The organism is Stenotrophomonas rhizophila, from assembly GCF_003751305.1.
Classification (GTDB): domain Bacteria; phylum Pseudomonadota; class Gammaproteobacteria; order Xanthomonadales; family Xanthomonadaceae; genus Stenotrophomonas; species Stenotrophomonas rhizophila_B.
Genome location: NZ_RJKV01000001.1, coordinates 1,693,599 through 1,806,075 on the forward strand (window position 1 = coordinate 1,693,599; position 112,477 = coordinate 1,806,075).

The 112,477-nt window shown below is 65.5% G+C and carries 107 protein-coding genes, 9 tRNA genes and 1 riboswitch (2 of these 117 only partly in view); of the genes, 48 read left to right on the forward strand and 68 right to left on the reverse strand.

Annotated features, from left to right (window positions below):
• The 3 genes in view from EDF74_RS07585 to EDF74_RS07595 are tightly spaced (each overlapping or abutting the next) and all read left to right on the forward strand, a layout consistent with a single transcriptional unit that may run on beyond the window.
• Positions 1-527: the 3' portion of a YggS family pyridoxal phosphate-dependent enzyme gene (locus tag EDF74_RS07585; RefSeq protein WP_123729755.1), read on the forward strand. Its footprint begins 256 nt before the window's first position; the window shows 527 of its 783 coding nt (coding positions 257-783); the start codon falls outside the window, past its left edge; the stop codon is at positions 525-527.
• Positions 524-1,261: a glutamine amidotransferase gene (locus EDF74_RS07590; protein WP_221180333.1), complete on the forward strand. Its 738-nt coding sequence runs from the start codon at positions 524-526 to the stop codon at positions 1,259-1,261. The genes EDF74_RS07585 and EDF74_RS07590 overlap by 4 nt, the downstream gene beginning before the upstream one ends.
• Positions 1,258-1,494 (forward strand): hypothetical protein, encoded by a 237-nt coding sequence (locus EDF74_RS07595; RefSeq protein WP_123729491.1) that lies wholly within the window; start codon positions 1,258-1,260, stop codon positions 1,492-1,494. The genes EDF74_RS07590 and EDF74_RS07595 overlap by 4 nt, the downstream gene beginning before the upstream one ends.
• 43 nt (positions 1,495-1,537) lie before the next feature.
• On the opposite strand, the gene EDF74_RS07600 is transcribed toward EDF74_RS07595, so the two are convergent.
• Complete coding sequence (locus EDF74_RS07600; RefSeq protein WP_123729492.1) at positions 1,538-2,440, reverse strand: AraC family transcriptional regulator; 903 nt, start codon at positions 2,438-2,440, stop codon at positions 1,538-1,540.
• A 158-nt stretch (positions 2,441-2,598) separates the two neighbouring features.
• Here EDF74_RS07600 and EDF74_RS07605 point away from each other — a divergent pair, with 158 nt between their 5' ends.
• Positions 2,599-3,669 (forward strand): aldo/keto reductase, encoded by a 1,071-nt coding sequence (locus EDF74_RS07605; RefSeq protein ID WP_123729757.1) that lies wholly within the window; start codon positions 2,599-2,601, stop codon positions 3,667-3,669.
• A 61-nt stretch (positions 3,670-3,730) separates the two neighbouring features.
• Positions 3,731-5,053, forward strand: a complete 1,323-nt coding sequence (locus tag EDF74_RS07610; protein WP_123729493.1) for a chloride channel protein — start codon at positions 3,731-3,733, stop codon at positions 5,051-5,053.
• Positions 5,054-5,106: 53 nt separating this feature from the next.
• Here EDF74_RS07610 and EDF74_RS07615 read toward each other — a convergent pair whose 3' ends face one another.
• Together EDF74_RS07615 and EDF74_RS07620 are read right to left on the reverse strand one after the other, a co-directional pair.
• On the reverse strand, positions 5,107-6,093 hold the full coding sequence (locus EDF74_RS07615) for an MDR family oxidoreductase (protein ID WP_123729494.1): 987 nt from the start codon (positions 6,091-6,093) through the stop codon (positions 5,107-5,109).
• Positions 6,094-6,191: 98 nt separating this feature from the next.
• A complete protein-coding gene (locus tag EDF74_RS07620; protein ID WP_123729495.1) occupies positions 6,192-6,836 on the reverse strand; it encodes a TetR/AcrR family transcriptional regulator in 645 nt (214 codons plus the stop codon).
• 127 nt (positions 6,837-6,963) lie between these two features.
• Here EDF74_RS07620 and EDF74_RS07625 point away from each other — a divergent pair, with 127 nt between their 5' ends.
• The gene (locus tag EDF74_RS07625) at positions 6,964-9,246 is read left to right on the forward strand and encodes a TonB-dependent receptor (protein WP_123729496.1); all 2,283 of its coding nucleotides are present in this window, start codon (positions 6,964-6,966) and stop codon (positions 9,244-9,246) included.
• 17 nt (positions 9,247-9,263) lie between these two features.
• A complete protein-coding gene (locus EDF74_RS07630) occupies positions 9,264-10,175 on the forward strand; it encodes a tyrosine-protein phosphatase (RefSeq protein ID WP_123729497.1) in 912 nt (303 codons plus the stop codon).
• Between the two features lie 42 nt (positions 10,176-10,217).
• On the opposite strand, the gene EDF74_RS07635 is transcribed toward EDF74_RS07630, so the two are convergent.
• Together EDF74_RS07635 and EDF74_RS07640 are read right to left on the reverse strand one after the other, a co-directional pair.
• A complete protein-coding gene (locus EDF74_RS07635; protein ID WP_123729498.1) occupies positions 10,218-11,111 on the reverse strand; it encodes a S1 family peptidase in 894 nt (297 codons plus the stop codon).
• Between the two features lie 74 nt (positions 11,112-11,185).
• Entirely contained in the window at positions 11,186-11,653 is a 468-nt protein-coding gene (locus tag EDF74_RS07640) for a MarR family winged helix-turn-helix transcriptional regulator (RefSeq protein ID WP_260232206.1), read from the reverse strand.
• Between the two features lie 65 nt (positions 11,654-11,718).
• Between EDF74_RS07640 and EDF74_RS07645 the strand changes: the two genes are divergently transcribed.
• Entirely contained in the window at positions 11,719-13,212 is a 1,494-nt protein-coding gene (locus EDF74_RS07645; RefSeq protein WP_123729500.1) for an FAD-dependent oxidoreductase, read from the forward strand.
• 73 nt (positions 13,213-13,285) lie between these two features.
• Here the strand turns inward: EDF74_RS07645 and EDF74_RS07650 are convergent, their stop codons facing one another.
• The 4 genes from EDF74_RS07650 to EDF74_RS18345 all read right to left on the reverse strand — a co-directional run bounded on the left by EDF74_RS07650 (position 13,286) and on the right by EDF74_RS18345 (position 14,980).
• Positions 13,286-13,966, reverse strand: a complete 681-nt coding sequence (locus EDF74_RS07650) for a hypothetical protein (protein WP_260232207.1) — start codon at positions 13,964-13,966, stop codon at positions 13,286-13,288.
• A gap of 156 nt (positions 13,967-14,122) precedes the next feature.
• The gene (locus tag EDF74_RS07655) at positions 14,123-14,392 is read right to left on the reverse strand and encodes a hypothetical protein (protein WP_121037094.1); all 270 of its coding nucleotides are present in this window, start codon (positions 14,390-14,392) and stop codon (positions 14,123-14,125) included.
• Between the two features lie 178 nt (positions 14,393-14,570).
• Entirely contained in the window at positions 14,571-14,762 is a 192-nt protein-coding gene (locus EDF74_RS07660) for a hypothetical protein (protein ID WP_260232208.1), read from the reverse strand.
• A complete protein-coding gene (locus tag EDF74_RS18345) occupies positions 14,762-14,980 on the reverse strand; it encodes a hypothetical protein (RefSeq protein WP_260232209.1) in 219 nt (72 codons plus the stop codon). The genes EDF74_RS07660 and EDF74_RS18345 overlap by 1 nt, the downstream gene beginning before the upstream one ends.
• Before the next feature lie 66 nt (positions 14,981-15,046).
• On the opposite strand from EDF74_RS18345, the gene EDF74_RS07670 reads away from it, so the two are divergent.
• Complete coding sequence (locus EDF74_RS07670; protein ID WP_428999149.1) at positions 15,047-15,805, forward strand: EAL domain-containing protein; 759 nt, start codon at positions 15,047-15,049, stop codon at positions 15,803-15,805.
• Between the two features lie 16 nt (positions 15,806-15,821).
• On the opposite strand, the gene EDF74_RS07675 is transcribed toward EDF74_RS07670, so the two are convergent.
• The 8 genes from EDF74_RS07675 to EDF74_RS07710 form a co-directional block, all read right to left on the reverse strand.
• Positions 15,822-16,433 carry a TetR/AcrR family transcriptional regulator gene (locus tag EDF74_RS07675; RefSeq protein WP_123729502.1) on the reverse strand — a complete coding sequence of 204 codons (612 nt, stop codon included), beginning with the start codon at positions 16,431-16,433 and terminating at the stop codon, positions 15,822-15,824.
• Between the two features lie 8 nt (positions 16,434-16,441).
• Entirely contained in the window at positions 16,442-17,719 is a 1,278-nt protein-coding gene (fabF, locus tag EDF74_RS07680) for a beta-ketoacyl-ACP synthase II (RefSeq protein ID WP_123729503.1), read from the reverse strand.
• Between the two features lie 36 nt (positions 17,720-17,755).
• Positions 17,756-20,821 carry an efflux RND transporter permease subunit gene (locus tag EDF74_RS07685; RefSeq protein ID WP_123729504.1) on the reverse strand — a complete coding sequence of 1,022 codons (3,066 nt, stop codon included), beginning with the start codon at positions 20,819-20,821 and terminating at the stop codon, positions 17,756-17,758.
• Positions 20,818-21,930, reverse strand: a complete 1,113-nt coding sequence (locus tag EDF74_RS07690) for an efflux RND transporter periplasmic adaptor subunit (RefSeq protein ID WP_184997123.1) — start codon at positions 21,928-21,930, stop codon at positions 20,818-20,820. Before EDF74_RS07690 ends, EDF74_RS07685 begins: the two co-directional genes overlap by 4 nt.
• A gap of 62 nt (positions 21,931-21,992) precedes the next feature.
• Positions 21,993-22,622, reverse strand: a complete 630-nt coding sequence (locus EDF74_RS07695; RefSeq protein ID WP_123729505.1) for a TetR/AcrR family transcriptional regulator — start codon at positions 22,620-22,622, stop codon at positions 21,993-21,995.
• A gap of 213 nt (positions 22,623-22,835) precedes the next feature.
• Positions 22,836-23,468, reverse strand: a complete 633-nt coding sequence (locus EDF74_RS07700; RefSeq protein WP_123729506.1) for a DUF4253 domain-containing protein — start codon at positions 23,466-23,468, stop codon at positions 22,836-22,838.
• Positions 23,469-23,882: 414 nt separating this feature from the next.
• Complete coding sequence (locus EDF74_RS07705) at positions 23,883-24,752, reverse strand: NmrA/HSCARG family protein (RefSeq protein WP_123729507.1); 870 nt, start codon at positions 24,750-24,752, stop codon at positions 23,883-23,885.
• Positions 24,753-24,782: 30 nt separating this feature from the next.
• Complete coding sequence (locus EDF74_RS07710; RefSeq protein WP_123729508.1) at positions 24,783-25,718, reverse strand: NADP-dependent oxidoreductase; 936 nt, start codon at positions 25,716-25,718, stop codon at positions 24,783-24,785.
• Positions 25,719-25,821: 103 nt separating this feature from the next.
• Between EDF74_RS07710 and EDF74_RS07715 the strand changes: the two genes are divergently transcribed.
• Together EDF74_RS07715 and EDF74_RS07720 are read left to right on the forward strand one after the other, a co-directional pair.
• The gene (locus EDF74_RS07715) at positions 25,822-26,697 is read left to right on the forward strand and encodes a LysR family transcriptional regulator (protein ID WP_123729509.1); all 876 of its coding nucleotides are present in this window, start codon (positions 25,822-25,824) and stop codon (positions 26,695-26,697) included.
• 20 nt (positions 26,698-26,717) lie between these two features.
• Positions 26,718-27,458: a hypothetical protein gene (locus tag EDF74_RS07720; RefSeq protein WP_148045927.1), complete on the forward strand. Its 741-nt coding sequence runs from the start codon at positions 26,718-26,720 to the stop codon at positions 27,456-27,458.
• A 73-nt stretch (positions 27,459-27,531) separates the two neighbouring features.
• Here the strand turns inward: EDF74_RS07720 and EDF74_RS07725 are convergent, their stop codons facing one another.
• Positions 27,532-28,119, reverse strand: a complete 588-nt coding sequence (locus EDF74_RS07725) for a TetR/AcrR family transcriptional regulator (RefSeq protein ID WP_123729511.1) — start codon at positions 28,117-28,119, stop codon at positions 27,532-27,534.
• 179 nt (positions 28,120-28,298) lie between these two features.
• Here EDF74_RS07725 and EDF74_RS07730 point away from each other — a divergent pair, with 179 nt between their 5' ends.
• From EDF74_RS07730 to EDF74_RS07745, 4 genes are all read left to right on the forward strand, one after another.
• Positions 28,299-29,396, forward strand: coding sequence for an alkene reductase (locus tag EDF74_RS07730; RefSeq protein WP_123729760.1), 1,098 nt, complete (start codon positions 28,299-28,301; stop codon positions 29,394-29,396).
• 59 nt (positions 29,397-29,455) lie between these two features.
• Positions 29,456-30,244, forward strand: a complete 789-nt coding sequence (locus EDF74_RS07735; RefSeq protein ID WP_123729512.1) for an SDR family NAD(P)-dependent oxidoreductase — start codon at positions 29,456-29,458, stop codon at positions 30,242-30,244.
• A 26-nt stretch (positions 30,245-30,270) separates the two neighbouring features.
• Positions 30,271-31,134 carry an alpha/beta fold hydrolase gene (locus EDF74_RS07740; protein WP_123729513.1) on the forward strand — a complete coding sequence of 288 codons (864 nt, stop codon included), beginning with the start codon at positions 30,271-30,273 and terminating at the stop codon, positions 31,132-31,134.
• A 63-nt stretch (positions 31,135-31,197) separates the two neighbouring features.
• A complete protein-coding gene (locus EDF74_RS07745; RefSeq protein WP_123729514.1) occupies positions 31,198-32,199 on the forward strand; it encodes an NADP-dependent oxidoreductase in 1,002 nt (333 codons plus the stop codon).
• 405 nt (positions 32,200-32,604) lie between these two features.
• Here the strand turns inward: EDF74_RS07745 and EDF74_RS07755 are convergent, their stop codons facing one another.
• A complete protein-coding gene (locus EDF74_RS07755) occupies positions 32,605-34,071 on the reverse strand; it encodes an amidohydrolase family protein (protein WP_184997125.1) in 1,467 nt (488 codons plus the stop codon).
• Positions 34,072-34,254: 183 nt separating this feature from the next.
• On the opposite strand from EDF74_RS07755, the gene EDF74_RS07760 reads away from it, so the two are divergent.
• Together EDF74_RS07760 and EDF74_RS07765 are read left to right on the forward strand one after the other, a co-directional pair.
• Positions 34,255-34,731, forward strand: coding sequence for an RNA polymerase sigma factor (locus EDF74_RS07760; RefSeq protein ID WP_184997127.1), 477 nt, complete (start codon positions 34,255-34,257; stop codon positions 34,729-34,731).
• Positions 34,718-35,290, forward strand: a complete 573-nt coding sequence (locus EDF74_RS07765) for a hypothetical protein (RefSeq protein WP_123729518.1) — start codon at positions 34,718-34,720, stop codon at positions 35,288-35,290. Before EDF74_RS07760 ends, EDF74_RS07765 begins: the two co-directional genes overlap by 14 nt.
• Positions 35,291-35,582: 292 nt before the next feature.
• On the opposite strand, the gene EDF74_RS07770 is transcribed toward EDF74_RS07765, so the two are convergent.
• Together EDF74_RS07770 and EDF74_RS07775 are read right to left on the reverse strand one after the other, a co-directional pair.
• A complete protein-coding gene (locus EDF74_RS07770) occupies positions 35,583-36,224 on the reverse strand; it encodes a hypothetical protein (RefSeq protein WP_148045928.1) in 642 nt (213 codons plus the stop codon).
• 174 nt (positions 36,225-36,398) lie between these two features.
• Positions 36,399-36,776, reverse strand: coding sequence for a hypothetical protein (locus EDF74_RS07775; protein WP_123729520.1), 378 nt, complete (start codon positions 36,774-36,776; stop codon positions 36,399-36,401).
• 209 nt (positions 36,777-36,985) lie between these two features.
• Between EDF74_RS07775 and EDF74_RS07780 the strand changes: the two genes are divergently transcribed.
• From EDF74_RS07780 to EDF74_RS07800, 5 genes are all read left to right on the forward strand, one after another.
• Entirely contained in the window at positions 36,986-38,365 is a 1,380-nt protein-coding gene (locus tag EDF74_RS07780) for an alpha/beta fold hydrolase (RefSeq protein WP_260232210.1), read from the forward strand.
• Positions 38,366-38,488: 123 nt separating this feature from the next.
• Positions 38,489-38,905 (forward strand): H-NS family nucleoid-associated regulatory protein, encoded by a 417-nt coding sequence (locus EDF74_RS07785; protein ID WP_260232211.1) that lies wholly within the window; start codon positions 38,489-38,491, stop codon positions 38,903-38,905.
• An 80-nt stretch (positions 38,906-38,985) separates the two neighbouring features.
• Complete coding sequence (locus EDF74_RS07790; RefSeq protein ID WP_123729522.1) at positions 38,986-39,915, forward strand: hypothetical protein; 930 nt, start codon at positions 38,986-38,988, stop codon at positions 39,913-39,915.
• Positions 39,912-40,145 (forward strand): hypothetical protein, encoded by a 234-nt coding sequence (locus tag EDF74_RS07795; protein ID WP_123729523.1) that lies wholly within the window; start codon positions 39,912-39,914, stop codon positions 40,143-40,145. The genes EDF74_RS07790 and EDF74_RS07795 overlap by 4 nt, the downstream gene beginning before the upstream one ends.
• 143 nt (positions 40,146-40,288) lie before the next feature.
• Entirely contained in the window at positions 40,289-42,340 is a 2,052-nt protein-coding gene (locus tag EDF74_RS07800; protein WP_184997129.1) for a TonB-dependent receptor domain-containing protein, read from the forward strand.
• A 49-nt stretch (positions 42,341-42,389) separates the two neighbouring features.
• Here EDF74_RS07800 and pnuC read toward each other — a convergent pair whose 3' ends face one another.
• The 5 genes from pnuC to EDF74_RS07825 form a co-directional block, all read right to left on the reverse strand.
• Positions 42,390-42,986, reverse strand: coding sequence for a nicotinamide riboside transporter PnuC (pnuC, locus tag EDF74_RS07805; protein ID WP_123729524.1), 597 nt, complete (start codon positions 42,984-42,986; stop codon positions 42,390-42,392).
• A complete protein-coding gene (locus EDF74_RS07810; RefSeq protein WP_123729525.1) occupies positions 42,983-45,148 on the reverse strand; it encodes a TonB-dependent receptor in 2,166 nt (721 codons plus the stop codon). Before EDF74_RS07810 ends, pnuC begins: the two co-directional genes overlap by 4 nt.
• A 67-nt stretch (positions 45,149-45,215) precedes the next feature.
• A riboswitch (TPP riboswitch) is annotated at positions 45,216-45,311 on the reverse strand.
• Between the two features lie 39 nt (positions 45,312-45,350).
• Positions 45,351-46,487 (reverse strand): phosphotransferase enzyme family protein, encoded by a 1,137-nt coding sequence (locus tag EDF74_RS07815; protein ID WP_123729526.1) that lies wholly within the window; start codon positions 46,485-46,487, stop codon positions 45,351-45,353.
• A gap of 99 nt (positions 46,488-46,586) precedes the next feature.
• Positions 46,587-48,785, reverse strand: a complete 2,199-nt coding sequence (locus tag EDF74_RS07820) for a hypothetical protein (RefSeq protein ID WP_123729527.1) — start codon at positions 48,783-48,785, stop codon at positions 46,587-46,589.
• Between the two features lie 72 nt (positions 48,786-48,857).
• Positions 48,858-49,247, reverse strand: coding sequence for a RidA family protein (locus EDF74_RS07825; RefSeq protein WP_123729528.1), 390 nt, complete (start codon positions 49,245-49,247; stop codon positions 48,858-48,860).
• Between the two features lie 139 nt (positions 49,248-49,386).
• Between EDF74_RS07825 and EDF74_RS07830 the strand changes: the two genes are divergently transcribed.
• Complete coding sequence (locus EDF74_RS07830) at positions 49,387-50,304, forward strand: LysR family transcriptional regulator (RefSeq protein WP_123729763.1); 918 nt, start codon at positions 49,387-49,389, stop codon at positions 50,302-50,304.
• A 36-nt stretch (positions 50,305-50,340) separates the two neighbouring features.
• On the opposite strand, the gene EDF74_RS07835 is transcribed toward EDF74_RS07830, so the two are convergent.
• Complete coding sequence (locus tag EDF74_RS07835; RefSeq protein WP_123729529.1) at positions 50,341-50,718, reverse strand: hypothetical protein; 378 nt, start codon at positions 50,716-50,718, stop codon at positions 50,341-50,343.
• Positions 50,719-50,901: 183 nt separating this feature from the next.
• On the opposite strand from EDF74_RS07835, the gene EDF74_RS07840 reads away from it, so the two are divergent.
• Together EDF74_RS07840 and EDF74_RS07845 are read left to right on the forward strand one after the other, a co-directional pair.
• Positions 50,902-52,038, forward strand: a complete 1,137-nt coding sequence (locus tag EDF74_RS07840) for a sensor histidine kinase (protein ID WP_123729530.1) — start codon at positions 50,902-50,904, stop codon at positions 52,036-52,038.
• On the forward strand, positions 52,035-52,811 hold the full coding sequence (locus EDF74_RS07845; RefSeq protein WP_123729531.1) for a LytR/AlgR family response regulator transcription factor: 777 nt from the start codon (positions 52,035-52,037) through the stop codon (positions 52,809-52,811). The genes EDF74_RS07840 and EDF74_RS07845 overlap by 4 nt, the downstream gene beginning before the upstream one ends.
• Positions 52,812-52,839: 28 nt before the next feature.
• Here EDF74_RS07845 and map read toward each other — a convergent pair whose 3' ends face one another.
• From map to EDF74_RS07895, 10 genes are all read right to left on the reverse strand, one after another.
• Entirely contained in the window at positions 52,840-53,607 is a 768-nt protein-coding gene (gene map, locus EDF74_RS07850) for a type I methionyl aminopeptidase (RefSeq protein WP_123729532.1), read from the reverse strand.
• Positions 53,604-53,816, reverse strand: a complete 213-nt coding sequence (locus tag EDF74_RS07855) for a ParD-like family protein (RefSeq protein WP_088433419.1) — start codon at positions 53,814-53,816, stop codon at positions 53,604-53,606. Before EDF74_RS07855 ends, map begins: the two co-directional genes overlap by 4 nt.
• A gap of 74 nt (positions 53,817-53,890) precedes the next feature.
• On the reverse strand, positions 53,891-54,322 hold the full coding sequence (locus EDF74_RS07860) for a RidA family protein (RefSeq protein ID WP_123729533.1): 432 nt from the start codon (positions 54,320-54,322) through the stop codon (positions 53,891-53,893).
• A 138-nt stretch (positions 54,323-54,460) separates the two neighbouring features.
• Complete coding sequence (locus EDF74_RS07865; RefSeq protein WP_123729534.1) at positions 54,461-55,363, reverse strand: cation diffusion facilitator family transporter; 903 nt, start codon at positions 55,361-55,363, stop codon at positions 54,461-54,463.
• 28 nt (positions 55,364-55,391) lie between these two features.
• Positions 55,392-57,680 carry an Orn/Lys/Arg decarboxylase N-terminal domain-containing protein gene (locus tag EDF74_RS07870; RefSeq protein ID WP_123729535.1) on the reverse strand — a complete coding sequence of 763 codons (2,289 nt, stop codon included), beginning with the start codon at positions 57,678-57,680 and terminating at the stop codon, positions 55,392-55,394.
• 21 nt (positions 57,681-57,701) lie between these two features.
• The gene (gene adiC / locus EDF74_RS07875) at positions 57,702-59,051 is read right to left on the reverse strand and encodes an arginine/agmatine antiporter (protein ID WP_123729536.1); all 1,350 of its coding nucleotides are present in this window, start codon (positions 59,049-59,051) and stop codon (positions 57,702-57,704) included.
• 51 nt (positions 59,052-59,102) lie between these two features.
• A complete protein-coding gene (locus EDF74_RS07880) occupies positions 59,103-60,536 on the reverse strand; it encodes a DcaP family trimeric outer membrane transporter (RefSeq protein WP_123729537.1) in 1,434 nt (477 codons plus the stop codon).
• A gap of 377 nt (positions 60,537-60,913) precedes the next feature.
• Positions 60,914-61,723 carry a thiol:disulfide interchange protein DsbG gene (gene dsbG, locus EDF74_RS07885; protein WP_184997131.1) on the reverse strand — a complete coding sequence of 270 codons (810 nt, stop codon included), beginning with the start codon at positions 61,721-61,723 and terminating at the stop codon, positions 60,914-60,916.
• A 39-nt stretch (positions 61,724-61,762) separates the two neighbouring features.
• Positions 61,763-62,563, reverse strand: a complete 801-nt coding sequence (locus tag EDF74_RS07890; protein WP_123729539.1) for a TlpA disulfide reductase family protein — start codon at positions 62,561-62,563, stop codon at positions 61,763-61,765.
• Positions 62,564-62,677: 114 nt separating this feature from the next.
• Positions 62,678-63,742, reverse strand: a complete 1,065-nt coding sequence (locus EDF74_RS07895) for a GlxA family transcriptional regulator (RefSeq protein WP_123729540.1) — start codon at positions 63,740-63,742, stop codon at positions 62,678-62,680.
• Positions 63,743-63,953: 211 nt separating this feature from the next.
• On the opposite strand from EDF74_RS07895, the gene EDF74_RS07900 reads away from it, so the two are divergent.
• From EDF74_RS07900 to EDF74_RS07945, 10 genes are all read left to right on the forward strand, one after another.
• Positions 63,954-64,352 (forward strand): heavy metal-responsive transcriptional regulator, encoded by a 399-nt coding sequence (locus EDF74_RS07900; protein ID WP_123729541.1) that lies wholly within the window; start codon positions 63,954-63,956, stop codon positions 64,350-64,352.
• On the forward strand, positions 64,349-66,700 hold the full coding sequence (locus tag EDF74_RS07905) for a heavy metal translocating P-type ATPase (RefSeq protein ID WP_123729542.1): 2,352 nt from the start codon (positions 64,349-64,351) through the stop codon (positions 66,698-66,700). Before EDF74_RS07900 ends, EDF74_RS07905 begins: the two co-directional genes overlap by 4 nt.
• Positions 66,701-66,781: 81 nt before the next feature.
• A tRNA-Ala gene (locus tag EDF74_RS07910) sits at positions 66,782-66,857 on the forward strand.
• 53 nt (positions 66,858-66,910) lie between these two features.
• A tRNA-Glu gene (locus tag EDF74_RS07915) sits at positions 66,911-66,986 on the forward strand.
• A gap of 224 nt (positions 66,987-67,210) precedes the next feature.
• Positions 67,211-67,286: transfer RNA gene (locus EDF74_RS07920), tRNA-Ala, on the forward strand.
• A 51-nt stretch (positions 67,287-67,337) separates the two neighbouring features.
• A tRNA-Glu gene (locus EDF74_RS07925) sits at positions 67,338-67,413 on the forward strand.
• 134 nt (positions 67,414-67,547) lie between these two features.
• A tRNA-Ala gene (locus EDF74_RS07930) sits at positions 67,548-67,623 on the forward strand.
• A 49-nt stretch (positions 67,624-67,672) separates the two neighbouring features.
• A tRNA-Glu gene (locus EDF74_RS07935) sits at positions 67,673-67,748 on the forward strand.
• A 104-nt stretch (positions 67,749-67,852) separates the two neighbouring features.
• Positions 67,853-67,928 (forward strand) — tRNA-Ala (locus tag EDF74_RS07940).
• Positions 67,929-67,978: 50 nt separating this feature from the next.
• Positions 67,979-68,054 (forward strand) — tRNA-Glu (locus tag EDF74_RS07945).
• 50 nt (positions 68,055-68,104) lie between these two features.
• Here EDF74_RS07945 and EDF74_RS07950 read toward each other — a convergent pair.
• Complete coding sequence (locus tag EDF74_RS07950; protein WP_123729543.1) at positions 68,105-68,521, reverse strand: GNAT family N-acetyltransferase; 417 nt, start codon at positions 68,519-68,521, stop codon at positions 68,105-68,107.
• A gap of 105 nt (positions 68,522-68,626) precedes the next feature.
• Here EDF74_RS07950 and EDF74_RS07955 point away from each other — a divergent pair, with 105 nt between their 5' ends.
• Positions 68,627-69,583: an SOS response-associated peptidase family protein gene (locus EDF74_RS07955; protein ID WP_123729544.1), complete on the forward strand. Its 957-nt coding sequence runs from the start codon at positions 68,627-68,629 to the stop codon at positions 69,581-69,583.
• Between the two features lie 7 nt (positions 69,584-69,590).
• On the opposite strand, the gene EDF74_RS07960 is transcribed toward EDF74_RS07955, so the two are convergent.
• The gene (locus tag EDF74_RS07960) at positions 69,591-69,971 is read right to left on the reverse strand and encodes a response regulator (protein ID WP_123729545.1); all 381 of its coding nucleotides are present in this window, start codon (positions 69,969-69,971) and stop codon (positions 69,591-69,593) included.
• A gap of 124 nt (positions 69,972-70,095) precedes the next feature.
• On the opposite strand from EDF74_RS07960, the gene EDF74_RS07965 reads away from it, so the two are divergent.
• The 3 genes from EDF74_RS07965 (at position 70,096) to EDF74_RS07975 (ending at position 71,886) form a co-directional block, all read left to right on the forward strand.
• A tRNA-Leu gene (locus EDF74_RS07965) sits at positions 70,096-70,182 on the forward strand.
• A 342-nt stretch (positions 70,183-70,524) separates the two neighbouring features.
• Positions 70,525-70,908, forward strand: coding sequence for a hypothetical protein (locus EDF74_RS07970; protein ID WP_221180334.1), 384 nt, complete (start codon positions 70,525-70,527; stop codon positions 70,906-70,908).
• A 108-nt stretch (positions 70,909-71,016) separates the two neighbouring features.
• Positions 71,017-71,886 carry an RES family NAD+ phosphorylase gene (locus EDF74_RS07975; RefSeq protein ID WP_221180335.1) on the forward strand — a complete coding sequence of 290 codons (870 nt, stop codon included), beginning with the start codon at positions 71,017-71,019 and terminating at the stop codon, positions 71,884-71,886.
• 117 nt (positions 71,887-72,003) lie between these two features.
• On the opposite strand, the gene EDF74_RS07980 is transcribed toward EDF74_RS07975, so the two are convergent.
• The 10 genes from EDF74_RS07980 to EDF74_RS08025 all read right to left on the reverse strand — a co-directional run bounded on the left by EDF74_RS07980 (position 72,004) and on the right by EDF74_RS08025 (position 83,316).
• On the reverse strand, positions 72,004-73,863 hold the full coding sequence (locus EDF74_RS07980; RefSeq protein ID WP_123729547.1) for a methyl-accepting chemotaxis protein: 1,860 nt from the start codon (positions 73,861-73,863) through the stop codon (positions 72,004-72,006).
• 267 nt (positions 73,864-74,130) lie between these two features.
• Positions 74,131-76,347, reverse strand: a complete 2,217-nt coding sequence (locus EDF74_RS07985) for a PAS domain S-box protein (RefSeq protein WP_123729548.1) — start codon at positions 76,345-76,347, stop codon at positions 74,131-74,133.
• Between the two features lie 150 nt (positions 76,348-76,497).
• Positions 76,498-78,873, reverse strand: a complete 2,376-nt coding sequence (locus EDF74_RS07990) for a Tex family protein (RefSeq protein WP_123729549.1) — start codon at positions 78,871-78,873, stop codon at positions 76,498-76,500.
• A gap of 207 nt (positions 78,874-79,080) precedes the next feature.
• Complete coding sequence (locus EDF74_RS07995) at positions 79,081-79,296, reverse strand: hypothetical protein (RefSeq protein ID WP_123729550.1); 216 nt, start codon at positions 79,294-79,296, stop codon at positions 79,081-79,083.
• A gap of 159 nt (positions 79,297-79,455) precedes the next feature.
• Complete coding sequence (locus EDF74_RS08000) at positions 79,456-79,914, reverse strand: hypothetical protein (RefSeq protein ID WP_123729551.1); 459 nt, start codon at positions 79,912-79,914, stop codon at positions 79,456-79,458.
• On the reverse strand, positions 79,911-80,114 hold the full coding sequence (locus EDF74_RS08005; protein ID WP_123729552.1) for a PspC domain-containing protein: 204 nt from the start codon (positions 80,112-80,114) through the stop codon (positions 79,911-79,913). The genes EDF74_RS08000 and EDF74_RS08005 overlap by 4 nt, the downstream gene beginning before the upstream one ends.
• A gap of 47 nt (positions 80,115-80,161) precedes the next feature.
• Positions 80,162-80,533 (reverse strand): YfeK family protein, encoded by a 372-nt coding sequence (locus EDF74_RS08010; RefSeq protein ID WP_123729553.1) that lies wholly within the window; start codon positions 80,531-80,533, stop codon positions 80,162-80,164.
• Positions 80,530-81,600, reverse strand: a complete 1,071-nt coding sequence (phaC, locus tag EDF74_RS08015) for a class III poly(R)-hydroxyalkanoic acid synthase subunit PhaC (protein WP_123729554.1) — start codon at positions 81,598-81,600, stop codon at positions 80,530-80,532. Before phaC ends, EDF74_RS08010 begins: the two co-directional genes overlap by 4 nt.
• Complete coding sequence (gene phaE / locus EDF74_RS08020; protein ID WP_123729555.1) at positions 81,597-82,649, reverse strand: class III poly(R)-hydroxyalkanoic acid synthase subunit PhaE; 1,053 nt, start codon at positions 82,647-82,649, stop codon at positions 81,597-81,599. Before phaE ends, phaC begins: the two co-directional genes overlap by 4 nt.
• 52 nt (positions 82,650-82,701) lie before the next feature.
• Entirely contained in the window at positions 82,702-83,316 is a 615-nt protein-coding gene (locus EDF74_RS08025) for a CDP-alcohol phosphatidyltransferase family protein (RefSeq protein ID WP_123729556.1), read from the reverse strand.
• 377 nt (positions 83,317-83,693) lie between these two features.
• Between EDF74_RS08025 and EDF74_RS08030 the strand changes: the two genes are divergently transcribed.
• Positions 83,694-84,344: a class I SAM-dependent methyltransferase gene (locus EDF74_RS08030; protein WP_260232212.1), complete on the forward strand. Its 651-nt coding sequence runs from the start codon at positions 83,694-83,696 to the stop codon at positions 84,342-84,344.
• A 27-nt stretch (positions 84,345-84,371) separates the two neighbouring features.
• Here EDF74_RS08030 and EDF74_RS08035 read toward each other — a convergent pair whose 3' ends face one another.
• The 3 genes from EDF74_RS08035 to ppsR form a co-directional block, all read right to left on the reverse strand.
• Positions 84,372-84,860 carry an NUDIX hydrolase gene (locus tag EDF74_RS08035; protein WP_088435401.1) on the reverse strand — a complete coding sequence of 163 codons (489 nt, stop codon included), beginning with the start codon at positions 84,858-84,860 and terminating at the stop codon, positions 84,372-84,374.
• Positions 84,861-84,916: 56 nt separating this feature from the next.
• Complete coding sequence (locus EDF74_RS08040; protein WP_123729558.1) at positions 84,917-85,426, reverse strand: DUF1249 domain-containing protein; 510 nt, start codon at positions 85,424-85,426, stop codon at positions 84,917-84,919.
• Positions 85,427-85,569: 143 nt separating this feature from the next.
• Positions 85,570-86,391 carry a posphoenolpyruvate synthetase regulatory kinase/phosphorylase PpsR gene (gene ppsR, locus EDF74_RS08045; protein WP_019184148.1) on the reverse strand — a complete coding sequence of 274 codons (822 nt, stop codon included), beginning with the start codon at positions 86,389-86,391 and terminating at the stop codon, positions 85,570-85,572.
• Between the two features lie 143 nt (positions 86,392-86,534).
• Here ppsR and ppsA point away from each other — a divergent pair, with 143 nt between their 5' ends.
• Positions 86,535-88,913, forward strand: a complete 2,379-nt coding sequence (gene ppsA, locus EDF74_RS08050) for a phosphoenolpyruvate synthase (RefSeq protein WP_123729559.1) — start codon at positions 86,535-86,537, stop codon at positions 88,911-88,913.
• A gap of 97 nt (positions 88,914-89,010) precedes the next feature.
• Here the strand turns inward: ppsA and EDF74_RS08055 are convergent, their stop codons facing one another.
• The 8 genes from EDF74_RS08055 to EDF74_RS08090 form a co-directional block, all read right to left on the reverse strand.
• A complete protein-coding gene (locus EDF74_RS08055) occupies positions 89,011-89,880 on the reverse strand; it encodes an EcsC family protein (protein WP_123729765.1) in 870 nt (289 codons plus the stop codon).
• Positions 89,881-89,985: 105 nt separating this feature from the next.
• Positions 89,986-90,555, reverse strand: coding sequence for an oligoribonuclease (gene orn / locus EDF74_RS08060; protein ID WP_123729560.1), 570 nt, complete (start codon positions 90,553-90,555; stop codon positions 89,986-89,988).
• A 100-nt stretch (positions 90,556-90,655) separates the two neighbouring features.
• Entirely contained in the window at positions 90,656-91,180 is a 525-nt protein-coding gene (tadA, locus tag EDF74_RS08065; protein WP_088435395.1) for a tRNA adenosine(34) deaminase TadA, read from the reverse strand.
• Positions 91,173-91,631: a manganese-binding transcriptional regulator MntR gene (gene mntR, locus EDF74_RS08070; protein ID WP_123729561.1), complete on the reverse strand. Its 459-nt coding sequence runs from the start codon at positions 91,629-91,631 to the stop codon at positions 91,173-91,175. The genes tadA and mntR overlap by 8 nt, the downstream gene beginning before the upstream one ends.
• A gap of 67 nt (positions 91,632-91,698) precedes the next feature.
• Positions 91,699-92,817, reverse strand: coding sequence for a hybrid sensor histidine kinase/response regulator (locus EDF74_RS08075; RefSeq protein WP_123729562.1), 1,119 nt, complete (start codon positions 92,815-92,817; stop codon positions 91,699-91,701).
• The gene (locus EDF74_RS08080) at positions 92,814-93,389 is read right to left on the reverse strand and encodes a chemotaxis protein CheB (protein WP_184997133.1); all 576 of its coding nucleotides are present in this window, start codon (positions 93,387-93,389) and stop codon (positions 92,814-92,816) included. The genes EDF74_RS08075 and EDF74_RS08080 overlap by 4 nt, the downstream gene beginning before the upstream one ends.
• A gap of 8 nt (positions 93,390-93,397) precedes the next feature.
• Positions 93,398-94,246 carry a CheR family methyltransferase gene (locus tag EDF74_RS08085; protein ID WP_184997135.1) on the reverse strand — a complete coding sequence of 283 codons (849 nt, stop codon included), beginning with the start codon at positions 94,244-94,246 and terminating at the stop codon, positions 93,398-93,400.
• Positions 94,219-97,329 carry a response regulator gene (locus EDF74_RS08090; protein ID WP_123729564.1) on the reverse strand — a complete coding sequence of 1,037 codons (3,111 nt, stop codon included), beginning with the start codon at positions 97,327-97,329 and terminating at the stop codon, positions 94,219-94,221. The genes EDF74_RS08085 and EDF74_RS08090 overlap by 28 nt, the downstream gene beginning before the upstream one ends.
• A 154-nt stretch (positions 97,330-97,483) precedes the next feature.
• Here EDF74_RS08090 and EDF74_RS08095 point away from each other — a divergent pair, with 154 nt between their 5' ends.
• The 4 genes from EDF74_RS08095 to EDF74_RS08110 all read left to right on the forward strand — a co-directional run bounded on the left by EDF74_RS08095 (position 97,484) and on the right by EDF74_RS08110 (position 101,198).
• Entirely contained in the window at positions 97,484-98,641 is a 1,158-nt protein-coding gene (locus EDF74_RS08095; RefSeq protein ID WP_123729565.1) for a two-component system sensor histidine kinase NtrB, read from the forward strand.
• Positions 98,634-98,999 (forward strand): response regulator, encoded by a 366-nt coding sequence (locus tag EDF74_RS08100; RefSeq protein ID WP_123729566.1) that lies wholly within the window; start codon positions 98,634-98,636, stop codon positions 98,997-98,999. Before EDF74_RS08095 ends, EDF74_RS08100 begins: the two co-directional genes overlap by 8 nt.
• Before the next feature lie 110 nt (positions 99,000-99,109).
• Positions 99,110-100,894, forward strand: a complete 1,785-nt coding sequence (locus tag EDF74_RS08105; protein WP_260232213.1) for a putative bifunctional diguanylate cyclase/phosphodiesterase — start codon at positions 99,110-99,112, stop codon at positions 100,892-100,894.
• A gap of 64 nt (positions 100,895-100,958) precedes the next feature.
• Complete coding sequence (locus EDF74_RS08110) at positions 100,959-101,198, forward strand: DUF1653 domain-containing protein (protein WP_123729567.1); 240 nt, start codon at positions 100,959-100,961, stop codon at positions 101,196-101,198.
• 38 nt (positions 101,199-101,236) lie between these two features.
• Here the strand turns inward: EDF74_RS08110 and EDF74_RS08115 are convergent, their stop codons facing one another.
• Entirely contained in the window at positions 101,237-102,232 is a 996-nt protein-coding gene (locus EDF74_RS08115) for a GAF domain-containing protein (protein ID WP_260232214.1), read from the reverse strand.
• Between the two features lie 178 nt (positions 102,233-102,410).
• Here EDF74_RS08115 and EDF74_RS08120 point away from each other — a divergent pair, with 178 nt between their 5' ends.
• From EDF74_RS08120 to EDF74_RS08130, 3 genes are all read left to right on the forward strand, one after another.
• A complete protein-coding gene (locus EDF74_RS08120) occupies positions 102,411-102,629 on the forward strand; it encodes a hypothetical protein (protein WP_123729569.1) in 219 nt (72 codons plus the stop codon).
• A gap of 159 nt (positions 102,630-102,788) precedes the next feature.
• A complete protein-coding gene (locus EDF74_RS08125) occupies positions 102,789-104,003 on the forward strand; it encodes an MFS transporter (RefSeq protein ID WP_123729570.1) in 1,215 nt (404 codons plus the stop codon).
• A 97-nt stretch (positions 104,004-104,100) separates the two neighbouring features.
• Complete coding sequence (locus EDF74_RS08130) at positions 104,101-106,848, forward strand: UvrD-helicase domain-containing protein (protein ID WP_123729571.1); 2,748 nt, start codon at positions 104,101-104,103, stop codon at positions 106,846-106,848.
• On the opposite strand, the gene EDF74_RS08135 is transcribed toward EDF74_RS08130, so the two are convergent.
• The 7 genes in view from EDF74_RS08135 to EDF74_RS08165 are tightly spaced (at most 57 nt apart) and all read right to left on the reverse strand, a layout consistent with a single transcriptional unit that may run on beyond the window.
• Positions 106,845-107,642, reverse strand: a complete 798-nt coding sequence (locus tag EDF74_RS08135) for a CHAD domain-containing protein (RefSeq protein ID WP_123729572.1) — start codon at positions 107,640-107,642, stop codon at positions 106,845-106,847. The genes EDF74_RS08130 and EDF74_RS08135 overlap by 4 nt on opposite strands.
• Before the next feature lie 57 nt (positions 107,643-107,699).
• The gene (locus EDF74_RS08140; protein WP_123729573.1) at positions 107,700-109,643 is read right to left on the reverse strand and encodes a response regulator; all 1,944 of its coding nucleotides are present in this window, start codon (positions 109,641-109,643) and stop codon (positions 107,700-107,702) included.
• A complete protein-coding gene (locus EDF74_RS08145) occupies positions 109,630-110,490 on the reverse strand; it encodes a sensor histidine kinase (protein WP_123729574.1) in 861 nt (286 codons plus the stop codon). Before EDF74_RS08145 ends, EDF74_RS08140 begins: the two co-directional genes overlap by 14 nt.
• Positions 110,487-111,503 (reverse strand): ATP-binding protein, encoded by a 1,017-nt coding sequence (locus EDF74_RS08150; RefSeq protein ID WP_123729575.1) that lies wholly within the window; start codon positions 111,501-111,503, stop codon positions 110,487-110,489. Before EDF74_RS08150 ends, EDF74_RS08145 begins: the two co-directional genes overlap by 4 nt.
• Positions 111,494-111,895, reverse strand: coding sequence for an anti-sigma regulatory factor (locus EDF74_RS08155; protein WP_123729576.1), 402 nt, complete (start codon positions 111,893-111,895; stop codon positions 111,494-111,496). Before EDF74_RS08155 ends, EDF74_RS08150 begins: the two co-directional genes overlap by 10 nt.
• The gene (locus tag EDF74_RS08160) at positions 111,892-112,263 is read right to left on the reverse strand and encodes an STAS domain-containing protein (protein ID WP_123729577.1); all 372 of its coding nucleotides are present in this window, start codon (positions 112,261-112,263) and stop codon (positions 111,892-111,894) included. The genes EDF74_RS08155 and EDF74_RS08160 overlap by 4 nt, the downstream gene beginning before the upstream one ends.
• 1 nt (position 112,264) lies before the next feature.
• Positions 112,265-112,477: the final stretch of an STAS domain-containing protein gene (locus EDF74_RS08165; RefSeq protein WP_123729578.1), read on the reverse strand. Its footprint extends 648 nt past the window's final position; the window shows 213 of its 861 coding nt (coding positions 649-861); its start codon lies beyond the right edge, outside the window; it ends in the stop codon at positions 112,265-112,267.

A 112,477-nucleotide genomic window follows, 5' to 3' on the forward strand; every position in this document is an offset into this window, starting at 1 on the left:
CCGGCCTGCGCTGGTCGGTGATCGGCCATCTGCAGACCAACAAGGCACGCGACGTCGCGCGCTTCGCCAGCGAGTTCCAGGCACTGGACAGCCTGCGCGTGGCGCAGGCACTGGATCAGCGTCTTGAACTGGAGCAGCGCACGCTGGATGTGTTCGTGCAGGTCAACACTTCCGGCGAAGACAGCAAGTACGGCCTGGACCCGATCGAGGTCGCCGACTTCGTGCAGCAGCTGCCCGCCTTCTCCAACCTGCGTGTACGCGGCTTGATGACCCTGGCGCTGTTCTCATCCGACCCGGAACAGGTACGCCCGTGCTTTGCGCGTCTGCGCGAGCTGCGCGAACGGCTGCGCCCCACGCTGCCGCCGGGCATCCGCCTTGACGACCTTTCGATGGGCATGTCCGGTGACCTGGAGATTGCCATCGAGGAAGGCGCAACCGTCGTGCGCGTGGGCCAGGCCATCTTCGGCGCGCGCTCGACGCCGGACAGTTTCTATTGGCCAGCGCCTGCGACGGAGGGCGCGCCATGATGCCTGCTGCACGTCGCCACGCCGTGGCCATCCATCACGTCGCCTTCGAAGACAGCGGGACCCTGGCACCCTTGCTTGCCGAGCGCGGCTGGGCGCTGCAGCGCCTCCAGGCGGGCATCGATCCACTGGAGGCTGCCGAACATGCCGACCTGCTGATCGTGCTGGGTGGCCCCATCAGCGCCAATGACCGCGACAAATACCCGCACCTGGTTCGCTTGCAGTCGATGCTGCAGGATCGACTGTTGGCGCATCGTCCGACCGTGGGCATCTGCTTAGGCGCACAGCTGATCGCCCGCGCAATGGGTGCCACGGTGACGCCGATGGGCGGCAAGGAGATCGGCTTCGCACCGCTGTCGCTGACCGATGCCGGACTGGCGTCGCCGTTGCGCGCGCTGGTTGGAATCCCTGTCCTGCATTGGCATGGCGAGGGCTTCAGCCTGCCGGCCGGAGCAACGCGATTGGCGGCGACGGCCGCCTGCGCCCAGCAGGCCTTTGCCGTCGGCCGCCATACGCTCGCGCTGCAATGCCACCCCGAAGTGGACGCCACCCGCCTGGAAACCTGGCTGATCGGCCACGCCGACGAACTGGATCATGCAGGCATCGACCCACGCACCCTGCGCGAGCAGGCCCAGCGCTACGCCGCGCCGCTGGCGGCAGCCGCCCGCGATCTGTTCGGCAGCTGGCTGGATGCGTTGCCTGTTCGCACTGCCGACACTGAGAAGGCCCACGCATGAGCAGCTATCGTCTGATCGTTCATTGCCACGACCAACGCTGGGGGCAGTTCGACAGCGACGGTCCGCAGGCGCGTGAGCATCTTCTCGCCTTGGCCGCCCGGCTGCCCGGCGCCGAAGGGTTCCAGCTGCAGTGGCAGCAGGCCGTCGGCGAGCAGCGGCTGCTCCACAGCGGTCCGGATGGATTGAAGGTACTGAGCAGCCAAGCGCTCTATCGGGACATGCCCGCGCCCTGAGCCTGCAGAAAGAAGGTGGACGAGCCGCCGAAAGGCGGCGTGTTCAGTTGCGTACGCGCGATGCCCTGCTTTCCAGCCGCAGGCGGCCGGCATCCGTTGCCGGCGGCGCACCGAACAGCCGGGAATAATCCCGGCTGAACTGCGAGGGACTGTCATAGCCCACCGCATAGCCGGCATTGGCCGCCTCCATCCCGTCGCCCACCATCAGGCGCCTTGCTTCCTGCATGCGTAATTGCGTCCTGAAATCCAGCGGGCTCATCGCCGTGACGGCCCGAAAATGCTGGTGAAAGGTGGATCGGCTCATGCCCGCCACACGTGCCAGCTCTTCTACCCGGCAGGCGCCCGTGAAGTTCGCCCGGATCCATACAATCGCCCGGGCAATCTGCCCCTGCCGGCCGTCGGCCCGTGTCATCGCCTGCAGCACGCCACCATTCGGGCCGGTCAGCAGCCGGTACAGGATTTCCCGGACGACCAGGTCGCCCAGGGCCCGTGCGTCGTCCGGTGCATCCAGCAAGGCGACCAACCGGGTACACGCGTCCAGCAGCCCAGGCGTCATTGCAGTGAGAGTCAGACCCGCGGCGACCGCGCGCTCGCCAGCCGGTCGAGGGTGTTGCAGCGCAAGCTCACTCAGCAGTGCCGGATCCAGATCGAGTTGAAGGCTCAGATAAGGGTGCGCCGGCGTCGCCTCGATCACGGCGCCCATCACCGGCAGACCCACCGAGGCCATCAGGTAACTGGTGGGATCGTAGTGAAGCACGCTGGCGCCCAGCGTCGCGCGCTTGCGGCCCTGTGCCACGAAGCAGACGGTCGGCTCATAGATGACCGGCATCGGCATCGTCGGCGTGGCGCAGCGGATCAATCTCACCCCGGGCAGCACGGAGGCGAAGGTGCCATCCCTCGGCGCGTGCCGGGCGATGGCGTCACGGAACTGCGCCAATGAGGTCATGCCAAGGATCTCCGATCATGCGCTGGGCGACCCCATCATCCGTCGCATCCGGACGATCGTGCAAGCATTCCGGAGGACGTTGCTACCGGCCCGGCATGGGCTGCCGGAACAATGGGGCCACGCAGGCACCGCCCTGTCCCGCCATGGAGAACGCCCGCATGACCTCACCCACCTCGCTCGATCACTATCGCCTGCTGGGCCGCTCCGGCCTGCGCGTCTCGCCGCTTTCACTGGGCACGATGACCTTCGGCGCCGACTGGGGCTGGGGTGCAGACGACGCCGAGGCCCGGCGGATCTTCGATGCCTACCTCGACCGGGGCGGCAACTTCATCGACACCGCGGTCAACTACACCAACGGAGCCGCCGAGCAGATCCTCGGTCGTTTCGCCAAGGCCCAGCGCGACCGGCTGGTGCTGGCCACCAAATTCACGATGGCCCGCGATCCCACCAACATCAACGCCGGCGGCAACCATCGCTACAACCTGGTGCGCTCGGTGGAGACCAGCCTGCGCCAGTTGGATACCGACCGGATCGACCTGATGTACCTGCATGCGTGGGACTTCACCACCCAGCCGGACGAAGTGATGCGCGCACTCGACGATCTCGTGCGAGGTGGCAAAGTGCTGTACCTGGGCATCTGCAACACCCCTGCCTGGCGCGTGGCCGAACTGCAGACCCTGGCCGACCTGCGTGGCTGGGCCCCGTTGGTGGCGCTGCAGATCGAATACAGTCTGGTGGAACGCACGGTGGAACATGAGCTGCTGCCGATGGCGCAGGCCCTGGGCTTGGGTGTACTTCCCTGGTCGCCACTGGGCGGCGGCATCCTGACCGGCAAATACACGCGCGAGGATCTGTCCGACGAAAATGGCGCGGACGTGGCGAGCAGCCGCAAAGGCGTGATCGCATCGATCGGTCATCTCAACGAACGCTCATTGGCCATCGCCGAGGTAGTGGGTGAGGTGGCCGAGGAACTGGGAGTCTCCCGCTCGCAGGTGGCCATCGCCTGGACGCTTGCCAACCCGGCCGTGGTCTCACCGATCATCGGCGCACGCACCGTGGCGCAGGCAGAAGACAACCTCGGCGCGCTCACCGTGGTGCTGAGCGATGTGCAACTGAGACGGCTGGATGAGGCCAGTGCCCCGGCACCGATCTTCCCTGCACGCTTCATCGGGCGGCCCATGGCCCAGCAGTTGATCTTCGGCACCTCCACGCTCAACGGGCGACGGTAATCCATGGCGATCACCCAACCGACAGATTGAGTGAAAAAGCCTGCCAGACCCCCGTGAGACAATGTGGTTCATGACTTCACCGGACTCTCAACGCCCGCTCCTGTCCAGGGACGCGTGGAAGCGGCGTGCCGCGCTGTGGGGCGGCGCGGTAGCCGTCGCCCTGGTCGCGATCGTGTTCGCCAAGGCCAGCGACGCGGCCTTCCGGGTGTTCCAGTGGATCATCGCCCATTCGATCTGGTGGGCGCTGCTGGTGACGCCGGCGGTGTTCGCCCTGTTGGCATGGCTGACCAGTGGCGCACTCAAGCCGACGCGTGGCAGCGGGATTCCACAGGTGATCGCCGCACTGGACGTTGCCACGCCCGAGTTCCGGCGCGACAACCTCTCGCTGAAGGTATCGGCCGGCAAACTGGCGCTGACCACACTGTCCCTGCTCGGAGGTGCATCGGTGGGCCGTGAAGGCCCCACGGTGCATGTCGGTGCCAGCCTGATGTACATGTTCGGGCGCTGGTTCGGCTTCCGTGACCCGAAGGAGCTGTCGCATTTCCTGCTGGCCGGCGGCGCAGCCGGTATCGCCGCCGCGTTCAATACACCGCTGGCTGGCATCGTGTTCGCCATTGAAGAGCTCAGTGGCCGCTTCGAGCACCGTTTTTCAGGCACGTTGCTCACTGCCGTCATCGTCGGGGGCGTGGTGTCGCTGGGCCTGCTCGGCAACTACACCTACTTCGGCAAAGTAAGTGCCACGCTCCCGTTGGGGCAGGCATGGCTGGCGATCCTGGTGTGCGGCACGGTCGCAGGCCTGCTCGGTGGCGTGTTCGCCAAGGCGGTACTGCTCACCATGGAGGGCCGACCGCGATGGCTGGGCAGGCTGCGCCAGCGGCACCCGGTACTGCTGGCCACCCTGTGCGGACTTGCGTTGGTGCTGCTCGGTGCCGCCTTCGGCGCGGGTGCGTTCGGTACCGGCTACGAGCAGGCCAGGGGACTGGTCCAAGGCGGCGCAACCGTCGGTCACGAATTCGGCCTGATGAAACTTCTCGCCAATCTGGTGTCGTACGTTGCCGGCATTCCGGGCGGATTGTTCTCGCCCGCACTGGCCGTTGGTGCCGGGCTGGGACACAACCTTGCCGCCATCATGCCGTCCGTCGATGAGCGCATCTTTGTCCTGCTCGGCATGTGCGCCTATCTGACCGGGGTGACCCAGGCCCCGCTGACCTCTGCGGTCATCTCGCTGGAACTGACGGACAGCAGCGACATGCTGCTGCCCATTCTGGCGACCGTCCTGATTGCGCGCGGCGTCTCCGGGCTGGTCTGCCGCGTGCCGATCTACAAGGCCATGGCCGAACAGCTGGTCAAGCAGCTACCGGGCCCCCACCCGCCTTCGGCCTAGCGCACTGGCGAGAGGCTGGAACCAACGCCCCTCGCCAGCGTCCGGCGGCAGGATCACGCGTTGACGTCGACCACCGTGCGGCCCTGCACACGCCCCTGCAGCACCTGCTCGGCCAGTGCCGGCACCTCGGCCAGGCCGATCATCTGCGTGGTGCGGGCCAATTTGCCCAGATCCAGATCGGTGGCCAGCCGCGTCCAGGCCTGCTCTCGCGCAGCGTAGGGCGCATTGACCGAATCAATGCCCGCCAGGGTCACGTTGCGCAGGATGAAGGGAAGGACGGAGCCCGGCAGATCCGCGCCCTGGGCCAAACCAAATGCAGCCACCACGCCGCGATAGCGGGTCTGCGCCAGCACATTGGCCAGGGTGTGGCTGCCCACCGCATCGATCGCACCGGCCCAGCGCTCCTTGGCGATCGGGGCTCCGGCCTCGGAAAGCGTCGCGCGGTCGATGATCTCCGCCGCGCCGAGTTCCTTGAGATAGGCCGATTCCTCCAGTCGGCCGGTTGACGCGACGACCCGGTAACCCAGCGTGGAGAGCAGCGCGATCGCAATGGACCCGGCACCGCCATTGGCGCCCGTGACCAGAATGTCGCCCTGCCCCGGTGACACGCCGCCATGCTCCAGCGCCAGCACCGAGAGCATCGCGGTGTAACCGGCGGTGCCGATGGCCATTGCTTCCTGGCTGGAAAACGCAGCGGGCGTTTTCACCAGCCACTCGCCCGGTACACGCGCCTTCTGGGCATAGCCGCCATGATGGGTCTGGCTCAAGCCCCAGCCGTTGACCAATACACGGTCGCCCGGCGCGAAACCGGGATGAGTGGAGGTTTCGACCACACCGGCCAGATCGATGCCGGGGATCAGCGGGAAGGTGCGGATCACCGGCGAACGGCCGCTCAGCGCCAGCGCGTCCTTGTAATTCACCGTGGAGTACTCCACGGCAACGGTGACGTCGCCGGGCATCAGGTCCTGCTCGGTCAGGTCGACGACGCCGGCACTGATGGCGTCACCGCTTTTGGTCGCAAGAAGGGCGTTGAAGGTCATGGGATCTCCGGTTCGGGTGCATGAGGGGCATTGCAGACCGGACCAGTGTGCGTACGGCGCTGTACCGTCCTGTTAAATCACCCTGATCGGCGGGTACCTCATTCGTCCAGTACGCTCGCAATCGCGCGCGCGAGCACGCCCCGCACGGTGTCCGCCGCAAGGTATGGATCGCGCACTGCGCGCATCGCCAGCCCCTCGACCAGCAACCGCATCAGCAACGTACGCCGTTCCAGATCGGCGTCCTCCGGCGTGCGCCCACGCGCGATGTCGTGCTGCCGAAGCCAGCCGGTAATGGCCTCGCTGGTCTGCCTGTCGTGCCGGCGCAGCACCTGCGCGACCACCGGATCGCGGTGCGCTTCAGCGGTGATCTCCGCATACAGCGCGACATTGGCGATCGCGTTGCCACGGGTTTCCAGCGTCTCCCCGCGCGCCCACAGCTGGTAGCAACGCAGGAGTCCGTCAACCAGATCGGCCGCCGCCGGCATGTGGCCGATTGCGTCCTGGTCGTAGGCGAGCTGTCGTTCGATCAGCGCCAGGATCAGCGCACGTTTGTTCTCGAAGTAGCGGTACATCAGGCCCTGGCTGATCTCCGCCTCTGCGGCGATGTCACTGATCGAGCCGGCATGGAAGCCGCGGGCGATGAAACAGCGTTGCGCGGCGTCCAGGATCCGCTGGCGCTGCGCTTCGGCACGCACGGCTGCAGCGTCTTCGGCAGGGGTGCCGGAAAGGGGGGTAAGCGTCATTGCTCGTCGTAGATGGCGTCCAGTTGAGGGGTGATGGTACGACACGCAGAGGCTGAATGAACGGTCATTCATCTGTCATTTTGCGCGCACAGACTGCGCCGGCCCCCTCCTCCCGTGAACGAACCCGATGCGCCACGCCCAGCTGCACCGCCGCCTGTTAGCTCTTGCCATCGCTACCGCCCTGCCCGGCCTCGCCGTGGCCAATGACGTCACCACTGTCGCCACCGCCGATACCGCCGCCCGCGATGTGGTCGCGCTGGACCAGGTGGTCGTCACCGCCCAGAAGCGTGCTACCAATCTGCAGGACACCCCTATCTCCGTGTCTGTGGTGGATGCCGAAGCGCTGAAGGACCGCAGTGCGATCTCGATCGGCAGCCTCTCCGATGGCTCGATCCCCTCACTGCGTGTCACCCCCTTCGCCACTCGCAGCTCGGCGCTGAACATCGGCATCCGCGGGATCGGTGCCTCCGGTGACGCCAACCAGCCGGCGCGCGATGCCGGCGTCGGCGTGTATGTCGATGGCGTGTTCATGGGCCGCGCGCAGGGCCTGGGAAGCATGCTGTATGACGTAGAGCGCATCGAGGTGTTGAAGGGCCCGCAGGGCACCCTGTTCGGCCGCAACACCGAAGGCGGTGCGATCAGCATCGTCACCAGACCGCCCACCGGCGAGTTTGGCGGCAGCGTCAGCGCCGGCGTCTCCAACTACAGCGGCTACACCACCGGGCTGCATCTGGACCTGCCGAAGGTGGGCGATGTGAGCTTCAAGATCGACGCCGTGCAGGCCAAGCGCGGCGGTACCACCGACAACCCGATGCGCGGTGAGCGCGACTTCAACAGCTACGACAAGCGCGGCGCACGCTTCAGCGCGCTGTGGCCGCCCAGCGATGATTTCTCCGCGCTGTATGCCTTCGACCGCTCCTACGATGCCACCACGCCGTACCACACCCAGTTGCTGGTGCCGGGCGCCTACGTGAGCCCGCTGCAGAAAGCCGGCGCCAGCGAGGATCGACGCGATTCCGCCATCCTCGGTGGCCCGCAGGAAGACAACATCGGCCGTACCAGCGGGCATCTGCTCAACCTTGGTTGGACCCTGAGCGACAGCCTGGAACTGAAGTCGATCAGTTCCTACCGTGAACTGACCCAGGGCCAGTTCGACATGGGTCTGGTCGACGCGATCTCCGCCTATGGCGGCCCCAACACGCCGTTCGGCCGCTACAGCCTCGCCCAGGTCTACCAGCACCAGTACAGCCAGGAATTCCAGCTGATCGGCACCACCTCGCAGGTGCAGTTCCTGGCCGGTGCCTTCTACTATCACGAAACCGCCGGCGACAACGCGCAGACACCCAACATGCTGCTGTGGGGCCCGGGCGGCAACAGCTACACGCTCAACCCGGCCACCAACCCCTTGAACCTGGGCAACGTGCGCATCGACCGCGCCAGCAAGGCGTGGACGGACAGCCTCGGCATCTTCGGCCAGGCCACCTGGACGCCGGCCTCGCTCGAACGCCTGCACCTGACCGCCGGTGGCCGCTATACGCGCGATGACAAGAAGGGCAGCCTGTACATCGTCAATGGGGCGGCTAAAGACCTCGCCTTCGATGATGCATGGGGCCGCTTCGATCCGATGGTGAACATCGCCTACGATCTCGGCGAGAACGCCATGGTCTATGCAAAATACAGCACCGGGTTCAAGGCAGGCGGTGCCAACTCGCGCTCGACAACCTATACCGCCTTCGCGCCCGAAGAGGTGACGGCGATCGAGCTCGGGCTCAAGTCGCAGTTCTGGGACAACCGCGCGCGCCTGAACCTGGCCCTGTTCGATTCGAAGATCGAACACAAGCAGATGGATTTCTCGCTGCCGTTCGATCCCAACAGCGGCGAAACCCGCACCACGATGGTCACCACCAACGCACTCAGCAACGGCACCTCGCGCGGTGCGGAGCTGGAGTTCAACGTGATGCCGGTGGACAACGTCACCGTGGGGTTGAACTACGCCTACACCCGCATCGATGCGCAGAGCGCGGTCGACCCGTTCGGCGCCGGCGTGCAGGTCACGGTGCAGCCATTGCTGGCGCCGAAGAACGCCGGCAGCGTGTCGCTGGACTATCTGGTGCCGTTCGCCAACTTCTCCGCGCTGAAGTTCCACCTGGATGGCAACTGGTCCGATGGGTACTACACCAGCGAGTACGACCAGATGCTCACCGACAGTTCCTTCATCGTGAACGCCCGTGTCGCCCTGATCGACGTCCCCCTCAACAGCACGGGCTCGACCATGGCCGTCTCACTGTGGGCGCGCAACCTGCTGGACGAAGAGCACCTGTTCTACAAGCTCAACAACGCCTCACTGGGCCAGAGCGGGATCTTCAATGACCCGCGCACCTATGGCCTGGACGTCACCGTCACCTTCTGATCGCCCTGGAGATCCTGATGCACCTGCGCCGCACCCACCTTGCCCTTGCCGTTGCCCTCAGCCTGCCGATGCTCGCTGGCGCCGGCCTCGCACTGGCCCGCTCGCCCGTCACCGATACCGCCGCCGCGCCCACCACTGCGGCAAGCGCCAACGTGCAGCCGGTTGCCGCCGATGCGCAGCGCGTCATCCCGCTCCAGGGCGCCTGGAACACGCGTACCTTTGCGGGCCTGCAAGGCAGCCATGGCCCGATCCCGGCCAGCGCCTTCGTGCGCACCTCGGACCTGGGCCGTCTGACTGCGGCCGACCGCGACGCACTCGCCGCTGCCGGTGTCACGCTGGATATCGACCTGCGTACCGCCGATGAGCAGGCGCAGTCGCCTGACCTGCTGGCCAGCGACGCGCGCTTCGCCTACCAGCGCACCTCGCTGATTGGCACCGAGAAGATGGACCTGCAGAAAATGATGACCACCTTCCCCGACTCGCTGGGCGCAGCCTATGTGCAGTGGCTGGATCACAGCCAGCCGCAGTTCAAGCAGGTCTTCCAGCGCATTGCCGCCGAGCGCGACGGCACCGTGCTGTTCCACTGCACCGCGGGCAAGGACCGCACCGGCATCATCGCCGGGCTGCTGCTGGACCTGGCGGGCGTGTCCCGGGCGGACATCGTGCACAACTATGCGATTTCCGCGCACTACCTCGAAGGCCAGCCCAAGGACAGCGCGATGAACGCGCAGATCATGGAGCTGATCAAGCAGAACCCGGAGATCGGCAGGAAGATGGCCGGCATGTCCGGCACCGCGCCAGAGAACATGGCGATGTTTCTCGCCGCTCTGCATGCGCAGTACGGCGGTGCCGAGGGCTATCTGAAGTCCATCGGCGTCAGCGAGGCGGAGATCGATCAGTTGAAGGTGCGGTTGGGTCAGGCGGGCTGATCTGACCAGCGTGTCGCGTGTCGGCCACGGATGGCCCACACGTCACGCGCTGCATGGCGCATGCCGGCGCTCGCCACTGGCAGGACGTGCAATCGGCTGGATCGAACCCACTGCGGTTGTCTGCGCCGGTTCGGCCATGATGCGCTCGATCCAGTCACGATAGTGATTCACACGCACATTGCAGGTGACCTGCCCATAGCGCCCGGGCCGGGCGGTCAGCACATTGCCCTGGACGACCTTCCACGCGCCCTGCCCGGCCAGCAGCCACTGACCATTGCGCTCGATGAGCACGGGGCCACCGCTGTCGCCGTTGCCCAGCACGCCTTCCAGGGGCAGCGCTTGCGGCGGTTCGTCGAAGACATAGCAGAGCCAGCGGTCGTAGGCACTGGTGATCGTGTTGAACGCGCGCCGCAGCTCGGTGCGATTGGGGCCGCTGGGAGAATGCCCGGTGGCGCCCGTCCCCGTAGCCCCCTTTCCCAGAATCTTCGCGATCTGACCGGCCTCGTCGGTGCCACTGTAAATGGCCACAGGCGCAACGTCGGTCACCGGCGCCTTCAGCCTGATCAACGCAACATCGTCGCCCGATGCAAGGAACACAACGATCAACATTGCCTCGCCACTGGCCATCGCCTGATCGATCAATGTCTGTGGCAGCGTCCTGTAGCCGGGATGGACGACAACGCGCTCAACGTCCCGGGCCGTTCCGTTGATCACTACCTGCTTGAGGTCGGCATGCATCGGCAGCGTGTGCGCGGCCGTCAGCACCCATTGTGGTGCGATCAGCGCGCCGTGACCCTCGCCGGGCATGTCCACGAGTGCGGGAAACTCGGTAGCGGGAGCGCGATACTTCGCATCATCCACGTCATGCCGGATGACGATGGCATGGGCAGTTGAGGACACGGCGAGCAGCACCCCGAGTAACAACAATCGCTTCATATGTGATGCCTTGTGAGGTTCCGACAGCGGGATCAGATGCCGGGCGCGGCACCGCAGGCTGGCCGGGTGTGCCGTTACGGCTCACGCTCACGGGATTCCAGCGCGCCGGCGAACTTTGCCATCAATCGCACCAGCTCCGATACGTCCTGCGCGGACCATGAGGCGAAGATCTCCCGTCCGATCCGCTCGCGGGCCGCGTCCAGCCGGTCCGTCATGTCTTTGCCTTTCGGCGCGATGGTCGCCTCGCGGATGCGGCGGTCTTCTGGATTGCCGCGACGCGTGACCAGTTCCATCGACGCCAGTTTGGCGACCTGGCGACTGATGGTCGTGTAATCGCGGCCCAGCCGGTCGGCCAGATCCACCACCCCGATCGGGCCGACCCGCTCGATCATCACCAGCAGTCGGAACAGCGCCTGGTCCAGCTTCAGGCCGGCGGCCTGGATCAGCATTTCATCATTGCGCGGGCGGTTCATCACGCTGGCAAGGCTGACCATGGAGAGGTGCAGCGACTTCAGCTCGGCCGAATTATGTGTATCTTGCACCTTCTTTTTCACGGGCATAGCATCTCCTCCAAGTACGTGCATATTACACACAGCTGGAGCGAGGCATGAGCAACAACCTTGATGTAGTGATCTGTGGCGCTGGCGCTGCCGGCCTCACCCTGGCCATCGAACTGGCTCGCCGCGGCGTGGCATTCCGGCTGCTGGAGCAGCGTGACCGACCCTTCCACGGCTCACGCGGCAAAGGTATCCAGCCGCGCAGCCAGGAGGTCTTCGAGGACATGGGCATCGTCAATCAGCTGTTCGCGGCGGGCGGGGCCTACCCTGTCTCCCGATCACATCACGCCGATGGCACCCATACGGACACGGTCATGGTGGAGGCGTCGCCCGCCACACCCGCCGAACCCTATCGGCGGCCGCTGATGGTGCCGCAGTTCCTGACCGAGTGCGTGATGCGCGACCGCCTCGCGGCGCTGGGGCACCGGGTCGACTTCGGGCATGCACTGATCGGTTTCGAGCAGGACGCCGATGGCGTGACCCTGCGTCTTGCCACGTCTCTGGGCGAGCAGACGCTCCGCACACGCTATCTGATCGGCGCTGACGGCGGCCGCAGCATCGTGCGTCACGCACTCGATATCGGTTTCCCCGGCAAGACCCTGGGCGTGCGTGCAGTGGTCGCAGACATCGTGCTGCAAGGGCTGCCACGCGATGCCTGGCACACCTTCAACGAAGAGGACATGGCGCGACGTATCTCGCTGTGTCCTTTGATGGGAACCGCGTTGTTCCAGCTACAGGCCCCGGTTCCCTTGGAGGGCGAGGTGGATCTCTCGGCAGCGGGCCTGGCGGCCATGGTACGTGAGCGCACCGGGCGCGATGACATTGCGGTTCTGGACCTCGAGTGGGCCTCGGCGTACCAGATGAACGCCCGACTCGCCGACCGTTACCGCGTCGGCCGGGCCTTCCTCGTCGGCGACGCCGCCCACACGCATCCCCCCACCGGCGGACAGGGGCTCAACACCAGTGCCCAGGATGCCTACAACCTGGGATGGAAGCTGGCCGCCGTGCTGCAGGGGGCACCGCAGACCCTGCTGGAGACCTACGAAGAAGAGCGCCGCCCTGTTGCAGCCGCGATGCTTGGGCTGGCGACGAAACTGCTCGACCACGCCCGCCGCGGCGACAATCGACGCGGCCGGGAGGTCCAGCAGCTCGATCTCGGGTACGCGGACGCATCGCTCTCGCTAGCGGGCGAGCCCCGTACCGGACGCATCACCCCTGGCAGCCGCGCCCCCGACGCCCCGTTGCAGGGTGCGGGTGGGCAGCCAATGCGCTTGTTTGAGGTGCTGCGCGGTACGCATTGGACGTTGCTTGGTTACGAAGCCACACGCGCCGATGCACCGGCGCGGAAGGGCTTGCACGTGCACGTGATCGGCCAGTGCGGCGATCTGTGGGATACGCAGGGACACTTCGCCGGTGCTTATGGCCTGCAGCCGGGCGAGTGGGTACTGGTGCGGCCGGATGGTTATGTCGCCGCCGTTGTCCACGAGCAGCAGATCGAGACGCTGAGCGCGCATTTCGACGGGTTGATGCCGCCGCGCCGATAGGACAACCGCACACGGGACGGCATCGGTCAGCGGTGTGCGTCATCCAGCTGATCGCGCGATGAGCTGCTCTTTATTACTTGCGAGCGGAACGTGCGCCGCTTGCTTCGCTGTCCTGCGCAGCCTCACGGCTTTTCGCGAAATCCGGGAAGGTTTCTGCTATCGATGCGTTATCGGGCAGGACATAGAACACACCGCCCCGCTCGAAGGTGGAACGGATGACCTGTTCGTAGAATCCTGGCGAGACATTGATGCAGCCGTGCGTCACGCGGTTGTCGTCGGGCGAAGGCGATGCGAGGCGTTCGGCGCGCTTCTCGGCCGGCACGCCGATAGCGGTCGGGTGAATGGAGACGGCGGACTCGTAGTCCACCCAGAGCACGCGCCCCGCGTCGATCGACGGGCCGTAACCGCCCACGAAGCGACCTGCAGGTGTCGTGCGGTCCCGCCCCGGAATCTCGCGAAGCGCGAGCCCGGCAACACCGGGAGCGGTATGGTCGCCGGTCGCCGAGCCAAACAGACCGGACGCCGCGCCGCGAAGCCGGCCGTTGCCATCAAACACCAGCACCTGCGCCGCCGCTTTGTCCATGATCGCGAACGGATAGCCTTGCGCATCCTTGCTTGCGACCACCCAGCCGGCAAGCTCGATCACCGTCTCGGACACCTCTTGGCCTTGCGGCAGCTCGTCAACCGCAGCCGCCGGCGGCGCGGCCGCATCCTCAGCGCCAGCGGTGCCGATACTTGCAAATGCCAACGCCATTGCCAACGCACCAGCAAGGGCACGGTTCACGGGGTATGGGTGCGTACGAATGGGACACTTCCTTTCAATGCAGACGGTACCGCCAAAGGAAACCAGCGGCCTGCATCGGCCACTGGTCCCTGATTCAGACGTTCCTCACCAATGGTGCAGGAGCGATCAACCGCGCGGCTTGCGGCGAGGTGCCTGTTCCAGCTGCTGGACGCGGCCTTCAATCTGATCCAGACGCTGGTTGGCCTGCTGTGCGGATTGATTGGCGGACTCGGCGCTCTGGGCCGCGCCCTGCACCTTCGTATCGAGTTGATCAAGGCGTGAGTTGATCGTTGCGAACTCGTCCTTGTACGTGGCGCAGGAACTGAGGCCTACGGTAGCGATGATTGCCACAGCCAGCGTACGCGCCGTCGTCATTTGTTTTGTGGTCAGAAACATTGCAGTGCCTCCTTTGTCTGGGGTGTTCGGACTATAGCGGCGTTTTCGCCAGCGCCATGACCGGCATTCAGTTGAAGCTGGGAGACGTAGAGGGAGTGTGATGACGGCTTGCCGCGGGCGTGATACAAGACGCAGCGTTGCGCTCGAGGCGGAAGTCAGGACGGGGCAGCTTGCTGGATCAGCACTGCGCCTGCGCAGCGACCGCCGAATCGATGGCCGCAGCGTCGGCAGCCGTGACATAGGCAAGCACCGCCGCGGACGCCAGCAGGCCCGCACTGGCCAGAAATGAAAAAGCCAAGCCGACGCTATCCAACAACAACCCGCCGAGGGTCGATCCGAGCGCGGTCGAACACTGCACCACCGCGACCATCAACCCGCCACCGCCTCAGCGTTGTCGGTAAATGGCCAGAATCCTCCGATCACTACGCCAATCAGCGCACGGCCGATCATGTAGACCGCCAGGCCGGATACCGCCATCAACGCGGTGAGCGTCAGAAGCACCGCTCGCCTGTTCAGGTTCCCGGCCACCGGGAAATCGACAGGCTGGTCAGCACCGCGACGACCCCCGAGATGGGGCGGCGTCGACATGGCCGTGATGGGCGTCGGCTATCCTTATCACCGTCACCAGAACACGGAATAAACCGCATGGCGTCCATCGATGTGCGCGCTGGATGTGCCCTTTGTCGCGATGCGAATCCGCTGCAGTTCGACTTCAGTTACGCATTCCAGCCCATCGTGGATGTTCATGCACGAAAGGTGTTCGCACATGAAGCGCTGGTGCGCGGCCCTGCCGGGGAACCCGCAAGTTCGGTACTGTCACGTATCACCGCGGACAACCGCTATTCGTTCGACCAGGCCTGTCGCGAGAAGGCGATCCGGATCGCTGCGTCGTTGAATCTACCGTCCCATCTTTCAATCAATTTTCTGCCCAATGCAATCTACCGGCCCGAGGTGTGCATCCGCTCTACGCTTCAGGCCGCGGATCGGCACGGCTTCCCGGTTGAGCGAATCATCTTCGAGACCGTTGAGGGAGAGCAGGTCAGCGATGGAAAATGGCTGGCTGAGATCCTGAGTGAATACAAACGGATGGGCTTCAAGACCGCGATTGATGATTTCGGTGCCGGGTTTGCCGGGCTGAACCTGCTGGCCGATTTCCAGCCGGACATGGTCAAGCTGGACATGGCGTTGATCCGGGGCATCGACCAAAGCGCGTCACGCCGTGCCATCGTGGCCGGCGTGGTATTCATGTGCGGGCAATTGGATATCGATGTGATTGCTGAAGGTATAGAAACCGGTGATGAGGCGAACTGTCTGTCCGATCTCGGCATCCGGCTGATGCAAGGCTACTGGTTCGGCCGCCCGCAGTTCGAGGGCGCTGCGCGGGAAGCCGACATACCCATGCATCCTGCATGAGGAGTGGGCTCCCTGCTCACCTGACGCGTAGGTCGCAGGCGCGTAGGAACAGCGCGGTCGTTGCATGACTGTCAGACGCTCGCCTGCGCCCCTGAGGCAAGCCATGCTCTGCAAGAAGGAGGCTGACAAACCGCTCCCCGTCGCCGGAGCAGGTCGAGCCGACAGAAACGCGCTCAAAGGCCTTTTCCGCCAGATCGAGATACGGTTCCAGCACCGTGCTCCAGCGTTCCCTGTAAAGGTCGATGCCAGGACCGGAGCGCAACAACGATCTGCAGAATGCCAGACACGAGGGGTTGGCGGCCAATCGTTCAATGCCACCGGCGATGCACATCAACGCGTCGCCAAGATCGGTGCCTGCAGGCAGGCTGAGCTCGCCTGACGTCATGGATGCCAGATGACCGTCCATGACTGATGTGTAGAGACGCTCCTTATCACGATAGTGGGCATAGATCGTCACTTTGGTGACACCACAGAGGCTGGCGATTCGCTTCATCGTGGTGTGCTCAAAGCCCTCCTCCGCGAAGACGGTACCGGCCGCGTCCAGGATGCACTGCCGGCTCTCCGCCCTCGCCCGCTTCCAGCGCAACGCGGTTTTGCTTGGGAAGGTGGGTGACTCACCCGTGCTCATAGACCTGTTCACAGGCGCCGGAATACTGCACTGGCATTCACGCCACCAAAGCCAAAACCATTGGTCAGCGCAAACGTCATGCCGGCATGACGGGGTTCCCCGGTGACGATTGACAGCCCTTCCGCCAAGGGATCTGGGCTGAGGAGGTTGAGCGTCGCTGGCGCGACCTGATCGCGCAGCGCGAGCACGGTGAAAATGGCTTCGATGCCGCCAGCCGCCCCAAGCAGGTGGCCCGTGCTGGACTTGGTGGCAGAGATCAGAAGATCGGGGCGGAAACCAAACAGCGCCCGCACCGCCGCAAGCTCCGCCCGATCACCCACCTGGGTGGACGTCGCATGCGCATTGATGTGATCAACCTGATCCGGCGTGATACCCGCCTGCGCCAGCGCAATCTCCATCGCCCGCCGCGCGCCGCTGCCGTCGTCGGGGCCGGCCGTCAGATGGTAGGCATCAGAGGTTGTGCCGTAGCCAACCAGTTCGGCAAGCGGCTTGGCGCCACGCGCCAGGGCGTGGTCCAGGCGCTCGATCACCAGCAACCCTGCCCCTTCGGACATGACAAACCCGTCCCGCTGTTCATCAAAGGGGCGAGATGCAGCACGGGGCGTGTCGTTGAACGACGTGCTCAGTGCCTTGGCAGCCGCGAAGCCGCCCAGGCTGACCCGGTGCATCGCGGCCTCCGCCCCACCGCACAGCGCGATGTCCGCCTCTCCGGCCCGGATGAGGCGCGCTGCGTCTCCGATCGCCTGGACGCCCGCTGCGCACGCCGTCACGGGCGCGCCCTGCGGGCCCTTGAACCCGTAACGGATCGACGCCTGCCCCGCCGCCATGTTGGCCAGGAAGGTCGGCGCGGTGAAGGGCGACAGCCGGCCAGGCCCACGGCTTTCGGTGGTGTGGACCGCATTGACGATGGATCCGAAGCCACCGATGCCCGTGGCAATCACGGTCGCCGTGCGCAGCAGCCCCTGCTCGTCGGCGTCACGCCACCCCGCCTGCTCCAGCGCTTCATGGGCCGCGACCAGCGCGAACTCAACGAAGCGATCCATCTTCTTGAGATCTTTCGGCGCGATGATGCCGGTGCAATCAAAGCCCGCCTCCGGGTCTTGAACGCGGTCAGGCACCCGTCCACCGACTTCGCAGCCGGTTCCCGCGGAGAGATCAGCACTCAGCGACCCGATGCCGGAGCGCCCGGCCAGTAGGCGCGACCAGACGGTCTCGACCCCGCAGCCGAGTGGGCTGACCACGCCCATTCCGGTCACCACGATGCGGTCCTTGTCAGCAATGCTCATGAATCACTTCCCATATAAAAGAGGTCCGGGCCAATATCAGGCAACGGGGGTCTTCTCCGCTCGGACCTTGAACCAGATGGCATACATCGCCGGAAGGAAGACCAGCGTCATCACCGTGCCGGCGATGGTGCCGCCGATCAACGTGTAGGCAAGCGTTCCCCAGAACACCGAATGGGTCAGCGGAATGAAGGCAAGCACCGCAGCCAATGAGGTCAGGATCACCGGGCGCGCTCGGTGAACCGTCGCCTCGATGATGGCGTGGAAGGTCTCCATTCCTGTCTCTTCGTTCTCGTGGATCTGCCCGATGAGGATGAGCGTGTTGCGCATCAAGATGCCTGACAAGGCAATCAACCCCACCAGCGCGTTGATGCCGAACGGCTGCTGGAACAACAGCAGGGTTGGCACCACGCCGATCAGCCCCAACGGACTGGTCATGAAGACCATGATCATTGCCGAGATGGACCGCACCTGCAGGATGATGATCAGCAGCGTTACCGCCAGCATGATCGGGAACAGCGGCAGCATGGCGCTCATTGCCTTGCCTGATTCCTCGATGGACCCGGCCTGGGCAATGGCGTAGCCCTCGGGCAGCGAGGCAATGAAGGGTTCAAGCTGCTTGCTGATCGCTGCCGATACGTCCGGTGGCTGCAACGCATCGTCAATGTCACCGCGCACGGTGATCGTGGGCACCCGATCACGGCGGCGCAGCACCGGCTCTTCCATCCGAACCTCGACCGAGCCGATCTGGGACAGCGGCACGCGCTGGCCAGCAGCCCCGACCAGGGTGAAGTCCGCAATCCGGGCAGGATCCAGGCGCGTGTCCCCGCCTGACCGAGCAACAACCTCGACGGTGCGGATGTCCTCACGCACGGCAGTGATCGGCACCCCGCTCAGGAAGAACTGCAATTGCTGTGAGACGGATGCCGACGTCATCCCCATCGCCTGCAGACGGTCCTGATCAAGCGTGAAGTGCAGCGTCGGCGTGCGCACGCCCCAATCGGTATTCACAGTGCGCATCATCGGGCTGGCGTGCAGGGTCTGCTCGACCTTGGCCGCAATGCCCCGAATGACGTCCGGATCCGGACCACTGACACGGTAGGCCACCGGATAGGGCGAGTAAGGCCCAAACACCAGCTGGGTCACGCGCACCCGCGCCTCAGGCGCCAAGCCCTCGGCCACGGCCTGACGGAGCTTGGCTTTCAGTGCATCGCGCTGTTCCTGGCTGTCGGTGCGAACCACAATCTTGGCAAACGCCGGGTCCGGCAGTTCCGGGGAAATGGCGAGGTAGAACCGGGGCGCGCCCTGACCGATGTAGGCCGTGACGATCTTCGCTTCTTCCTGCCCAGCGAGCCATTGCTCCACCTTTCTGGTGGCCAGGTTGGTCTGTTCGATCGCCGTGCCGTAGGGCATCTGCACTTCGACCAACACCTCCGGGCGATCGGAAATGGGGAAGAACTGCTTTTTCACCAGCCCCATGCCCACCACAGCAAGCACGAACAGGCCGATCACCGAACCCGCCGCAAGCCACTTGCGTGCAATCACGCGCGCCAGGATCGACCGGAAGCGGTTGTAGCGCGGCGTGTCGTAAAGACTGCTGTGCCCCCCTTCCACGGTCTTGAGTTCAGGCAGAAGCTTCACGCCCAGGTACGGCGTAAAGAACACCGCCACTACCCACGACACGATCAGCGCAATGCCCACGATCCAGAACATGTTGCTGGTGTATTCGCCAGCGGTGGACCGTGCAAAGCCATTGGGCATGAAGCCCACCGCAGTCACCAAGGTGCCAGCCAGCATCGGCGCTGCCGTATGGCTCCACGCGTAGGCCGATGCCTTGACCCGGCTGTAACCTTCTTCCATCTTCACGACCATCATTTCGATGGCAATGATCGCATCGTCTACCAGCAGACCCAGTGCCAGGATCAGCGAGCCGAGCGTGATGCGGTCAAAGTTCTTGCCGGTTGCGGCCATGACCATGAACACCGCAGCCAGCGTCAGCGGCACGGCCGCCGCCACTACCACCCCCACTCGCCACCCCATGCTGACAAAGCACACCAGCATCACCACCAGCAGCGCGGCGAAGAACTTCATCATGAACTCGTCGACCGACGCGCTGATGTTCACGGCCTGATCGGTGACCTTGTCCAGTGCCATGCCCACAGGAAGCCCGTCATTGATCTTCTTGACCTCCGCGTCGAGGGATTCACCAAGATCCAGGCCATTCCAGCCGTCACGCATGACGATACCCAGCAGCATGGCCGGCTCGCCGCCGTTGCGGATCATGAAGGTCGATGGATCCTCATAGCCCCGCTTGACGGTGGCAATGTCCTGCAATTTGAGGGTCTTTCCCTGTGCAACGATGGGCGTATCGCGAATCTTGTCCAGCTGATCCAGTGCGCCATCGAGGCGAATGAAGATCTGTGGACCCTTGGCCTCGACCGAGCCTGCGGGGGTCAGGGCATTCTGTCCGTTCAGCGCTCCGAAGACCTCCTGTGGCGTGATACCGAGGTTCGCCAACCGCTCGTGGGACAGCTCCACATAGATGCGCTCGGATTGCTCACCGATGATGTTGACCTTTTTCACGCCAGGAACGTGCAGCAATCGCTGACGCAGCGTCTCGGCATCACGCGCAAGCAGGCGGAACGGCTCACCCTTCGCTTTCAGTGCAAACAGAGCGAAGGTGACGTCCGCATATTCGTCGTTGACCATCGGGCCGATCACGCCTGCGGGCAGGTTCGCCGCTTCGTCATCCATCTTTTTGCGCGCCTGGTAGAACTCCTCCTGCACCTCCGAAGGCGGCGTGCCGTCCTGCAACGTCAGCGTGGTGAAGGACAGCCCAGGCCGCGTGTAGGTTTCGCTGCGGTCATACCAGCGAAGCTCCTGCAATCGCTTTTCCAGCTTCTCGGCGACCTGGGCCTGCATTTCCGTGGGCGTGGCACCCGGCCAGGCCGTCACGATGGTCATGACCTTGACCGTGAACGCAGGGTCCTCAGCGCGGCCGAGCTGGAAGAAGGACACGATGCCGGCCACGGAGATCAGAAAGATCAGGAAAACAGTGATGGCGCGCTCGCGCACCGCAAGCGCCGACAGATTGAACCCACTCACTGATGGGCTCCGTTTGCAGCGGTACTCTTGGCGCTGTCAGCCAGGCGAACCACCTGCCCTTCGCGGAGCATATGTGCGCCAAGCGCCGCCACGCGATCAGAGGCCTTCAATGCGCCTTCGACCAAGGCGTGATCATCGCCCAGCTGCTTGACGGCGACCGGCGTCCAACGGGCTTTGAGCGGCTCACCGTTGATCACCCATACGCCGGTTCCGGTGCCAGGATCGAACAGCGCGCCCAGCGGAACCTCAACTCCGGCCGAGACGCCGACAGCTGCGGCGCCTGCAAGCTCTACGGCCACCGTTGAACCCAGCGGCAATGGGGTGTTGCCCTCTCCCAGCGTGTAACGGGCTTCGAAAGTTCGGGTGGCAGGGTCTGCCGATTGAGAGAGCACGCGCAACCGTGCCGGGATCTTGCCGCTGCCCCCGAACGAGGATGCTGAGGCCACAGAGCCGATCTGGGGACGAAGCGTCTCTGGAAGCTGAACAACCGCTTCCCTGCTCCCAGCACGGGCAAGCCGGGCGACGATCTGCCCCGCCGCCACCACTTGGCCGGGCTCGGCAGAGATGGACATCACCACCCCATCGGCATCGGCAACGAGCGCGGTGTATTGACTGGCATTACGCGCTACCCGGGCTTGCGCTTCGGCCGCTTTAAGCTGCGCTGATGCTGCATCTGCCGCCGCCTTGATCTGATCATAGGCCGACCGGGACACGACACCCTTGGCGGCCAGATCGCGATACCGCGCTTCGTCGGCAATGGCCTGAACGCTCTGCGCACGGGCCGCAATCACCGCTTGCTGCTGAGAGGCCGCTGCCAAGTTCAGATCGATCGGATCAATCCGGTAAAGCACATCGCCACGCTTGACCGTTTGCCCGGTCTCGACGAGGCGTTCAGTGATCTTGCCACCCACTCGGAAAGCGAGATCGCTCTGCACCCGCGCGGCGATGGTCCCCGTAAACGTGCGTGCATTTCCGGCGCCCGCTTGGACCTGGGCAAGCCGGACGATGGGGGGCGCGGTGCGGGGGTCGATGTCGTCCGACGTGCCGCAGGCCACAAGGAACAACGGAGCAACGCAGGAGATGGCTAGGACTACAAAACGGCGACGCATACGGCCTTCCGGAGTGGGGTATCCGGACGCATTCTGTTCCTAGTGACCGTTTTCGTCAATAGTCACCCCCGTTGGGGTGAAAGGCTCCTGAGAACCAGCTCCTGCAGGGCGGTGGGCGATTCTTCGTGCATGACCGACAGGTGTGGAAGCGTCACCGGATTCAGATACGGGACCAGGATCTGGTACACCGCGCGACTGGTCTGATCGAGCGGTGTCTGGTTCTCAAACGCCCCGGAGGCGCGGCCATCTTTTAAAATGACCTCGACAAGCTGCCGGATGCGGCCTTGGTAGGCCTGGGTCGACGGCCATCGATCCGTCGCGGCCGCCACAGCGATTTCATAGAGGCGGCGATCCTGGAGAAACAAGCGAAGACTGGCCTCCACGATGGCGGTGAAGAGCACCCGCAGCCGATCCGGCGCAGCGTCTACTCCCTGCAAGGCCGCATGCACATCGCTTTCGATCTGGGCGAGGCAATTGGCGCAGATGACCTCCCCGATCGCCTGCTTCGAGGCAAAGAACTTGTAGATGTAGGCCTTGGAGAAGCCAATGGCTTTGGCCAGGTCCGAGACCGTGGTCTTGTCGTAGCCGTAATGGCTGAAATGCGCGGTGGCAGCCTCGATGATCTGCGTGCGCACGTCGTGCTCAGCGGGGCCGCGCCCGGCGTCCAGTGCTGTGGAGGGTGAAATAGACATCGGGCAAGGGTAGCGCCGTGTGCCGATGCGGGCAAACAGTGACCATTCGAGTATGGGTTCACCCTCGCCAGGCAATGCACCCCGCTCACACTGCAACGTGTCCGGCGTCCTTCTTCCATGTCCACTCCCGGCCAGAGGCAGTCATTCACAGCAGACACTCAGGCCCAGCCGCGGAGTGGCTTCGATTTACATGAACTGTCAGGTACAGCGCGACTAGTCCCACCAAAGGAAGATCGCTCCTTCCTGCTTGACCGCCGCCTGAAGCGACACAATGTCACCGACCCCTTGGTCAACGATATCTGGACAGAATTCGTAAAGCCCTTGGGAGAATTCTGGAAGATCCACTGGAATGGACTTGAGCTTGAGTTGAACGGTGTCGGTCTCAGCTTGCCAGATATCAATCCCGAATTGAGAGTCCCACCGTCTCAGCTCCTCAATGATCTGATCGGTGGTCTTGTCATAGTTGACAGCATCCGTAGCTGCCAGGCGGACGATGTCAAACTGGTCTTGACCTGGTGCTATGACAAGTTCAGCACCCTTGATCTTTGGGTTATCGAGGTTGTTGGTTGTTCCAATAAAGGCGACGTAGCCGGAAGGCACCTGTACCCGGATCGATTCAAGGAGCTTCTCTGCACTCTCGACAGGCACAATTACGGAATACCCACCACTTCGCTTTTTCCTGCCAAAGTCAGTTGTCCAATAGTCACGGACGTTTGACTTTGTAACAGCGGCGAGCAGCGCTTGCGGCGACCCCTGAGTCGGCGTTGTCGTACCGACGCATGAATTCGACCCTAATGCTGCAAGAAGGAATACAAGCATCCGTCCAATGGCTGAGTATTGTTTCATGTTGCTTCCAACGCCTGAATTATGCCAACCCGTGGAGCGGGCTCGGCTTGAATGAATTGTCAGATCTTAACGCCGCAAGCGATAGTCGCTATGGCTGCGAGCGCAACCCCAACCTGCCCAAGAAAAAAGCTCCGTCCGGTGGGGCGCGCCATTCCTTGTACAGGTTGATCTCTGGGCAGCCGGACCCGACTCACAAACGCTAGCGTCGCCCCTCGGCGCGGGCGGCTTGCTGCTCTGCACGCTTGGCCATCCCCAAAGCCGAATCCAGCTGTCGAAGAGCGAGTTCCCGAACAGCAAACAGCCCAGGTTCCGATTCGCGTGTGCTCGACCCCTCTGAGAAGCACACCGCAGCGATGGGGACCATTGGCCGGCAGGTGGACACGAATGCGCAGCCTGCCCAACCAGGTGATGCGATCAGACCTTCGTCGTCGCCTCACGAACGAAGTTCTCATAGGTACGCAGCGGATGGCCGAGGATGGACTCCAGTCGCGCAATCGCACCGTCGGCCGCCTGCATCCCGAACGTCTGGATGCCTGCCATCATCAGGCGCATGTCATAGGCCAGCCACGACGGGCCGAATGCAGCCATCTGCCCTTCGAACGCTGCCACGTCATCGCCCGCATAGACCACGTCCCGACCCAATGCGGTGCTCCATACCTGCGCTACCGACGTGCCCGTCAGTGTCTGGGGGCCGACCAGATCCAAGGTGACGGTGGCCAGCGCAGACGGCGCGCGGTCGCGTCGCAGCAGCTCTGCCACGGCAATCTCGGCGATGTCCCGCGCATCGATCATGGAGACACCGGTGCCACCAATCGGCATCGGGTAAACGCCGTAATCCTCGATCGCCTTCTGGACCATGAACTCGTTCTGCATGAAATAGGCCGGACGCAGAATGGTAGCGGGAATGCCGAGGCTCTCGATCATGCGTTCAACCGTGTACTTGCCGGTAAAGTGCGGCACATTGGTGAACTTGTCGGCATGGATGACCGACAGGTAGACGATGCGCTCGATGCCGGCCTCCCGGGCGAGGTTCAAGGCGATCAGCGCCTGGGTCACCTCGTCCGGCGTCACCGCGTTCAACAGGAACAGCGTGCGTACTGACGAAAGGGCTGCGCGCATCGATGGTACGTCGGTCAGGTCACCAACCACCTCGGTCACACCGTCGGGGAATGAAACCTTGCCGCGCGTGCGAACGAAAGCGGTCACGCCAGCGCCCGCGCTGGCGAGGCCGTGAGTGATGAGAGAGCCGATGGTGCCTGTGGCGCCGGTGACGAGAATGCTCATATGAATCTCCTTCAGGGGATGGAAAGGGAATTAGCGCGAAAAATCCGCGACGACTTTGCCGGCGCGTGAGGTGGTTCGGTTGCGCTCGATGGCCGCAGGAATGTCGGTCAGAGCGATCACTTCGCCCACCTTCGACGTCAGCGCGCCACTGGCGACATCCAAGGCAAGCCGCTCCAGAAGAGCGACGTCCGGCTTGTTCATGAACCAGAGGCCTCGGCGGCCGGGCGGCGTGCGCGCCAGGATGTCCGCCGAGGTCGTGCCGACGATGACGCCATCCTGCGCAAGCACCTGCCATGAGCGGTCCAGAACCGTACCGCCGACATAGTCGAGCACCAGGTCGATGTCGCGCGCGATGTCCTCGAAGCGCTGTGTCTGGTAGTCGATGACATGGTCCGCACCGAGGCTGCGGACGTAGTCGAGGTGCTCGGTGGCGGCGGTGGCGAAGACTTCTGTACCGGCCTGCTTGGCGTACTGCACGGCATACCCGCCCAGCCCGCCTGCTGCACCGTGGATGAGGATCCGCTGACCAGGACGAAGGGCGCCCGCGTGATGGAGGCTTTTCCATGCCGCAACGGCGGCGACGGGCATCGCAGCAGCATGCACGTCGTCCAGCCGATCAGGGGTCGGGGCCAGCGACCGTTCGTCGACGACGATGAACTCGGCATATGCGCCCAGCCCACCCACCGCGCCCATCACCCGGTCGCCAATCTTGAAGCGCCTCGCGTCGGGGCCGACAGCGTCGACAACACCCGCCAGCTCGGCGCCCAGAACGGCGGGCAACTGGAGCGGGAATACCTCCCGCAGATACCCTTCGCGGACCTTCCAGTCGATACCGTTTATGCCGGCGGCGCGAACCCTTACCCGCACTTGGTCCCGTCCCGGAACCGGGATTGGCAACTCTGCCACCTGCGCGGCTTCAGCGCCGCCGTAGCCTTGGATCAGTACAGCCCGATGCGTCATGGTCATGGAGGATCACCCCGGAATAGATTCGATGGAGAGACGATAGGCTGTTGCAATGTCAGAACGAAGACGACACTATGTAGACCCCCCGTTTCACATATGAAACACCATGCGCCTGAATGATCTGGATGACTTTCTTCTGGTAGCGGCAAGCGGAGGGCTCGGCAAAGCCAGCAGGGCGAGCGGCAAGTCCAAAGCGACCTTGTCGCGGCGGATTTCAGACCTCGAAGAACAACTGGGTGTCAGGCTGGTCGAACGTAGTTCGCGAGGGTTGATGCTCACTGACGCGGGTCAATTGCTCGCCAGCCGCATTGAGGCGCCCTTGGGTGAGGTCGCCGAGGCGATGACGGCCACACGCGAAGGCGTGACGATTCCACGCGGTCGCCTACGCATCGCAGCGCCGGTGCTGTTCTCTCAGTTGGCAATGGGAGGAATAGGCGCTGATTTCTCTGCGGCGTACCCGGAGGTGTCTATCGAGGTCGTGGCCGAGGACCGCTTGGTCGACCTGGTTGAAGAGCAATTCGACGTGGTCATCCGAGTCAATCCGAGTCCAGACAGCAACCTGGTAGGACGCTGTTTCGCCAAGGACCGCCTTGTCGTTGTCGCCTCCCCCGGGATGACCGTGCCAGCACCTGGTGCAGTGAGGCAGGTTCCAGGAATCGTCGCTTCGACGTTCCAACCCGGTCTTTGGGACCTCGACCAAGGACGCCTGGTTCTGGAGCCGCTCCCACGGCTCAGGTTCTCCTCGTTCCTGATGATCCGCGATGCTGCACTTGCAGGTGCTGGGGTCGCGCTAATCCCTCAGTCCATTGCCTGGAATCATCTTGCCCGTGGAGATCTCGTGCAGTGGGGCGTCGTTTCCGGTGCAGAGCCGGCGCTCTGGGTACTGCACACCTCCAGGCGCCTGGCAGCACCAAAGGTGCGCGCCTTTGTAGATTTCATGTGCGCCAGATATCCGGATATGTCGCTGGTACTGAAAGGATGAAGTGGCAGGATGCATGCCGAATGACCCCCCTACCCCGTGCGTTGGCAGTCCTGCTGAGCGTGTGCCTGCCGGCGGCGGCGCAGGCCGAACCTGTTTTCTTTACCAGTCATGGCGATTTCTACCGGTCACTCGGCGGTGCCTTGTTTCCGGAATCGGGAACGTCGCTGGCCATGCCTTGCACGGAATCACCCCGGCACTGCATCTGGGTGACCTCCATGCACCAGGCGCTGCGCCGGTACGACCAACCGTTGTGGACCACGCCCGGCGATCTATCCATGACGCCGCCCAAGGGTGGCCTCGATGTTGCCTTTGATGGCCAAGCGTTGATGGTGGGGACGCGGCGCTGGCCCCTGAGCCGTGCCGTGAGCCTGGCGTCATCGCACTGGCGCAGCGAGACGGCGATCGACCCGGAGAACCTGACGGCCGTAACGGCCTGGCAGCGCGGCACGTCGGTTTGCCTGGATATGCGCTATTCCAGCAGTGGCACAGCCGTCCGCTACACAGTGGTGCTGTTGTTGCATGGTGAGCGCCTGTACACGCTGCCACCGCTGTTTGCCACGTGTGCAGCGGTACGGGAGGCGCCCCATGGCAGCTTCAGCTATCCGAGCAACACCTACCTCGGTGCTGAGCAGGAACACCCTCGGACCGGCCTGCAAGTGGACTATGTGTTGTCCGATGGCAAGACACGCATTGCGCGCTACTTGCTGCGCTTTTCCGATCAGGGCAATCCCTACCGCTTTGAAGCAACACGCGGCGATTGACCGTGACGCCACCAACCGCAGCACTGCGGTGCCGCTGGTGGCGGCGGCGAATCGGGTGTTCGCGGGGAAACCCCTAGCGGTGGCTGTTGGGCACACCACCCAGCCGCGCCAGCCCGTCTTCGCGGCACGCATCCAGGATTTCGTCCGCCAGCGGAGAGTCGTCCGGGCAGGACCTGGACAACACCATCGCGCCGACAGCCTGGGCCATCAAGGCGATACGCCGCGCACGCGCCTGTTCGGACGTGGGGCCGTCTGACTGGCCTTCCGGGTAGGGGGATACGGCCAGCTGCGCCTCGATACCTGCCGCGAAGGCCGCCTTGACCGGTTCCGGCTGACGCGCCGCGTCGGTGCACAGCGCTGACATGGTGCAACCCTGGCCTGGCGCGTCACGATGCTGCCGGGAAAGGTAATGGCTCATGAAGCTCGCCAGGTCCATGTCGGCCGCGGCATCGGCCGATTTCGCCAGGCCGCAGCTCGCCGCCTCCGCCATCAGGTCGGCCTTGGAGCCGAAGTGCTTGTAGAAGCCGCCATGGGTAAAGCCAGCGGCCGCCATGAGGTCTGCCACGCCCACACCGTCGTAGCCCCGCTCCCTGAAGAGCGTGGAGGCGGTGTCGACGATGTGCGCCCGGTTGGCCTGCGCCTGTGCCTTGGTGACCTTCATGACTCGTTGTCTCGTGCCGCTCTGCCGCGATAGACCCGCACTCTACCACGGATAGATGACCATCATCATCAAACCATTGACATCTAAGATTATGGTCATCATCATTGCGACACTTCCAGGCGATGCCACTGCCGGCCCGCCCGCGCCACCCCCTCAACGACCACGACCCCGCACCCGCCATGACGATCTCGACACTCTTCCAGCCCTACCCCCTTGGCCCGCTGACCTTGGCCAACCGCATCGTGATGGCACCGTTGACGCGCAACCGCGCCGGTGCCGGTCTGGTGCCCGGTCCGCTCGCCGCCACCTACTACGCCCAGCGCGCCTCGGCCGGCCTGATCATCACCGAGGCCACCCAGATCTCGGCGCAGGCCCAGGGCTACCAGGACACGCCGGGGCTGTACACGCAGGATCAGATCGATGGCTGGCGCAAGGTCACCGACGCCGTGCACGCGCGCGGCGGACGCATCTTCGTGCAGCTGTGGCACGTGGGCCGCATCTCCCACGTGGATCTGCAGCCCGGCAACGCCGCGCCCGTGTCCGCCTCGGCCATCCGGGCGCAGACCAAGACCTTCGTCCACAACGGCTTTGTCGATGTGTCCGAGCCGCGTGCACTGGAGATCGACGAACTACCGGCCATCGTCAACGACTTCCGTCAGGCCGCCGCCAATGCGATCGCCGCCGGGTTCGATGGCGTGGAACTCCACGGTGCCAACGGCTACCTGCTCGAACAGTTCATCAAGGACGGCGCCAACCAGCGCACCGACGCCTACGGCGGTTCGATCGAAAACCGTGCGCGCCTCCTGCTGGAGGTCACTGCGGCCGTGGCAGCCGAGATCGGCGCCGATCGCACCGGCGTGCGCCTCTCGCCGGTCTCGCCGGCCAACGCCATCGCGACCATCAGCGATCCGCAGCCGCAGTACGACTACATCGTCGATCAGCTCAGCGCGCTGGGCATCGTCTACCTGCATGTGGTCGAAGGCGCGACGGGCGGCCCGCGCGATGTCGCCCCGTTCGACTTCGACGGCCTGCGCCGCCGTTTCACCGGCACCTACCTGGCCAACAACGGTTATGACCTGGAACTGGCCAACGCGCATCTGGCCAGTGGCAAGGCCGACCTGTTCGCCTTCGGCCGTGCCTTCATCAGCAATCCGGATCTGGTCGAACGCCTGAAGACCGGCGCGCCCTTGAACGCCCTGAACCCGGCCACGTTGTATGGCGGCGGCGCGGAGGGCTACACCGACTACCCCGCCCTGAGCGACACGCTCGCGCAGTAACTCCGTCGCCATCGCCGCGCTGCATCCCCGTTGCCCCATTACATTTCAAGAGACACACCATGAGCCTGCTTCCTGCTGTCCTCATCACCGGCGCCTCCAGCGGCATCGGCACCGTTTACGCCGAACGTTTCGCGCGCCGCGGCCACGATCTGGTACTGGTCGCGCGCGACACGGCGCGGCTGGACGCACTGGCCGCGCGCCTGCGCCACGACACCGGCGTTGCCATCGACGTACTTCCGGCCGACCTCACCCAGCGCGCCGACCTGGCCGCCGTTGAAACCCGCCTGCGCGACGATGCCCGCATCGGCATCCTGATCAACAACGCGGGCATCGCCCAATCCGGTGGCTTCACCGAGCAGTCGGCCGACAGCATCGAACAACTGATCACGCTGAACACCCTCGCCCTGACCCGCCTTGCCGCTGCCGTTGCACCACGGCTGGCCAGCGCCGGCGAAGGCGCGATCGTCAACATTGGCTCGGTGGTCGGCCTGGCGCCGGAGTTCGGCATGTCCGTCTACGGTGCGACCAAGGCCTTCGTGCTGTTCCTGTCACAGGGACTGAGCCTGGAGCTGTCGCCCATGGGCGTCTATGTGCAGGCCGTGCTGCCTGCGGCGACACGCACCGAGATCTGGGAGCGGGCCGGTATCGACATCAACACGCTGTCGGAGGTGATGGATGTCGGCGAGCTGGTGGATGCGGCACTGGTCGGCTTTGATCGCCGCGAGACCGTCACGATTCCACCGCTGCATGTGGCCGAACGCTGGGACACGCTGGACGCATCGCGTCAGGGCCTGCTCTCGGACATCCGGCAGGCGCAGGCGGCGGAACGCTATCGCCCCACTGAGTGAAACCCTGACCCCACAGGTACGCGACCATGATGCTTCCCAGCACGCCCCCCGACTCCAGACGTTCGTTCGAGAGTGCACCGACCCGCTCGCTGGAGGTCGATGGCACCCATTTCGCGTACCGTGAACTGGGGCCGCAGCACGGTTTCCCGCTGGTCATGCTCAACCACTGGGGCGCGGTGCTCGACAACTTCGACCCGCGCATCGTGGATGGCCTGGCCAGCAGGCATCGGGTCATCGCCATCGACTACCGTGGCATTGGAGGATCAGGTGGCAAAGCACCGGTAACCGTCGCGGAAATGGCGCAGGACACGATCGCGCTGATTCGCACGATGGGCTTGGGCCGCGTCGATCTGCTCGGCTTTTCGCTCGGCGGCTTCGTTGCGCAGCAGGTGGTGCTGGACGCGCCTGACCTGGTGCGGCGGCTCATCCTGACCGGCACCGGGCCGGCGGGTGGCCGCGGCATCGACCGGGTGGGCCGCGTGTCTTGGCCCTTGATCCTCAAGGGCCTGCTGACGCGGCGCGATCCCAAGTACTACCTGTTCTTCACTGCCAGCGCCCGCAGCCGACAGGCGGCCACCGCGTTCCTGCAACGGTTGAAGGAACGCACGAATGATCGCGACAGGCCAGCCTCACCCGGGGCGCTCCTGCGGCAACTGAAGGCGATCACCGCGTGGGGCAGGCAATCGCCCCAGGACCTGGGCGACATCCGTATCCCGGTACTGATCGCCAATGGGGACAGCGACATCATGGTCCCCACGCCCAACAGTGGCGATCTGGCCCACCGCATTCCCGATGCGTCGCTGGTCCTCTACGACGACGCCGGTCATGGCGGGATTTTCCAGTATCACGCTGAGTTTGTACGGGACGCGCTGGCGTTCCTCGATAACTGATGCGCCCACTACGTTCCCCGCCCCGCAACCCGACGGCATCCCTCAACCAGAGACACACCGCCCATGAAAGCCTTCCTCATCGACCGTTATGGCAAAAAGGAGACCGGCCGCATCGGTGACGCGCCGCAGCCGCCCCTGCGCGATGACGATGTTCTCATCCGTGTGCACGCGGCCAGCGTGAATGCACTGGACACCAAGATCCGGACAGGCGAATTCAAGTTGATCCTGCCCTATCGCCTGCCGCTGGTTCTGGGCAACGATGTGGCTGGGACGGTGGAGCGTGTCGGTGCCGGCGTACGTCAGTTCAAACCGGGCGACGAAGTGTATGCACGCCCCGACGATGATCGCATCGGCACCTTCGCCGAGTTCATTGCCATCAAGGCAACCTCTGTCGCCCTCAAACCCGGCAACCTGGGCATGGTGGAGGCCGCCTCGCTGCCCCTGGTCGCACTGACCGCATGGCAGGCGCTGGTCGAAACCGCCCAGCTCAAACCAGGCCAGAAGGTCTTCATCCAGGCCGGCTCCGGCGGCGTCGGGACGGTGGCGATACAGCTGGCCAAACATCTGGGCGCTTTCGTTGCCACTACCACCAGCACGGCCAATGTCGGGTGGGTAAAGGCATTGGGGGCGGATGTCGTCATCGATTACAAGGAGCAGGATTTCGCCACCGAACTGGCTGATTACGATGTGGTGCTCAACAGCCTCGGCAAAGATGAGCTGACCCGCTCGCTGAAGATTCTCAAGCCGGGCGGGCATCTCATCTCCATCTCCGGACCGCCCACGCCCACCTTTGCCACTGCGCGCGGGCTGGCTTGGCCACTCAAGCAGGTCATTCGCCTGCTCAGCCATGGCATCCGCAGCAAGGCCAGGCAGAAGGGCGTGACCTACACGTTCGTGTTCATGCGGGCCAGTGGGCAGCAGTTGGGCGAGATCACCTCGCTGGTGGAGGCTGGTGCGATCCGCCCGGTCATCGACAGGGTCTTTCCGTTCCAGGAGACCCAGAGCGCCTTGGCCCATGTCGAGAGTGGCCGGGCCAAGGGCAAGGTGGTGGTGGAGATGCGGTAGGTCGCAGGCGATCCAGAACCTCTTCTACCTGCGGTTAGCAGCGCTCCTGCTCCTGCGCACGTACCTCGTCCCTCCCATAACCGCGCCCGATGTCCTCGAGATCGGATGCGCTGGGCGGCATATCGAGTTGATCGGCCAGCAGCCCGGGCAGGTCGGACGTGGTCGACAGGCCGCTGCGCCAGCGTGGGGACCAACGATCCAGCAGAACGCCGTACGCCGGCCCGGTCACGGCATCAACCAGACGACGGCAATCGCTACGCCAGGGAGAGTGGGGATGGACATCCTTCTCATTTCAGGCGCGTCTCCTTGACGGTCCGATGGCAGGTTTCCCGCCGATTCTGATTCTCGCGACGATGGAATGTTATGTCACCGCGTTGATACGGCGGGATCTTAGAGCAACAACCTTTATCGCGATGGGGCCAGGTCCACGGTACCAAGAATCTCCTTCGGGGTTCCAGACTCTCCATCACTGAGGATCAGTGTCAGGTTCCGCAGTCCCCCAAGGTCATCAAGCGGGTTACTCCCGAAGAACACGACATCTGCCTCCATGCCCCGCTCGATACGCCCTGTGCGGCTGCCGATGCCAAGCGCTTCCGCTGCATCCGACGTCGCCAGTCGCAGCACAGCCCACTGACTGATGCCCGCACGCCGGTGAAGCTCCAGCTCGCGGCTGTATGCCGGGCCTCCGCCATTCCCGTCAGTGCCCACCAGAATGGGTACGCCCGCAACATATAGCCTTCGGGCAAGTTCAAGCACCTTCGGCATCACTGCCCTCGCCTGCCGGTGGTCCTGCTCAGTCATGCGCGGCAGGAAAGACAACAGGGCCTCGAGGTTGGCCGGATGGACGTACATCCGGTCTTCGGCCGGAAGCACGCTGTCCAGACGATCACTGTTGTAAGCCAGCTCATTCACCCCCAGCGTCGTGCTTACTACTACGCCGCGCTGGGCCAGCTCGGCGAGCATCTCCTGTATGAGTTGGCCATCGAAGTCAGCCAGTTCAAACCAGCGGAAAAGATAGCGCGCGTCTGCGCCACGCTCTGCAAGGTAGGTGGCGCGCTGTTCGGGTTCAAGCAGCGCTGCACTGGTGGGCAGCGTATGTTCCAGGCCATCGATGCCGAGCCGCGCCGCCTGCGTCCAGCTGATGGCATCCAGATGAGCGATGGCCTTTAGACCGTTACGGTGCGCCGCCTGGATGCCCAGGTTGAGTTCATCGGCATCCAGGCCGCTGTAGAGCTTGAAGTAGCGCATGCCCATCTCCGCCTGCCGTCGGGCCTCCGCGTCCCATGCGGCCTCCGAGCGCGGATAGGCGAACGCGCCACCACCAAAGGGGGGAGGCTGGATGACCGAGCCGGCGTGAAGCGCCTCTGGACCACGCCAGGCGCCACTCCGGATCTGCGCGTCGTAGCGCGCGTTCGCCGCAGGATCGCCGCCGGGGTTCCGGACGGTGGTGACGCCAAAGGCAAGCGCGACTGCTGCGTTGTGCCGGGTGATCGCATCGACACTCGGGATGATGATGACGTTGGCGCCATCTATCACTTCAATGCTGTGGGGGCCAGAAGTGATATGGGCATGTCCATCAATCAGCCCAGGCAAGGCGTAGTGTCCCGTCATATCCACGGCGCGCTGCGGGGCCCGGCCCTTCCACTCCCCCGTCCCGACGGCTGCTATTTTTCCGTGGGCAACAAGGATGTAGACGTTGTCCACCACACGTTCCGCAGTGGGATCGAGTAGAGCGAAGCCGTGGTAGAGGACGCCCGTTGGTGCCAGGCTTCTCGTTGCATTGGATGCGCAGCCGACGAGGAATGCGCAGAACAGTGGAATGGCCATCCACCGCTGCACCTCTGCGACAGGTTGTCTCATCTTCGCCTTCATCATCGTGTCCTTGTCTGAGGGATTCGCCGGAACCTGCTCACCGTGAGCATTCCAGTCCCTTGGTAGTAACCTCCGCGAACCGGTTTCTTACTGCTCAATCAACTCAACACAGCGTGTAAGAAATCGTCTCCCCCCGACGACTGTGGGTGTGTAGCCCATGGAGACTCCGCCCTGATGCACCCCTTGTGGTCCGACGTCCAGCAGCATCTGCCCCTGATATGGCGGGCGGTGCGGGCCTACGAGCGCGACCCTGCCGCGCAGGAGGACCTGGTGCAGGAAGTGCTGCTGGCCGTCTGGCAGGGATTGCCGCGACTGCGTGACCCTGCCCGGCTTCGCGCCTACATGCTTCGCATCGCGCATAACCTTGGCGCCAGCCACGTACGCCAAGCCGTTCGCAACCCCGAACATCCGCGCGTGGATCCAGACGCCTTGGCGTTGATTGCCTATGCATCCTCCGCCCCCGGCGATGCGGATACGCAATGGCTGCTGGACGCGCTGCGATTGATTCCGCTACCCCAGCGCCAGGTACTCCTGCTGCAGCTGGAGGGCTTCGATTACAAAGAGATCGCCGGGATGCTCGGCATCAGTACCGACAACGTCGGTGTGCGAGCGCACCGTGCCCGCAAGGCACTACAGGATATCCACGATGGACATCAATGACGACGCGCTCCGCACGCTCTGGCAACGCCAACAACCTCCGTCAGACCTTGCCGACACGATGGCGCGAAAGGTCCGCAGGCACCATCGCCTTGAGAAGCTGCGCCGCGCCCTCGATATCGCGGTGACGATCGGTGGCATCGCGCTGCTCACCTGGCCTGTAGCCGGCGGCGGACTGTCACCTGGCCAATGGCTGCTGATCCCCTTTTTCTCGGTGTTCCTCATCACGAGCTGGAGCATTCTGCTGCGACAGGGGTGCGATCAGCGGGTCGCCGCCCATCAGCCGATGTCGGTGTACGTGACGATCCGGAAAGTGCAGCTGCGCAACAGGCTGCGGCACCTGAGGCTGGCCCGAATGGCCTACCTTGCGCTATGCGGCTACGCGCTGGTCAGTGTGGTCACCTGTTACCTGGTCGCAACCGCCGATTGGCAGCAGGCCGCCCTCCGCCTGGCAGTGTGGGCCGTCCTCTGGGCCCTCGGAACCTGGTGGCTGGCCAAAAAGCAGCGGAGGGCTACGCGCGAGCAGTATCGCCAGATCGCGCGACTTGGCGGTAAACGATGATGCGTCGCCCATGGCAATGAGCATGGGCTGTTCGAAAGCCTCAAGAGCACCCATTGGGCACAACCGACCGACTGCCATTTCCGAGGGACAGCCCGCCATGGTGTGCAGGCCCCTGCTCGCACCCTCTGCATGCTGACCTGCACGGGCGTCCATTCACTGGATATCAGTGGTCCTGTGGAGGTGTTCGCGCTGGCCAGCCGCCAAGCAGGGGAAGACCGCACTGGCAGTGGCCTCGCCTGATCCCCATCTGCCGTGTGCAGACATGCCGGACGACACCGATACCCTGGATGCACTACGGCTTTGCCGAAACGACCTCGACGCTCTTGACGTTCTGATTCCGACACGTCGAGTAGCCCACGGACTTGCCAGACGTGAATGTGATCGAGCCAACCTGCTGCGCCAGTACGAGCGGCGCGTTGATCTTCGGGTACGCCGCCAGGACCTTTGCACCCTCATCCAGTGCATCAGCGGAACCGGCGCCCATGTTGCTCAATACGTCACCAAGCGAAATTACACTGACCTTGCCGGGAGCGACGCGAAACACGGGCGCGCCTTCGGAATAGCAGTTCTCCATCACCACATTGCCTTGAAGATCGCTCCTCGCTGCATACGCATAGTCGCCTGGCACCACCGAATGAGCACCGAAACGCAGCGTCGTGGAGACGCTCTCGGGCTTCTTCAATTCATCGACAACGAACGTCCCCGCGCCAGCGTCAAAAACAATGGAAAACCATTCGGACTGAAAGGTTGACGACTGCATGTCGACCCTGCTGAAAAGCAAGGTGTAGCTGCCCACGACCCGCTCGGGCAGCTTGTCCACGGCTACAACCACGAACGCACTGCCATCGCTGCCATCGAACGTCGTTTTCTGATCGACGGTGGCGCACCCGCTGAGGGATACGATCGAAATCAATGCAAGAACTGCGGTCCTCATGACGCCCCCTGATTCGTTCCGATGAAATGGATCAGCCCGGGGGGATTGTAAGCCACGAAATCCTTATCGGTCCGAAGCGGGACCGCTTTGGGCCAAGCTCAGAGGACGTCGGTCGATCTCCGCAACCCGGAATGATCAACCGTCGCCCAGCAGACGGCCCCCGCTCTGCTCCGATCAGCGCCAGCCGCGGTTGTGGTTGCGGCGGTCATGGTCCCAGCGACGCTGGTCATGACGACGATCGTGGCGGCTGGTGCGCTCGTAACGATGGTCGCGGTCATAGCGGCGATCGCGATCATGGCGATAGTCGCGGTTGTCGCGGCGATCCTTGGTGGTCACATTGCCGATCGCGCCGCCGGCCACAGCGCCGCCAGCGGTCATCATCGGGTCGCCGTTGGACAGCACGTGCCCCGCAACGCCACCCACGACGGCACCGACCAGTGTGTTCCTGTCCTTGCGCGACAGCGCGGAGGCATCGCCAGCGGCGATGACGCCAGCGGTCAGAGCCAATGCCATGGCCAGGCCACGGAAGCTGAAAGCGGTTGAGGTGAGCATCGTTGGATCCTCCAAACGTATCGGTGTGGAATCGAATCTGGTGGCCGAAGATTGCCGGAACATTGCGTACCCTCCACTGAACCGCCCCCTGTTCAGGTTGGAGTCCGGCCGGTCGATGCGAACGCCATCCGGACGTTACTTCCGGCATTCGCAGGATGAGTCGGTAAAGCCGCATCGTCACGCTCCGTCTACCGATGAGTCAGTCGCCCATGCTTCGCGCCGCGCTATATGTTGTGTTGCTGGTCGCCCTGCCCTCACTGGTCCATGCAAGAATCCAGGCTTCTGCCGTGTCGTGCGACGATGCGGCGCCGTCGCCGCAGCTGCGCGACTCGCGCTGCATGACCGTGCAGGTACCCCTGCGGCATGCCGAACCGGACGGCGAAACGATCTCGTTGTTCGTTCGTCGCGTTCCGGCAGCGACCGATCTTGCAAGACGAGGAGAGGTCTGGTTGCTGTCCGGCGGTCCCGGCGAAGCCGGCGCCTCGCTGTATCCGATGCTGTCTACCTACCAGCGCGCGTTCCCGGGCTTCGACCTGGTGATTGCCGATCACCGCGGCACTGGACGCTCATCGCGGATCTGCCCGGTTCAAGAGGCACCCGACAGCCCAGACGGTGTGGGGCTTGCCGGGACCGAATGGGGGCCGTGCATCGGGGCGATGTACGCCAACCCCACGCGGACCATGGCGTTTTCCATCACCGAAGCCGCGCAGGACCTTGGTCTTCTGATAACAAGCCAACGCGGCAGCGGCGAGTTGCTGGTATATGGCGTTTCCTACGGCACCCAGCTCGCGCTGCGGGCGTTGCAGGTCGCACCCTTTCCGCTGGACGGACTCATTCTGGACGGCTTGGTGCCACCCGAGGCAACCCAGCAGTGGGACCTGAGCCGGCGCACGGCACTGGTGGACGAGGTCGGCCGTCAGGTGCTGCGCGGCCCTGATGTGGCGGCGTACTCGCAACTGCTTGCGTCTGGACCTGATGCGTCTTGGCGTAAGCAGGTGCCCGGCGGCGACCTGCGCCGGTTCTATGGCGCGCTGCTGAGCTTCCCGGCGCTGCGCGATCGTATTCCACAGATGACGCGGGACCTCTCCCGCGGCGATGCCCGCTCGCTGGAGCGCACAGTGCCCGACTGGAATGCCGCATTGGCGCAGCTCGGACAAAGCGGGGACAACCGCCCTGCCCTGCCCCTGGTGATGCTGATCGCCGCATCGGAAAACAATGCGCGGCCGGAGCTGACCAAGGCCATGGTGGAGGCCGAGGAGAAGGGGAAACTGTTCATCAGTCCGATTCCGGGCTTGCTGGTCGACAGCCCGGTGCCGCCCTATCCGCGCGACGCGTGGTTCGGCAAAACGCCAACCGGCCTGCCAAAAACGCTGGTGGTGCACGGCACACTGGATCCGAACACGGCTTACGCTGGTGCCCGCGAGCATGCCGCCGAGCTCGCCAGGACCACGGCACTGACATTCCACACAGTAGACGGTGGCGCGCACCTGCTGGCGTTGGTTGCGCCATCCTGCTTCGCCAACGCGGCGCGGGCCTTCGTTGAAGGGCGCAAGGTGTCCCAGCGGTGCACAGAACCGAAGGGGCCCTGATCCTGGTCGAACGGCTTGGCGCCAGCGCAACCGCTGTTCCAGGCAGCATCGCGCGCGAAAAGATGACTTCACACCGGCATTTGCTATGGTGCCCACCGACAGCCCCCTCTTACTTGGAATTCCATGCCCCGCAAGCCCTCCACCGCCTCCTCCGCATCAACGATGAACGCCACCTTGGCAGCTGCGGTCGCGCGATCGGGAATGGATGAAAGCGCGCTGCTGCGGGCCGCCACGAAGGAGGCGTTCGAGCGCGCACTCGTGCTGCTTACCGCCTCCTACGCCGATTTCAGCCCGGAACAACAGCGCAGGATCCGGGCAGCGGTGGGCAGCGAGGGATCGGCCAGCGCCATTGCACGCGCCAAGCCAGCGAAAGTCCCCCGCGAAGCGCTGCCGCCCCGCTTCTGGCTGCCGCACAGCGGTGCGACCTGGTCCGGCCGCGGGCGCATCCCCGGTGCGTTCCTTGCGTGGGAGGGCACCGTGGCGCACACCGAATGGAAGAAGACGCACCCGGATCAGCGCTTCCCGTCCTACCCGGGCTGAGCAGGCACCGCGTTTGGCGACGCAGGGCGACTGATCGAAGCGACTATGATGGTCGCCATTGAACGAAGCAGTGGTTGCACATGAGTCGCGGAATCAAGATGCGCAAGGCCGTGGGGACGCACGGCACCCTGCACCGGTTGGTCGACCTGCAAAAGCGGCATGACGCGCAGCAGACCCTGCCCACGTTGCTCTGCGATGGCTGCGCCGTGCCGGTCCGATTCGTCCCCGCGCACGACAGGAGCGGTGCCGACGGCGACTTTCCCGCCTCGGTTCCTGCGTATATCGCGTTGAACAAGGGGACTGAGCACCTGCCAGGGTGCCGCTACAACGCCCCCTCACATCACCAGACCCTGCTCGCCAGCGGAACCGATCCCGAGTTCCTGCCCGCCTTGGGTGATGGCGCGTATGAGCTGCGACTGTTGATTCTCCAGCAGGCCCTGAAGCGCCGCAGCGCCGGACCGACCCTGCTCCCGGCCGACGCGCCACTCGACGGTTACCTGCGCACCCTCACCGACCTGCTGATCCTGCAGGCGATGTGCGAGGAAGACGCGCTGCTGACCTCGCAATTGACCCTGCGCCTGGGCAAGAAGCGGGTCGACTGGGCGAATTTCCTTTACGGCCAGGACCGCTACGACGAAGCATGGGAACGGCTGGGCACGGCATCCAGCGAGCTGCCGCTGGCGCTGCTCGGGACGGTGCGGTCACATCGCACGCCGCAGCCCGGTGATCCCCATGGCGTCACCTTCCTCAACTGTGCTCCGAAGTATCAGCAGACCGGCGTGACCGACCGCAGGGACTTCTACGAAGTGAGCGTCGGGCACGCCGATGCGGCATGGCTGAAGTCCTTCCCGGTGGGCGCGGAGATCGTGATGTTCGGGCTGTGGCGCCAGGGCAGAAGCAGCACCGCCTCACGGCCGCACCCGACCGACCCGCGCCGGACCATCACCAGCATCACCCACAAGGTGGCACTGCGGCCGGTGGTTGCTGGACAATTGGTCTTGGTGGAATGAAAGACAAGCCCTACTGGTTTGTCGCGCGGTCCCATGGCTGGGGATGGGGCCTTCCGTGCGCCTGGCAGGGATGGGTGGTTTACGCCATCGCGTTCGCCCTTCTGGCGGCCGGGCCGTTCGTGTTCTCGCCCTTCAAAGAACCGGTGGCATTCCAGGTGTGCACGTGGACGGTCGTGGTAGCGCTCGTCCTGATCTGCTGGAAGAAAGGGGAACCGCCGAGCTGGCGCTGATAAAGGGGACACACAGCAAACGTATCGTTACATTTCAAATGCGAATGGTTCGTGATACGATTGTTAAGAGTTGTTGAAATTCCCCACACGGACGTCCCCAAGCCATCGCCAGCGGACCCCTTTTTCCCAGGAGTACTGCGTCGATGTTGCCCCCCTCTCCCCGTTCCCGCCGTTCCGTTGCCACCCTGACTGTCGCCATCGGCCTTGCCCTGGCGAGCCAAGCGCACGCAGATGCCTCCGCAGATGCCGCCTCGGCCAAGCAGATGGACACGGTCGTCGTCACCGCCACCGGCGCCCAGCAGTGGATCAAGGACGCCCCCGCCAGCATCAGCGTGATCACCCGCGAGGAGATCGAACGCAAGCCGGTCAGCAGCATCGGCCAACTGCTGAGCACCGTTCCCGGCGTGACCGGCGGCTACGCGCTGTCAGGCGCGCAGTCCAAGATCCGCCTGCGCGGCCTGCCCGAGCAGTACACCCTGATCCTCATCGACGGCCGCCGCCAGGGCAATTCCTCCGGCGTGAACTACCGCGATGACCTGGGTCCGCAGGATCTGAACTGGCTCTCGCCGGACATGATCGAGCGCATCGAGGTGGTCCGCGGGCCGATGTCCTCGTTGTACGGCTCGGATGCGATGGGCGGGGTGATCAACATCATCACCCGCAAGATCGCCGACAAATGGGGCGGCTCGGTCACCTTCAACTACAGCAAGCCCGATTCCCCGACCCGCGGCGATACCACCCAGATGGGCGCGCTGTTCAGTGGTCCGCTGACCGAGAACCTGGGCCTGCGCGTCGGTGCCAATGTCACCAACCGCGAATCGGATACCGGCCGCCGCCAGACGCCCGGCAACAAGGCCGAGAACGCCAACGCCCTGCTGAACTGGCGCGTCAACGATGACCACACCGTGGGCGTTGAAGCCTCGCGTGGCGAGCAGCGCAACAGCGGTGCCGGCGCGGTCGGTGCGTGGGGTCTGTCCAAGCTGGTGCAGACCGGCTACGTGGTCATGCACGATGGTCGCTACGGCGATGCCGCCACCTCCAAGACGACGCTGGTGCAGAACGATTACGAAGACAAGGGCAGCGCCGTCGGCAACCACTCCAAGGAGACGGTGTTCGATACCGCGTTCACCCGCAGCTTCCATTGGGGCTTCGAGCAGAGCCTGAATGTGGGCGGGCAGTGGAAGCGCGAAGAGTTGAAGAACGGCGACACCATCGGCACCGTGCCGGTCACCTGGACCGGTACCGGGCGGATCAGCCCGGTCAGTGAGGCCGACTCCTGGGCGCTGTTCGCCGAAGATCACATCACGCTGCACGAGCGCTTCATCCTGACCGTGGGCCTGCGTTGGGACAACACCGACAATTACGACGACAACCTGAGCCCGCGCGTCTACGGCGTCTGGCACCCGTCCGATGACTGGACTGTGCGCGGCGGTGTCTCGCAGGGCTTCCGCGCGCCCACCCTGAAGCAGGGCACCGCGGGCGCTGCGACCCAGTCCGGTGGCAACGGCTGCACCGCGTTGACGGTGGAAGGCTGGACCAACCGCTCGATCAGCGCCGATGGCACCACCGGCTGCTACATGGCCGGCAATCCGAACCTGGAACCGGAAACCAGCACCAACTACGAGCTGGGCGTCGGCTACGACAAGAACGGCTGGTCGGCCTCGGCCACCTACTTCCTGACCGACTTCGATGACAAGATCCAGCAGGTCCCGCTGCGTGACATCCCCGGCCAGACGACCAGCTTCGTCAACGGATTCTGGTGGACGGTCGCGCAGAACATCCAGAAGGCCCGCACCCGCGGTGTCGAAGCCAGTGTCACCGTGCCCCTGCATGAGCGACTGAACTGGGTCACCAACGCCACGCGCATGCTGGAATCGAAGAACCGCACCACCGGCGCCAGCCTGCTGGTGGTGCCCAAGCTGACCGCCAATACCTCGCTGGACTGGCAGGTGACCGATGCCTGGTCGCTCAACCTGAGCGCGCAGCATATCGGCGAGCAGCTGGTGTCCTCCACCAGCGCCACGTTCGCCAAGGCGTACACCACCTGGGACCTGGTCACCGGCTACGACGTCAACGAGCACCTGACCGTGCGCGCGGGCGTGCTCAACCTCGGCGATGTCTCCACCATCGAGGAAGGCAACAACTACGACGGCGGTGCACGCACCTTCTTCGTGGGTGCCACGGCGCGGTTCTGACCGTGCCGGGTCGAGTGCAGACCTGAAGCAACGAAGGGGCGGCGCGGACTTAACCGCGCCGCCCTTCTGCGTTGTGGAGCAGCGCGTCGTTGCGCGCCACCGTCCATGCCCGCAACCCCATCACGGCCAGGCCGACGAACACCAGATACAGCACCGCGGTCACGTGCAGTGACTTGACCATGTACATGCCGACGTAGACGACGTCGACCAGGATCCACAGCCACCATGCGGCCGTGTGACGCCGCGCCTGCCACCACTGGGCGACCAGGCTCAGCGCAGCCAGCATTGCATCCAGCCACGGCAACGCTGCATTGGTGAGGAAGTGCATCGCCGCGCCGAGCGCGATGCCGAAGGCGACGCCGATGCCGAGGTCACGCCACATGGCCGCCCGCGCCAGCGGCATGATCGCGACCCGGCCATCGTCCTCCACTTGGCCACGCCAGCGCACCCAGCCGTAGACCAGGAAGCCACCGAACACGACCTGCAGCAACGTGTCCGAGTACAGCCGTGCGTCGACAAAGACCAGTGCATACAGCGCGACCGAAATCAGCCCGACCGGCCAGGCGAGGGTCACCCGGCGCGTCATCAGCCACACGCCAAGCATGCTGACGATGGCGGCCGACCATTCCAGGAGTGCCGGGTTCATAGTGCGAACGTGACCGACAGCCGGGCCTGACGCGGTGCGCCCGGGAACAGGTAGTAGTCGCCCGAGCTGCTGCCGGTGTCACGCCAGTAGAAGCGGTTGAACAGGTTGTCCACCGAGAGGTTCCAGGTCACCGGATGCTCACCCACCTGATGTCTGAAGCGCAGGCCGGCATCGAACACGCTGTACGCCGGTGCGCTCGCGCGGCCATCGGCAGTGGCCACGTTGGAGGCCGCGTAACGCCAGCCGCCGGTCAGCCCCAGGCCGGTCACGAACGGCAGCTGGTATTCGGCATGCACGGTCGCGCGAGTCCTGGGCACGTTGATCAGCTGGTGGCCTTCGTAGTCCGGCGTGCCGGCATCGCGGGCGCGGGCGCGCAGCACACTGGCGCTGGCGGTCAGCGACAGGCGCTCGGTGAGCTGGCCCTGCGCGGTGAGCTCCAGCCCGGTATGGGTCTGCTGCCCCTCCTGGACGAAGCTGTAGCCGGCATCACTGCCGCCCGGCTTGGCGTACTGGAACGGCTGCGAAGTGCGGAACAGAGCGGCACCCAACGTCAGCGCATCGCTGCGCACATACTTGACGCCCACTTCGGTCTGGCGCGACAGCACCGCGGGCAGGAACGTGCCTTCGTTGGAGGTCCAGAACGGCGCTTCCTGGCCGAGCGAAATGCCCCGCACGTAGCTGACATACGCGTTGACCTCGTCGGTCGCCTTCCAGACCAGCGCGGTCTGCGGCAGGAAGCGCGACAGGCGGCTGTGGCGCTCGGGGTTGCCACGCTTGTCGTAGGCACGCTCGTCCAGGCGGACAAAACGCCCGCCGGCCAGCCACTGCCACTCGCCGAAGCTCATGCGGTCCAGTGCGAACACCGCGGTCTGCGCGCTGTCCAGACGCCGCGCGGAGGGGCCCGGCATCAGCGGCGACGGTTCGAACTGCGGCACCTGCGCATCGTGGATGTTGGCGGTGCCCACGTACTCATTGACATTGCGTCGCTTGTCCACGGTGCGCTCGAAACGGTCCGCACCCACACTCAGCTCGTGCCGGATATCGCCGGTGGCGAAACTGCCGCGCACTTCGGCACGGAATTCCAGGTTGCGGCGGGTGTCGTCCGGGCTGCGGTAATCGTAGATGTCGTAGTCGCCGTTGGGCGCGAAGTAGTTGCCCGGCACGCCGCCATCGGCACAGCCGGCGGCGTAGTAGCAGCCGTAGGCGAAGGCGACGTTGTCGTCGATCACCGAGCGGCTGTAGCTGGCCGACACCCGCGATTGCCACGTCGGGCTGAAGTCGTAGGTATGCAGTGCAGTGAGGTTGGTGCTGTCGATGCCGACCGGCCGCTGCCAGGCCTGATAGCCCAGCATGTGCTTGCGGTCCACGCCGCGCGGCAACTCGGTGGCGCCCAGCAGCTGATAGCCCGAGGCTGAGCGCTGCGCGCTGGTCTGGTAGTTGGCATCCACCTCGAGCTTGCCGCGTTCGCCGATCAGCCAGTCGGTGGCCAGCGAGTAGAAGTTGCGGCGGCCGTCGGCATGGTCGATGTAGGAATCGGTGTCTTCCCATGCGGCATTGAAGCGCACGCCGAAGCGAGGCGACAGCCAGTGGCCGACATCCACGGCGGTGTAGCGGGAGCCTTCCGAATCGGTGCCGAGGGTGACGTTGCGGACCTCGGCCGTGCGCTTGCCCACGTAATTGATGATGCCGCCGGGCGCCATGACGCCCGCGGCGAGCCCCGCCTCACCCTTGAGGATCTCCACCGACTGGATGTTCTCCAGCGCCAGGCGCTGCTCGCCGGTGATGGCCAGCCCGTTGAAACGGTAGCCGGTACCGGTATCCAGCGGGAAGCCGCGGATCGCGATGTTCTGGTAGTAACCGACCGGCGCGTAGCTGTCGCCCAGCGAGGCATCGTTGCTGGCCAGTTCGGACAACGTGCGCACCTGGCGGCTGTCCAGCAGATCGCGATCCAGGACGTTCACCGAGGCCGGGGTGCTCTTCCAGTCACCCGCGCCGAAACTGCTGGTCTGCGTGGTGGTAGCTGCCGGCTGATGCGCCTGCACGCGCACGGCGGCGAGCTCGGTCGGCGAGCGCTGGGGCGCGTCCGCGAGATCGTTGGCATGAAGAGGCAGCGCGGCGCAGAGGGCGGCGGACAACAGCGTGGGGCGGAAGCAACGGTTCATTCGATTCGTCATCAGCTGGGGGAGACGAAGCGAAGGCACGCACGCCCACCGACCCATCACGGCGGTATGCCTGCTGCTCAAAGCTCCCTACGCCGGTGCAAACCGGATCAGGTTCCAAGGGACTCTCTCAGCCTGGTTTCGCCAGGCACCCCCGCTTCTGTGACTATTTCACTACAAACCGTACGGATTTGCGAGCCTGCCCTCAGGCAGCGGCATGCAGCGCCTTCAGCAGGCCCTGCCCTGCCGGGGTGCTGAACCAGTCAGTATGCCCGAGCAGGAAGGTGTGGTAGGCCACGTCGGCATTGGCCGGCGAGTGCGTCACGCCCTCGAAGTACTCCACTTCCGACAGCGCGAAGTCGAGCTGGACGATAGGAAGCAGATCGGCCAGCAGGTGCACGCGCTCGGCAGACAGCGGCACGATCTCGCGGTAGCCGGCCAGCAGGGCCAGCGCGATATCCACGCGCACGGCCGCCTCGCCGCTCTCCAGCGCCAGCCAGGCCACCGCGTTGCGTTCAATGGCGGTGGCCAGGTCGAACAAGGCACTGGTCGGTGACGCCAGGCCGACATCGAGCACGGTATCCACCACGTAACTCTCCCCGTCCTGACGCCAGAGCAGGTTGGACACATGCCAGTCGTTATGCGCCCAGAGGCGGGGTTCGGCCTGCAGCCGTTTGGCCAATCCGGCGTGCCACGGCAGCACCGCCCGCTGCAGATCGGCCTGCCAATCCTGGCGCGCGAGGTAGGCCGCCAAGCCCGGACGATCGTCGAGTCCGGCCTGAAGGGTGGCGATGGGATCAGCGGCGCGGATCAGATCATCGCGCGCGACCAGCAGATGGGTGTTGCGCTGGGGCGCGTGATGGCTGGCGGACGCATGATGCAGTCGCGCCAGCATCCGGCCGGCCTCGCGCGCCTGTGCGGCGTCGGTCAGCAACGTCCAGGACGGCGCATCGCGGTAGATGTCCTGGCCACGGCCCACGGTATGCAGCTCGTAGGTCCAGCCATCGTGTTCGACCGCGGTTGCGCCGTCCCGATCATGCAATACCTCGACCACGGGCACGCCCTGAGCGGCGAGGTGCTGGAGCAGGCGATGCTCTTCGGTCAGCCCGGCCGCGCTGCGTACGCTGCCATGGTGACGCTTGACGAACACCCTGCCCTGTTCGCTCTCGACAATGGCGGCGGCAGACATCGGCCGCGGGCTGTGCCACAGCACCTGGCTCGCTTCGCCCAGCTGCGGAAACCGCTCACGCAGCCAGGTGATCTCCCGGTCGGTGATGGCGGGCCAATCGGCGGCCACCTCATCGTTGTTGAGGCCTTGGACGCGGTGGGGGCTGTTGCTCATGGGATGACGGGTCGATGACGGCGAGAGGCACGCTGTCACCAGACAGTGGGCGAGGCGAGGATACCAAGCCGGGCCCACCGAGGGGAGCCAATCACTCCCTCAGGGCGTGCCGTTGCCCTGCTTCGTGGCGGCCGGCTTGGCCGGCAGCAGCCGCGGCTGCTCGGCATACCAGTCGCGGGCGCCGGCAAGGTGCCACTTGCGCTGCTCGCCCTGCAGCTCGATGCCGGCCCCCAGCACGCCCCAGCGCAGGTAGAGATCGCCGCGGCGCTTGCCATGACTCAGATCCAGCCGCGCCTGCAGGGACAGCCGCTCGTTCTCGGCCTGCAGATCCTCCACGATCAGCTCGCCACTGCGCCAGCGCAGCTGCCCACTGGCCTGCACCTCCCCGGAATCCAGCATCCCGAGTACCCAGCGCGGGTATTCGCTGCGCTGGGCGAACACGCCGAGCAATGGACCGGCATCGCGCAGGCGCAGGTCGGCCAGGCCATCCACCTGGAACGGCGCGGCCGCATCGATGTGGCCACTGCGGATCGCCACCTTGCCCCACCAACGCCCGTCACTTTTTTCATCACCCACGTGGATGTTGCGCAGGTCCACCGTGGTGCCACCAAGATCAAACTGGCGGCTGTCGAAATCCGCACGCTGCAGACGCGCCCGCAGCTGCGCATCGCCGCGCATCGCGATGCCCGCCACACTGAGCCGGGCCCCGGTGCCGCGTAGATCGGCACTGCCCTTGCCTACCCGACCGGAGGCATCCAACGACACATCACCGCTGAGCAGACCGGTACCGCCGAGCAGGCGCACGTTATCGTTGCCCAGATAACGGTTGTAGGCGGTGAGGTCGGGCACCCGCGCATCGGTGAAGCGCAGCTGGGCCCGCATGCCATCACTCAATTCCTTCAACCGCGCATCGCCGCGCAGGGTCAGCGCCAGCTGGCGCCCATCGAACAGCACCGACTTCGGCGCATGGGTGGGCGCAGCCTGGAAGCGCGGGATCTGCACCTTCAGTTCTGCCTGCGGTGGTTCGCCCTCCACGATCCGGCCCTGTGCGTGGGCGTCGCCGCGCATCCTGACCCCTGCAACCTCGGCCACGGCAGCCACCTGCGGGATATCCACCGTGCTGCCCGGCGCCAGTTGACCATCGGCGAGGATGACGTCTGCCTTGAGCAGCCCACCGCCATCAAGGTGGAACCACGGCTTTTTCACGAACAGATCGCTGATCCAGTTGAGCGACTGGAACTGCCAGGCGCCCTGCACTTTGCCAGACAGCCGTGGAAGCAGCTCGGCCGGCGCCTGGAACGGAATCTTCCGGCCGGTCACGCGCAGATCGGCATTGAGTTCGCTGCCCGTTTCCGGGTCACGCGGGAGCCGGGCCTGGACGCGCATGTCCTGCGCCACGTCCAGTTGCAGCGACAGCAGGCCACGGTCATCGGCGTGGACGCCGGCATGCAGGGGCAGCCGCCAGACCAGCCGGCTGCCCGGTCGCAGCGCGCCCTCTTCCAGGGTCACGTCCGCGGTGAGGCGGGCATTGGAGACCGCACTGCCCACTTTGACGTGCGGGCCACCGGTGTCGATGCGCAGGCCTTGGCTGCGGGCATCGATCTGCAGCTGCGCCCAGGTGATGCCAAGTTTCTGCAGTCCCGGCGCGTCGTCACGATAGTGCCGCGGGAAGTGGAAGCGCGCGGCGATATGGGCATCGTCCAGCACGTTGACCCCGTCGAAACTGACCTGGGCATCATCGAAGCCTGCCGTGGAATCGAACAGCTCCGACGGCCCGCCCTTGAGCTGCTTGAGGAAACCGACATTGCCGCGCCCTTGACCGACGATCAGCAACTTGCCGAAGCGACCACTGCGGATGGTGTCGCTGTGGATCGCATCGAACCGCAGCGTCCAGCCACGGTCACCCCGCGGCGGCGGGGGAATGGCCTTTTCAACCCGCTCGACCTCGGCTTCAACCCCTGTGGCATCAATGCGCGGAATGCGCACTTCCTTGCGCAACAGCGCCGGCAGATCGATCCAGGCACTCGCCCGGTCGGCACGGAACACATACTGCGTGCGATTGGCCTGGCCGCGCATGCGGATGTTCCAGACCACGGCCTGCCCGGGCAGCAGGGTCAGCGCCGGCCCGGTCTGCATGGTGAACTTTTCAGGTTTGCGGTTGGTGACCGCATCGAACAGCGGCGTATTGAGGAACACATTGCCCGCCAGCAGATACAGCGCATACAGCGCCAGCAGCGACAGCAACGCCACGCGCCACGGCCGGGGCCAGCGCTGCACGCGCTCGGGAATCAGGGGCATGTGGGTCCGCAACAGGAAGCAGGATGACGGCTTACTATCGGCAAAATGCAGCCGTGATCGCGTGAAGGCGTGCTACGGAAGCTTCGCGATCACCTTGATCTCCACGTCGAATCCATACAGCCAGGTCACGCCGATACCGGTGAGCGTGGGATACGGCGCCTCGCCCCAGTACTCCGGAACGACGGCCCACACCCGCTCGAAGACCTGCTCGGGATTGACCAGGAACACGGTCACGTCGACGACATCATCGAACGTGCACCCGGCCGCGCCAAGCACCGCATTGAGGTTGTCGAACGCACGCCGTACCTGCGCCTCCAGCTCGGGCTCGGGCGAACCATCCTCGCGGCTGCCAACCTGCCCGGACACGAACAGGAAGCCATTGGACCGTACTGCCGGCGAGTAGCGGTTGCGCTCGTACAGGGCCTGGCGGCCCGGCGGGAAAACGACGTCACGTGTTGCCATGATCAACCTCTGCCCTGGGCCGATGAACGGCTCGTCATGAATGAAACGCCACAGTAGACCGCCATGGGCACCTGATAAACGCGGCCGCCCCGGCAACATTGTTTGTAGAATCCAAACAATCAGCCCCCGTGGAATGCAGATGGACCGGTTCGACGCAATGCAGGCCTTCGCCAGGGTGGTGGAAACCGGCAGCTTCACCAAGGCCGCCGAAACGCTGCAGATGAGCCGCACGACGGTCACCCAGCTGGTACAGCACCTGGAGGCCCGGCTGCGGGTGCGCCTGTTGAACCGCACCACCCGGCAGGTGAATGTCACCGCCGATGGCGCGGCCTACTACGCACGGGTGATCCGGCTGCTGGCCGACATCGACGACGCTGAAACCAGCCTGTCCACTGCGGCGGCGGCGCCTCGCGGGCGCCTGCGGGTGGACGTGCCCGCCCCATTCGCGCGGCTGGTGCTGGTGCCGGCCCTGCCCGACTTCCTTGCCCGCTATCCGGAGATCCAGCTCGATCTGGGCGTCAGCGATCGCCACGTGGACCTGATCGACGAGAACGTGGACTGCGTGATCCGCGGTGGACAGATCACCGATCAATCGCTGGTCGCCCGCCATATCGGCGATCTGCAGGCCGGCATCCACGCCTCGCCCGCCTACCTGCAGCAGGCGGGCATCCCCGCGCATCCGCAGGACCTGGAGCAGGCCCCGCATCGCGTGGTCGGCTACCTGCGCTCGCGCAGTGGCACGGTTCTGCCCTACACCCTCCAGCGCGGCGACGAACAGGTCACCGTGAAGGGGCACCACCTGCTCGCGGTCGATGATGGCAACGCGTATCTCGCCGCGGGCGTGGCGGGCCTGGGCGCGCTGTGGCTCCCCGACTACATGGCCGCCCCGCATGTGGCCGCGGGCGAGCTGGTCCGGCTGTTCCCGGAGTGGCGCATCGATGCGATGCCGCTGCACCTTGCGTTCCCCCCGAACCGGCATGTCAGCGCCAAGCTGCGGGTGTTCATCGACTGGGTCGCGACGCTGGTGGAGCAGCGCATGCCGCGTATGCGTCCGTAAGCGCGGACGGCGAACGGCACTCGCCGCGCCCCCCTGCTATCGGCCACGCGTTGGCGTCTGTGGCTCCAGCGCAACCGCACGATCATCCGGTGTTTTCTTCAGCGGCGCGATGACCAGTGTGTCGCCCCTGCACACATCCACATCGCGGTAGACCACCCGTCGTCCGTTGCGGAACGCCACGCGAAGGTCGAACCGGCAGCCTTCGTCGGCCAGGCGGATCATGGTGCTGCCGCCGCCACCCGCAAGAATATTGATCGACCGCGGCGCAAACGCTTCCGTGCCGGCTGGCGCGACATCGAGGGTCACCACGCTGTCGTGCGCCCGGTTGAGCAGACCCAAGTAACGCGCCTGTCCGCCGTGGGCGGCACCGGCGAGCAGCAACGAAACGAGCAGAAGGGGGCGGATCAGGATCATGGCGGTGCTCCAGGCAGGTGATGGACACCCGCATCACGCGCCCGCCGGCCGGATCGGCCAACCGATCCGGGACGAATCGTCGCCACGACCAGGCCAATCGTAATGGGCCGTCATGGCGCTTCCCGCCCTCCCGCCGCCTGCCTAAGATGAGCGTCGCCAGAGATGCCTGGCCCGGAATCGACCATGTACATTCGCCTCGGCAGCACCCGGATCCGCCTGTCCCGCTACCTCGCCCTGTGGACGGCGGTGGCCGTGGTGTTCGCTCTGCAGACCTCCATCAACGCCGGCCTGCCGAACAGCCAACAACCCCTCTGGGATCTCCTGCGCTGGTCGCTGATCCAGTGGTACACCTGGGCTGCCCTGGCGCCCACGGTCTTCCGCCTCGCCGAGCGCTTTCCGGTACGCGGCAGCGGGCGCCTGTACGGGCTCGGCGCACAGGTGGTGGCCAGCGTCGGCATGACGTTCATCGCCATGGTCGTGGGCGCGATGGTTTCCACCCTGTTCGAGCCGAGCGGTTTCTTCGAGCAGCTGGGCTACTTCCTGGAGCAGCACTTCGCCATCGGGCTGCTGACCTACTGGACCCTGTTCGCGATCCAGCAGGCCATCCATTTCCACGCCGAGAAGGCCCGCCGTGAACTGGAGGCGAGCCAGCTGGCCACCGAGCTGGCGCAGTCGCGTCTGCTCTCGCTGAAGTCCCAGCTGCAGCCGCACTTTCTGTTCAACACCCTGCACGCGATCATTACCCTGCTCGACGAGGACAAGGTCTCGGCAGAGGACATGCTGTTGCGCCTGAGCGACCTGCTGCGCGCGTTCCTGGAAGACTACGACGGCCAGGAAATCAGCCTGCGCCAGGAACTGGACCTGATCGAGCTGTACCTGGGCATCCAGCGCACCCGCTTCAAGGATCGGCTCACCACCCGCACGTACATCGCTCCGGACACGCTGGACTGCGCGGTGCCCAGCCTGATCCTGCAGCCGCTGGTGGAGAACGCGCTGCGCCATGGCATCGGCCAGCGCGTGGGCAGCGACACGATCGAGATCGAGGCCCGCCGCGATGGCGACACGCTGTGCATCGAAGTGCGCAACCGCAACAGCACCCTTTCGGCCGAACCGACCGCATCGGCCGGGCACGGCATCGGCATGTCCAATACACGCCTGCGCCTGAAGGAACTGTACGGCGACGCCGCCGATGTCCGGCTGGACATGCTCTGGCCAGAGGGCGTGGCCTGCCGCATCCGCGTGCCGTTCCGTGAACTGGGCAGTGCCGACGAGGCACCCGAATTCACCCCGGGTACAACGCCGGGGATCGCGCCGGCATGAGCCTGACCGTACTGGTGGTCGATGATGAGCCGATCGCCCGGCATGCGATCGTGCGGTTGCTGCGCGATGATCCCGAGATCGACATCGTCGGCGAATGCGGCGATGGCATCTCGGCGGTCGGCGCGATCCGCAGCCACTCACCGGACCTGGTGTTCCTGGACATCCAGATGCCCGCGATCAACGGCATGGACGTGGTGGCCACCCTCGGCGCGGCGCGAATGCCGGCCACCGTGTTCGTCACCGCGTACGAGCAGTACGCAGTGAAGGCCTTCGAGGCCAATGCCGTGGACTATCTGGTCAAGCCGTTCAGCCGGGAGCGCTTTGCCGCCACGCTGCAGCGGGCGAAGGCGCGGCTGTCGGCGGCGAGCGGCGTGGGCGCACAGGCCTCGGCGCAGATCCTGCAGGCGCTGGATGCACTGCGCCAGCGCGACGACTACCTGCAGCGCATCCCGGTGCGGGTCGATGAGCATGTGGTGCTGGTGGCGGTGGGGGACATCGTCTGGATCAAGGCGGCACGCAACACGGTCGAGATCCACCTGGTCGACCGCATGCACGAGCTGCGTGAGACCATGACCACCCTCGCTGCCCGGCTGGATCCGCGGCATTTCGCGCGCGTGCATCGCTCGGCGATCGTCAACGTGCGCCGGGTCAAGGCGATCCATCCGTGGTTCAACGGTCACCACGTGGTGACCATGGACACCGGCCAGCAGCTGCGCATGAGCCGCTATCAGAACGAGGCATTCCTCAAACTGGTGTCCACGCGCAGCGAATGAGGTCGCCGAGCCAGGTCCGTTGGCCGCGTCAGCGCACCACGCGCTCGTCTGCCCGCAACGTCAGTACGTCGACGCCATCGGCAGTCACCAGCACAGTATGCTCGGCCTGCGCCGACAGTTTCCCGTCGCGGGTGGTCACGGTCCAGCCGTCGTCACTCATGTCGATGGCGGCGCGGCCCTGGTTGATCATCGGCTCGATGGTGAAGGTCATGCCCTCCTCCAGCTCCAGCCCGTCGCCGCGGCGCCCGAAATGCAGCACCTGCGGTTCTTCGTGCATCTCCTGGCCGATGCCATGGCCGCAGAATTCGCGGACCACGCTGTAGCCATGCGCCTTGGCATGCTGCTGGATCGCAAAACCGATGTCGCCCAGCGTCGCCCCTGGGCGCACCATGCCGATCCCCTTCCACATCGCCTCGCGGGTCACACGCACCAGCCGCTTGGCCGCGTAGTCCACCTCGCCGATCAGATAGGTCTTGCTGGAGTCGGCGATGTAACCGTCCTTCTCCAGGGTGATGTCCAGATTGACGATGCTGCCGCTGCGCAGGATCACACCCGATGAGGGCACGCCATGGCAGACCACGTTGTCGATGGAGGAATTGAGCACGTAGGCAAAGCCGTACTGGCCCTTGCTCGCCGGGCGCGCGTGCAGCTGATCGACGATGAAACGCTCGACCCAATCGTTCACCTGCAGCGTGCTCATGCCCTCCAGCGGCAGCTCGTCCAGCGCTTCGAACACCTGTGCCAGCAGGCGTCCCGAGGCGCGCATCAGTGCCTGTTCTTCAGCGGTCTTGATCATGCCTCGGCCACCCGCAACGCGCCCGGTTCGACCCCGGCGGCACGCAGTTCACGGCTGACGATCTCCTGGTAGCTCATACCCGGATTCATTTCACACAGCATGCCGATCTTGATCCAGAACCCCGCCTGGGCATTGATCGAGCGGCCCGAGACGCCGCTGGCGCGGCGCAGGTTGTCGTGCAGTTCGTCGTCGATGTTGACGATACCCATGGGCGAGCCCTCTGAAGTGATATACACATCATATATGTTTCGTATATCACATGAGAAGGCCCGACCCGGATCGCTCAGCCGGTGTACGCCGTCGCCGCGATCTCGAACAGCATGCCCTCCAGCGCCAGCCGCGGCACCGGGATGAGCGTGCAGGTCGGCGCACGGCCCAAGGGCCAGCGGCGGCCGATCTGATCAGAGAGGATGCCGAGCCGGTCCTGATCGTGATCCACCACCAGCACGGTCACCGTGGCCACGTCGGCCAGGGTGGCACCGGCCGACGCCAGCGCCAGGCTCAGGTTGTCCAGCGCCTGGACGACCTGCGCCTCGAAGCGCGGCGACAACGCGCCATCGGCGGTCTCCCCGCCCTGCCCGGCGATGTGGATCACGCGGGCGGGCAGCCGCACCACGGCAACGTGGGAATAGCCGTTCGCGGTCGGGTCGTACAGCCCGGACGGATTGATGAAACCAAACAGGCCAGCAGGCGCAACAGGGGTATCGGTCAACATAGGGGAGGCGTCGTCGGGGAGTGAGTGCGCAGTCTCCGGCCTCAACTGCGGTTGAGGTCAACGGCGCGCACTGCAACGCTGCGATGCGCCGTCGCATTGCCCGTGCAGAGCTGCCAGAACTGAGTCCCGTCCCCGGCCTCAGGTCCAGGCCGGATCGGCCGTGAAATCGATGGTCAGCCAGAACTCGCTGCCGCGCGCATCCAATCGCTCGGCGATCTCGTCGCGCATCGCGTCCACGTTGCCGATGGTGCCGATCACCGTTTCCGGACGGGTCAGGATGTGGATTTCCACGAACCGCATGCGGCCCATCTTGGCCACGTGGCTGGTGAAATCCAGGTAGCCGTGCTCGGCGACGAAGTCCTTCATCACCGCCTGCACGCGCGCATCCAGCGTATCCGGCGCCACCTGCAGCACTTCGCGCATGGCCTTCCAGGCGCTGCGCAGCGGTACCGGCAGCACCGCGACACTGATTGCGGCCAGCACCAGTGGATCCAGGTAGGGAATCCAGTGGGCGTGCTCGCCACCGCGCAGCAGCAGCGCGATCGCGAACGCCAACACCACGGCCAGGCTCATCAGCCCGCTGAGCAGCCAAGCGCGCACGTCCAGCCACAGCAGCGCCGAACGCAGCTGCATCGCACGGGTACGCACGAACGCCGCCATGGCCAGGTTGCTCACGCACAGTACGGCGGCCCACAGCAGCGCAGGCCCAGCCTTGACCTCATGGCCCCCGGTGGTCAGCCCGATCACCGAGTTGGCCAACGCATAGATGCAGGCCAGCGACAGGATCGCGCCGCCGAGCGCCTCCACCATCGGCTCCAGGTGCCAGTACCCATACTGGAAGCGCGGGCTTTCTTCCCGCGCCACCAGCCGCAGCACCGACAGCGCCACCAGGGTCAGCGCCACATCCACCAGGCTGTAGACGCCGTCGAACAGGATGGCCTGCGATCCCACCAACAGGCCGCCGATGAAGCCGATGGCGCTGACCGCCATCGTCACCCCGATGGAGAATGTGAGGACCCGCTGCTCGCGTGCTGTATCCATCGCTGGCCGAAGGTCCTCCGCGCAGGCGTCAGACCTTCAGCACCTCCACCTTGTAGCTCGGCGCGTCGCCGTCGGTGTCGATGATAAGCCCGTGCACATCCGACTCGAAGCCCGGGAAGCGCGCGTTCTGCTCGCGGGCGATCCGCAGCGACTGGATGATCGGCTCATCGCTGGCGCCGAAGCGCTCACCCGGCATGATGGTCGGAATGCCAGGCGGATACGGCACCAGCATGGTGCCGGCAATACGACCGCTGATCTGCTCGATATCGACCCGCTCGATCTGGCCGCGCACCAGGTGGTCGTAAGCCTCGGCCGGGGTCATCACCGGTTCGGGCAGATCCACGTACATCGCGCGCATCACCTGGGCCACGCCGAACTCATCGTTGAAGGCATGCAGCGCATCGCACAGATCGCGCAGGCCCCAGCCGGCGTAGGCGATCGGGAACTCGGCGGCGAGCTGCGGCAATGCGCGGGTCAGCGGCGCGTTGCTGTCGTAGAGCTCCTTGAAGGCCATCAACTCGGTGACCAGGGTGCTCCACTTGCCCTTGGTGATGCCCATCGAGAACAGGAACAGCACCGAATAGAGGTTGGTCTTCTCCACCGTGATGCCACGGGTCCACAGGAACTTGCTCAGTACCGCAGCCGGAATGCCGCGCTGGCCCATCTCGCCGTCCATCGACAGCCCCGGCGTGAGCAGGGTCACCTTGATCGGATCGATCAGCACGTAGTCGTCGACCAGGCCATCAAAGCCGTGCCAGTGCGCGCCCGGCTGCAGGTACCACTCGCTGCGCTTGGCCACCATCGGGGCCGGCGCATCGCCCTTGGCCAGCGAGCGCTCCAGCTTGTCCGGCTGCCAGACGCTGAACCACCAATCGTCGCGACCCAGATCCTCGCGCACGTGCAGCATCGCGCGGCGGAAGGCGATCGCTTCGTCGTGCATCTCCTGCACCAGCGACTCACCGGCCGCCCCTTCCATCATCTTCGAGGCTACATCGCACGCGGCGATCACCCCGTAATGCGGGCTGGTCGTGGTGTGCATCATGAAGGCTTCGTTGAAGCGCTCCGCATCGAGCTCACGGGAGGCCGCATTGCGCACGTGGATCATCGAGGCCTGCGAGAACGCGGCCAGCAGCTTGTGCGTGGAGTGCGTGGTGAAGATGATCGCATCCTGCTCGCGCGGCTTGCCCTTGGCCATGCCGTAATGGTTCTCGTAGAACGGATGGAAGGCAGCGTAGGCATACCAGGCTTCGTCGAAATGCAGGAAGTCGACCGCACTGCCGATTTCCTCGGCGATTTTTTCCGCGTTGTAGCAGAGCCCGTCGTAGGTCGAGTTGGTCACCACCGCGATGCGCGGCTTTGACCCGGCCTTGTACGCCTTGCTGGCCAGCGGGTTGGCGGCGATGGCCTGCTGCAGCGACGCGGGGGTGAACTGATCCAGGCTGATCGGGCCGATGATGCCGTGCGCGTTGCGGCTCGGAGTGAAGTACACCGGGATGCCGCCGGTCATGATCAGCGAGTGCAGCAGCGACTTGTGGCAGTTGCGGTCGACGAACACCACATCGCCCCGCCCCACGGTCCCGTGCCAGACGATCTTGTTGGCGGTGGAGGTGCCGTTGGTGACGAAGAAGGTATGGTCGGCGCCGAAGTTGCGCGCCGCCTCGTTCTCGGCCTCCTTGATCGGGCCGGTGTGATCGAGCAGTGAACCGAGCTCCGGCACCGAGATCGACAGATCGCTGCGCAGCGTGTTCTCGCCGTAGAACTGGTGGAACGCACGCCCGACCGGCGACTTGGTGAACGCTACGCCGCCGGCATGCCCCGGCGTGTGCCAGGAGTAGTTGGACTCGGCCGTGTGGTGGATCAGGGCCTTGAAGAATGGTGGCAGCAGATTGGCCATGTAGTCTTCGGCCGCACGCATCACCTGGCGAGAGATGAAGCTCTTGGTGTCTTCGAACAGGAAGATGTAGCCGTGCACGAATTTCAGCAGCTTGCTCGGCACCTTCTCGATGGTGCGCCGTTCGCCGTACAGAAAGACCGGCAGGTTGGCGCGCCGGGCCGTCTGCTCGCGCAGGAAGCCCAGCAGCCGCTGGAACTGCTCGGGATTTTCCTCGGTGCCATCGATGGAGATCAGCACCGCCGAGGCCGCCACATAGGTGCGCGCACCGGCCTGCGCATCGGCCAGGGTCAGGCCGCATAGGACGCGCTGGTCGTTCTTGCGCAACTCGTCCACCAGCGCACGGATCAGGATGCCGCCGATGCGCGGGGATTCGTAGTCGTCGTCGATGACGATGATCGGGTAATCAAGGGACTTGAAGTACACAGGGATTCTCCTGGGGGAAGATCACGAAAGCGTCGTGCGGACGGCGGCGTCAAGCGCGGGCAGCTGGCCGCGCTGGCGGCGACGCTCCTCGCTGAAGAACGGATAGAACACCGTGATGAACAACACGAACAGGAAGGCGTACTGCACGATGTTGCCGGCCGAGCCGAAGATCGCCCACAGGCAGTACACGACGGTGACACTGGTCAGCAGCCAGAACGCGCCGGTATGGACCAGCGTGTGCGAGCGCTCCACCACGAAATAGCAGGCCACGCAGGAGTAGATGTACGGCAGCAGGGTCAACACCACCGCCGCGGAGGTGATCACATCGAACTGGGCCGAGGCGGTCTTGGACGTGGAGGTGACCAGCACCGCCAGGGTCATCAGTACCGCCACGATCAGCACGCCCTTGACCGGCACATCGTTCTTGTTGGTCTTGCTGAAGATGCTGGGGAACAGGCCGTCATCCGAGGCCGCCTTGGCACTCTGCGCGGTCAGCAGGATCCAGCCACCGAGCGAGCCGGCCGCCCCCACGAAGGCGCACAGACTCACCAGCGCCCCGCCCCAGCCGCCCACCGCATTGGCCGCCGCCAGCGCGAACGGCGCATCGGACACCTGCAGGTCGCCATTGGGCACCATGCCCATGATCACCGAGGAGCTGGCGATGTAGGCGATCGCGGCCAGGAACACGCCGGCCAGCGTCGCGCGGGCCACGTTCTTCTCCGGGTTCTCGACCACACCGGCGGTCACCGACGCCGATTCCACGCCGATGAAGGCCCACAGCGTCAACGCCGCTGCACTGGAGATCGCGCCGAAATTGGATTCACCGGAGACGTTGTAGGCCCCCTTGAAAATGGTCGGATCAAAGAAGAACCAGCCGAAGATCGCGATACCCAGGATCGGCACCAGCGCGAAGCTGGTGGTCACCGTCTGCAGCTTGCTGACGAACGACGGGCCGATGACGTTGGCGAAGCTCAGCGCCCACACCAGCGCCAGCACCGCGATGCAGCGCGGGAGTGGTTCGGACAGGATCGGGAAGAAGTAGCTGAAGTAGCCCACCGCTGCGATCGGGATGGCGACATTGCCGATCCAGTTGGCGAACCAGTAGACGGCGTTGGTCTGGAAGCCCATGTAGGGTCCGAACCAGTCACGCGCATGGGCATACGGTCCACCGGCCTTGGGCGCCAGTTTGCCGAGCTTGGCGAACACGAAGGCCAGCAGCAGCGCACCGGCGGTGGTGATCAGCCAGCCCCAGATCGAGGCGGTGCCGATCTTGGCCAGGCTGGAGGGCAGCAGGAACACCCCCGACCCCATCATGTTGCCGGCCACCAGGAAGGTGGCGCCGACGACCCCGATTTTCTTTGCTTGTGCCATGACGCTTGCTCCTTTGCCAGGCAGGGGCCCGGTCATGCCGGGCGGAGGGAGTTACTTGATGAAGTTGTATTGCAGGCTGCCCTGCAGCCGCATCGTGTCGCCGCGTTGCCCGCTTTGCTCTTCCAGTTGTCCGTAGAGCAGTTCCATGCCCATCGTCCAGGACGGCGCCGGGCTCCAGAGCAGGTTGAAGACGCCATAGCGGCTCTGGCGGAACGCATCGGCAGCCAGCGCCGCGTTGCGTCCGCTGGTGAGCTGGCCGTAGATCAGGTTCGAGCGCCAGAGCGGCGACCAGTAGTGCGTGTACCCGACGAAGCCGCCGTACAGCGACAACGCCTGCAGGCGCCCGTCTGCGGTCACCACCGCATCCATGCCCGAGCCGGTGAGATCGGCCGTGTAGCGCGCCAGGCCCTTGCCGCCGAGCATGCCGAACAGCAGCAGGTCCTGTTCGCCCACCGCAGCCGAGCCGCTGAGCTGCAGGCCACCGGCGACACGACGCCCATCACCGGCATCACCGTCGTAGCCGAGGCTGCGTGCGACCGCACCCAACTGCAGATGGCCCCAGTCGCGCTCCATGCGGGCGGTAACGGTGACATCCGGCAGTTGATCGACCGGCATGATCCCCGCGGCAGGGTTGCTCAACTGGGTATCCGGATCTTCGGCAGCCACGGTCAGCGTGTTGCCCTTGCCCATCGCGAAGCTATGGTGGATGCCGGCCACCAGCAGGTAGCCCGCCCCACCTGGTCCGGCGAAATCCAGGGTGTCGGGCAGGCTGTCGGCATCCATGAAGGTCGAATAGCCATAGCCGGCGTAGGTATTACCGAGCTGCCCGTAAGCATGGCGCAGGCGGAACTGATAGCTGTCACTGCTGCCGAAGAAGTCGTTCTCCAGATAGAAGCGCAGGTTGCCATGCGTGGTCGGGCGCCGTGCTTCGAAGCTGAAGCGGGTCTGCTTGGCATGCAGGGTGAAATTGGCGACATCGCGGTGCGCGCTGCCGACCGGAATGGACGAGGTGATGAACTGTTCCTGGTCGCCGGCCGCACGCGCATCGGCGATCGCATCAAGCTTGGCGTAGCCGCCGATGCGGATCAGGGTGTCGGTGTTGGGGATCGCGAAGAAGCCTTTCAGCTCGGGATCGGTCGGACCGGCAGCGCTGTCCGGGCGGGACGCGGCGGTGGACGGATCCGCAACGGAGTCGCGTTGCGGGAGGATCGCCTGGCCCATGCCCGGCACCTGTGCCTGGGCCGCCAACGCGGCCGGGGGTGCAGCGGGAAGATCCATCGTGCCGGGTACCGCGGGGGCCGCGATCCGCGTCTGGGTGGGCGGAGGCTTCCCCGATTCGATCGCCTGCAGGCGTCGCTCCATCTGGTCCAGCGTCTGCCGGAGTGTCTGGATGTCCTGCCGCAATGCCGCGGCCGAATCCTGTGCATTCACCGGCGCGGCAGCCACCGCTGCCACGCATGCGATCGTCCACACAGCAAAGCGCATCACCCCATCCTCCATGACCCGTACACAGCCGGATGCACCCTCGCCAGCCGGCGTCGATGACGTCGCGGGCCATGGGTACGCTCGCACGGGATCCCCTCATCCCTGAGGGCAACACTGCCAGCGCAGCGCTGCCAGCGGCTTGAGTACCAAGCGGGCAGTGAGAAGGTCGTGAACGTCTGAAGGCAGTTTCCTGACTGAACGCGCGCGCTTGCGGGAGGGGCCAGGCAATGCAGGAGAGTGCGCATGGAGGCCAGCGTAGCGATCCACGCAAACGCGGCCTTGATTCAGATCAACTTGATCGCACCACACTGCAGCGCAAGGCATGACGCATCGCGCCGAGCAGGACCCGGCGCGGGATGCAGCGTATGAAGGGCCGCTCAGCGCGAACCGAGCACCACCGTCATGTCATCGCCCTGCGGCATGCCCGAGCGGCGCTGCACCATGCCCTGCGCATCCTTGAACAGGATGCCCGGAGTGCCCTGGAAGCCCAGTTCGATCATCAAGACCTGATTGGCATCAAGCTTGTTGGCTACCTCGGCGGTCAACGACGCCGTCGGCTTGATGCCGCCGCGGTCAAACAGCCGCTCGTTCTCCAGCAGTGCAGCGCTGGGGTTGGGCGCAGTAAGAATGGCCGCGGCCTTGGCCGGGCTGTCTTCGCGGATGACGCCGACCATGACGTGGCGCAACTGCACCTTGCCGGCGTCGACCCACGGGCGCGCCGCTTCCCAGAAGCGATGACAGTAGGGGCAATTGGCATCGCTGAAGGTGTAGACCACGCGCGGGGCGTCGGCGCGGCCATCGCGCACCCAGGCACTCTCGTCGAGCTTCTTCCAGGCACGCTCGGACATCGGCTTGGCCACCAGTTTTTCCAGCGGTGCCTCGCCCACGTCCTGGCCGTTGGCATCGAACAGGCTGCCGACCACGACGTGCTTGCCGTCTGCGGTTACATATGCGGCCGCCGGCTGCTGCCCGCCGACCACGCCGGCGAACCCGCGCAGCCCACCCGGCGCATCGAACTCGCCGATCACTTCAAAGCCATGCTTCTCGATGCCCTTCAGAACCGCTGGGCGATCACCGCCGGCTGGCACCGTTGCCGCATCGCCGGCCTTCGGCGTCTGCGCCTGGCTGCAACCGGCCAGTGCGATGAGCAACGCGGTGACCAGCGTGCGCGGGGAATTCAACGTCATGGAAACTCCAGGATTCATGGAACAAACGACCCGCGACCGTTACAGATCGTCGAGCTTGGATTGCAGGCCCGCGGCGGTCAGCTCGCCCAGGTGCAGGTGCCGCAGGCGGCCCTGCCCATCGAAGAACAGGGTAGTCGGATACGCGTGGACCTGCAGCTGCTCGGCGGTGAGCGCGTCTTCATCAAGCAGTACGTTGTGCAGCGACAGCTGCTCGGCCGCCATGAACGCGTTGACCTCGTCGCGCGTTTCCCCCTGGTTGACGAACAGGAATCCGATATCCGGGTGGCGCTGCTGCGCGCGGGCGAGCACCGGCATTTCGCGGCGGCACGGGCCGCACCAGCTGGCCCAGAGATTGATCACCACCGGCTTGCCCTGCGTATCGTTCAGCGCGGTCGGGCGCCCCTCCAACGAGCTCAGCGTGATCGCCGGCAACGTCACCCGTGATTGCTGAAGCCACCCGGCACCGGTCGACAGCACCGCCCAGCTCAGCAGACCCGCCAGCGCAGCGGCACCCACGCGACGGCGCAGTGCGGGCCAGCGACGCAGACGCCATGCACCCCATCCCAACCCCACCAGCAGCGCCGGCCACAGAAGGAATCCACCATCGCCGATCCGCAGCATCGCCCAGGGATCGGCGGCATAGTCGCCCGCATGCCGGATCACAAAGCCGGCGCGTCCCGCCAGCATGCCCAGCAGCAGCATGTCCACCACCACCGACCGAGGACGCGGCGCGCCTTCGGTTGTCGTCCCCCGCATGACGCTGGCCACCAGCATCGCGATACCGGTGGCCACCAATACCCACACCACCGCAAGCGGTACCGGGCCTGCACTACTGATCATTCGTCGTCTCCACCGTCGCCCAGGTTGTTTCCGGGCGACAGCTGCATTGCATGGGGCCCGCGGGCATGGTCACCGCAAGGCCCTGGGGGATCAAGCACGAAGACCTTGCACGATTCAGGCAGCCGAGCGGATCGGCTCCGCCAGCCGTCCGGATGGGCCGCTGGTAGCACGCTCGCGGTGCTGCGCCGCCACCTGCCGCCGATAACGCGCCGGTGTCAGCCCGACGATGCGCAGGAACAGACGGCGGAACGCGCTCTGATCGGAGTAACCCACCGCCCACGCCACCTGGTCGACCACGCCCCCGCTCTGCAGCAGCAGCTGCGCCTTGGCGATGCGCAACCGCTGGCAGTATTCGATCGGGCGCATGCCGGTGGCCTTCAGGAAACGCCGCTGCAGCGTGCGCGGCTCGAGCCCGGCCTGCGTACAGATGTCGTCCAGGCCCACGCCACGGGCGGCGATGCCGTGCAGCCAGCGCTGTGCCTTGAGTACGCAGCGGTCGCCATGCGCGAAGTTGGGGCTGAAGCGCTCCAGGTCGTCCAGCTCGCTGCGCGGAATCATCAGCTGGAGCTGCTGGATCACCGTGTTCATCACACTCTGGCCGTACACACGGGCCAGAAGACGCAGGCTGAGGTACTTCCACGCCTCCTGCCCGGCGGCAGTGAGCAGATCGCCATCGTCAACCAGGGTGCGCTCACTGGGCAGCCAGCTGGGCACCATCGTGCGCAGTGCCGGGCAGCGCGCGGGATCGGGCACACTCACCGAGCGGCCCGCCAGCACGCCGGAAGCGGCCAGCAGCAGCCCCCCTTCGTCGCAGCCGGCCAGCAGGCTGCAGCCCTCATGGCATTCACGCAGCCAGGCCAGCAGGCGCTCATCCGGCGGCGCCATTGCCCAGCTGGACTCGCTGCCCGGGATCACGATGATCGTGGGAAACGCATCGCCGAACAGTTCGGCACCGGCGACGCGCTGCATGCCGCGTGAGGACATCGTCCAGCGGGTCACCAGCATCCGCGCACCGGTGCGCCGTCCTGCCGCGACGGTGCGATTGCAGCGCTGGGCCAGCTCGGACAACACCGACGCGGCAGCACGCAGGCTGCCAGGAAATTCCACTACAGCCACTTCCATCAGGGTCGGGGTGTCCAGCCGGCGATCGGGCTGGAGCGTGTTACGGGGTGCATCCATGGCCAAACTCCTGAAACATTGCGGCCGGGCGTGGGGCCCGGCACACCTGGGCGGTACGTAAGATGGCCTGAGGCTACGGCCGTCCCGGATGGACAGCCATGCAACTAGTTGCAAATTTCACGCGGACTGAATTTTCAGTGGGGTTTCAGTAAGGCTTGACTCTTGACCAGACTCCAAGGTTCAGAATGACCCCGTCATCCAGGAGGTGGTCATGAACATTGGACAGCTCGCACGCCAGGCCGGCGTACCTATCGATACCGTCCGCTACTACGAGCGGCAGCACCTGCTTCCCACTGCGCAACGCAGCGCGGGCGGCTACCGCGTCTTCAGCGCCAACGACCTCACCCGCCTGCAGTTCATCCGGCGGGCCAAGGCATTGGGCTTCACCCTGGAGGAAATCGGCGAACTGCTCGGCCTCAGCGATCAACGCGGCCAGGATATGGCCCAGGTCCGCGACAGCGCGGTGGTCAAACTCGCCGACATCGAGACACGCATCCGCGAACTCCAGCGGATGCACGCCGCGCTCAAGCAGTTGGTGGATGCGTGCCCCGGCCATGGCGATCTGGAGCAGTGTCCAATCCTTGCGGCGCTGACGGAGACGCGCGCATGAGCACTCCCCACGCGCATGGCGGCGGCAGTTGCTGCAGCACCAAGGCGGCCGCCGGTGCCAACACCGTGACAGACCTGGTCTGCGGCATGGCGGTTGATCCCGCCACCACCGCCCATCACGCCCGGCATGACGGCAGCGACTACCACTTCTGCAGCGACGGATGCCGGCGCAAGTTCATCACCGATCCCCAGCGCTACCTGGATCCCTCCTCGCATGTGGCCGAGCCGGTGCCGGCCGGCACGCTGTACACCTGCCCGATGGACCCGGAGATCGTGCAGGAAGGCCCGGGCACCTGCCCCATCTGCGGCATGGCGCTGGAGCCGATGATGCCCACCCTCGACGAGGGCGAAAACCCGGAACTCACCGACTTCCGCCGGCGTTTCTGGTGGAGCCTGCCACTGAGTGTGGCCACGATGACGCTGGCCATGCTGGCGATGACGCCGCTGCTGCATGGCTTGTCGCCTGACCTGCGGGTGTGGATCGAGTTGGCGCTGGCTACTCCGGTGGTGCTGTGGGCCGGCTGGCCGTTCCTGCAACGTTGGGCGCAGTCGATCCGCAACCGCAGTCCGAACATGTGGACGCTGATCGGGACCGGTGTACTGGCCGCCTATGGCTACAGCGTGGTCGCCACGATCGCACCGGGCCTGTTCCCACCCTCGTTCCAGCAGCATGGGCATGTCGGGGTGTATTTCGAAGCCGCTGCCGTGATCATCTCGCTGACCCTGTTGGGCCAGCTGATGGAGCTGCGGGCGCGTGCCAAGACCTCTGCCGCGATCAAGGCACTGCTCGGCCTGGCGCCGAAAACCGCCCGCGTCCTGCGCGACGATGGCCACGAAGAGGACGTGGACATCACCGCCCTGCAACCCGGCGATCGCCTGCGCGTCCGCCCCGGTGAGAAAGTACCGGTGGATGGCACAGTGCTGGAAGGCCGCTCCTCCATCGATGAATCGATGCTCACCGGCGAACCCGTCCCGGTCGGCAAGGCCGTCGGTGACACGGTGATCGGCGCCACCCTCAACGGCACCGGCAGCCTGGTGATCCGTGCCGACCGCCTCGGCGAAGACAGCATGCTGGCGCAGATCGTGCAGTTGGTGGCGCAGGCCCAGCGCTCGCGTGCGCCGATGCAGCGCATGGCCGACACCGTCGCGTACTGGTTCGTACTCGCCGTGCTTTCCGTCGCGGTGATCACCTTCTTCGGCTGGGGTCTGTTCGGGCCGGAACCGTCCTGGACGCACGCCGTGCTGAGCGCTGTGGCGGTGTTGATCATCGCCTGCCCCTGCGCGCTTGGGCTGGCGACGCCGATGACGATCATGGTCGCCACCGGCCGGGCCGCGCAGCATGGCGTGTTGTTCCGCGATGCAGAGGCGATTGAAGCACTGCGCCAGATCGACACGCTGGTGATCGACAAGACCGGCACGCTGACGGAAGGCCGGCCGGCATTCCGCGCGGTGCAGGCGGTTGCACCGTTCGACGCCGCTGCGGTGTTGCGCTGGGCGGCGAGCCTGGACCAAGGCAGTGAACATGCGCTGGCCGCAGCGATCGTTGCCGAAGCGCGTGCGCGTGGTGTCACGCTGGCCCAGGTGGTCGATTTCGATTCACTCACCGGCATGGGCGTACAGGGTGTGGTCGAGGGCAAGCGATTGTTGCTGGGCAATACGGCACTGATGGATGCGCACGGCATTGCGCTGGACGCGTTGCGTGACGATGCCGAGCACCTGCGTGCTGCCGCGGCAAGCGTGATGTACCTCGCGGTGGATGGTCGACTCGGCGGTCTGCTCGCCGTGGCCGATCCGATCAAGGCCTCCACCGCTGAGGCGATCGCGCAGTTGCATCGCGATGGCCTGCGTATCGTCATGGCGACCGGCGATGGCCTCGCCACGGCCAACGCGGTCGCCGCGGAGCTCGGCCTGGATGAGGTGCACGGTGAGATGCGCCCCGCCGACAAGGCCGAGCTGATCCGTTCGCTGCAGGCGCAGGGGCGCAAGGTGGCGATGGCCGGCGATGGCATCAACGACGCCCCGGCACTGGCGAGTGCCGATGTCGGTATCGCGATGGGCAACGGCACCGACGTGGCGATGTCGAGCGCGCAGGTCACGCTGGTGAAAGGCGACCTGCGCGGCATCCTGCGTGCACGCCAGCTATCGACGGCGAGCGTGCGCAACATGCGCCAGAACCTGGGTTTTGCGTTTCTCTACAACGGGCTGGGCATTCCGGTTGCGGCCGGCGTGCTGTATCCGCTCGGCATCGCGTTGTCGCCGATGTTGGCCGCGGTTGCGATGAGCTTGAGTTCGGTATCGGTGATCAGCAACGCATTGCGTCTACGCCATCAACGACTGCCCAGCCGATGAGCGCGCATGCATGATGAACTTTCTTCACTTTTCCCTTGCCAATCCAAAACGTCGTCGCTATGATTTCGCTCCTCACGACGTGGGGCCATAGCTCAGCTGGGAGAGCGCCTGCATGGCATGCAGGAGGTCGGCGGTTCGATCCCGCCTGGCTCCACCAATCCGATCATTAGGCCGATCAGATTGCAGTGACAAAATTTGAAGTTTTCGTGCGTCCCCATCGTCTAGAGGCCTAGGACATCACCCTTTCACGGTGGCGACCGGGGTTCGAATCCCCGTGGGGACGCCAATTGCAACGCACTAAGCCCTGACCTCGGTCGGGGCTTTTTGTTTGTGACACCACAATCCATGGTCGTCATCGGCGGCGTGTTTTCTCGCGTGCCTGTCGATGCACTCGCCTGGGCAAAGGCCAGCCTCTGCCGTTGGACACTGCGTGCATGCTTTGTTCGTTATTTCAGAAAAAAGACTTGGCGAACGCTTCACGGCCGCGTAGAATTCCGCCTCCAGCATCGTGGGGCCATAGCTCAGCTGGGAGAGCGCCTGCATGGCATGCAGGAGGTCGGCGGTTCGATCCCGCCTGGCTCCACCACTCCGGACCTTAGGCCGTTCGGGTGTGCTGAACAATTTGATGAGTTTATGCGTCCCCATCGTCTAGAGGCCTAGGACATCACCCTTTCACGGTGGCGACCGGGGTTCGAATCCCCGTGGGGACGCCACTCATCAGAAGAACACCGAGGCCCGGCATGCCGGGTCTTTTTGTTCACCGCCTACTGCGGTTGCGATGCGGATGCCTCAAAGGCTTCCACAAACGTGAACAGGCAGATATACTAGGCGGCTCGCGGTACAACGTGGGGCCATAGCTCAGCTGGGAGAGCGCCTGCATGGCATGCAGGAGGTCGGCGGTTCGATCCCGCCTGGCTCCACCACTTCTCCGGACACAGGCCGTCCGATAGAAGCCAAAATTCGGTTTAACGCGTCCCCATCGTCTAGAGGCCTAGGACATCACCCTTTCACGGTGGCGACCGGGGTTCGAATCCCCGTGGGGACGCCAGCTTCAAACAAACAGCCCTGACCTCGGTCGGGGCTTTTTGTTTGACGAACCCCTTCCCATTCGGCAAGACCGCCGCTATGATAGGCGGCTCGCAGCACAACTGTGGGGCCATAGCTCAGCTGGGAGAGCGCCTGCATGGCATGCAGGAGGTCGGCGGTTCGATCCCGCCTGGCTCCACCACTTCTCCGGACACAGGCCGTCCGATAGAAGCCAAAAATTCGGTTTAACGCGTCCCCATCGTCTAGAGGCCTAGGACATCACCCTTTCACGGTGGCGACCGGGGTTCGAATCCCCGTGGGGACGCCAGCTTCAAACAAACAGCCCTGACTTCGGTCGGGGCTGTTTGTTTATGGGCCTTACGCTACGACCTTGGCCATCCCTGCCGATCGCGGCGCGGTCAAGGCAAAACCGAACTGCGCATACAGGCGGTGCGCCTGGCCATCGGCAATCAGGCTCACATACGCACCGACCGCATTCTCCCGCAGCCAGCCATCCAGCCGACGCATCACGGCCTTGCCCAGGCCCTGCCCCTGGCGGTCAGGCACGACCGCGATATCCACCACCTGCAGGAAGCAGCCACCGTCGCCGATGATCCGGCCCATGGCCAACAGCCGATCCCCCTCGCGCAGGCTCACACCGAAGACCGTGTTGGGCAGGCCACGTGCCGCCGCCTCGGCCGTCTTGGGGCTCAGCCCGGCGAGTACCCGCAGCGCGCGGTACTCCTCCACGCTGGGCGGCAACGGAATGCAGTGAACACCAACGGGCAGCGACATGACGCGGATCCAGTACTGAATGGACGCTCAGCATGCCCGAACGGATTCGCAGGATGTGCGACCCACAGGCCTATCCTGTCCCCCTGCCCGCCCTGTTTGCCTGCCATGTGCTATTCCGCCCAGATCCGTGCCGACTACACCAAGCTGGTCCGTGAGTACGGCGCCATGCTGTCGCTGGACGAATTCGCCCAGCTGTATGCCCACGACGCCGGCAAACAGCGACCCAAAACCCCCAAGGCGATGGACGATGGCTTCGCTGGCGCGCGCACGCCCCAAGGCCAGGAGATCGTGGCGCGGATCCAGCAGTGGCATGCCGAGGAAATGCAGGCACTCGACGAAGAAGTTCGGCTGCAGGGAGCGCGATTGAGGGCGGCCGAGGCGCAACTGGTCGCGCGCGCCACACAGAAGGCACGCAACGAGGTACGCGTCGCGGGCAACCGCATCGACCGCGCACAGACACGCCTGTCCGATCTGCAGCGCGCCGGTCTGGTACCACGCGACAGCCGCATCTTCCCAGGCGTGTACGCACCGGTGATCGTGTCCGAGCAGGGCCAGCGCGTGATCAAACCGATGCGCTACCAATGCCGGCTGCCGGACAAGCCCGCGCGCAACGACGTGCTGTATCCCGGCACCTACAACGCGCGCCGCGACAGCCTCGAGGCGTATTGGAAATCCGCGTTTGGCCATCAGCATGGCGTGGTGGTGGTGCAATCGTTCTACGAGCACGTGCCGCGGCACGCCCTGGAACAGCGGCTGCTGTCGCCAGGCGAAAAAGCCGAGAATGTTGTCCTGGAATTCAGCCCGCAGCCGCCGCGCGACCTGCTGATCGCCTGCCTGTGGTCGGAGTGGGAAGGGCCGGAAGGCCGGCTGCTGTCGTTTGCCGCCATTACCGACGCGCCGCCGATGGACGTGGCGCGCACCGGCCATGACCGCTGCATTGTGCCGATCCGGCCGGCGCATCTGGATGCCTGGTTGAACCCGGATCCGCAGGACCTTGCGGCGCTGTACCGGATCCTGGACGACCGCGAGCCGGTCACACTCGCCCACGCCGAAGCCGCGTGAGCGCTGCTCAGCCGGCGACCGAATCGCCGACCTGCGCGCGCGCCAGGGCAGCGTTCAATTCAGCGGTCAAATACGGCTTGCTCAGAATCACGCCCGAGCGGAAGGCGTCGGGCAGATGCGCGGTGGCCATGCCGGTCGCCAGCACGAAGGGAATCTGGCGCGCCGCCAATGCCTGGGCGACGGGCTCGCTGGTTTCGTTGTTGGCCAGCCGATAGTCCAGCAGGGCAACCTGCGGCTGGGTCTCGCCCAGCAGGCGTAACGCCTCGCCCACCGAGGCCGCCAGCCCGACCACGATGGCGCCGGACTGGACCAGTTGCATCTGCAGCAGGGCCGCGCTCATTTCGTCGTTCTCGACCACCAGTACCCGAAGATCCTGCAGCGCGCTCATGACGACTCCCTGTATGGTTCAGCGCGATGAGTATAGCGTCCTGTGTAGGTGAAACCCTGACAGGAACTTAAGCATTCAGGTCTGCACAGATGTGTGAATTTTGTATACACTACGCGGCCAGCCAGCCGAAGTGGCGGAATCGGTAGACGCAGCGGACTCAAAATCCGCCGCCCTTAAAAGCGTGTGGGTTCGAGTCCCACCTTCGGCACCAATGGTTTGCGGGGTTTCTGGATGGTCAGAAGCACTCTGCAAAGAATGACGCGCTCCGCAATCAGCGGAGATGAGACCCCGCTTAGGCGGGGTTTTTTCGTTTGAGGCGGGCTTGCCCCCCGTCAGGGAACCCATGCGCAATGACGCCGCAAACGGTCGGACGTCGGGACGCGCCACACCTTCCGCCCCCGAACCATCTCCACCCGGGCAAAGATGCGCGCTAACCTTATGTTGAATAAGGATTTAAGTCCGTTCTAAACGTGGTCAATTATTGTTTTCCTCGTGGTGCATCGCTGCGCGAGGTGTGCAATACTCCGCCAATCCCGCCCCCGCTTGGCTTGCCATGCAAACCGCCCCGCTCTTCCGTAGCGTCCCGCTCAGGGACTCGTTGCATTTCGGGAAAGGCACCGAATTCGAGCCCAAGAAGGTTGCAGAGTTCATGCAGCTGGACCGCAATGCAGTCTCGAAGATCGCATCTGTTGCGGTTGCCTCCGTCCGCTGGGACGACGGCGAGCCGAAGGCTGTCAGGGAACGACTGGAGGAGATCGGTGCCGTTGCCAACATGGTGGCGGACATCTTCGAAGGCGATGCAGCAAAGACTGCTCTCTGGTTTCGTACCAGGAACCCGCTGCTAGGTGACATCGCACCACGCGACATGATCCGGCTTGGTAGACACGATCGTTTGCGCCGCTTTATTGTTACGGCAATTCAAGAGGATCAGGCCTGAGAGTCCATGGCACGGAGGTCGAAACAGCCTGTCCCTCTGCACGGTGTTCCGAACGACTTTCCTGCAACGATTCATGTCCTCGATAGATTCTCTGAATCTGATCTGGAGGTGTGGAAGAAGCGCTCCCGAGAGCTTGATGACCTTCACGACGCCCTTTATCACGGCCTTGAAGGTGAACGCTTACGTCGCAGGGATGAGCTGATAGATGCGCTAAATTCAAAGCCTGCGCCGGCCTTTGAATTCCATAGCTGGGCTCGCATGGTTCAGTATCGATACTCCTGCGATCCACTTTCAGCCGCAGGGAGCGTGCGCTCCATAGGCGGCCGATTCAATATCGGGAACGACTGCGACGAATCTGGTGCGGCCGTGATTTTTCCGGCGTTGTACATCGGTGACTCGCATGAAACTGCGTTCCGCGAGTGCTACCAGTCCTCATCTGAAAAGATGAAAGCAACCGGACTGACCGCGGCGGAAATGAGCCTGCGAAAGAGTGATACGACGGTGCGCATCCATGGCAGGATTGAGAGGGTGTTCGACGTTCGAAATATCGAGAACCTCAGACCTGTCGCGAAGATTCTTGCCAAGCTCACCGTGCCAGATGAACTGGTCCGGCTCGCGAGAGCATTGCGACTTGGCAAGCCCGGGAGCCTGCTCATTCGTACGCCGGCCCGTCTCCAGACCAACCTGCAGGACGTCAACTGGCGAGCATGGCCCGTCCAGTTCGGTTTACCGTCACCGAGTCAGCGCTTTGGCCTCATGCTCAAGTGGGCCGGCTATGAGGGCGTTCTGTTTCGATCGAGCAAGCAACCGGGATCGACATGTCTGGCGGTTTTCCCCGGCAACATCTGCAGTGATCGCTCCTTTGTGGAGCTCCAGGACGACTTCCCGCCAAGCGTCGTTCATAGCCGGATGGACCTATCAACGGCGCCATCACTGTGCGGCTGGGAGTACGTGAGAGAGAAGGATCGATGCGCCTGAGCGACGATAAGCGCGCATTGCGTTCCAGATTGGCGTACTCAGCTCCCCCCGCCCGACGTCGGGCCGCCTGAAGGCCAGATCCAGGGGCTCTGGCCTTCAGCTATTGCGTAAACCAACTCAGACCAGCCGCAACGGCGGCTGCCCCCCGTGCACGGCATTGGCCGCCGCCGCTCGCGCCACCGCACCCGTCGTCCCCACCCGGAAGGCCGCCACCGTCTGCAGCAACTGGGTGGACTGCTCTTCCATGCTGCGCGCGGCGGCCGAGGCTTCCTCCACCAGGGCGGCATTCTGCTGGGTGCTCTCGTCGATATGCTCGACCACCTGGTTGATCTGCTCGATGCTGTCGCTCTGCTCACGCGCGGCCGTACTGATGTCGGCCATCAGATCGCTCACCCGCCTCACACTGACGACAATCTCGTCCATCGTGCGCCCGGCACTTTCGACCTGGCGCGTGCCCGCGCCCACCTTCTCGACCGAATCCCCGATCAGCTGCTTGATCTCCTTGGCCGCCTCGGCCGAGCGCTGCGACAGCGAGCGGATTTCCGACGCCACCACGGCAAAGCCGCGACCGTGCTCGCCGGCACGCGCCGCTTCAACGGCCGCATTGAGCGCAAGGATATTGGTCTGGAAGGCGATGCCGTCGATCACCCCGATGATGTCGACGATGCGGCGCGAGGAGTCGTTGATCAGCGACATGGTCGAGACCACCTCGTGCACCACCTGGCCACCCTGCGCAGCCACTTCCACCGCCCCGCCCACCAGCTGGTTGGCCTGCACGGCATTGTCGGCCGTCCGCCGCACGGTAGCCGTCAGTCCCTTCATCGAAACGGCCGTTTCTTCCAGGGCGGCCGCCTGCTGCTCGGTGCGCACGGAGAGGTCGCTGTTGCCTTCGGCGATCTCGCTGGCACCCACGGCGATAGTATCTGCGGCCAGCTTGATCTGGGCGATGATGCCGGCCATCGCTTCGACCAGCGCATTGATGCCCTCGCAAAGCTCGGCGATCGGGCCGGTTTTGTCCTGGGTGGCGATGTGCCCGGTCAGGTCCCCGCTCTGCGCGGCGGCCACCACTTCGCGCGTCTGTGCAACGGCCTCCTGCAATGCCTGGGTGTCACGCACCTGGGCGGTGATGTCGGTGGCATATTTGACGACCTTGAACGGACGACCGTTCATATCGTAGATCGGGTTGTACGAGGCCTGGATCCAGACCTCGCGCCCGCTCTTGCCCAATCGCTTGTACTGGCCGGCGTCGTACTCGCCACGGCCGAGTTTCGCCCAGAATGCACGGTACTCGGCACTGTCGCGGTACCCAGGCTCGGCGAACATCGAATGGTGCTGGCCGCGCACCTCGTCCAGCGTATACCCCATGGCGGCGAGGAAGTTTTCGTTGGCGGCCAGGATGCGGCCGTCGAGATCGAACTCGATCACCGCCTGGGACTTGTTGATCGCCGCCAACTGGCCGGCAAAATCGGCGGCCTGGAATTTCTGCGCGGTGATGTCGGTGGCGAACTTGACCACCTTGTAGGGTCGCCCGTCGGCGTCGAACACCGGGTTGTAGGACGCCTGGATCCAGATGTCGCGGCCGCCTTTGCCGATGCGGCGGTATTGGCCCGCATCGAATTCGCCACGCCCCAGATTCGCCCAGAAGTCCCGATATTCCCTGCTTTTGGCGTACTCGGGATCGACGAACATGGCGTGGTGCCTGCCCTGGATGTCGCCCAGCGTGTAGCCGAGCGTCTGCAGGAAGTTCTCGTTGGCCTGCAGGATGGTGCCGTCCAGGTCGAACTCGATCACGGCCTGGACCCGATGCAGGGCCTTGACCTGGTCTTCCAGCTCGCACTGGCGCTGTCGGGCGGCGGAGACCGCGCCCTCCGTGCCGCGGCGGGAAGCGAACAATGCGGCGAAAGCGTGTCGCGGGGACCATGCACCTCTATCGGAGGCACGGTCGGGCACATGCGTGTGCAAGCCTGAAGTAAGCATCGTTAGACCTCGGTGTCCGTTTAGCGAATAGGTCAACCCCGGGCGGTGGCCCGGTAGCGGTATTCCGTTGGCTGGACTCACGAAGATCGCCAGTGGGGCTGACGTTACTTCAGTGCGCTTCAAACACCGCGACAGGCGGCGGCAATGAACCGTTCGAACAGGTGTAAAGCCAGATATCCACGTGAGTGTGCAGGCAATGACTGCGAGTCATATAACGGCCGCGATTGCGCGAGCTTTAGGGCGCGCTGCGGTTCAGCCCGCACCGGCTCACTCGCCACCCTCCGAGCCGTCCTGGCTCTCAAGCACCTCCACGTCCCCCGCCACCAGGGTCTCCACCTGCACGTTGTCACGTCCCATCGCCTTGGCCCGGTAGCACTGCGCATCGGCGGCGGCCACTGCATCGTCCACGCTCATGCTGCCACCGATCCGGGCGATGCCGATGCTGGCGCCCACCTTCAGCCGCTGCAGGTCCCAGGGAATGGACAGCCCGCGCAGGGACTCCAGCAGGTCGCTGGCGATCCGGCGCGCGCGCTTGAGCGAACAGCCGGCCAGGATGACCGCGAATTCATCGCCCCCCAGCCGCGCCACGATGTCCGAATCACGTACCCCATGGCGCAGCAGACTCGCCACCGCCCACAGCACGGCATCGCCGGCGAGATGGCCATGGGTATCGTTGACCGGCTTGAACCGGTCCAGGTCGATATACATCAGCGACGCCGACTGCCCCGTCCGGGCAACCCGGGTGATGGCCTGTTGCAGGTGGGCTTCGAACCCGCGCCGGTTGCTCAGTTCGGTGAGCGGGTCGACTTCGGCCAGGTGCCGTGCTTCCCGCTGCCGGGCGCGCTGCTGGGTGACATCACGGATGACCCAGACCGCGCCGGTGGTCTGCCCGTCCTCGCCACGCAGCCAGGCCCGGGTGACGTCCACCGGCAACAGGTGGGCGCCCACCGAGAGCAGCAGATCCGAATGGAGGTCGACGGCATTGCTCTCCGGGTCCAGCAGCACGGCCAGGTCCAACGGCGAGCGCGGTGCGTACTCGGTGGTCAGCTCCATGACGTCCTGGAGCTGACCACCGGCCAGTGATTCGGCCCCCTCGCCGGCCAGCGCGCGCGTGGCCGCCGCGTTCGCGTACTGGATGCCACCGTGCAGGTCCAGGGTCAGCACCATGTCGGCTACCGCATCCAGTGTGACCCGGGTCCGCTGTTCGGATTCGCGCAGTTGCTGGCCACTCTGGCGCTGCACCGTCACATCCTGGATCTGGGACACGAAATGCAGCGGCTCCCCACTCTCCGAGCGCACCAGCGAGACCGAGAGGCGCCCCCAGACCAGGTTGCCGGCCTTGCCCAGGTAACGTTTCTCCATGTGGTAGTGGTCGCGACGCCCGGCCAGCAGGTCGCCAAGCAGGGCCAGATCGGTGTTCAGGTCATCGGCGTGGGTGAGCGTCTGGAAATCGATCTGCAGCAGTTCGGCGCGGGTGTAGCCGAGAATCCCGCACAGCGCATCGTTGACGTCCAGCCAGCGACCTTCCAGCGAGACCAGGGCCATGCCCAGCGCCGCCGATGAGAACGCGCCGGCGAACTTCTTGGCCGCCACATGGGCCTGCTCGCGCACTTCCAGCAGCGGGGTCAGATCGACCGCCATGCCCACGTAACCGATCCGGCCGCCCGCACCGTCGAGCGGACTGATCGACAAGCGCACCTGGCGGCGTTCCCCGTCCTTGCGCACGAAGGTCCACTGACGCGACCAGGTCCCCTGCGTCGCGCGCGCGGTGAGCGCCTGGAAGATGCTCGGTACTTGCCCGTCCGCCGGTGCGTCGGCCTGCAGATAGGCACGCATTTCATCCGGATCGTGGAACCGGCCCAGGTCGACCCGGCCGATCACCTCCTCGGCGGCGTAGCCCAGCAGCTTCTGCGCGCCGGTGTTGAACAGATTGATCACGCCGTCGATGTCGGTGGCGATCACCGCCACTTCGTCGGACGCATCGACCACGGCCTGCAGCCGCTGCCGCATGTCCGCCGCATCCTGCCGGGCCTGCTGCAGATCGGTGACATCGGCGTGGGCGCCGGCCATCCAGACCGGCCGGCCCTGCCCATCCCGCTCGTAGACGCGCCCGCGATCCTGCACCCAGATCCAGTGACCCTGCTTGTGGCGCATCCGGCACAGACTCTCGTAATGCGCGGAGCGGCCTTGCAGATGCTCGTCCAACAGCGCATTGGACTGCGCCAGATCCTCGGGATGGACCAGCCGGAAGAAGGTCTCCGGGGTGATCGGCGCCAGCTCCTCCCGCGTATAGCCAACGATCTGCGCCCAGCGTTCGTTGACCCGCATCAGGCCGTCGGGAATGTTCCAGTCCCAGGTACCGGCCGCGGTGCCCTCGATGATCATCTCCAGGCGACGGGCGTGCTCGGCCATGGCCGGCAGGGCAGCCTCGGCGTCACCACTGTGGCCCGGCCGGTCGCCCGGCGCTGCCTGTTTGTCGGTCATCTGGCCTCCCCGCCGCCCATCCACCATACGGGCATTCAACGCGGAGTTTGCGTAAACGCGCGTCAAACCAGAAGTGCCCCCGGCATGAACCGGTCGCCGGAAACGCCAAAGGCCGCCCGAAGGCGGCCTTTGGGACTCCCCGTGCCGGCCTCAGCCGCCGCGCTTGGCCCGCGCAAAGGCATCGGCCAGCGCGTTGTTGGCCGGCGGCGCCGCACTGCCCGGCCGCGGGCCGGACGGGGTGCCACGACCACCACCGCGCGGCCCATTGCCCGCCCCGCCGTCCCGGCGACCGCCCCCCGCCGGGCGCGCATCGCGCTCACCGGGGGCCTTGGCCGGGGCCGGGGTGTCATCCAGGCGGCGGGTCAGCGCGATGCGCTTGCGCGCCACGTCGACCTCCAGCACCTTCACCTTGACGATGTCACCGGCCTTGACCACGTCACGCGGATCCTTGACGTAGGTATCGGACAGCGCGGAGATGTGGATCAGGCCATCCTGGTGCACGCCGATGTCCACGAAGGCGCCGAACGCGGCGACGTTGCTGACCACGCCTTCCAGGATCATGCCGACCTTGAGGTCCTTCAGTTCCTCGACCCCGTCGGCGAAGCGCGCGGCCTTGAACTCCGGGCGCGGATCGCGGCCGGGTTTTTCCAGTTCCTTGAGGATGTCGCGCACGGTCGGCACACCGAAGGTGGCGTCAGTGAACTGCTCCGCCTTGAGCCCGCGCAGGAAGCTGCCGTCGCCGATCAGCGCCTTGATCGGGCGCGCGGTGGCGGCCACGATGCGCTCCACCACGGGGTAGGCTTCCGGGTGCACCGAGGAGGCATCCAGCGGCTGATCGCCATCGGCGATGCGCAGGAAGCCGGCGCACTGCTCGAAGGTCTTCTCGCCCAGCCGCGGCACCTTGAGCAGGTCCTTGCGGCGTTTGAACGGGCCGTTGTCATCGCGATGCCTCACGATGTTCTCGGCCACGGTGGACGACAGCCCCGACACGCGCGAGAGCAGCGCCGCCGAGGCGGTGTTGACGTGCACGCCGACCGCGTTGACGCAGTCTTCCACCCGCGCATCCAGCGCGCGCGCCAGGCGGTACTGGTCCACGTCGTGCTGGTACTGGCCCACACCGATCGCCTTGGGCTCGATCTTGACCAGCTCGGCCAGCGGATCCTGCAGGCGGCGGGCAATCGACACCGCACCGCGGATCGATACGTCCAGGTTCGGGAACTCCTTCGCCGCGAATTCCGAGGCCGAGTACACCGATGCACCGGCTTCACTGACCACGATCTTCTGCAGCCTGGTGTCGCCCAGTGCCTTGATCACGTCGCCGGCCAGCTTGTCGGTCTCGCGGCTGGCGGTACCGTTGCCGATCGCGATCAGCTCCACGTTGTGCTGCACGCACAGCTGCTTGATCGTGTGCAGCGACTGGTCCCACTGGCGGCGCGGCTCGTGCGGGTAGATGGTGTCGGTGGCGACCAGCTTGCCGGTGGCATCGACCACGGCGATCTTGCAGCCGGTGCGGATGCCCGGGTCCAGGCCGAGCACGGCCTTGGGACCGGCCGGGGCGGACAGCAGCAGGTCCTTGAGGTTGTCGCCGAAGACCGAGATGGCTTCGGCCTCGGCCTTCTCACGCGCCTGGTTGAACAGGTCCAGCAACAGGTGCATGTGCAGCTTGGCGCGCCAGGTCAGGCGGCAGGCGTCGAGCAGCCAGCGATCGCCGGGGCGGCCGGCATCGCGGATGCCCGCGTTGTGCGCGACGCGGCCTTCGGCATACAGATTGCCGGCCTCGGCATCGCTGCCCGGGTCCAGTTCCAGGAACAGGATTTCCTCGCGGCGCGCGCGGAACAGTGCCAGCAAGCGGTGGGACGGAATCTTCGCCAGCGACTCGGCGTGTTCGAAGTAATCGCGGTACTTGGCGCCCTGCTCTTCCTTGCCTTCGGCGACACGTGCGCGGATCACGCCGTTCTCGCCCAGCCAGGTGCGCAGCTCGCCGACCAGCGCGGCATCTTCGCCCCAACGCTCCATCAGGATCGCGCGCGCACCTTCCAGGGCCGCCTTGACGTCGGCCACCCCCTTGTCGCTATCGACAAAGGTCGCGCCAAACACCTGCGGGTCCAGGCCCGGATCGGCCAGAAGGCCATCGGCGAGCGGCTCCAGGCCGGCTTCGCGCGCGATCTGGGCACGGGTGCGGCGTTTGGGCTTGTACGGCAGGTAAAGATCTTCCAGGCGCGACTTGGTGTCCGCGCCGAGGATCTCATTGCGCAGCTCGTCGCTGAGCTTGCCCTGTTCGTCGATGCTGGACAGTACCGCGGCGCGGCGATCTTCCAGCTCACGCAGGTAGGTCAGGCGCGTTTCGAGGTTGCGCAGCTGGGTATCGTCCAGGCCGCCGGTGACTTCCTTGCGGTAGCGGGCGATGAACGGAACGCTGGCGCCTTCGTCCAACAGGGCGATGGCGGCGAGGGCCTGGGCGGTCTGGGCACCGATCTCATCGGCGATGGTCTGGGCGATCTGCTGCGCGAGCTTGATGTCAGGCATTGCTTCCGGCCGGAGCCGCTTTTGCGGAAAGAACCCATTCTGGCGATGCGCGGCGGCTGGGGAAAGCCGTTGACAGGCCGGGCCGAACCTGTCGCCCCGTGGCGATGACCACACGAGGGGTCCTGCGTTCACGCCGGCATCCTGCGTGGGGCTGGGATGCCGGCGCGGGCGCCCGCGACAACCGGGCACCTCTGCGGTGTGACTGGCTTACCGGTAATGCGCGGCCGCGCGTTGGTGGACGATCTCGTCGTGCATCGACTCCAACGCCATCACCCGCACCTTGCCCACACCCTGCAGTTCCATGAACCGCTCGGTGTAGATCTCCGGACCCAGCTCGGTATCGGCCTGGGACTTGCTGAAACCATGGGGCACCAGGCCCTTGTCGCCATCCTTGCTACCACCGACATAAAGAACGATTGCCATGTGATGTATTCCTCCAGAAAAACGGTTGCTCATACAGCCATGCAAGCTTACCCCGGCCAACCTGACTGATTCGTCATGCAGGCTAATAACGTTTTTTTGCATGCAGATGACGCCGCGTTGTCGACGTTTTTCTTACATGAATTTAACGCGAAGATAACGTCACTGCGCCGGGCGCCGTGACGGCCACCAGCCCCGCCCCTGCAGCGCATAGACATCGGCCGCGCGCTCGAACGGATTGCGTGCACTGACCCCACCGCACAGCAGGTACACCGGCAGGTACAACGGCCCCAGCACCAGATACTGGTAGACGTGCGCACGCTCGTGGTCGTGCAGCCCGATCACCGGCTCGGTGGCGTGACCGGCCTGGTGCGCATAGGTGCGGCACGGCACGTCCAGCACCGGCCCGGTGTGCAGGATGACGTTGCCCAGCGTGATCGCCCCGCCCGGCCCCCACGGAAATTCGCGGAACACGATCGCGCAGTCACGCCCGTTCCATGACGGCCGCGCACCGGCCAGCATCCCGGCGGTGCCGGCGGCCAGGCCGATCAGGGTGTTGGGTGAGGTCCACAGCGCGCCAAGCCCCTGCAGCGCGCGCAACAGCCCCGGCGAGAGGCTCAATCGGCCTCGTTGGGGATCAACAGCCACAGGATCAGGTAGACCAGGATGCCCGGGAAGGCGGCCGAACCGATCGAGATCAGCACGAACAGCACCCGTACCAAGGTGACGTTCCAGCCGTAACGGTGCGCGATGCCGCCCATGACGCCGGCGATCATGCGGTCGTTGAGCGAACGGGACAGCGGGCGCGGCGGTGTGTTCATGCACGGGGTCTCGGTCCGGAATGCGCCGACTCTAGCGCGAACCGTGTCTACGGGGTGCGTTGGCGCAGGGCCTTGAGCCGGGTGGCGAACCAGACGGCGGCGGCCTGCTCCGGCTGGCCCGGGCAGGCGATCCGGTAGGGCTTGCCGCTCATGCTGCTCTGGCTGGCGGCACGTTCGATGAACTGCTCGGCCGTGTCGACCTTGTCCTTCTTGAGCAGGTAGTCGTACTTGCGCTGCAGATGGGCGCGCGCTTCAGGCGCATCGTGCCAGCTGCCATTGCGCTGGAACCGGCAACTGGAGCCATCCAGTGCGCCGATCAGGCCGGCGATCTCGCGGCGGGCGGTCTCGCTGGGTGCGGCGTGGGCGGTACCGATGCTCAACAGACCCGCAGCCAGCCAGAGAAGGCGACGAGGCTTCATTGCGAACGCTCGTTCAACCAACCGGTGATGGTCACGGGCACTTCGCGCTGGGCCCGCCCGGAGACATAGATACCGATGTGGCCGCCGCGGAAACTGCTCTCGGTGTAATCCGTGCTGCCGATCCGGCCGCGCAGCGCGCGTGACGCATCCGGCGGGACCAGATGGTCCTGCTCGGCATAGATGTTCAGTACCGGCAACGTGACCTGTCGGAGATCGACGGTGTCATCACCGATACGTACGCCGTCATGCATCAGGCCATTGCCCTGGTAGAACTGCTTGATGAAGTCACGGAAGGCTTCGCCGGCGAGATCAGGCGAGTCGAAAATCCACTTCTCCATGCGCAGGAAATCTTCCAGCGCGTCCTTGTCGTCCAGGATGTCGAGCAGCCCCACATACTTCTGCACGTTGAGCCGGAACGGCTTGAGCATCAGGTAGCTGGCATTCATCAGATCGGCCGGGATGTTGCCCAGCGTGTCCACCAGCAGGTCCACGTCCACCTGGCGCGCCCAGTGCGAGAGCATGTTGTCCGGCGTGTGGAAATCGACCGGGGTGACCATCGTGATCAGGTTGGCCAGCTTGGCCTGGCGCAGCGCGGCATAGCACAGCGCGAACACGCCGCCCTGGCAGATGCCCAGCATGTTGATCGGCTCGCCGCCGTTGTGCGCCTGCAGGTGATCCACCGCGCCATCCACGAAGCGCAGCAGGTAATCCTCCAGCGTCTGGTAGCGCTCGGAGCGGTCCGGGTAGCCCCAGTCCAGCACATAGACATCGTGACCTAGTGCCAGCAGTTTCTGCACCAGCGAGCGGTCGGTCTGCAGGTCGACCATGTACGGCCGGTTCACCAGCGCATAGACGATCAGCAGCGGCGTGGCACGCACCGGCGGCTCGGTGCCGACAAAGCGGTACAGCGTGACCTTGCCGTCGCGCCAGACTTCCTCGCGGGTAGTCACGCCGTAATCGACATCGTCCACGGAGGGCAGCAGCTTCAGCCCGTCCATCAGCTTGCGCTGCATGGCCAGGGTTTCCTGCAGCAGGTCTTCGGCGTTGAAGCCCAGGGGGCCTTTCATTCGCTGCGCTTCCGGGGCTTGGTGGCGGGCTTGGTGGTGGGCTTGGCGGGCTTGGTGGGCTTGGCCGACTTGGACGCGCGGGGTGTGCGCTGGGTCGTGGCGGCTGGCTTCACTGCAGCCTTGCGCACCTTGGCCGTGCTGGCAGGTGCCGCACCCGCGGCTGCGCCGCCGGCCATGCGCCGCACCAGCCGCTCAAGCTCGGCAATCCGGCGATGCGCTGCATCCATTTCGGTGCGCGTCGGCAGTCCGAAACTCTCGGTCAGCCGTTCGATCTCCTGCTGGGTGGCCGCGCGCAGCCGCATCTGGGCATTGCCCAGCGAGGCGTACACCGCCTGGAACGGCTCGGACAGCGCGACCTTCGCGTAGGCCTCCTCGGCCGCATCGATCCACAGATCGAACATCGCCCGCGCGCTGGTCAGCTGGTTGCCCGGCTGTTCGTGCTCGGCCAGGCGCTGCTCGAACAGAGTGAACGCATCGTCCAGCGCCTGCTTGATCTGATCCACGTAATCGCGAGAGTGTGCCTGGTAGTCCTGCTGGGCCCGCAGCAGCGCCTGCCAGCGGGCCTGGTGCTCGCGGCCGGGGCCAAACGCCGGGCTCTGCAGCCACGGCCCGAGCTGACGCTGCAGGGTCTCCAACAGCTGCAGCAGATCCGGCCCCTCGGCGTGGGTATGTCCGCGTGCGCCCTGCAGCATCCACTGCAGCAGTCCATCGCCCTGCCCCAGCACCGCCGTGCGCCACGCCTGCGCCACCTCGGCGCTGGTGGTGTCTCGACCAGCAAACTGCGCGGCGACCTGCTGCATCGTGCCGTACCAGCCACCGGCCTGCTCGCGGAAGCGGTGCACGGCTTCATCGGCAGGGCCGTTGGCGGCGTTGGGCATCATCTGTGCCCACCAGTCGATCGCCTGCTGCCAGCTGCCTTGGCCTTCGGGGCCGGCGGTAGGGCCGGGCGGTGCCGCAGCGTGCCGAAGGGCATCGCCCCAGGCACTGAAATACTGCCGCGCCAAGGCTTCTACATCGCCTGCGCCGCTGCCGCTGCCCGCCGTGGTCATGACCGTCCTCCCGTCTCGGGAAACGATGATAGCAATGCCGCGCTGCCGCGCCTCACGGCTTGGGGATGCGCAGGGTCTTGCTGATCATCAGCGAGCCGGACAGCGCAAACAGCAGCACCAGCGGGTGCAACTGCCACGGCCCCAGCTGCCACTGGCCCAGCCACAGGTCCGCACCGGTCGCGCCGATGCTTGCCGCCACCGCCAGCACCACCACCAGCGCCAGGCTGGTCGGGATCGGGGTGCCTTCGAAGTACGGCACCTTGTCGCCCTCGCCGGCCAGTGCTTCGGCGGTCACGTTGTAGCGGGCCAGGCGGCTGACGCCACAACAGACGAAGTAGCTCAGCACCAGCCAGTCCCAGCCGCCCTGCATGCCGCAGGCATAGGCCAGCGCCGCCGGGGCGACGCCGAAGGAGATGATGTCCGACAGCGAATCCAGCTCGCGGCCCAGCGTGGAGCTGGACTTGCGCCAGCGCGCGATGCGCCCGTCCAGCGCGTCGAAGATGAAGGCCAAGGGGATCAGGGCCATGCCGAACAGCAGATAGCTGCGCTCGCCATCCTGCAGGTAGCGCATGGCGGCAAAGACCGCCCCAGTGCCGCAGAACGCGTTGGCCAGGGTGAACCAGTCGGCCAGGTGGAACTCGCGCAACATCGAGAAGTGACGTTTCATGGAAGATCGGGTGGCGGCAATCGCAAGAGAGTACCGCGAGCGGCCCACAGCGGGACACCCCACCCTACGCCACCGTACCCCGGCCTTGCCGCGCCGTTCACGCCGGGACGACCTGCGGTGAATTTTTGGCCACCCATCTTGACAGCGAGTGCCAGCGGGGGCCGAAGCGGCTTATCCACAAACTTGCCCACGAGTCATCCACACCCCCTGTGGACAACTCGATCTCAATAGACGCGACGATGGTCATTTGTTGATCACCGATCCTCATTGCCTCGGCCGCATTCCCCTCTGCATGCCTCCCCGCCGCGGCCGCCGGTCGGCTAAGCTGGTAGATGGACTCCGCCGCCGCCAGGTCCTGCCGTCCACCGACAGGAGTCTTGCGCGTGCTTTCCCACGATGATCTGGCCGCCCAGTTGCGCCACCCGCACGGTGAGCATGCGCTTGCCGTGGCCGACGCCATGAACCGCAGCAACGGCGATCTCAACCGGGCCGCCATCGCCCTGCTGTCCGTCACCCCTGGCGAACAGGTGCTGGAGATCGGCCCGGGCAATGCGGCCTTCGCGCCGGACCTGCTGCGCACGCCGCGCAGCCGCTACGTGGGTGTCGATGTCTCAACGGCGATGGTCGATGCGGGTAACGCGCTGCTGGCGGCGCACGGGCTGCAGGATCGTGCCGACGTCCGTCTCGGCGATGCCCATGCCCTGCCCCTGGACTCGGCCTGCACTGACGCGGCGCTGGCGGTGAACACCCTGTACTTCTGGGACGAACTGAAATTCCCGTTCGCCGAACTGACCCGCGTGCTTCGCCCCGGTGGCCGGCTCTGCCTGGCCTTCGGCGATGCCGCCTTCATGCGCACCCTGCCGTTCACCGCGCACGGGTTCCATCTACATGAACTGGCCGACGTCGAGTCGGCACTGCGCAGCGCCGGCTTGACGGTGCAGGCCTGGCGCACGCATCGCGAAACCGGGCGCAGCAACGACGGGCGCGAAGTGACCAAGCACTTCCACCTGCTGCTCGCCCGCCGGTAGTGCCGGCCGCCGGCCCGCAACCACGCACTACAACCGGGTGTAACTCCACGACTGCATGGCGCCGTCGCGGTAGGGCATCACCCCGTGGAAGGCGCGCGGTTCGTCGTCGAAGACCAGCGGCAGGAAGCTGCGATCACCCTCCCACAGCGGCAGGCTGTCGATCTTGTCCACGTCCACCCACTCCAGCGTGCCCTCCGGGTTGGAGGTCAGCGGCGTGCCGGTGAAGTCATCGATGACGAACACGAAGCCGAACCAGTCCTCACCGTTTTTGCCGAAGCCCGGCCAGCTGATCGTGCCGCGCAGGCGCATGGTGCCGCACTCGATGCCGGCCTCTTCGCGGATCTCACGGCGCATGCAGGCAGCGGCATCTTCATCGCGCTCCATCTTCCCGCCCAAGCCGTTGTACTTGCCCAGATGCAGGTCGCCCGGACGGGCATTGCGGTGGATCATCAGCACTTGCTTGCCGTCGGCGGACAGCACGTAGCCCAGGGTGGCCACGATGGGGGTATAAGGCATTTCGCACAGGCTCGGGAACACAGACCCCGATTATGCGTGATCCGCCCGGGGACGGCTCAGGGCACCAGGCTGGTGCGGCGCGCGTCGGCCGGTGCCGTCACCGTGCCATCGCGGCGCAGCGTGGCCACGCCGTGGCCGCGCTCGGCCAGGTATTCCAGCCATTTGCCGAGGAAGGTGTTCATCCGCATGCGGTGGCTGATCAGTTGGGCCGGCGGCGGGTACATGCCCACCACGTCCTGCCAGCGGCGACCGACGTAGCAATGCGTGGTCTCGGCCTGGCGGGCGTCACGGTACAGGCGCACATAGGCCGAAGGATCCGGCTGCCCGGTGACCGGGTCGGCGAAGTCGTAGGTCAGGCGCAGCTCCACCGTATAGCGGTGGCACTCGATGACGTCCAGGCGTACATCCAGCCCATCGCCGATCGAGGAGACGTAGCTGCCGGGAACGAGCTCGGCGGGGGCGAACAGGCGCACGAGGTGCTGGTAGTTCTCGGCGTACAGGCCCATCAGCCAGCTCAAGCGGCTGAGCCGGGGAATGCGTTCGATACGGGGCGATGCCTGGGCCATGGGTCGATCCTACACGTTGATCTCCCAACGTGGGGGCGGCAGCCGCCCGGCCAAAGGGGCGGCCCGCAACCGTTCACGGACGCAGGGTAGTCCCGGCCCCGGACGAAGGAAGAGCCCCCTTGTTGTTCAAGGGGCGCGCCGGATCAGTACATCTCGCGCTGCAGCCCCAGCGTGCCCAGCACCTTGCTCGAAATCTCCTCGATCGAGGTGTGCGTGGTGCTCAGGGTCGGGATCCGTTCCATCCGGAACATGGTCTCGGCCGCGGCGACCTCGCGGCGGCAGGTCTCCAGGTTGGCGTAGCGCGAGTTCGGGCGGCGCTCCTGGCGGATCTGCTGCAGGCGGTCCGGGTCGATGGTCAGCCCAAACAGCTTCTTGCGGTACGGGCGCAGGCGCGGCGGCAGGCGGTCCTGCTCCAGATCCTCATCCGTCAGCGGGTAATTGGCCGCGCGGACCCCGTAATGCAGGGCCAGGTAGATGCAGGTCGGGGTCTTGCCGGCCCGGGACACGGCCACCAGGATCACGTCGGCATCGTCGTAGTTGATGGCGATGCCGTCGTCGTGGGTCAGCGCGAAGTTCATCGCGTTGATGCGGCGGTGGTAGGTCTCGAAGTCGACCATGCCGTGGGCCTGGCCAACCCTCGAATGCCGGTTGACCGCCAGTTCGCGCTCCAGCGGCTCGATGAAGGGGGCGAACACGTCCAGCATCAACCCGCCGCTTTCGGCCAGGATGATGCTCAGCCCGCTGTCCACGCAGGAACTGACCACGATGGGCCGAACCTGGTACCGCTCCCCCGCTGCACGGATCCTTTCACAGGCTTCGCGCGCTTTTTCCGGATCATCGATGAACGACATCCGGTCGGTGATGAAGCTGAACCCGGAGAACTGGGTCAGGAGGCTATGCCCAATGGTTTCAGCGGTGATACCGGTTCCATCGGACACGTAGAACACCGGACGGATCGTCGACATACGGCTTTTACCCCCTCCGAAGCTTAAAAAGGCTGTCGATACAAGCTTGTGCCGACAGCGGTCTGCCCGGCATCATATCGGCTTCTTCCTACGGACGTGGCCATCCAGCCCGCCTCGGGCGATGGCCAAACGGAGCATCGCGCTTGAACGAGAATATCCTGTGGTTGCACGAACTGCGCCTGGCCGATCTGGCCCGCGTAGGCGGCAAGAATTCGTCGCTTGGCGAAATGATCGGCAATCTTGCCGGTCTGGGGGTGTCTGTCCCCGGCGGTTACGCAACCACCTCTGAAGCCTTCAAGGACTTCATCGCCCACAACGATCTGTCCAAGCGCATCTTCGACAAGCTGGCCACGCTGGACGTGGAAGATGTCGGTGCCCTGACGATCGCCGGCAAGGAAATCCGCGGCTGGGTGATCGATGCCCCGCTCCACCCGGCGCTGGACCAGGACATCCGCACCGCCTACGCCAAGCTGTGCAGCGAAAACGGCGGCGGCGACGTCGCGGTCGCGGTGCGCTCCTCGGCGACCGCCGAAGATCTGCCCGATGCGTCCTTCGCCGGCCAGCAGGAGACCTTCCTCAACGTGACCGGCGCCGACGATGTCGTGCTCAAGGTCAAGGAAGTGTTCGCCTCGCTCTACAACGACCGCGCGATCGCCTACCGCGTCCACCACGGCTTCAAGCACGAGGACGTGTTCCTGTCCGCCGGCGTGCAGCTGATGGTGCGCTCGGGCGTGGGCTCCTCCGGCGTGCTGTTCACCCTGGACACCGAGTCCGGCTTCCGCGACGTGGTGTTCGTCACCTCCTCGTTCGGCCTGGGCGAAATGGTCGTGCAGGGTGCAGTCAACCCGGACGAGTTCTACGTCTACAAGCCCACCTTGAGCGCGGGCAAGCCGGCGATCCTGCGCCGCTCACTCGGCAGCAAGGCGATCCGCATGGTGTATTCGGATGTCCCCGGCGAGCGCGTGCGCATCGAAGACACCCCGGCCGAGCTGCGCAACACCTTCTCCATCAGCGACGAGGACGTGCAGGAACTGTCCAAGCAGGCGCTGGTGATCGAAAAGCATTACGGCCGCCCGATGGATATCGAGTGGGCCAAGGACGGTATCAGCGGCAAGCTGTTCATCGTGCAGGCGCGTCCGGAGACTGTGAAGTCGCGTGGCCATGCCACCCAGATCGAACGTTTCGCACTGAACCAGAAGGACGGCAAGGTGCTGGCCGAAGGCCGCGCCGTCGGTGCCAAGATCGGTGCCGGTACCGCCCGCGTGGTGCGCACCCTGGACGACATGGCCCGCGTGCAGCCCGGCGACGTGCTGATCGCCGACATGACCGATCCCGATTGGGAGCCCGTGATGAAGCGCGCCTCGGCCATCGTCACCAACCGTGGCGGCCGTACCTGCCACGCGGCGATCATCGCGCGTGAGCTGGGCGTGCCGGCCGTGGTCGGCTCGGGCAACGCCACCCAGCTGATCCAGGACGGCCAGGAAGTGACCGTCAGCTGCGCCGAGGGTGACACCGGCTTCATCTACGACGGGATCCTGGAGTTCGAGCGCACCACCACGGATCTGGGCAACATGCCGCCAGCGCCGCTGAAGATCATGATGAACGTGGCCAACCCGGAACGTGCCTTCGACTTCGGCCAGCTGCCGAACGCCGGCATCGGCCTGGCCCGTCTGGAAATGATCATCGCCAGCCACATCGGCATCCACCCGAACGCGCTGCTGGAGTACGACCGCCAGGACGCGGCGACCAAGAAGAAGATCGACGAGAAGATCGCCGGTTACGCTGATCCGGTCAGCTTCTACGTCGGTCGTCTGGCCGAAGGCATCGCCACCCTGACCGCCTCGGTTGCCCCCAACCCGGTGATCGTGCGCCTGTCGGACTTCAAGTCCAACGAGTACGCCAACCTGATAGGCGGTACCAACTACGAGCCGCACGAAGAGAACCCGATGATCGGCTTCCGCGGCGCCAGCCGTTACGTCGATCCGAGCTTCTCGGCCGCCTTCGCCCTGGAATGCCAGGCCGTGCTGCGCGTGCGCAACGAGATGGGCCTGGACAACCTGTGGGTCATGATCCCGTTCGTGCGCACCCTGGAAGAAGGCCGCAAGGTCGTCGAGGTGCTGGAACAGAATGGCCTCAAGCAGGGCGAAAACGGCCTGAAGATCATCATGATGTGCGAAGTGCCGTCCAACGCACTGCTCGCCGATGAGTTCCTGGAGATCTTCGACGGCTTCTCGATCGGCTCCAACGACCTGACCCAGCTGACCCTGGGCCTGGACCGCGACTCCTCGATCGTGGCGCACCTGTTCGACGAGCGGAACCCGGCGGTGAAGAAGCTGCTGTCGATGGCGATCAAGTCCGCGCGCGCCAAGGGCAAGTACGTCGGCATCTGCGGCCAGGGCCCGTCCGATCACCCGGATCTGGCCGAATGGCTGATGCAGGAAGGGATCGAGTCGGTGTCGCTGAATCCGGATACCGTGGTGGATACCTGGCTGCGTCTGGCCAAGCTCAAAGCCAAGGGTTGATCCTTTCGGCAATGCGATGAAAAACAACACCCCGCGCAAGCGGGGTGTTGTTTTGTGTGACGTCGATAGCGTCTTCAGGCCTCGGCGGTCATGGCAATCAGGTACGCTCCGCCGCCAGCATCGAATAGGCGGCCCGCACGGTCTCGTACCCGTAGGTCCGCTCCAGCCGGCGCACGATGAAATGACCGCGCGCCACGTCCTGGTAGTAGTCGGTGAACATGGTGTTGAGCGTCGCACCGGCGACCGCCCCGACGATCGGCACCGCCTGCGCGGCGAACTTCTCGGTGACCACCACGCCGAAACGCGCGGCGACCTTCTCCACCAGCTTGGCCAACCATTTTCCGGCTTCCTTCGGGGTCAACCCGATCATCACCGGGCTGCCGCCGACCGCGCGGCCGGCCAGCTCGGCTGACAGGTGACGCATCACCTCGGCAGTGAAGCCACGCGTGATGTAGTAGCCGGTCTCGCTGGCATCGTCCTTGCCGGAGTTGCCGCCCAAGGCAAACACCTCCAGACAGGCATGCCGGGTGCTCATCTCGCGCAGGTCGAAGCCCTCGCTGCGGGCCACGTCGGCCACCGAACGCATCATGATCGTGGTGGACACCGGCAGCTCGATGAACAGCGTGGTGAAGCCGAACGCGCCGCCGACCGCACCGGAGGTGGCTGCGGCCAGCTTGTGCCAGCGTGTCGAGGCGGCTTTACCGGGCGTGTTGTCCATCGTCCACAACGCGGCCTGGGCGGATTTGAACAGCGCCGCTTCGACCGCGCCGTGGATGCGGCGGGACACCGAATCCGGCAGGCGCTTGACCGCGAACTCCAGCGGCGAACCGATCAGGTTGGCCATCTTGGCGGTCAGCGTGGGCGATTCGAGCAGGTCCACCGCACGCTGCAGGTCGCGCCAGTCCTGCGAGGTGGGCAGGATCGAGGAGGACAGCGGCGGCGGTTGCGGCGAGGTGATGGCGTTCATGGCCGCGATCATAGCGCCGCCGATGTATACCGCTCGTTGCCTCGCCTGCCGGTGGCTGAACGCCTGCGCACAGGCTGCGTTGCCGGGCGATGCCCGGCGTTCGGGTCAGGCCGGCAGGCCCGACAGCGCGCCCATGAACTGGCGGTAGTGGCGCAGTTCTTCGATGGAATCATGCACGTCGCTCAGCGCGGTGTGGCTGGCGGTCTTGCCGACGCCGGCGGCCACGCCGGGCGCCCAGCGCTTGGCCAGTTCCTTGATCGTGGAGACGTCCAGATTCCGGTAATGGAAGTACTTTTCCAGACGCGACATTTCACGGTGCAGGAAGCGACGGTCCTGACAGATCGAATTGCCGCACATCGGCGAGGCGCCCGCTTTGATCCACTGCTGCAGGAAGGCGATGGTCTGCGCTTCGGCCTGCCCGAGCGTGACGGTGCTCTCGACCACGCGCTGCCACAGTCCCGAGCGACGATGCTGGTTGCGGTTCCATTCGTCCATCGCCTCCAGCCGCTCCACCGGATGATGGATGGCGAACTCCGGACCTTCGGCGAGCACGTTCAACTGCGCATCGGTGACCACGGTGGCGATCTCGATGATCGAATCGTTGTCAGTGTCCAGGCCGGTCATTTCCAGATCGATCCAGATCAGTCGCTCGCCTTCTGCGCCGTTGTCCGCCATGTGTTCGCCTTGTGCTGGGCCGCCGCTTGCGCCGCGACCAGGAATGGATAAGGCCCACATGATACCGCCAACCCGTCACGACCCTGTCGCTGCGGCGCCCTTATTCCAGCAGCAGCGGTGGCTTGCCGCGCTTGGCGCGGAAATAGTTGGTCAGCCGGGTGCTCGCATCCTTGGCCAGTACGCCACCGTGGATCTCCACACGGTGGTTGTGCCGGGGGTCGCCGATCAGGTCGAACACGCTGCCGCAGGCACCGGTCTTGGGGTCGGTGGCCGCATACACCAGCCGCGCCACCCGTGCGTGCACGATGGCCATGGCACACATCGCACACGGCTCCAGGGTGACGTACAGCGTGCTGCCGATCAGCCGGTGGTTGGTGATCGCCCTGCCCGCCTGCCGCATCGCCACGATCTCGGCATGCGCGCTGGGGTCATGGTCGGCAATGTTGAGGTTCCAGCCTTCGCCGAGCACGGTGCCATCGGCACCGACGAGGACTGCGCCGACCGGAATCTCATTGAATTCACGCTCGGCACGCTCGGCCAGGCCCAGCGCGTGACGCATCCAATGCTCATCCTGGTCGTGCACGGGCACGCCCAGTGGTGGTGGCGGGGCGAGCCGCTCAACCATGGCCGTTGGCCTTGCGCACGAAGGCCTCGAACGCGGCCAGGGTGGCCTCGCTGACGTGGTGCTCGATTCCTTCCGCGTCGCGTCGCGCCGAATCGGCGTCCACGCCCAGGGCCAGCAGGAACTGCTCCACGGTCTGATGGCGAGCGCGCATCTCCACCGCCAGCTGCTCGCCGGCCGGGGTCAGGAACACCCCGCGATACGGCCGTTGGATCGCCCAGCCCTCCTTGACCAGCCGTTTGAGCGCCTTGGCCACGGTGGGCTGCGCAACCCCGAGCCGGGTGGCGATATCCACCTGGCGGGCTTCTCGGCCATCGGCGATCAGGTCCGCGATCAGCTCCACGTAATCCTCGACCAGCTCGGACCGGCGCGCTTCACGCACCTGCACGAAGCCCTCGACATGCACCTGGGCATCGATCAGGGGCGAGGCGGCTTTACGGGTCGACGACGGCATGGTGGCTCCAGCAATGGGCCGGTGGCGAAGGGCTGCGGCGCCGGAACAGTTTACCTAACGCCGAACCTCAGCGAGGCCGACGCTGCAATACCGTCTCGAACAACACGGTACTGTCCTCGTTGACAGCCACCAGCGTGCCGCCATGCGCACGCGCGAATTCGCTGGCGATGAACAACCCCAGCCCCAACCCACGGCTGTCGTGGAAGCTGGCCTTGAACGGCTCGAACAGCCGCGGCAGCAAGGCCTCCGGAATCTGGCCCGCGTTGCGCACCTGCACGCGCAGCGGCCCGCTACGCTCCCCTTCCAGGCGTACCAGCACGGGCGCATCGCCGCCGTGCAGCACGGCGTTGCTCACGAGATTGGACAGCAGCTGCGCCAGGCGATCCGGGTCCCCCTGCAGATGGGCATCGCCCTGCACCTGCAGCTCGATCGTCGCCTGGGGATGCGCCCGACCAATCTCGGCGACCACCAGCGAGGCAAGCTCGGCGAGGTCGCAATCAGTGGTGTACAGACGCAGCCCGCCGGTGCGGATCTTCGAGAAGTCCAGCAGCTGCTCGACCATCCGCACCATGCGCTGGGCACTGTTCTCCAGATGGACCAGCGTGCGTTGGACCTGGCTGTCGTCGGGCAGGTCCAGTGACAACTTGTCGGCACACAGCAGGATCGCGGCCAGCGGCGTACGCAGGTCGTGGGTCAGCACCGCCATCATCGTTTCATTGAGCTTGAGCGCATGCTCCAGCGCCTCGTTGCGCGCCTTGAGCAGCTGCTTCTGCTGGTAAAGCTCGATGAAGACGTTGACCTTGCTCAGGATCACCTGCGGCTCGATCGGCTTGTGCAGGAAATCCACCGCCCCGGTTTCGTAGCCTTTGAAGGCCCGCACCGGGTCGTTCGGTGAGGCGGTCAGGAAGATGATCGGCACGTCGCGGCTGCGCTGCGAGCCACGCATCAGTTCGGCGAGCGAAAAGCCGTCGATCTCCGGCATGTGCACATCCAGCAGCGCCAGCGCGACCTCATGTTCCAGCAGCAGTTCCAGTGCCTCAGCGCCGGAGGGGGCACACAGGATCTCCAGGCCCGGGCGGCGCAGCAGCGCTTCCATCGCGACCAGGTTCTGCGGAATGTCATCGACAATCAGCAGCTTCACGCAATCGGTGGTGGCAGTCGACCCGGCGGGCTCGATCAGGTTCATCGGGTAAGACCTTTCATACGCGTGCAGATGGAGGTGAGCGGGAGCACCGCGTCGGCGCCGGCGTGTGCCAGGGCCGATGCGGGCATCATCGAGGAATACGCCTCCTCAGGGCATTGAATCCAGGCTTCGCCGCCCGCCTGGCGGACCGCGGCGACCCCGTCACTGCCGTCGCTGCTGGCACCGGTGAGCAGGATGGCCAGTACGCCGTCGCCAAACACGTCGGCAGCGCTCTCGAACAGAGGGTCGATCGCCGGGCGCGAGAACAGCACGGGCGGATCGATGGACAGCGCCAGCGTGGCGCGGTCCTCCACCAGAAGATGGTAGTCCGGTGGCGCGAACGTCACCGTCCCGGGTTGCAGTGGCTGCTTGTCCTCGGCCTCGCGCACGGGCAGCGGACAGCCGGCGTCGAGCAGGTCGGCGATGCGGCTGGGCCGGTCGCGCGGCAGATGCAGCACGACCAGCACGGGCAGATCCAGCGTCGCCGGGAACGCAGACAGCAGCGACTGCAGCGCACTGACGCCGCCGGCGGACGCACCGATGACCACCAGATCGAACCGGCTGCGCTGCGACATCCCGAGCATCAGGCCAGCTTCCGGTACAGGCGCTGGTCGCGTGCGCAGGCCTCGAAAGCGGCCGCGTGCTCGCCGAACTGCAGCGACTCCTTGCTACCCAGGCCGAGAAAGCCGCGGTGCACCAACGCCTCATGGAACAGGCCGATGGCACGGTCCTGCAGCGGACGCTGGAAATAGATCAGCACGTTGCGGCAGGAGACCAGGTGCACTTCGGAGAACACGGTGTCGGTGGCAAGGCTGTGGTCGGCGAAGACGATGTTGCGCTTCAGGCGGCGGTCGAAGACCACACTGCCATACCCGCTGCTGTAGTAATCCGACAACGAGCCGGTGCCGCCGGCGGCCAGGTAATTGCGGCTGAACTGCGCCAGCCGGTCCAGCGCGAAGGCACCGGACTCGGCGGCCTGCAGCGCTTCGGGATTGATGTCGGTGGCGTAGATGATCGCCCGATCCAGCAGGCCCTCCTCATGCAGCAGGATCGCCAGCGACCACACTTCTTCACCGGTGCTGCAGCCGGCCACCCACAGTTTGATCGAGGGATAGGTGCGCAGCACCGGAACGGCGTGCTCGCGCAGGACCCGGAAGTACGGCGGATCCCGGAACATCTCCGAGACCTGCACGGTGAAGTACTGCATCGCCTGGGCGAACGTGTCCGGCTCATGCAGCAGGCGGTGCTGCAGCGCGCCCATGGTCGGGCAGTCGAACCGCGACATGGCATGGCGCATGCGCCGCCGCAGCGACGCCAGCGCATAGTCACGGAAGTCGTAGTGGTAGCGCTGGTACACCGCCTCCAGCAGCAGCTTCAGCTCCAGGTCGAACAACTCCGTTTCATTCATCGGCGCGAGCACCACACGCGGCACAGCGAGACCAGCTTGTCCACGTCGATCGGCTTGGCGATGTAATCGTTGGCACCGGCCTGCAGGCAATGCTCGCGGTCATCGGGCATGGCCTTGGCAGTCAGCGCGATGATCGGCAGGTCGCGCCAGCGGTTGTCCGCGCGGATTTCGCGCATGGCGGTCAGCCCGTCCATCTCCGGCATCATGATGTCCATCAGCACCAGGTCGATCTCGGGACGCAGCTTGTCCAGCGCCTCGCGACCATTGCGCGCGATTTCCAGGGTGACACCCAGCGGCTCGAGCACGCTGGACAGCGCGAAGATGTTGCGCACATCGTCCTCGGCCAGCAGCACGATGCGGCCATCAAGCACCGCATCACGGCGGCGTGCTTCACGCAGCAGGCGCTGCTGGTCGGTCGGCAGCGAGGCCTCGACGCTGTGCAGGAACAGGGTCACTTCGTCGAGCAGGCGCTCGGGCGAGCGCGCGCCCTTGATGATGATGCTCTTGGAATAGCGGCGCAGGCGCTGTTCTTCATCACGGGTCAGCGCGCGGCCGGTGTAGACGATCACCGGCGGGAAGGCGACCGCATCATTGCCGGCCATGCGCTCGAGCAGGTCGTAGCCGGTGCCGTCGGGCAGCGCCAGGTCGGTCACCATGCAATCGAAGGTGGAGCCGGCCAGCTCGGCCATCGCCTCGGTGATGGTGCCCACCGCGGTGATTTCGAGCTGGTCGCGGCCGAGCAGCAGCTGCAGGTTGGAGCGCAGCTCGCTGTCGTCCTCGACGATCAGCAGGCGGCGCACATCGCGCTGGCTGGTGGCTTCCAGCTGCTGGATCGCCCCGACCAGGCGCTCGCGCGTGGCCGGCTTGATCACGTAGCCGATCGCGCCCAGCTCCATCGCCACCTGCGACCGCTCCAGGCCGGACACCACATGCACCGGAATGTGGCGGGTCGCCGGGTCGCGCTTGAGACGCTCCAGCACGCTGAGCCCGGACACATCGGGCAGACCGATATCGAGCAGGATGCCGTTCGGGCGCAGCTCGGTAGCCAGGCCCAATGCCTCTTCGGCAGTACCGGCGACCACGCAGTCGAAATCCAGCTCGTGCGCCATCGATACCAGCGCGCCAGCGAAGGTCGCATCGTCCTCTACCACCAGGATCATCCGGCCCGCGCGGCTGCGGCGGCCCCGGTCATCCATCACCTTGGCCGCAGGCGCGGGTGCGGGGGTGGCGTCGGCGTGGGCACGGCCCAGCGGAGCAGCGGCAGGTACGGCCGGTGCTGCCACGGTGGCGGGGCGTACGTCGTGCACGACGTTGTGCGCGGTGCCGGTACCGCCACCGGCCAGCAGCGGCAGTTCAAGCGTGAAGCAGCTGCCCCGGCCCGGCTCGCTGGAGACGGTGATGCTGCCCCCCATGCGGGCCGCCAGATCGCGCGAGATCGACAGCCCCAGCCCGGTACCCCCGTAACGGCGGCGGGTGCTGCCATCGGCCTGGCGGAAGGCCTCGAAGATCACCGCGGTCTGTTCTTCCGGAATGCCGATGCCGGTATCGGACACCGCGAACTGGATCCGCCCTGCCCCGGCACTGCGCACCTTCAACGACACGCTGCCGTGTTCGGTGAACTTGACTGCATTGGCCAGCAGGTTCTTGAGGATCTGCTGCAGACGCTGGCTGTCGGCCAGCAGTTGGGTCGGCGCGTCCGGCGTGGCGCTGATCTCCAGGCTCAAGCCCTTCTGCACGGCCATCGGCTCGAAGGTTTCCTTCAGGCGCTGCAGGACGCTGGACACCGCGAGGTTTTCTTCGACCAGCTCGACATGGCCGGCCTCGATCCGCGACAGGTCCAGAATGTCGTTGATCAGCGCCAGCAGGTCGTTGTTGGAGGAATGGATCGCCTGGGCGTATTTGACCTGCTCGGCGGTCAGCGTGCTTTCTTTGTTGTCGGCCAGCAGCTTGGCCAGGATCAGCGAGCTGTTGAGCGGCGTGCGCAGCTCATGGGACATGTTGGCCAGGAACTCGGATTTGTAACGCGAGCTGGCCTCCAGTTCAGCGCTGTTCTGCACCAGCTGTGCCTGGGCCAGCAACAGGGCCTGCTGACGCGACTCCAGTTCGTGGGTGCGCTCTTCAAGCTGCACGTTGGTCTGTTCCAGCTCGGCCTGCTGCTGCTCCAGGTTGGCTTGGGAATGCAGCAGGCTGCGGCTCTGCTCCTCCAACTCCTCGTTGGCCACGCGCAGCTCTTCCTGCTGGGTCTGCAGCTCTTCGCTCTGGCGCTGGGTTTCCTCCAGCAGCTCCACCAGCTGCGCATTGAGCAGCGCCGCACGCAGCGCGATGCCGATCGGCTCGGCGCACTGCAGCAGCAGCGCCATCTCCAGGCCACGCGCAGGCGAGACGCCGGCACGGCCCAGTTCAATCACGCCGATCACCACGCCGTCGGCCGTGATCGGGCCCAGCAGGCGCTGGTGCACCGTGGTGCGGCCCAGCGGGGTATCGATATCCAGCGGGCTGTCGCTGTCCTCCAGCCGACGCGCGCGGCCCTCGCGGATGATTTCGCCCCATTGGCCGGCATGCGCCGGCAGGGTCTCCGGCAGCTGCGAAGGCAGCGCGGCGCCACCGACCAGCACCAGCCGCTCGCCCTGCAGGCGATACATGGCGCCGACATCGGCATTGAGCTGCGCGCACAGCGCGCGCATGGCCGCGTCGGCCAGTTCACGCGGGGTGGGATCGCCCTGCAGACTGGTGCCCACCACGTTTTCGCCAGCCTGCAGCCACAGCGCATCGGCCGCTTCCCGGCGCGCACCGATGGCCTTCATCACGGTCAGCGCCATCATCAGGAAAGCAACGCCGCCGATGCTGCGGTTGACGAAGGAGAAGGCCGAGTTGCTGCTGGACGGCGCCACGTTGTAGCCCACCGCAAGCAGGATGCAGGACCCGATCGCCACCAGCAGAGGCACTTCCATCCGGCGCTGGAACAGCGTGATGCCCACCGCCATGAAGTAGGTGAGCCAGACCGCATAGCCCAGCGGCACCACCATCTCCGTGCCCAGCGTGGCGGCCATCAAGGCGGCCGACGCAAGCCAGATCCAACGGTCACGGGAGGTGGGCGCAGAATTCATGCCGTGTTCCAGCTTAAAAGGGGGCTGATGGTACCCGAAGCGGTAAACGGCTGTTAAGCGCCAGAAGTCAGCGTGTTTGGCGCACGTTCTTGACACGTTCTTCACATCCCGCCCCCTACGGTTCGGACCCTTATCGGGGGAGTCGATAGCCGTCGTGGTCCAGGCCGTATCCAGCGTTGCACCGCTTGCCGACGAAAGCCGGCAGCTGAAGCTGTTGATCGACAACGTGAGCGACCACGCGATCTATCTGCTCGATACGCAGGGCCGCATCTGCAACTGGAACCGCGGCTGCGAACGGGTCAAGGGCTACACCGCCGAGGCGGTGATCGGCCAGCATATCGGTCTGTTCTACACCCCCGAAGACCAGCAGCTCGGCGTGCCGCAGCAAGCCCTGGACTACGCCCGCGACCACGGCCGCTTCATCGGTGAAGGCTGGCGGGTGCGCTGCAACGGCGAGCGGTTCCGCGCCGGTGAGGTGATCGAGCCGGTCCGCGAAGACGGCTGCCTGCTCGGCTTCGTCAAAGTCACCCAGGACGTCACCGAACGCTACCAGGCCCAGCGCCTGCTGCAGGATGCGCAACGCGCGCACGTGCAGCAGCGACAACTGGACAATGTCGGTCGACTGACCCGCGGCCTGGCCCACGAATTCAACAATCTGCTGACCACGATCGGCAACGCACTGGATCTGATCGCCCTGCGCCCCGGTGCCGAAGGGCGTACCCAGGAGCTGGTGGACCTGGCCCAGGCAGCCGCCGACCGTGGCTCGCTGCTGACCCGCCAGCTGCTGGCCTTTTCCTCCGATCAGACCCTGGTGCGCGAACCGGTGGTGGTGCAGGAATTCCTGCTTGACGCCCTGCCGGTGCTGCGTCGTGCCTGCCCGGCGAGCATCGACGTAAAGCTGAATCTGACCTCGGATCTGCCCCCGATCATTACCGATGGCGTACAGTTGCACAGCGCCGTGTTGAATCTGGTGCTCAATAGTGGCGAAGCGATGCCCCAGGGCGGCACGGTCACGATCACGGCCGAGGTCGAACAGCGACTGGCGCCGGATCTGTCCCAGCCCATGCGCCGCCACTATGTCGCCATCGCGGTGACCGATGAGGGCAACGGGATGCCCCCGGACATCGCCGAGCGCGCCAGCGAGCCATTCTTCACCACCAAGGAAGTCGGCAAAGGCAGCGGACTGGGCCTGAGCCAGGTGTTCGGCTTCGTCTCCCAGTGCGACGGCTTCGTCGACGTACAAACCGCCCCCGGACGGGGCACCACCGTCCGCCTGTTGTTACCTGTCATTGAGGAAGTCGAGCATGTCTGAGCCCCTACGCGTATTGATGGTCGAAGACCAGCAGGACCTGCGTGAACTGATCGGCCAGGCGCTGCAGGACTTCGGCATCGAGATCCACACCGCCGATGACGGCCCGGCCGCGCTGCGGCTGATGCAGGATCCGGGTGGGTTCGATGTGGTGTTCAGCGATATCAGCATGCCCAATGGCATGAGTGGCGTGGAACTGAGCGAGCATGTGGCCGATGTGCTGCCCAATGCGCGCATCATCCTGGCCTCCGGTTACGCCCGCTCGCAGCTGCCGCCGCTGCCCGAGCATGTCGAATTCCTGCCCAAGCCGTATCGCCTGCGCCAGCTGGTCACCCTGCTGCAGTCCCCCGTCTCGCCCTGAACGGGCGCCACGCCGCCAGCGTGAACGCTTCATCCCCGTTTCACCTGCTTCACACCGGTTCTGCATGACACCCCGGATAGTGGCGATGTAGTCGGAACAGGGCGCGGTAGATGCTGGACAGAAGCAATGATGTAGATCGGATCGCGTTGATCGAGGCGCTCAACGTGATGGATCCAGCGCTGGGTACCGCGCTCGATCCCATCGCCGAGTTGACTGCCTTCAGCTTTGGCGTCCCGATTGCATGGGTGTCCATCCTCGACGCCGATCACCAGCACATCATTTCGGGCGTGGGCCTGGCACTACGCCGCACCGATCGGCATGCCTCGATCTGCGCGCGCGCGCTGGGATCCAACACCGTCATGCAGGTCGCCGATCTGCGCCAGGACCCGCGCTTCGCCGATAATCCCCTGGTGACCGGGCCGGAGCAGCTGCGCTTCTATGCCGGCGCGCCGCTGGTCACCAAAGCGGGCGTCGCGCTCGGCACCCTGTGCATCATGGACCGCGCGCCGCGGGAGCTGTCTGCTAAAGAACAGCTGCAGTTGCAGACCTTGTCGCGCGTGGTCGTCGCGCAGATGGAACTGAAAATGTCGTTGGGCCGCCGCGAGCAGATCAGCGGATTGCCCAACCGGCACCAGTTCCAGGCCGACCTCAACGCCCTGTCCCGCCACGCCGATACGCGTGCGTTCACTGCCGTGGTGCTGGATGTGTTCGATCTCCAGAGCGCCAATGATGCCGGCCAGGCGCTGGGCATGAAGCCGGTGGAGACCCTGCTGCGCCAGGCTGCCCTGCGCGTGCAGGATGTGCTGCGTGACATGGCGCAGGTCTACCACATCGGGATGACCCGCTTTGCGTTCCTGCTGGCCGACCACTCGCATGAAGAGACCGAAGCGCTGCTCGATCGTCTCCGCATCCGCATGCGTCGGCCACTGATGGCCGGCAGTATCCCGATGTCGCCGCAGTTCCATGCCGGCGTCTGCGATTTTCTCTCGGCCCCCGGGCAGACCGGCGATCTGGTGCGCAAATGCCTGGTCGCCATGCACCACGCCATCCAGACGGACAACTGCCTGTGCTGGTATTCGCAGGAGCGCGACGATGCGTTGCGTCGCCGCTATCGGTTGGCCTCCGACGCCGGCCGCGGCCTGGCCCAGCACCAGTTCAGCCTGGTCTACCAGCCACGCTTTGATCTGATCACTGGACTGCCGGTATCGGCCGAGGCCCTGCTGCGCTGGACCCATCCGATGCTCGGTCCGGTCAGCCCCGGGGAGTTCATTCCGGTCCTCGAGCGCACCGCGCTGATGCCCGCCATCAGCCGCTGGGTGATCGACCATGCGCTGGCCCAGGCGGCGCAGTGGCAGAAGCGGGTGCCCGATTTCAGCCTGTCGCTCAATCTTTCACCGCGCGATTTCGACGACCAGCGCGTGTGGAGCGTACTGTCCGAGCGGCTGCACGCGCATGGATTGGCACCGGGCCTGATCGAAATCGAGATCACCGAAGGCCAATGGCTGAACCACCATCCTGCAGCCCTTCCCCAGCTGCGGGAGATGGCCGCCGCCGGGGTACGCATCGCGATTGATGATTTCGGCAGTGGGTACAGCAACTTCGGCTACCTCAGCGAGGTACCGATCAGCCACATCAAGATCGACCAGACGTTGGTCACCGGACTGGCACGCTCGCGCACCGCGCGACTGAAGGTGGAGGCCATCATCAAGCTGGCGCGGCAGCTCGGGTACCGCACGGTGGCCGAAGGCGTGGAGAACGAAGCCGAACTTTCGCTGCTGCGGCTGTGGGGCTGCGACGAAGCTCAGGGCTATCACCTCGCACGCCCCATGCACCCTGACGCCGTGCTGCAGCTGGTCAGCGTGTGCCGGGCCGGTCCGCTGCCGGACGCGGGCTGACCCCGCGCGACGTCCTCGGCACCTCAGGCGATAATGGTCGGCCCGCCTGCCTCGCTGCCCGACCATGTCCGATCTCGCTCCGCTGCCCACCCTGGCCCTCGGCCACTACCGCCACTTCAAGGGCGGCAACTACGAGGTGATCGGCCTCGTGCGACACAGCGAAACCCTGATGCCGATGGTGTTGTACCGGCCACTGGATGCGGAGATCGGGCTGTGGGTGCGCCCGTTCGAGATGTTCGTCGCGCAGGTGGAGGTGGACGGGCAGTGGCGTGCGCGTTTTGCGCGGGTCGAAGTGGACGGCTGAGGGGACAAAGACCTGCGCATCGCTGCCCAGCGGCGCGATCAGTCCAGGACCGCCCGTCGCGCGTCCACCAGCTCACGCAACCGCGCGGTCACCGCGCGGAACTGCTCCGGCAGCATCGCCGCATCCAGTGCGTCTACCTGACCGGACAGCACCGACAGTGCCTCGCTCATGCTGGGCACTTTCTGGCCCGCCTCGGCGGACGCTTCCGGCACCTCCAGCTGCGCGCCGATGACGCCGGCCAGGATCTCGAATGCCTTCACCGTGGCGGCATCGAGCCTGGAGGGGTTTGGATCGAGCGCGCACAGGGTGCCGTGGAAGCCGCCATCGCGGCGGAACATCGGCACCGAGATGTAACTTTCGAACCCATACAGCGCCGGCGTGGGGTGGCTGGAAAACACCGGGTGGGTGCTGGCCTGATCGAACTGCACCAGATGGCGATGCTCGCGGATTTCATCGCAGATGGTGGTTTCCAGCACCAGGTCTTCGCCGGGTCGCAGACCAAAATCCAGATGGTCATGCACCGCACAGGCCGTCCATCGATCCGCCGTGACGCGTGCCACGGCGACAAAACGCATGCCGGTCATCGCACTGGCCAGCTCCAGCATGCCCGGCACGGCAGGCATCGCCAGCAGCGCCGCGACATCGTCCAGACGCGGATCCGCCGAGATCGCAGGATCCGCCAGGGGCGCCGTGCCGGGACCGTCTTCGTCGAGCGGATTCTCCATCGCGGACAAGCGGCGATCCAGCGCCTTCGCGTTGACCTCGTTGAAGAGACCTCGCACCGACGCGGACAACGCGCGCGGGTCCTTGATGGCGCCGACGAAATGGATGCCCTGCCCGACCAGCCGGATCTGCTCGACGCCATGATCCAGGCGCAGCGATGGCCATGCCAGGCGGTGCAGGATGCGCATCCAGTCATTGGGGGGCGTGTCGTCCAGAAGCGCGGTGACGATCACGCGTGACGCGCCAGCCCCGTCCTGCAGACCGGGCAGATCAAAGCCGATGAGCGCTGGAAAGCCCGTACTGATAGACATCACAACCCCTATGGCCACATGGCGCAGCCATCGACAGGTGGTGGCTTTGAAGGCAAATTGTCGCACGAATGAGCGAGACTGGCCGTGACCGAAGCCTGCGCCTGCCCCCATGCCGCCCGAACGGTGCAGCGGCTATCATGCGCGCACGGACGTCTCTGCCACGTACAAAGGAATGCACATGTTGGACGGTTTCTCGCTGTTGATTGGCCTCGGCTGGGCGCTGTTCGGGCTGCTGTGGATCTTCGTTCCCTTCGCCATCTTCGGCATCAAGGGGCTGCTGCGGGAGATCCTGGCCGAACAGAAGCGGACCAATGAGATTCTCAGCCGTGCGCATGGGGTCAGCCCCCCGTTGGACGTGCCGGAAGGGCTTCCGTTCAGGCCCGAGCGCTATCCGTGAAGACTCGGCAATAGCCCATCCGGACAGGCGCCGCGGGCTTACCCGGGTGCCCTTGACGCAGGTGCGCAGTGTCCCCCGAATCCAGCGTTCTACCGGATGCACTGATTATGCTGCGCTGCAGCAGTACAATGCCGCGCTCCCCCGTTCGACGCTGCCTGAATGAGCTCTTCTTCCGTCCCCCTGGCCGCCCGGCTGTCGCCGCGCGAGCGCACCCTGATCCTGCTGGCTTTGTCGCTGGGCGGCTTTGCCATCGGCACCAGCGAGTTCGCCAGCATGGGGCTGATGCTGGAGATCAGCCGCGGGCTGTCCATCAGTGAGACCCAGGTCGGTCACCTGATCAGTGCCTACGCCGTCGGCGTAGTGGTCGGCGCCCCGGTGCTGGCCTTCGCCGGCGCAGGCTTCGCCCGCCGCAACCTGCTGCTGGCGCTGATGGGCTTCTACGCCATCGGCAATCTGGCCAGTGCGCTGGCCCCCAACTACGGCACGATGCTGCTGGCGCGGTTCGTCGCGGGTCTGCCGCATGGCGCGTACTTCGGCGTGGCGATGCTGGTGGCCGCCGCGATCAGTCCCCCGGCCCAGCGCGGCGCGGCGGTATCGAAGGTCTTGCTCGGCCTGTCCGTCGCCATTCTGGTCGGTAATCCGCTGACCACATGGCTCGGCCAGCAGCTCAGCTGGCGCACTGCATTCGCCGTGGTCAGCGTGTTGGCGATTGCCACAGTGGCCATGATCGCGCGCTTCCTGCTGCCCGATCCGGATGAAGTCCGCACCTCGCCGATGCGCGAACTGCGCGCGTTCAACCGCACCCAGGTGTGGCTGGCGCTGGCGATCGGTTCGGTGGGCTTTGCCGGCATGTTCTGCGTCTTCACCTACCTCGCCCCGACCCTGGTGCAGGTCACCGGCCTGGCCGAATCGTGGATGCCGCTGGCGGTAGGCATCTTCGGCATCGGTGCGATCATCGGCAACGTGGCGGGCGGCTGGCTGGTCGACCGCTTCCAGTTCCGCGCGGCGGCGGTGGTGCTGGTCTGGTCGATCATCGTGCTGCTGGCGTTCCCGCTGGCCGCGCAGTCGATGTGGAGTGTGTTCCCGATGATCATCGCGGTGGGCACCATGGGCGCCCTGGCCGCGGTACTGCAGACCCGCCTGATGGATGTGGCCGGGGAAGCGCAGACCCTGGCGGCGGCCTCCAATCATGCCGCGTTCAATACCGCCAACGCGCTGGGCCCGTGGTTCGGCGGCATGGCGATCGGCGCCGGCTTCAGCCCGGCCGTGACCGGCTACGTCGGTGCGGCCACCGCGCTGGGCGGCCTGCTGTTGTGGGGCGTGGCGATGCTGGTCGACCGCCGTTCCCGCAGCGAGCCGGCGCTGCAGCAGTAAGCGCACCGCGTCCATCGCAGGCCGACTCGACATCCCCGCCCAGGCGGGGATTTTTTCATTTCCTTATCATGGGTGTCCGATCAAACAGCGCTTACCGATGACGTACGAATGGGCCCCGAGCGACTGGGGTCAACGCCTCACGCGATCGCCGCACTGGCGCCTTCGCCTGGAAGACGACCAGCTGCTGCTGACCATCGACGGTCATCCGTACCATGCGCCCCTCACCGCGCTGCAGGTGCACCCGCGCCTGCCGTGGGCACGGCTCACCCTGCATCGCGATGGACAGGCCCCCTTGATGCTGGGTGGCCTGTCCCCTGCCGCCGCCCGTCTGCTGGCCGAGGCGCTGAGCCAACGCCGTGGCGCACTGCGTCAACGCGACCAGGTCACCCTGTTCCAGCAGGCCCATGCCGCGATCCAGCGCTGGCTTGCGCAGGTGCAGACCGCGACCGATCTGGCCGACGATGAGTCGCTGTGGCTCACGCACGACCAGCAGCAGGCACTGCTGCAGGCGCGCCCCGCCCTGCCGCTCGATGAGGATGCACTGTGGGCGGTCTTCGATGACGCCGACCTGCGCAGCGAGCTGGACGGCGATCCCTCGGCCATCGAAGCAGCCCTCATGCTCTGGCTGGCCGACTGGCCAGCCCTGTGGGCGCGCCGCAATGAGGCCCATGAGGCGCGCGAACTGATCGCCTGCCGGCCCCTGCTGGACCGTGTCGAAAGCCGCCCGCTCACCGCTGAGCAGGCCCGTGCGGTGATCTGCTTCGATAACCGCGTCCAGGTGGTCGCCGCAGCCGGTTCCGGCAAAACATCGACGCTGGTCGCCAAGGCCGCCTACGCCGTCGAGCGCGGCCTGGTCGCGCCCGAGCGCATCGTCATGCTCGCCTTCAACAAGGACGCCGCCACGGAACTGCAGGCGCGTGCCGACCGCGCCTTCCAGCGTCTCGGCCTGGGCCAGGTGCAGGTGGAAGCACGCACGTTCCATGCGCTGGGCCGGCACATCATTGCCCAGGCCACCGGGCGTATGCCGCAGGTGCCCGACTGGGCCGTTGATGCCACCCAGGGGTTCCATCGGCTGGCCGAGATCATCGACGCGCTGAAAGACCGCTCCCTCCATTTCCGCACGCAATGGGACATGTTCCGGCTGGTGTTCGGCCGTGATCTGCCCGTCATCGGCGTGCCGCTGGAGGCCGAAGAGTGGGACAAGGACGGCCAAGGGTACGTGCGTACCTTGCAGGGCGAGCGCGTGTGCAGCATCGAGCACTGCGTGATCGCCGACTGGCTGTTCTACAACGGGGTGGCGTACACCTATGCACGACGCAGCACATTCGATGCCGGGACCGATGCGTACCGCCAGTACCGCCCGGACTTCCACTATCCGGGCATAGCGCTGTATCACGATCACCTCCCCTTGGAAGGGTACGAGCGAGCGCCGGCGCATCGCGCGGGCACCCCAGGCACCGGCCATGACAGCGAGCGGATCGAGACCACCCCGCTGCAGTTGCGTACCGGCGAACTGTTCGTGCGGCTGGGCGAGGCCTTGTCGCAGCGTGGCATCGAACTCGATCCGAATCCTGACCGCGAACTGCCTGATGGCGGCGCAACGCCGATGCCGGACACCGAGCTGATCGGCCTGGTCCGGACGTTCATCAGCCACGCCAAGAGCAACGGCCTGCACGTGGAGGACATGGTCGAGCGGCTGCGCCGGCTGCCCGACGATCACTTCAAGCACCGTTACCGCCTCTTCCTCGAACTGATCATCCCGATCCTGGACGGCTGGGACGATGCGCTGGTCGCCGAGGGCGGCATCGACTTCGAGGACATGCTCAACCAGGCCGCCGAACACCTGGAACAGGGCCGCTATGTCGCGCCGTTCGATCTGGTGATGGCCGACGAATTCCAGGATGCCTCGCGCGCCCGTGCACGGCTGTGCCGTGCGCTGGTACAGGCGCCGGGCAAGCATCTGTTCGCGGTCGGCGATGACTGGCAGTCCATCAACCGGTTTGCCGGCGCAGACGTCTCGGTGATGACGGGGTTCGTGGCGTGGTTCGGCCAGGGCCAGGTGCTCAAGCTCGAACAGACCTTCCGCTGCCCGCAGGCACTGTGCGATGTCTCCAGCGCCTTCGTGTCACGCAATCCGGCGCAGATTCCCAAGCAGGTCCACTCGGTCACGCCCGCGTACGGGGCGGTACTGCAGGCCTTCCAGGTGGCCTCACGCGACCGGCTGGTCGGGGCGGTCGAACAGTATCTGGCGCAGCTGCACCAGCAGTTGCTGACCGGCCAGGTCCCGCCAGGCCGCGATGGCAAGGTCACGGTGTTCGTGCTCGGTCGCTACAACGCCGACCGTGCAATGCTGCCAACCACGTGGCGCGCACGCCATGGGCAGCACATGGAGGTCAGCTTCCTTACCGCGCACCGCTCCAAGGGCACCGAGGCGGACTACGTCATCCTGCCCGGCATGCTGGATCGGCGCTTTCCCAACACGCGTGCCGACGACCCGGTACTGGCCCTGGCGATGCCCGAGAGCGACGCCTATCCACTGGGCGAGGAGCGTCGCCTGTTCTACGTCGCGCTGACGCGTGCGCGCCGCTCGGTAGCGATGTTCACCGTACAGGGGCGCCGCTCGTCGTTCCTGACCGAACTGGTCAACGACGGCGCGGTACGCGTGACCTCGATGGCCGGCGATACGATTCACGAGCAGGCCTGCCCGGCCTGCAGCGTGGGCGTGATCGTGCCGCGCACCGGGCCGTATGGCGCGTTCCAGTCGTGCTCGGGATACCCACGCTGCGAGTACAAGCCGCCGAAAGCGGGCGGGACCGCGCACACCGGGCCTCGGGCCTACCGCTAGATCACGCGGCGGTCCCGCATGTCCGCATCAATCTGCTCGATCAGCGCCCGCCGCTCGGACAGGCCGGGCATCACCCGCACCAGATTGCGGACCATGCGCAGGTCCTGCTGCCCGCCCAGCTGATCACTCAACGCATGCAGGGCCCGCGCCTGTTTGTTCTTGTTCCGCCCATGTCCCTTGATCGGCACCGCGCGGGACGGCGCCAACAGCGGCAGCGCCTCCAGCTGCATGCGCAGACGACGCACTCTGCGGCGCCAGCGATGCAGGTCCTCGGCATCGTGACTGCGCGCGGCGCGCTTGGCGGCATTGGCCGTTCGGCGCTCGCTGCGTGCGAGCCCCCTGCGGACGTCGGCTGCTTTGAGCAGGCCCCAAGGCTGCGCCAGCAGATCGGTGCCGATACGCAGAAGTGCGGCCTGGCGGCGTGCAAACCCAGGGTCGTGTGCCAGCGCCCGGGCGAGGAGCTTCTCGCGCCGTGCCTTCAGGCGGCGGCACACCTCTTTCCACGGCTGAGCGGGCTGCGCTGCCGCCAGCCGCTCACAGGTTTCCACCACGACATGCGCATCGCGCAACGCTGACAGGCCATTGCCGAGGCGGCGCAGCGCGGCATCCGCCGTTGTCGTGGTCAGTGCACTGTTGTCCAGCAAGGCCAGCAGCGCGCGCAGGCGGCGGATGGTCTTGCGTGCACGATGCACCGCCGCATGCACATCCGGCTGGCACTCGAGCGCGTCGGCAATGGCGTCGCACTCCCGTTGCGCCAGTACGCGGGCGGCGGGGCCGATACCTGATGGCGTCATCGCGGTCTTCCCCCGGGGGCAGAGTGGCGATTGTACCCACGCCACGCCCGCCGCCGCTCAGCCCGGGTTGAACATCTGCCGCACGCCCCGGAGCAGCTCGTTCACGCTGAACGGCTTGGGCAGCAGGGACATGCCCTGCCCCAGGAACTCATTGCGGACGGCCGCACTCTCCGTATAGCCGGTCACGAACAGCACCGGCAAATGCGGACGCAGTACCCGCGCCGCATCAGCAAGTTCCCGGCCGTTCATGCCCGGCAGACCCACATCGGACAACAACAGGTCCAGCTCACGGTCCGAATGCAGCTCCAACAAGGCCTGCTGCGCATTGATGGCTTCCACGACCTGGTAACCGGCCTCGACCAGCATCTCCCGGACCATCATGCGTACCGAATCGGTATCGTCGACCAGCAGAATCCGCTCGGCGCTGCCTCGGGTCAGCGGTAAAGGTGCCGAGGTGTCGTGGGCTGCAGGCTGGAGCTGGCCCTCGGGCAGCAGCAGCTCGATCTCGGTCCCCTCGCCACGTTCGCTGGCAATGCGTGCACTGCCGCCGGATTGGCGTGCGAACCCGTAAGTCATCGACAGCCCCAGCCCGGTCCCTTCGCCCTGCGGCTTGGTGGTGAAGAACGGCTCGAATACTTTGGTCAACAGCTCTGCGGGGATGCCCACACCGTTGTCGAGCACGGTCACGGTGATGTAATGGCCAGGTGCCAGCTCATGGTCGCGCTCGATCTCGGCACGCCCGGCGCGGATGCGGATCAGGCCCTGGCCGGCCAACGCATCGCGGGCATTGATGACCAGGTTGAGGATCACGTTCTCGAACTGGTTCGGGTCGGCAACCGCAATCAGCGGTTCAATGCCCAGCTCCAGCTCGAGTTCGATGTTCTCACCGATCGACCGCTGCAGCATGTCTTCTAGCGAGCGCACGCGCGCGACCACATCGAAGGTCTGCGGATCGAGCGGTTGCTTGCGGGCAAAGGCGAGCATGCGCTGGGTCAGCGCGGCCGCACGGTGTGCCGAGCCGGTGGCGATCTCGACGTAGCGCGAAGCCTTGTCCCATTTACCACTGGAGGCGGCGATCTCGATCATGTCCAGCCCGGAAATGATCGTGGTCAGCAGATTATTGAAATCGTGCGCGATGCCGCCGGTGAGCTGACCCAGCGCGTCCATCTTCTGCGCCTGCATCAACTCGATCTCGGTGCGCTCGCGCTCGGCGATCTGGAAGGCGAGCTCGGACGTGGCGCTCTCCAGTTCCTGCCGCTGTTCGTTGGCGCGCGCATGCTGTTCAGTGGTGTCTTCAATCAGCACCAGCCCCTGCCCGGCGGCCTGGTACGGCGTGACCCGCCATTCCGTCATGCGGGTGGCGCCACCGACACGAAGGCTGAAGGTGCCCTGCCAGCGCTCGCCTTCGGCCAAGGCCACCTTCAACGCGCTGAGGGGCGCGACCTGGTCCTGCAGCAGCTGATCGAGTTGGCCTGGTCCTGCCTGCTGACCCAGCAGACGGGTAAAGGCATCGTTGGCATCGTGCGCGTTGAGCGACGCATCCAATACCGCGATCGGGGCATTGATGTGACGGAAAATTTCGCGGAAGCGCGCCTCGGTCTCGCGCAGGGCTTCCTCTGCACGACGGGCGCGCAGCAGGCTGCGCAGCGTAGCCAACAACACATCCGGATCGACCGGATGGATCAGATAGGCATCCGCGCCCGCGTTGAGGCCCGTGATCATGTCACCGGTGGCGATCGACGCCGCCGAGACATGCACCACCGGCAGCAACTGCAGCCGGACGTCTTCGCGCAGCTGGCGCACCACATCAAAGCCGCTCATGTCCGGCAGGTTCACATCCAGCACCAGCGCACCGAAATCATGCTCGGCCAGCCGTGCCAGGCCCTCACCGCCGGTACCGGCTTCCTCCACATGGAACCCGTGGTGCTCCAGCACGCGGCGCACCGCGTAACGGGTCGCCACGTTGTCATCCACGACGAGGATGCGATCAGGAATCGCCATTCACGGCCTCCGTGGCCAGGGTCAGCGGCAGCACCACGTAGAAGTTCGAACCCGTCCCGATTTCGCTCTCGACGCCGACATGGCCACCGAGCAGCTCGGCGAAGCGTTTGCACAGCGACAGCCCCAGCCCGGTGCCGCGCAGGCGCTTCTGCAGCGGGGTATCGACCTGCACGAAATCCTCGAACAGGGTCGACTGCAGTTCCGCCGGTATGCCGATGCCGGTATCGCGCACACTGAAGCGCACCTCGTTCTCACCCTCCAGTTGGGTCGATACCACCACTTGGCCGCTGGGCGTGAACTTCAGCGCATTGGAAATGAAATTGCGCAGGATCTGCGCCAGCTTCTTGTCATCCGTGAACAGCATCGGCATCACTGGCGGGTCCTCGAACAGCAGGTCCACCTGATTGCCTTCCACCAACGGACGGAACATGCCACGCAGTGCCGAGAACAGGTCCATCAGATCGAACCAGGCCGGCGAGATGGTGATGCGCCCGGCCTCGATCTTGGCCAGATCCAGCAGGTCGTCCACCATCTCGCGCAGCTCACTGGTGGAGGCGCTGATGAAACGCACCTGTCGGCGCTGCTCCGCGGTCAGCGGGCCATCCATGCCATCCTCCAGCAGCCGCGTCATGCTCAGGATCGAGCCCAGTGGCGTGCGGAACTCATGGCTCATGTACGACAGGAACCGGCTCTTCAGCTCGGACACCTCGCGCAGCTGCTCGGCCTGCTCGTCCAGCTCAGCGTACAAGGCGAGCACACCCTGATTGGTTTCATCCAACTCAGCGCGCAGCGCATCGGCTTCCAGGCGCAGCCGCTGCAGCTCCTGGTCATGGGGTGAGGCGCTCAATGCAGGTCTCCAAGACGCAGGGCGACAATGCCGGCGTCATCCCGGCCACGATCGAAGTCACGGTGCAGCACCGCCACGATCAACGCGGGGTGGCGGTGGAACAGGCCGGGGTAGTCGCGCAGGCTCCAACGCGCCTGCAGTCCATCACTGTGCATGACCAGCAGCGTGCCTGCCGCCGCGTGAAAATGGAATGGTTGCGCCTTGCGGTATTGCACCCCGACGATGCCCGGGTGCGAGGCCAACCCGCGTGAACCGGTGGGCTCGCACAGACTGGCGGCGATATTGCCGATACCGGCGAACTCCACCTGGCCACTCGCCACGTCCACGCAGGCCACCGCCGCCGCACCGCCGCGGGTGCCGGACATGCCCGCGTGCATGACACCGATCAAGGCCGGCGCCCCAACGGCGGAGGCCTGTGCAACGGCAGCCACACCGGCCTGCGCTGCGTCGGCAGCGGGCAGTCCATGCCCCAGCCCGTCGATCACGGTGACCGCCACGGACTGAGCATCGGCACGCAGATGCCAGGCATCGCCACAGGCCAGCTCGTGGCGCATCGGAATCCGCAGCGCGCCATAGGGCACATCGATATCGCCTGGCGCACGGCTGGCATAGATGCGCGCCACGACGACCGCGCCTTTGCCATCGGACCAGGCATCGAGCACCGTCGCCTGGCGCTGGATCGCGCCCAGCCCCAAGCCCTGGGTGCCGCCTGTCGAGTAACCGTCGGGGAGACATTCGGCCAACGAGAAGCCCGGGCCGCCATCCACCGTCACCAGCTCCACGCCGTTACCGCCGCGACCACACACCGCGGACAGGAACATGCGACCGCTGCGGCCGTGCTTGAGCACATTGGTCGCCATCTCCGTGGCCACCAATGCCGCACGGCCAGCGTCCATCTCATCCAGGCCGATCAGATCGGCCAGCGCCAGCGCTTCGCGCCGGGCCTGCCCGACCTGTGAAGACTCCTCGACCACCACGATCCGCGTCACCTGGCCGCCGAAGTTCAGCTCCATTTGGTGATCGTGATACGGGTGCCCTGCCCCGGTGCACTCTCCAGTTCGAACTCATCCACCAACCGGCGCGAACCGGACAACCCCAGACCCATGCCCGAGCCGGACGACCAGCCATCGGTCAGGGCCTGTGCGACATCCGGGATGCCAGGGCCGTCATCGGCGAAGACCAGCCGTACGCCCTTGCGCAGTCCTTTCTCGACCACTTCCCAGTCCATGGTCCCGCCGCCACCGTAGATGACGGCATTGCGCGCCAGCTCGCTGGCCGCGGTGACGAGCTTGGTCTGGTCGATCAGGCGCAACTTGCACGCCACGCAGATCTGCCGGGCGGCCTGGCGGGCCAGCACGACATCCTGCTCGATACGGATCGGCAGCGAACCACTGGAAGCACTCATAAGGCGTCGTCGTCTTCGTCGTTTCGCTGCAGCAGCTTCATGCCCCGCTCCACGTTCAATGCGGTGCGCACGCCACTGAGCGTCAGCCCCAGCTCGACCAGAGTGATCGCCACCGCAGGCTGCATGCCGACCACCACCGTGGTGGCATCCATGATCCGGGCCAGCGACGAAATCGTGGCGATCATCCGCCCGATGAACGAATCGACGATATCCAACGCGGAGATGTCGATCAGCACACCGCGCGCGGAGGTGCTGCGGATCTTCTCGGTGAGGTCGTCCTGCAGGGTCAGCGCGAGCTGATCATGCATGTCCACCTGGATGGTCACCAGCAGCAGATCGCCCATCTGCAGGATCGGGATGCGCTCCATCTCAGCGGGCGGTCCGGGTAACGGTCTGGCCGGTGCGCTTGAGCGCCAGCGCCAGTGCATCGGCCAGATTGGCCTTGGTCACGATGCCCTGCAGATCCAGCCCCAGGTGCACGATGGTCTGGGCAATCTGCGGGCGCACGCCGCTGATGATCGCGTCGGCGCCCATCAGACGGATCGCGGTGACCGTCTTCAGCAGATGCTGGGCCACCAGGGT

Bases quoted from the DNA above. Each gene is read 5' to 3' on its own strand.
- EDF74_RS07755 (WP_184997125.1), bottom strand. From the start codon at position 34,071: ATGAAGGCGAAGATGAGACAACCTGTCGCAGAGGTGCAGCGGTGGATG.
- phaC (WP_123729554.1), bottom strand. From the start codon at position 81,600: ATGAAAGGCCCCCTGGGCTTCAACGCCGAAGACCTGCTGCAGGAAACC.
- EDF74_RS07605 (WP_123729757.1), top strand. From the start codon at position 2,599: ATGACCTCACCCACCTCGCTCGATCACTATCGCCTGCTGGGCCGCTCC.
- EDF74_RS08055 (WP_123729765.1), bottom strand. From the start codon at position 89,880: ATGAACGCCATCACCTCGCCGCAACCGCCGCCGCTGTCCTCCTCGATC.
- EDF74_RS07710 (WP_123729508.1), bottom strand. From the start codon at position 25,718: ATGACCATGACGCATCGGGCTGTACTGATCCAAGGCTACGGCGGCGCT.
- EDF74_RS08090 (WP_123729564.1), bottom strand. From the start codon at position 97,329: ATGAATTCTGCGCCCACCTCCCGTGACCGTTGGATCTGGCTTGCGTCG.
- EDF74_RS07880 (WP_123729537.1), bottom strand. From the start codon at position 60,536: ATGCGCTTTGCTGTGTGGACGATCGCATGCGTGGCAGCGGTGGCTGCC.
- EDF74_RS07960 (WP_123729545.1), bottom strand. From the start codon at position 69,971: ATGAGCGCGCTGCAGGATCTTCGGGTACTGGTGGTCGAGAACGACGAA.
- EDF74_RS07780 (WP_260232210.1), top strand. From the start codon at position 36,986: ATGCTTCGCGCCGCGCTATATGTTGTGTTGCTGGTCGCCCTGCCCTCA.
- EDF74_RS08140 (WP_123729573.1), bottom strand. From the start codon at position 109,643: ATGGCGATTCCTGATCGCATCCTCGTCGTGGATGACAACGTGGCGACC.
- EDF74_RS08005 (WP_123729552.1), bottom strand. From the start codon at position 80,114: ATGAACACACCGCCGCGCCCGCTGTCCCGTTCGCTCAACGACCGCATG.
- EDF74_RS07785 (WP_260232211.1), top strand. From the start codon at position 38,489: ATGCCCCGCAAGCCCTCCACCGCCTCCTCCGCATCAACGATGAACGCC.
- EDF74_RS07815 (WP_123729526.1), bottom strand. From the start codon at position 46,487: ATGAGCAACAGCCCCCACCGCGTCCAAGGCCTCAACAACGATGAGGTG.
- EDF74_RS07735 (WP_123729512.1), top strand. From the start codon at position 29,456: ATGAGCCTGCTTCCTGCTGTCCTCATCACCGGCGCCTCCAGCGGCATC.
- EDF74_RS07730 (WP_123729760.1), top strand. From the start codon at position 28,299: ATGACGATCTCGACACTCTTCCAGCCCTACCCCCTTGGCCCGCTGACC.
- EDF74_RS07860 (WP_123729533.1), bottom strand. From the start codon at position 54,322: ATGTTGACCGATACCCCTGTTGCGCCTGCTGGCCTGTTTGGTTTCATC.
- EDF74_RS08100 (WP_123729566.1), top strand. From the start codon at position 98,634: ATGTCTGAGCCCCTACGCGTATTGATGGTCGAAGACCAGCAGGACCTG.
- EDF74_RS08120 (WP_123729569.1), top strand. From the start codon at position 102,411: ATGTTGGACGGTTTCTCGCTGTTGATTGGCCTCGGCTGGGCGCTGTTC.
- EDF74_RS08115 (WP_260232214.1), bottom strand. From the start codon at position 102,232: ATGTCTATCAGTACGGGCTTTCCAGCGCTCATCGGCTTTGATCTGCCC.
- phaE (WP_123729555.1), bottom strand. From the start codon at position 82,649: ATGACCACGGCGGGCAGCGGCAGCGGCGCAGGCGATGTAGAAGCCTTG.
- EDF74_RS08130 (WP_123729571.1), top strand. From the start codon at position 104,101: ATGACGTACGAATGGGCCCCGAGCGACTGGGGTCAACGCCTCACGCGA.
- EDF74_RS07675 (WP_123729502.1), bottom strand. From the start codon at position 16,433: ATGAGCACGGGTGAGTCACCCACCTTCCCAAGCAAAACCGCGTTGCGC.
- EDF74_RS07980 (WP_123729547.1), bottom strand. From the start codon at position 73,863: ATGCTTACTTCAGGCTTGCACACGCATGTGCCCGACCGTGCCTCCGAT.
- EDF74_RS07720 (WP_148045927.1), top strand. From the start codon at position 26,718: ATGACCCCCCTACCCCGTGCGTTGGCAGTCCTGCTGAGCGTGTGCCTG.
- EDF74_RS07745 (WP_123729514.1), top strand. From the start codon at position 31,198: ATGAAAGCCTTCCTCATCGACCGTTATGGCAAAAAGGAGACCGGCCGC.
- fabF (WP_123729503.1), bottom strand. From the start codon at position 17,719: ATGAGCATTGCTGACAAGGACCGCATCGTGGTGACCGGAATGGGCGTG.
- EDF74_RS07770 (WP_148045928.1), bottom strand. From the start codon at position 36,224: ATGAGGACCGCAGTTCTTGCATTGATTTCGATCGTATCCCTCAGCGGG.
- EDF74_RS08040 (WP_123729558.1), bottom strand. From the start codon at position 85,426: ATGGCCCAGGCATCGCCCCGTATCGAACGCATTCCCCGGCTCAGCCGC.
- EDF74_RS08075 (WP_123729562.1), bottom strand. From the start codon at position 92,817: ATGAACCTGATCGAGCCCGCCGGGTCGACTGCCACCACCGATTGCGTG.
- EDF74_RS08105 (WP_260232213.1), top strand. From the start codon at position 99,110: ATGCTGGACAGAAGCAATGATGTAGATCGGATCGCGTTGATCGAGGCG.
- EDF74_RS07630 (WP_123729497.1), top strand. From the start codon at position 9,264: ATGCACCTGCGCCGCACCCACCTTGCCCTTGCCGTTGCCCTCAGCCTG.
- pnuC (WP_123729524.1), bottom strand. From the start codon at position 42,986: ATGAACCCGGCACTCCTGGAATGGTCGGCCGCCATCGTCAGCATGCTT.
- EDF74_RS08110 (WP_123729567.1), top strand. From the start codon at position 100,959: ATGTCCGATCTCGCTCCGCTGCCCACCCTGGCCCTCGGCCACTACCGC.
- EDF74_RS08025 (WP_123729556.1), bottom strand. From the start codon at position 83,316: ATGAAACGTCACTTCTCGATGTTGCGCGAGTTCCACCTGGCCGACTGG.
- EDF74_RS08010 (WP_123729553.1), bottom strand. From the start codon at position 80,533: ATGAAGCCTCGTCGCCTTCTCTGGCTGGCTGCGGGTCTGTTGAGCATC.
- EDF74_RS07840 (WP_123729530.1), top strand. From the start codon at position 50,902: ATGTACATTCGCCTCGGCAGCACCCGGATCCGCCTGTCCCGCTACCTC.
- EDF74_RS07790 (WP_123729522.1), top strand. From the start codon at position 38,986: ATGAGTCGCGGAATCAAGATGCGCAAGGCCGTGGGGACGCACGGCACC.
- EDF74_RS08125 (WP_123729570.1), top strand. From the start codon at position 102,789: ATGAGCTCTTCTTCCGTCCCCCTGGCCGCCCGGCTGTCGCCGCGCGAG.
- EDF74_RS07825 (WP_123729528.1), bottom strand. From the start codon at position 49,247: ATGGCAACACGTGACGTCGTTTTCCCGCCGGGCCGCCAGGCCCTGTAC.
- EDF74_RS07660 (WP_260232208.1), bottom strand. From the start codon at position 14,762: ATGGTCGCGGTGGTGCAGTGTTCGACCGCGCTCGGATCGACCCTCGGC.
- EDF74_RS07900 (WP_123729541.1), top strand. From the start codon at position 63,954: ATGAACATTGGACAGCTCGCACGCCAGGCCGGCGTACCTATCGATACC.
- EDF74_RS07855 (WP_088433419.1), bottom strand. From the start codon at position 53,816: ATGGGTATCGTCAACATCGACGACGAACTGCACGACAACCTGCGCCGC.
- EDF74_RS08080 (WP_184997133.1), bottom strand. From the start codon at position 93,389: ATGTCGCAGCGCAGCCGGTTCGATCTGGTGGTCATCGGTGCGTCCGCC.
- EDF74_RS07725 (WP_123729511.1), bottom strand. From the start codon at position 28,119: ATGAAGGTCACCAAGGCACAGGCGCAGGCCAACCGGGCGCACATCGTC.
- EDF74_RS07890 (WP_123729539.1), bottom strand. From the start codon at position 62,563: ATGATCAGTAGTGCAGGCCCGGTACCGCTTGCGGTGGTGTGGGTATTG.
- EDF74_RS08150 (WP_123729575.1), bottom strand. From the start codon at position 111,503: ATGGAGCTGAACTTCGGCGGCCAGGTGACGCGGATCGTGGTGGTCGAG.
- EDF74_RS07625 (WP_123729496.1), top strand. From the start codon at position 6,964: ATGCGCCACGCCCAGCTGCACCGCCGCCTGTTAGCTCTTGCCATCGCT.
- EDF74_RS08035 (WP_088435401.1), bottom strand. From the start codon at position 84,860: ATGCCTTATACCCCCATCGTGGCCACCCTGGGCTACGTGCTGTCCGCC.
- EDF74_RS07610 (WP_123729493.1), top strand. From the start codon at position 3,731: ATGTGGTTCATGACTTCACCGGACTCTCAACGCCCGCTCCTGTCCAGG.
- EDF74_RS07820 (WP_123729527.1), bottom strand. From the start codon at position 48,785: ATGCCCCTGATTCCCGAGCGCGTGCAGCGCTGGCCCCGGCCGTGGCGC.
- EDF74_RS07995 (WP_123729550.1), bottom strand. From the start codon at position 79,296: ATGGCAATCGTTCTTTATGTCGGTGGTAGCAAGGATGGCGACAAGGGC.
- tadA (WP_088435395.1), bottom strand. From the start codon at position 91,180: ATGGTTGAGCGGCTCGCCCCGCCACCACCACTGGGCGTGCCCGTGCAC.
- orn (WP_123729560.1), bottom strand. From the start codon at position 90,555: ATGGCGGACAACGGCGCAGAAGGCGAGCGACTGATCTGGATCGATCTG.
- EDF74_RS07620 (WP_123729495.1), bottom strand. From the start codon at position 6,836: ATGACGCTTACCCCCCTTTCCGGCACCCCTGCCGAAGACGCTGCAGCC.
- EDF74_RS08135 (WP_123729572.1), bottom strand. From the start codon at position 107,642: ATGACGCCATCAGGTATCGGCCCCGCCGCCCGCGTACTGGCGCAACGG.
- EDF74_RS07690 (WP_184997123.1), bottom strand. From the start codon at position 21,930: ATGCGTCGCCGTTTTGTAGTCCTAGCCATCTCCTGCGTTGCTCCGTTG.
- EDF74_RS07645 (WP_123729500.1), top strand. From the start codon at position 11,719: ATGAGCAACAACCTTGATGTAGTGATCTGTGGCGCTGGCGCTGCCGGC.
- EDF74_RS07775 (WP_123729520.1), bottom strand. From the start codon at position 36,776: ATGCTCACCTCAACCGCTTTCAGCTTCCGTGGCCTGGCCATGGCATTG.
- EDF74_RS07905 (WP_123729542.1), top strand. From the start codon at position 64,349: ATGAGCACTCCCCACGCGCATGGCGGCGGCAGTTGCTGCAGCACCAAG.
- EDF74_RS07970 (WP_221180334.1), top strand. From the start codon at position 70,525: ATGCAAACCGCCCCGCTCTTCCGTAGCGTCCCGCTCAGGGACTCGTTG.
- EDF74_RS07715 (WP_123729509.1), top strand. From the start codon at position 25,822: ATGCGCCTGAATGATCTGGATGACTTTCTTCTGGTAGCGGCAAGCGGA.
- EDF74_RS07835 (WP_123729529.1), bottom strand. From the start codon at position 50,718: ATGATCCTGATCCGCCCCCTTCTGCTCGTTTCGTTGCTGCTCGCCGGT.
- EDF74_RS07740 (WP_123729513.1), top strand. From the start codon at position 30,271: ATGATGCTTCCCAGCACGCCCCCCGACTCCAGACGTTCGTTCGAGAGT.
- EDF74_RS07865 (WP_123729534.1), bottom strand. From the start codon at position 55,363: ATGGATACAGCACGCGAGCAGCGGGTCCTCACATTCTCCATCGGGGTG.
- EDF74_RS07590 (WP_221180333.1), top strand. From the start codon at position 524: ATGATGCCTGCTGCACGTCGCCACGCCGTGGCCATCCATCACGTCGCC.
- EDF74_RS07700 (WP_123729506.1), bottom strand. From the start codon at position 23,468: ATGAAACAATACTCAGCCATTGGACGGATGCTTGTATTCCTTCTTGCA.
- EDF74_RS08160 (WP_123729577.1), bottom strand. From the start codon at position 112,263: ATGGAGCGCATCCCGATCCTGCAGATGGGCGATCTGCTGCTGGTGACC.
- EDF74_RS08155 (WP_123729576.1), bottom strand. From the start codon at position 111,895: ATGAGTGCTTCCAGTGGTTCGCTGCCGATCCGTATCGAGCAGGATGTC.
- EDF74_RS07990 (WP_123729549.1), bottom strand. From the start codon at position 78,873: ATGCCTGACATCAAGCTCGCGCAGCAGATCGCCCAGACCATCGCCGAT.
- EDF74_RS07635 (WP_123729498.1), bottom strand. From the start codon at position 11,111: ATGAAGCGATTGTTGTTACTCGGGGTGCTGCTCGCCGTGTCCTCAACT.
- EDF74_RS07765 (WP_123729518.1), top strand. From the start codon at position 34,718: ATGGACATCAATGACGACGCGCTCCGCACGCTCTGGCAACGCCAACAA.
- EDF74_RS18345 (WP_260232209.1), bottom strand. From the start codon at position 14,980: ATGTCGACGCCGCCCCATCTCGGGGGTCGTCGCGGTGCTGACCAGCCT.
- map (WP_123729532.1), bottom strand. From the start codon at position 53,607: ATGATCAAGACCGCTGAAGAACAGGCACTGATGCGCGCCTCGGGACGC.
- dsbG (WP_184997131.1), bottom strand. From the start codon at position 61,723: ATGACGTTGAATTCCCCGCGCACGCTGGTCACCGCGTTGCTCATCGCA.
- mntR (WP_123729561.1), bottom strand. From the start codon at position 91,631: ATGCCGTCGTCGACCCGTAAAGCCGCCTCGCCCCTGATCGATGCCCAG.
- EDF74_RS07705 (WP_123729507.1), bottom strand. From the start codon at position 24,752: ATGAGCATTCTCGTCACCGGCGCCACAGGCACCATCGGCTCTCTCATC.
- EDF74_RS07600 (WP_123729492.1), bottom strand. From the start codon at position 2,440: ATGACCTCATTGGCGCAGTTCCGTGACGCCATCGCCCGGCACGCGCCG.
- EDF74_RS07695 (WP_123729505.1), bottom strand. From the start codon at position 22,622: ATGTCTATTTCACCCTCCACAGCACTGGACGCCGGGCGCGGCCCCGCT.
- EDF74_RS07845 (WP_123729531.1), top strand. From the start codon at position 52,035: ATGAGCCTGACCGTACTGGTGGTCGATGATGAGCCGATCGCCCGGCAT.
- ppsR (WP_019184148.1), bottom strand. From the start codon at position 86,391: ATGTCGACGATCCGTCCGGTGTTCTACGTGTCCGATGGAACCGGTATC.
- EDF74_RS07895 (WP_123729540.1), bottom strand. From the start codon at position 63,742: ATGGATGCACCCCGTAACACGCTCCAGCCCGATCGCCGGCTGGACACC.
- EDF74_RS07795 (WP_123729523.1), top strand. From the start codon at position 39,912: ATGAAAGACAAGCCCTACTGGTTTGTCGCGCGGTCCCATGGCTGGGGA.
- adiC (WP_123729536.1), bottom strand. From the start codon at position 59,051: ATGGCACAAGCAAAGAAAATCGGGGTCGTCGGCGCCACCTTCCTGGTG.
- EDF74_RS07655 (WP_121037094.1), bottom strand. From the start codon at position 14,392: ATGTTTCTGACCACAAAACAAATGACGACGGCGCGTACGCTGGCTGTG.
- EDF74_RS07830 (WP_123729763.1), top strand. From the start codon at position 49,387: ATGGACCGGTTCGACGCAATGCAGGCCTTCGCCAGGGTGGTGGAAACC.
- EDF74_RS07595 (WP_123729491.1), top strand. From the start codon at position 1,258: ATGAGCAGCTATCGTCTGATCGTTCATTGCCACGACCAACGCTGGGGG.
- EDF74_RS07955 (WP_123729544.1), top strand. From the start codon at position 68,627: ATGTGCTATTCCGCCCAGATCCGTGCCGACTACACCAAGCTGGTCCGT.
- EDF74_RS07985 (WP_123729548.1), bottom strand. From the start codon at position 76,347: ATGACCGACAAACAGGCAGCGCCGGGCGACCGGCCGGGCCACAGTGGT.
- EDF74_RS07950 (WP_123729543.1), bottom strand. From the start codon at position 68,521: ATGTCGCTGCCCGTTGGTGTTCACTGCATTCCGTTGCCGCCCAGCGTG.
- EDF74_RS07650 (WP_260232207.1), bottom strand. From the start codon at position 13,966: ATGGCGTTGGCATTTGCAAGTATCGGCACCGCTGGCGCTGAGGATGCG.
- EDF74_RS07800 (WP_184997129.1), top strand. From the start codon at position 40,289: ATGTTGCCCCCCTCTCCCCGTTCCCGCCGTTCCGTTGCCACCCTGACT.
- EDF74_RS07615 (WP_123729494.1), bottom strand. From the start codon at position 6,093: ATGACCTTCAACGCCCTTCTTGCGACCAAAAGCGGTGACGCCATCAGT.
- EDF74_RS07810 (WP_123729525.1), bottom strand. From the start codon at position 45,148: ATGAACCGTTGCTTCCGCCCCACGCTGTTGTCCGCCGCCCTCTGCGCC.